Here is a 115,343-nt window from a genome sequence, read left to right on the forward strand (position 1 = left end):
TTAAGCGAGAGCCTTCACCACCAGCAAGAATCATTCCCAATACACCAGCCATTTTATTCTCCATATATCTATAGCTTGTCGATGTCAGTACTCGTAGAGGTGTCTTCCTCTGGGGGATGAGCACTAACACTTATTTCGGTACTTAACGAATATTCATTCACATACAGTGACAATATCCTAAGCCAAACGTTGTTATGCGTGCACTATTCTTTGCACTTGGTTTTATATACGTTATCGACTTTTCGGTCGATTTCAATTTTTAATACGCCATTCTGTGCTATGTAAGCTGATTGCTTTCCTAAGACTTAAAGCAGCTCACACTACACCGTGCGGGCGAAACATTACATTAACACCCGTCACACATCAGGTATACAACTAAACACTGATCTTTGAGTTACAATATTTGAATTAAGTTACATTCTCGTTAAAGTTGCATAAGAAGATATAATTTATCACCTCCATTTATTTCGCCCTGTGAATTTAATAAATTCTCGCAATCGACACACCAAATCAACCAGTTGCATAATTAGTCGTATTTTGGTCAAAAAAAAACAGCCTAATGGCTGTTTTTTCTTCAAATAACGTTCAGTTACTTCTCTTTAGGCTTTTTACGTTTATCCGTAACTTCCCACTTACCATCGATGTACAAAGCAGTCCAACCAGATGGTTTACCATCCGCTTCAGTACGAACGTAGTTCTCTTTTGTCTTACGACTAAAACGAACGACTGTCGGCTTGCCATCAGGATCAGCAACTGGTGCTGATGTCAGATATTGGAATTTAGGTGAAATACGGTCTTTAAAACGCACCAGCTCTTCCACTAATGGCGCACGTGTTTCACGTGATTTAGGAAAGTTGCTCGCTGCCATAAATAGACCAGAAGCACCGTCACGAAGTACGAAGTACGCATCTGAGTTTTCACATGGAAGTTCAGGAAAATGCACTGGGTCTTCTTTAGGTGGCGCTACTTCGCCATTTCTCAGAATCTTACGAGTGTTCTTGCAATCTTCACTCGTACAGTCCATGTATTTACCGAAACGACCATTCTTCAGAACCATGTCAGAACCACATTTGTCACACTCAACAAGTGGACCATCGTAGCCTTTGACTTTGAATTCACCGTGTTCAACCACATAACCTTCACAGTTAGGGTTGTTACCACACACGTGCATCTTACGCTTATCATCAATCAGATAAGCATCCATTGCCGTTTCACAAATAGGACAACGCTTTTTCGCTCGAAGTGCTGCTGTTTCAACGTCTTCTTCAAGAACGTTGATAATACCTTCTTCATCACCAAGGTTGATTGTTGTCTTACAACGCTCTTTTGGTGGAAGTGCATAACCAGAACAACCTAGGAATACGCCTGTCGAAGCTGTACGAATACCCATTTTACGGCTACAAGTTGGACACTCAATATCGGTTTCTACGATATGATTTGGCTTCATGCCACCAGCGTCTTCGTCTAGATCCGCTTTTTCCAAATCGCCAGTAAAGTCTTCGAAGAAGTTATCTAGCACGCCTTTCCAGCTTGCTTCGCCTTCTGCAATTTGGTCTAACTTCTGCTCCATACGGGCAGTAAAGTCATAGTTCATTAGATCATTGAAACTGCCATCTAGACGGTCAGTAACAATTTCACCCATCTTCTCAGCATAGAAACGGCGCTGTTCAACTTTTACATAACCGCGATCTTGAATCGTCGAGATGATTGATGCGTAAGTTGAAGGACGACCAATACCGCGCTTCTCAAGCTCTTTAACCAGCGCAGCTTCAGTGAAACGTGCTGGTGGCTTAGTGAAGTGCTGTTTAGGGTCGAGTGCGATTAAGTCTAGCTTTTCACCAACCTGTACAGCAGGAAGAATAGTATCTTCATTTTTGCCCATTGGACGTTGAACGCGAGTCCAACCGTCAAACTTAAGAATACGGCCTTTCGCTTTTAGTGTGTACTCATCCGCTTTAACGCTTACTGTCGTTGAATCGTATTGCGCAGGTGTCATTTGACAAGCAACGAATTGATTCCAAATCAGTGAATATAGCTTGTGTGCGTCTGCGTCTACGCCGTTTAAGTCTTCCGACTTAACATCTACACTTGAAGGACGAATCGCTTCGTGGGCCTCTTGAGCGCCCTCCTTGCTGCCGTATACAAGTGCTTTAGGTGGAAGATATTGCTCGCCGTACTCAGAACCAATGTATTCACGAGCGGCTTCAACAGCTTCTGAACTCAAGTTGGTTGAGTCAGTACGCATATAAGTGATGTAACCCGCTTCATACAAACGTTGAGCCAACATCATGGTTTTCTTCACGCCGTAACCAAGACGCGTACTCGCCGCTTGTTGCAGCGTAGACGTGATGTAAGGTGCAGACGGCTTACTCTTAGTTGGGCGGTCTTCACGTTTACATACTTCGTATTGAGCTTTTTCTAAAACGCTAACTGCAGCTTGTGTTTGCGCTTCATTATCAGGTTTAAACGCAACGCCGTCTTTCTGAGCGACTTGCAGTCTGAAATCTGTTTTCTCTGCTGTTTTGGTATCAGCATGCACATCCCAGAACTCTTCGGGGATAAAAGCGTTGATCTCGCGCTCACGCTCAACCAGTAGTTTTACAGCGACTGATTGAACACGGCCAGCGGACAGGCCTCGTGCTACTTTCTTCCAAAGCAGTGGTGACACCATAAAGCCAACAACACGGTCCATAAAACGTCGTGCTTGTTGTGCGTTTACGCCATCAATGTTTAGCTCTCCTGGAGTTTCAAAAGCTTGTTGAATAGCATTTTTAGTGATTTCGTTAAAAACCACTCGTTTGTATCGCGTTTCATCGCCACCGATGATCTCACGAAGGTGCCATGCGATAGCTTCTCCTTCGCGGTCCAAATCGGTTGCGAGATAAACATGGTCTGCGTTCTCAGCCAGTTTTTGCAATTCAGCAACGACTTTTTCTTTACCAGGTAAAATTTGGTAGTTCGCTTCCCACTCTTGATATGGGTTGATACCCATCTTTTTAATGAGAGCTTTGCGATCTTTTTCTTTCTTGATACGAGCTTTATCTTCTGGGCTCATACCCTTGGTTGAAACTGCAGCAGCCTTTTGACCAGTACTTTGACCCGCCGTTGGTAAATCACGTACGTGACCTACACTCGACTTAACGACAAAGTCTTTGCCAAGATATTTATTGATAGTTTTAGCCTTGGCTGGCGACTCCACTATAACGAGCGATTTACCCATATTGACTCTAACGTCCTTAATCACGATGCTTCAGCACCAACAATTTAGCTTGTGGGCTTTTACGCATGATATTCTAAATTCATTGCTTCTTTTTTTACTATTGTGCGAGATTACTAGAAGATCAACCGCTTTTTTCAAAATTGGATCTGATCGCTCGACAATTCGACGACTCATAGAGAAAAGGGGCACAATATAAAGAAGCTATAAAGTACTCACTAAGAATACTTGCAAGAGCCTATTCATCAGGCATTACGTCTAAACGGGCTCATACTAAGCTTGTCCGCGAATCTAACGCGAGCCCCATTCAATTATTTTTGCCGTAAATCACAAAATAAATTGTGGATGTTTAAAAAGACTCTCTTAATCGGTTGTGAAATCATTGAATTTCTAGTTCGACACCATAAACTCAACGTTATATTCAGTTATCAGAGATAAACTCATGACAAAGAAAGTAATAGCAGAATTTGATTTACTGCTTATCGCAAACCAAATTATCCAATCACATGATGACTACATTGAAGGCATGCGCGCAAACAGCGTAGTAGAAAAAGACGATGTCCTCATCTTCAAAGGTGAATACTTCTTAGACAGCAATGGAATGCCGACAGAGAATACAACCGCAGTATTTAACATGTTTAAATACTTAGCGCACCATCTTTCAAAAGAATTTACGCTTCAGCAATAACGAAAAAGCTTGCCATTTAGGCAAGCTTTTTTACTTCCTGGACCGTTATATGCTTAGCATTTTTATTGACTCAGCATTTTCAGCTTGTCGAAGTAGTCAGGGAAAGTCTTTGAAGTACAACCTGGATCATTAATTGTCACAGGTGTATCACTCAACGCCACCAGCGAGAAACACATCGCCATACGGTGATCATCATAGGTATCGATCGCCGCATGTGTCAGTTGAGCAACAGGGTTAACGATGATGTAATCTTCACCCTCTTCGACCTCTGCGCCAACTTTACGAAGCTCTGTCGCCATCGCTGCTAAGCGGTCGGTCTCTTTCACACGCCAGTTGTAAACATTACGGATTGCCGTTGTACCTTTAGCAAACAAAGCTGTCGTTGCGATGGTCATGGCTGCATCTGGGATATGGTTATAGTCCATATCAATGCCTTTCAGCTCACCACAACGAGAGATAACGTAGTCGTCACCCCATTCAATTTCAGCACCCATTTTTTCAAGCGCATCAGCGAATTGGATATCACCTTGGATGCTGTTTTTACCAATACCCGTTACTTTAATCTCACCGCCTTTAATCGCTGCGGCAGCAAGGAAGTATGACGCAGATGATGCATCACCCTCAACCAAGAAATCACCCGGAGCTGAGTAAGATTGCCCAGTCGGAATTACGAACTCTTGGTAATCGTTGTTGATCACATCCACACCAAATTGTTTCATAATGTGTAGCGTGATATCGATGTAAGGTTTAGAAACCAATTCACCCTCAATTTTGATTGTTACCTCACCTTCAGCTAAAGGCGCAGCCATCAAAAATGCCGTCAAAAATTGGCTAGAGATAGAACCATCGATTGAAACCGTACCGCTTTTAAGGCCAGTACCCGTGATCTTCAATGGTGGGTAATTTTCGTTTTCTAGGTATTCAACGTCGGCGCCGGCTTCTTGCAGTGCAGTCACTAAGTGACCGATTGGTCGCTCTTTCATGCGAGGCTCGCCAGTCAGAACATATTCACCACGACCCAAACAAAGTGCAGCAGCCAGCGGGCGCATCGCCGTACCCGCATTGCCTAAGAAAAGCTCTAGGGCTTTGTCACTTGAGAATGCACCACCCACACCCGTCACTTCACAGACGGTTTTATCTGCAGACAGCTGATAATCAACACCTAATTGCGTCAAAGCATTCAGCATATGGCGAATATCATCACTGTCTAGTAAGTTTGTTAGGCGCGTGGTTCCCGTTGAAAGTGCTGCCAAAAGAAGCGCACGGTTGGAAACACTTTTTGAGCCAGGTAAGTTAACTTCCCCGCTCACTTTTTGAATTGGTTGTAACGTAAGGCTTTCCATTAAATCTTATAGTCCTTGTACCACCCGAAGTCACTGGCGCGTATTTATTTTCGGGTGATGAATAATTCTTCGTACTTGCAGACTAACGAACTTTTCCAATGAACTCCAGAGCTAATCCCCTCGATAAAGGCGATTAATTAGCCAACTAAACACATTTACATACTAGTACACGAGATCAACTCGAACGCCATCTGAAAAATAAAGAATTCGCACATCATCACCTCGGTTAAACAACATCGAGTTATCGACGTCTTGAATGATGTTAACCAACTTGTCATCTTTAGTTTTGACCAATAACTCGACGAGCTTATATTCCACTTTGTATTGTGTGTTACCTCGATTGCGAGCAATCCCGGCGCCCGCCACAGCACCGACGGCCGTTGCGACTTCTTTGCCGGTACCGCCACCAAATTGATTACCTATCAAGCCACCAATAGCCGCACCTAACAAGGTTTCCCAACCATTCGCTTTCGACTCTACGATCTCTTGTTGGGTAATGTATCTGACTGTGTCAATCTCACCATAAACGACCTCATTGACTGGTCGAGCTTGGTTTCTGTTGTAAGCTGCATTTGCCAACATGGGCAAAACAAGTAAAATCCAAAGCAACTTTTTCATGGTAAAACTCCTAAAGACCTCTTGGTCAGTGATTAATCTGTAACGCGGTACTTATGACTATATACCTAACCGAACTTGATACTACTAGTATAGAGTTTCCTTCGCCTTTCGACGCGCTTGATGAACCTAACGGTCTGCTCGCCTTCGGTGGTGATTTGTCACCCATGCGAATTTTAAACGCTTATAGCCAAGGTATATTTCCATGGTACGGTCCAGGGGAGCCTATACTTTGGTGGAGCCCTGCACCACGAGCGGTATTTAATCCTAAGACATTCGAACCGTCAAAAAGTCTTAAAAAGTTTCAAAGAAAGCATAATTACCGTGTCAGCATCAACCAAGCGACAGACAAAGTGATTGGCTACTGCTCCTCGCTAAGACCCGAAGAAGAAACTTGGCTAAACGGTGACATGCAGTCAGCGTACCGCGAACTTTCTTCATTAGGCTTCTGCCACTCCGTTGAGGTTTGGCAAGGCGACGAGCTTATCGGCGGACTATACGGCTTACAAAGAGGCCAAGTCTTTTGTGGTGAATCGATGTTTAGTCTGAAGACCAATGCCTCTAAAATTGCACTGTGGTACTTTTGTGAACACTTTACACGATTCGGAGGTAAGCTCATCGATTGCCAAGTCATGAACCCTCATTTGGAATCCTTGGGCGCTATCGAAGTAGAAAGAGATGAGTTCCTTAGTGCTTTGAAAATACTTAAAGAAAATCAACTTAGCGATGGATGTTTTAAATCACAATGGCTAGAGGGAACGCCTTCATGAATTCAGATTTACAACAAATCAGAATTGGATTGACCGATAACCATGCTTGCAGCTACCTGCCACATCTTCAAGAAAGAGTAGCGGTCACGCTTGATGAGCACATGCATACTTCAGATAATTATGAAGTCCTGCTCGCCAACGGATTTCGCCGCAGTGGAGCGACCATTTATAAGCCACATTGCGATAATTGCTCTGCGTGCCAAGCTATTCGCCTCTCGATTCCCGAAGTCAAGTTTTCCAAAAGCCAACGACGAATCCTCAACAAAGCCAAATCACTACGTTGGGAATTGAAAGACGAGATGGATGACAACTGGTTTGACTTATATAGTCGCTATATAACCGCTCGTCACCGTTCCGGAACCATGTATCCCCCCAAAAAAGAAGAGTTTCTACAATTCTCTAAAAATGAATGGCTTGCCACAAAGTTCATGCACATCTATGATGATAGCCAGTTAGTCGGCATCGCCGTCACTGATGTGATGTCTCACTGCACAAGCGCATTTTATACCTTCTTCGATCCTGATATCGACATCTCTATGGGAACATTAGGTGTTCTGTTTCAAATCCAGCACGCCCAGAAAGAACAGAAACAGTGGTTATATTTGGGTTATCAAATCGATGAATGTCCTGCGATGAACTATAAAGTACGATTTCAACGTCATCAAAGGCTAGTAAATCAGCGGTGGCAAGGGTAGAATACGCGACAACTTTACATATTTTGATTTTAACGGCACAATCAAGCCGTTGAAAACCGCCAAATTTCGAAAGAGGATTAGATGGCTAAAGAAGACGTAATCGAGATGCAAGGCACGGTCCTTGATACTCTACCAAACACGATGTTCCGTGTTGAGCTTGAAAACGGTCACGTAGTGACAGCACACATCTCTGGTAAAATGCGTAAAAACTACATCCGTATTCTTACTGGTGATAAAGTAACTGTTGAGATGACTCCATACGACCTTTCTAAAGGCCGCATCGTCTTCCGTGCTCGTTAATTTTTAATTACCGAATACGATAAGAAGCGGAGCTTTATGCTCCGTTTTTTATCGCCTGAACTTTTTACCACTCCAACAACACCAATCTCACATCTCACATCTCACATCTCACATCTCACATCTCACATCTCACATCTCACAAGCATAAAAAACGCACAACCGAAGTCATGCGTTTATTATCGTGATTAGCTGTACCGCGCTCTCAATAAGCAGTCAGCAACAGCTTAAACTATTAAGAAATAGGCTTAATGCATAACCTCTTCTTTAGCACCAACATAGATGAAATCTAGATCGTCTTTAATCAGAGATACTTTAACCGTACCGCCGTCAACCAAACTACCAAACAGTAATTCATTAGCAAGAGGCTTTTTAAGCTTCTCTTGAATCACTCGTCCCATAGGACGCGCACCCATAGTCTTGTCATAACCTCTTTCAGCTAACCAATGACGAGCATCCTCAGAAACTTCTAAAGACACGCCTCGAGCGTCCAGTTGAACCTGAAGCTCAACAATGAACTTGTCGACAACTTGGTTAATCACACTTGGATCAAGGCTGTTGAACCAAATAACATTATCAAGACGGTTACGGAACTCAGGTGTAAATACCTTTTTGATCTCACCCATCGCGTCTGGCGCATGATCCTGTTGGATCAAACCGATCGATTTCTTCTCAGTTTCAGCGACACCAGCATTGGTCGTCATCACTAGGATCACGTTACGGAAATCCGCTTTACGACCATTGTTGTCAGTTAGCGTACCGTTGTCCATCACCTGTAGTAACAAGTTAAAGATATCTGGGTGAGCCTTCTCTATCTCATCAAGTAACACAACAGAGTGTGGATTCTTGATTACAGCATCAGTGAGCAGACCACCTTGGTCATAACCAACATAACCAGGAGGAGCACCGATCAAACGGCTCACAGAGTGACGCTCACCGTACTCAGACATGTCAAAGCGCAACAGTTCAATACCCATCAACTTAGACAGCTGTACAGTCACCTCTGTTTTACCTACACCAGTAGGACCAGCGAATAGGAATGAACCAACAGGTTTATTGTCTGCACCCAATCCTGCACGAGTCAGCTTAATCGCTTCGCTCAATACATCGATCGCTGGGTCTTGTCCGAATACCAACATTTTCATGCGGTCATCCAGTTTCTGTAACGTATCTTTGTCTGAAGATGATACTGACTTCTCAGGAATACGAGCCATTTTCGCGACCATTGACTCAATATCAGCCACGCTTACCGTTTTCTTACGACGGCTTGCTGGTGCCAAACGACTACGAGCGCCGGCTTCATCAATCACGTCAATTGCCTTATCAGGAAGGTGACGTTCATTAATGTATTTAGCTGACAACTCCACAGCGGCACGCAACGCTTTGTTGGTGTAACGCACTTCGTGGTGAGCTTCGTATTTTGGCTTCAAACCGATCAGAATCTTGGTTGTGTCATCTAACGATGGTTCAATAATATCAATTTTCTGGAAGCGACGAGCTAGAGCACGCTCCTTCTCAAAAATGCTGCTGTACTCTTGGTATGTCGTTGAGCCGATGCAACGTAATTTACCGCTGCTTAGTAGTGGCTTAATTAAGTTTGCCGCATCAACCTGACCACCCGATGCTGCACCTGCACCAATAATGGTGTGGATCTCATCAATGAATAGGATTGCGTCTTCTTCTTTCTCTAGTTGCTTAAGAATCGCTTTAAAACGTTTCTCAAAGTCACCACGGTATTTGGTCCCAGCTAGAAGTGAACCAATATCTAAAGAATAAATCACACTACTCTGAATAATTTCAGGTACTTGACCTTCAACAATACGCCATGCAAGACCTTCAGCGATTGCGGTCTTACCCACACCCGCTTCACCCACTAACAAAGGGTTGTTTTTACGACGACGACATAGAACTTGAACCGTACGCTCAAGCTCTTTATCACGCCCGATAAGCGGGTCGATATTACCTTGTTTCGCCACTTCGTTAAGGTTAGTTGCAAAATTTTCTAGACGATCTTCAGAGTTAGCTTCTTCTGCATTCTCTGCGCCACCAAATGAGTCAGACGGTGATGAACTATCACCTTCGTTACTGGCTTTGGTAATGCCATGAGAAATAAAGTTAACAATATCTAAGCGACTAATGTCGTTTTTCTTGAGTAAATATGCCGCGTGAGATTCTTGCTCACTGAAAATAGCCACAAGTACATTTGCACCTGTAACTTCGCTACGGCCTGAAGACTGAACATGAAAAACAGCGCGTTGAAGTACTCGTTGGAAGCTCAACGTAGGCTGAGTCTCACGAGTCTCGTCACTTTCTGGGATAAGTGGGGTTGTTTGATCGATAAAAATATCGAGCTCATTGCGAAGAGCATCGAGATCAGCCTGACAAGCTTGGAGCGCTTCCTTGGCCGCATCATTTTCTAATAATGCTAGTAGGAGGTGTTCGACAGTCATGAATTCATGTCGCTTGTCTCGCGCACGAGCAAATGCACCATTTAAACTCGTCTCTAATTCTTTATTTAGCATAAGTACCTCCTAAGGGAACAACAGTGTTGTTCGAGCAATTTATACTTGCTCCATTGTACATAGTAGCGGATGCTCATTTTCCTTTGAGTACATCTTTACTTGCGCTACCTTTGTTTCCGCTATTTCAGCACTGTATGTGCCGCATATAGCTTTACCTTCATAATGAACCTTGAGCATCACTTCCGTTGCCTGTTCGATATCTAGTGAGAAGAATCGCTCTAGGATCTCGATTACAAAGTCCATAGGCGTGTAGTCATCGTTATTCAATACAACGTTATACATCGCCGGTGGCTTTACTTTTGTATCTTCTTTCTCCAGTAAATCTGAGCCTGGAGATGCCCATTCAAAGTTTCTGCTCATATCGCTTTGCTAAGAGTTATTTTTCGGAAGTCGTGAGTTTTACGTCATTCAAATTTACCACATTCACGCATTACGGTGTACTAAGAAACTGCACCGAGAAACAGTACCAAAAAATATTCCTCTATACTGAGCCTAATCCACCATTTCCATCGCTGCAAATAAAAGATCTCTATTAACAGGATTAACATATGTGATTGATTAAAAAGACACCACAACTATTGATGCTAACGATAAGATTACCGATAAGTTACTATTTAGTTAATAGCTTGCAGTAAATCTCGAATGTGATTTGTTATTAAAATTGATCACTTTTATACCAATTTACTATTGACTGCGCTCAATCATTAGCTACATTGGAGCTAAAAGGTTTTTCTGATACAACTTTATAACAAGATTCAAAATCGAGTAATACGCGTTAAGAATGAACAATAAGGAATAATTACGCAGGGTAGCGTTAATTTCCGTAAGCAATGTATGAGATTCAAGCTATCAGCTGAAATTATTTAGTTGGTAGGAATGATATCAATCGCACTTACAACAATTGATATAACAACGTTAGTAACAAAATGCATGAGGGATGTATAGCATGGCTACAGGTACAGTAAAATGGTTTAACAATGCCAAAGGGTTTGGCTTTATTTGTCCAGAAGGTGAAGACGGCGATATTTTCGCGCACTACTCCACAATACAGATGGAAGGTTATCGAACCTTAAAGGCAGGTCAGCAGGTCGACTATGAAGTAGAAAGTGGACCTAAAGGCTCGCACGCTAGCTCTGTTGTTCCTGTAGAAGGCAGCGCCGCTAAATAGGCGATGGCCAAATCATGTTGACCTCCATCAGTCCTAATTAACGGCTGACAGGTAAACAGAATATTGAAACCGCTCATTTGATACCCCTAATACAGGATTAAATGAGCGGTTTTTCGATCTAGAAGCTTTAACGTTGCTCACAGTACAATTCGCTCGAGGATGTTTGCCCCCAAGGTCTAGGTCTAGGTCTAGCAAAACATTATGAATAAAAAAGACGCTTTAACGTTATCGTTAAAGCGTCTTTCGTTTTGTATTGATCTATGACTTAACTGTCAGACCAAGCAACTCGTTAGTAAATCATGATCATAATTTGCTAACGATGAGTCTAATCACTATGCGTCAATGAATGCGTTCAGTGTTGAGCTTGGACGCATTAGTGATGAAACCAGTGTATCATCAAGTAGGTAATAACCACCTAAATCACCGGCTTGACCTTGAGCGTTGTTTAGCTCAGCAACGATAGCTTCTTCACTTTCAGCCAATTGACTTGCCACACCTGCAAACTCAGCAGCAAGGTCAGCGTCAACCGTTTGCTCAGCAAGCGCTTTAGCCCAGTATGCTGCTAGGTAGTAATGGCTACCACGGTTATCAAGCTCACCTACTCGACGTGAAGGAGATTTGTTTTTATCTAGGAACTCGCCCGTCGCTTTATCAAGCGCGTCAGCTAGAACTTGTGCCTTAGCATTGCCAGTGACTACGCTTAGGTGCTCTAGAGATGCCGCTAATGCCAAGAATTCACCTAAAGAATCCCAACGCAGGTGGTTTTCTTTCTCTACTTGTTGCACGTGCTTAGGAGCAGAACCGCCAGCACCTGTTTCAAACAGACCGCCACCGTTCATTAGTGGAACAATCGATAGCATTTTAGCTGACGTACCAAGCTCTAGAATTGGGAATAAATCCGTTAGGTAGTCACGTAATACGTTACCTGTAACAGAAATAGTATCTAGACCTTCTTTGATACGAACCAATGAATATTGAGTTGCTTCAAGTGGAGCAAGGATCTTAATTTCAAGACCATCAGTATCGTATTCAGGAAGGTACGCTTCTACTTTCTCAATAAGCTGCGCGTCATGTGCGCGAGACGCGTCTAGCCAAAATACCGCTGGAACACCCGATGCACGAGCACGAGTAACCGCTAGCTTAACCCAATCTTGAATTGGTGCATCTTTAACCTGACACATACGGAAGATATCACCTTCCTCTACGTCTTGCTCAAGAAGCACTGAACCTGAAGCGTCTACAACTTGAACCTGACCAGCAGCTTCAAGGATGAAAGTCTTATCATGAGAACCGTACTCTTCCGCTTTTTGAGCCATTAGACCAACGTTTGGTACACTGCCCATTGTTGTAGGGTCGAAAGCACCGTTCTCTTTACAGAAATCAATAACCGCTTGGTAGATGCTCGCGTAGCTACGATCTGGAATCATTGCTTTCGTGTCTTTTTGCTTACCTTCTGGATCCCACATTTGACCTGAAGAACGTAACATTGCAGGCATCGATGCATCAACAATGATGTCACTTGGAACGTGTAGGTTAGTAATGCCACGGTCTGAGTCAACCATCGCTAGTGGAGGCTGAGTTTCGTATACTGCTTGTAGGTCAGCTTCGATTGCCTGTTTCTGATCTTGAGGAAGTGCAGCGATTTTTGCGTATACATCGCCGATGCCGTTATTTACATCAACACCTAACTCGTTGAACAGTTGACCGTGCTTAGCGAATACATCTTTGTAGTAAACCTTAACCGCATGACCAAAAATCACTGGGTCAGACACTTTCATCATCGTCGCTTTCATGTGAAGAGAAAGCAGTACGCCTTGCTCTTTAGCCGATGCGATTTCTTTCTCAAAGAACGCAACCAAAGCAGCTTTGTTCATCACTGACGCATCAATGATCTCTTTATCTTGTAGTGCAAAAGCTGGCTTCAGTGTTTTCTTCGCGCCATCTTTGCCAACAAATTCGATGCTCACTTCTGTAGCACCTTCAATCGTTACTGACTTTTCACTACCGAAGAAGTCTTTGTCGTCCATACTTGAAACGTGCGACTTAGAATCTGCAGACCATGCACCCATTGAGTGTGGGTTCTTCTTCGCATAGTTCTTAACAGAAAGTGGAGCACGGCGATCCGAGTTACCTTCACGTAGTACAGGGTTTACTGCACTACCTTTGATTTTATCGTAAGTTGCTTTAACGGCTTTCTCTTCGTCAGTGTTTGCTTCTTCTGGGTAATTAGGAAGTGCGTAACCTTTTGACTGTAGCTCTTTGATCGTTACTTGAAGTTGAGGTACAGATGCAGAGATGTTTGGAAGCTTGATAATGTTCGCTTCTGGTGTCTTAGCCAATTCACCTAGTTCTGCTAATGCATCACCAATACGTTGCTCTTCGTTCAAATAGTCAGGGAAGTTGGCAATAATGCGCCCTGCAAGTGAAATGTCGCGAGTATCAACGTTAATACCAGAAGAAGCTGTAAAAGATTGAATGATTGGCAGTAGAGAATAAGTTGCTAGCGCCGGAGCTTCATCTGTAATGGTATAGATGATCGTTGGTTTTTCAGTAGGCATGAAATTTCCCTATAGTTCTTACAAGCTCATTTAAAATAGTGAGCATGTTATAAATTGACCAGTAAGCCACTCAAAGAGTGAAAACTGCTTACTCGATAGTCGTACTCTATCTTATTTTTCATGCAATCTTGATGACAGCATGAACCAAATCCGTGAGTGCATTGTTTTAATAAAAGAGCCAGTTATAATAAAACACGAAGGTATAATTAAACAAATCAGGCTTAAGAGTCCATCAACTTGTTCTATTTTGTGTCTTTTAGGCGCGCAAATGATAGCTCAATTCCGTTTCAGTGAAAACTTTTCAGCACACTTCGTTTACATTTTTGCAAGGTAGTTAACATGTCTACTCGCTCACACAGCGTATCTCGTTCAGACAAACCAGCTCGTGCTGGTGCAACATTAAAACAAAGCGGTAATAGACAAAACCGAAGCAGTGATAAAAATAACACGGGTAGTTCGCATAAAAAATCGCACTCGAGTAAGCATCGATATAAAAGCAAACCTACCAACGTGAAACCTAAGGTGGCAATCGAAGATCGCAAAGTCATTTTGTTCAACAAGCCTTTCGATACTCTCAGCCAGTTCACTGATGGCGAAGGGAGAAAAACACTCGCCGACTTTATTCCTGTTAAAGATGTTTACGCGGCGGGTCGACTAGATCGCGACAGCGAAGGGTTAATGGTCTTGACCAACGATGGCATCTTCCAAGCTAAGTTAACTCAACCAAACTCAAAATCACCAAAGACTTACTGGGTGCAGGTTGAAGGCGCACCTTCTGAGGAAGATTTAGATAAATTGAGAAAAGGCGTGGAGCTAAAAGACGGAATGACACTGCCTGCTCAGGTTGAGGTGATGTCTGAACCTGTTGTGTGGGAAAGAACCCCTCCAGTGCGTTTCAGAGCCGCAATACCGACAACATGGTTAGCGATTACTATCATTGAAGGGCGCAACCGTCAGGTAAGACGAATGACAGCAAATATCGGCTTCCCTACCCTGCGTCTTATCCGCTATTCGATGGGCAATATGAACGTGGGGCAGCTTCAGCCTGGTGAGTGGAAAGAGATTTAACTCATAGCAATTTAACAAAGCGAGACAGTTATTTAGTCTCGCTTTTTTGTACCTGAAGGATGATTACTCTTGGTCAATCATCCATTTACGGAATTCTTTGCGCTCTTTTTTAGAAGATTTTAGATACCAAGCTTTCAATTGCTCGACACTTTGAGCTTCTGTTGACGCAGTTTTCGTTTGAGCTTTAGCTTCATTTTCTACAACCATTCCTGTTGCCACAGGAACTAAAACCACGGCGTCGGCCGGTTTATCAAGCAACACACCATCCTTGAAGTAGATCGCATTACTTTCATTATACTCAACCAACCGGGAGTCTAGCCCGCCAAAAGGTACAAAACCAGGTTTACGCTCAATGATATCCTGTTGATATTTGATTGCCACTTCATCTTGCATAACATTCCATGAAGGATTTCCGCTTTCGAAGACCTTCTCTGCTTCAATATAACTACGTGCTTTTGGGGACTTAATTTTCACTTCATCACCGGTAACATTAAAGCTCAATATATAAGGCGCTGAAGAGTATACTCCACTATTACCAAATTTTTTATCAAAGCGAACTAGAACTTGGTTAAAGCCTTCATTGATGTGATTCTCACTAATTTTGTTTTCAGCTTGTTGTCCATTAATGAACAAAATTGATACGCCTTTCTGAGGCGTTAGGGTTGCCGCACTTACACTGCCAATAACGCTTGTAAGCAAGCCCAAAGCTAACCATACTTTCTTCATCATATCTCTCTTTCAAATCGAATAAACTACTCTTTATCCTAACAAAAAAGCCACCCTAAGGTGGCTTTTTTTAAGACTCAATTAAGAAGTCAATTAGAATGATGCTTCAACACCAATAGCTAGACCAGTATCTGTTTTGTAGTACTTCTCACCTTTGTCGTTGAGACGCGCTGAATCGTAATCGATGCCACCCACTTCCGCGTACATTTTCGTGTTTGGTGCGATTGCGTAAGTTGAGTTTACAAACCAACGATCTTCGTCTCTAACATCTAGGTCGTGGTCACCGATTGAGTAACCAGCGTTAAAGCCCCAAAGACCCACAGTGTAACCAGCAGCAAATGCAATCACAGAATTGTCATCGTTGTCAGCGTCAGAAGCTACACCGTAATATGCTGTAGATAGGTATACGTTTTCAATACCAGAGTATACTAGCTCAGCACCGTAACCTTGGTGATCAGCGTCTGCGCCCTCAGCGTTAAGGTTAGCCACAAATGCTGAGATATCGAAATCAGTCAAACGGTAGCCGATACGAGCATCAATATATTCTACGTTAGAACCTTCAGCTTCTTCGTTATTAGAACCGTCAACTTTATCTTGAACGTAACCTAACGTAGCGTAAAGATCACCATTATCGAAATCGTAACGAACAGCTTCGTCAGCACATTCTTTAGTTTCGTTGTCTAGAAGCGTAGAAATACCAAATGCTTCATCGCTACCGATACCTAGATCATCAACAGCAGTACATAGGCGACCAAACTTGATTGAACCAAAAGTATTGTGGTATGCCGCTACGTATGTATCGCCGTTTTTAGTGTTTTCAGCGTTTGCGTTAGTAGAACCGTTAAATTCCCAGTAAGCGCCAACTTTCCACTCATCGTTCACCATATATTTTACATCGAAGCCGAAGTCCGCATCTTCGATTTTTTGTTCCATCGAAGAACCTTTTTCGAATTCGTTGCTGTAAACAACTTCAATGTCGCCTTTAAGATCAACAGATACGCCATCTTGGTTGTAAATTTCGATAGCTGCGTTTGCTGAACCTGCTGCAGTCATTACTGCTAGCGCTAATAGAGTCTTTTTCATAATAAATCCACTGCCTTTTCTAAGAATGGGAGATCCTTGCCCGGTTCCCTTTTATTTTTATGACTGGTCATTACCACTCTTTGTTAGTTAATCACCGTCACTAAATTTCGAGGTCTAGATTGCAAAAGATTATCCTGCGTGTCAAATAAACTAAAAGCACATCTAAAAAAAACACAAACCAATAATAATCAAAGACTTACATTTTTTTTCATTGTTTTACGAGTAACTTATCCTTAGTTTTACCAGGAAATATAATAATATAAAAAAAGAACATAACAGAATTTAAAGCTAGATAACCCAATAAAAAAGTAACAAATTAGAATTTAACACCTACAAGCCAGTCTTTTTTAAAATTTATATTTCACAACATAAATAAAATCGTTAAGTTCCTGATGGTTCAGTTTTTTTTTGTGAACAAGATCTACCTTTGATTCAAAAGCAAGCTATTTCGCCGCAAATGTACCGACTAGTGATATGTGCTACTATCCTCGCTCCGTTATGTAGGTCACAGTATGCTAACTACTAAAATTCAAAAATCCATTCGCACCAGTTATCAAAACCTCCAAGATCAGTTGGACAACTTTGTACCTCGACGTGCTCAAAATTACCTAGTTGCAGAAATAGCTAAGACACTTTGTGGTCAATACCACAAAAGTAATCGCATGATTGTTGCTGAGGCGGGAACAGGAATCGGGAAATCACTCGCCTATCTCATGGCAACGATTCCTGTCGCTGTGCTAAACAATCGAAAAATCGTCATTTCAACAGCGACGGTTGCGCTTCAAGAACAGCTCGTAAATAAAGATCTCCCTCTATATAGAAGACTTACTGATAGAGAGTTCTCTTTTATACTCGCCAAAGGTAGACAGCGTTATTGTTGTACCGAGAAGTTAGCCGCCGCTTGTGGGGTTGATGGTGGACAAATGGCCATGTTCGAGTCCAAACCAAAAAAGAAAGACATCGAACAACTCCAAACCATGTACCGCAGCCTAACCCAAGGTAAATGGGATGGCGACCGTGATTCGTGGCCAAAACCTATCGACAACATGATTTGGCAGATGATCGTCAGTGATAAGCACAGCTGTAACAACAGTATGCCTACGCACAGAGACTGCCCTTTCCAAAAAGCGCGCTCAGAGCTAGATAAAGCAGACGTGATTATCGCCAATCACAGTTTAGTGATGGCTGATGCTGACCTTGGTGGCGGCGTGATACTGCCCGAGCCAGAAAATAGCATCTATATATTCGATGAAGCTCACCATTTACCGCATGTAGCCAGAGATCACTCCTCTGCAGCTGCGAGCTTAAAAGGCGCGGCATCGTGGTTAGAACGTTTGAATCAATCCATCACTAAGCTTTCTGGCCTCGCCGACGAGAAACGTGTACATCGATTTAGAAATGAACTGCAAAACTCAGTGCAACAGCTAATCCCTACCCTGACTCAAATGAGCAAACAGTTTGATGCAAGCCACTTTGAAGACGGCTTGTATCGCTTCGAGCATGGCGACTTACCTGATTGGCTAGAGAATGAATCTAAAGATCTCAAGCAACTCACACAAAAGGCGAGCCAAGCCGTTGCGAAGATTGCAGACCTGATTGCAGAACGAGTTAAAGACGGAGAACTTTCAACAAAACTGGCAGAGCCTGCGCTTGCAGAAATTGGCTTCTATATTCAAAGGACAGAAAACCTTGCTCAGGTTTGGCGCTTAATGGCTGAACCTAAGAGAGAGAAGGGAGCGCCTTTAGCGCGTTGGCTTGAACTAAATAAAGAGAGTGAAGGCGATTTCGTTGTGAATGTTTCGCCACTAGAGGTGGGTTGGCAACTGGACCAACAGATCTGGAGTCGTTGTGTTGGTGCAGTACTCGTCTCTGCGACAATGAGAGCACTCAACTCCTTCAACTTTTTCTGTCATCAAGCTGGTATCAGTCAAAAAGCCGAAGACGGTGTACAATTTCTTGCTTTGGCATCGCCGTTTGATTATCAGAACCAAGCTGAGCTGGTTGTTCCTGCAATGAAGTACGAACCGCAAGCACCTCAGTTTACTGAATATCTTATTGAAATATTGCCTAAGGTAATAGAAGACAACAAAGCCAATCTCGTTTTATTCTCTTCTTATTGGCAAATGAATAAAGTTGCAGAAGCTTTGGCAACAGATTTCGTTAAAAAGTCGTGGGCATTGCAGGTTCAAGGTGATACTTCACGAACCGAAATCCTAAAAAAACATAAAAAGCTGATAGATCAAGGTAAGACCAGCGTCCTTTTTGGAACGGGTAGCTTTTCTGAAGGTCTTGATCTACCTGGTGAGCTACTTGAAAACCTCGTTATTACCAAGATTCCTTTTGGTGTTCCTACCTCTCCTGTAGAGCGAGCACATTCAGAATATATTGAATCACGCGGCGGTAATCCTTTTATGCAGATTACTGTTCCAGAAGCGAGTAAAAAGCTTATTCAATCTGTGGGTAGATTGCTGCGTAAAGAACGAGATTCTGGTAGAGTCACGATCCTTGATAGACGCATAGTCACGAAGCGATACGGGAAATCCCTACTCGATTCGCTACCGCCTTTTAAAAGAACAATAAAATACTAATTTTACTGCCCTCAAGGTAGTTATGGGCCTGTCATCGCTAGGCCCTCGCATTCACAACCCAACATGACTAATCCATTGATTATTCATGTAGTTGCCCTAACAGCCGATAACGAGAACACTAGCTATTTATGGAAATGATTGAGCCAACCATGTTGGTCATACTTGCCTTGGTTGCATTTGCAGCAGGCTTTATCGATGCTGTCGCCGGTGGCGGAGGGATGTTAACCGTCCCAGCTTTGCTATCGCTTGGTTTACCGCCACATATTGCACTCGGAACTAATAAGCTGGCCGCAACGTTTGCCTCATCAACTGCAGCTTTTACTTACTATCGTAAGAAACTGTTCAAACCTGAATGTTGGACCAATGCATTCATATCGACATTAATAGGTGCAACAATCGGCACCCTGACTGTTGATGCCATTAGTACAGAGTGGTTAGAGAAGGTATTGCCATTAGTTATTCTTGCCGCTGCTGTCTATACCATTTTTCATAAAACTCCGGATGTGAGCCATAATGTGTCTCCTAAACCGTGTCCGGTACTTAAAAGAAAACAAAAGTACCAAGGATTCATTCTTGGCTTTTATGATGGTGTTGCAGGCCCAGGTACTGGCGCGTTTTGGACGGTGAGTTCTATGGCACTTTATCGCTTAAATATCTTACTGGCTTCTGGTTTGTCTAAAGCGATGAACTTCACTAGCAACTTCACCTCTTTGGTGACCTTTGCGATTCTCGGTCATATTGATTGGGTTCTAGGTTTAACCATGGGGCTTTGTTTGATGGCTGGTGCATTTGTTGGAGCACATTCTGCTATTCGCTTTGGTGCTACATTTATACGACCTGTCTTTGTGACTGTTGTGAGTGTCCTTGCGATTAAACTAGCTTACGAAGCGTGGTTTGTAAACTTATAGCCACCAGCCAATGGGAAGCGAAATGAACCATTTTTCAAATCTTAAAAGTGTACTGGATACCTTAATTGGGCACAGTTCTCAGGTCGACAAAGCCCGTGGTGCTTATCATCAAGCCTTGTTTGACCGAACCTTATTTAAGTGCAGCTCTTCTATTTTACTGCCCTACGCACTTGAAACTCAAACAACGTACAACACCATTATTCGTGAACAAGCGACAAATCAACTGACCGCATCGCGGGCCAACTACCTGACGGAAAAGCTGACTAACCAGATAGCTGCAATCCAAAGGGAGCTCGCTAACCATGATTTACGCTTAGACCGAAAAAGTAAGTCAGGCAAAAATCTCAACGACCTATACAACGAACTCGCTCAGCACCAAGATTGGCAAAAGCGACTGGTCGATTTAGTACGAGTACGAAAGTTAGCGTTTGATTCTGCGCCTCGCCACAGTAAGAAAAAAGCGGACGAGGCTTGGCAATTAGCAAAAGAACGATTAGAACGCTGTGAAGACTCAATGAAAAATATTGAGAGACTGATTAACTTAGAGAACCCTAAGCGAAATGAACACTGAAAACACATCATCACCACTGGATAATGCGCCAGAAGAAGTCAAGTTAGCTGTCGACCTGATCTATCTGCTCGAAAGCAACGAAATCGACCCAAAAGTGGCGTTAGAAGCAATTAAGATTGTCCAACAAGATTTACAAGCCAAACTAGCATCTAGCATCTAGCATCTAGCATCTAGCATCTAGCATCTAGCATCTAGCATAAAAACATACAGGATTCACATGTACCAACTTAGCTTTTCTATGCCCGAATTTCTTGAAAACTACTGGCATAAAAAACCAACCATCTTAAAAGGTGGCTTCCAAGACTTCGTCGACCCAATTTCGCCGGAAGAACTTGCTGGTTTATCGATGGAAGAAGAAGTGGATTCTCGCTTTGTCTCTAACCTCGACAACCAATGGACTGCAGAACATGGTCCATTCTCCGAAGAGAAATTTGGCGAGCTAACTGAAACACATTGGCAATTGATCGTTCAAGCAGCGAACCACTGGCACCAAGGTGCAAATCAGCTGACTGAAGCGTTCCAAGCCTTACCAAACTGGTTATTCGACGATCTAATGATCTGCTACTCAGCACCAGAAGGTGGCGTTGGCCCCCATATTGATCAATACGATGTATTCATCATTCAAGGTCAAGGTAAACGCCAGTGGAAAGTCGGCGCAAAAGATGTGGGCCAATACAAAGAGACCGTTCAAGCTTCTGCACTTCGTCAAATCGAAGGTTTTGAACCGATCATTGATGAAACTTTAGAGCCAGGCGATATCCTCTATATCCCACCGGGTTTCCCGCATGAAGGGAACACGTTAGAGCCGTCAATGAGCTACTCTATTGGCTATCGCTCCCCTAAAGAACAAGAGCTAATCAGCAACTTCGCCGATTTTGTACTTGCTCATGATATGGGTGACGTTCATCTTCACGATCCAGAATTCAAAACGCAAGATGGTTACGGCAAGATTCGTTCATCGGATTTAAGCAATCTAACTGACATGTTGAAATCTGCACTAGAGCAACCTGAAACCATCAGCGAATTCATGGGATGTTTGCTAAGCCAATCACGCCACCAGCTTGATATCGTCGCTCCTGAGCCATTATGGACAGAAGAAGAGATCGCTCAGCACTTAGAGTCAGAAGGCGAGATCTGTCGAGTATCGGGCTTAAAAGCGCTCTACCATGAGAATGAAAGCAACACGGCTTACATCAATGGTGAAGTGGTCAAGGTTGAAGAAGCGGATTCATCGCTACTAAACGTACTGTGTGATGACTCGGTGATTAACTCAGCAACCACTTTGACTCCTTCAGGTGTAACTGCCGTGACTGAATTGGTAAACAAAGGTTACTGGTTTATCGAAGACTAACTTGGTTAATTGGTTTCGATGAATATCACCGAGCCCTAGAACCTAATAGCCTAATAGCCTTAGAACAACAGAAAGGGACAAATGAAATCTTCATTTGTCCCTTTTTCGATTCAACCGTTAGCTAAACTTAAATAGCCAAACCGTGAACTACTAGACCTTCAACTACTAGACCTTGAATTGATTCACCAATTTCTGTTGCTGTTGAGATAGTTGCTCGATTTCGCTGCCCACTTGCTCAGAAGCTGCAGCTTGTTCCAAAATTTTCGCACTTAAGTCGCGAATGTTAACCACACTTTGATTCACTTCGCCGGAAACCGATTGCTGCTCTTCTGCTGCTCTGACGATCTGGCTATTCATATCGCTGATCTCTTCAATTGAAGTGAAAATCGAACCAAGATCTTCAACTGCATTTTGAACATGTAACGCAGTATCGTTGGCTAAGATATTACCTTCTTGTATCGCTTCGACAACATCTTGAGTTCCAGCATGAACCTTGTCGATCACCGCTCTGATTTCACCAACCGATGATTGTGTACGACTTGCTAAGTTTCTTACCTCATCAGCTACAACAGCAAAACCTCGTCCTTGCTCACCCGCCCTCGCCGCTTCAATCGCCGCATTCAATGCTAGTAAGTTGGTTTGCTCAGAGATCCCTTCAATAACACTTAAGATTTCGGTGATGTTACCGTTATTTTTAGCTAACTCTTCAACAATAGGAACAGCGCTCGACATACGCTCCACCAGCTTTCTCATTTCTCCAGCTGAGAGTTCGATGACTTGTTGCCCTTGTCGAGCAGAACGGTTCGCTTCACAAGCAGCATCAACTGCAACTTCTGCATTTTGTACCACTAAGCCAGCAGTCTGAGTCATCTCTTCAGCGGCTGTTGCCACTAGATCGACTTCTTTAAATTGAGATTCACTGCTTTCACGTGTACTCGATGCTGATGCCTTAGCTTGACTTGTCGTACTCGCTACTTGCTCAGTGGTTTGAATCACTTCTTTAATCGTGTGCTGAAGCTTGTCTAAGAACAGGTTAAACCCTTGCGATAACTGACCAATTTCGTCTTGAGATTTTACCTCCAAACGCTGAGTCAAATCACCTTCACCAGAAGCGATATCATTGAGCCTTTCGACTACCTGTCGGATAGGCTTAACGATAGATAATGAAGAAAACGCGATAATAGCTAAACCAAAAAGAATAAAGATGACGCCTACGATCACTTCCGTTTGGATACCTTCGCTTACTTTAGTACTAATGATTGAATCCAATCGGTTAGCATCGGCAACTACGCTCTCACGCGGGATCTCAAACAACACGCCCCAAGTTTGGTTCGCCGCGGTAACAGGAGCAAATGCGAGTAACCACTCACCATTATCACTCCATTGAGTCGTCACTTCGCCACCGAAGATAAAGTCGGTCATTAAATCACTGTTGGTATTGTCACTTTGAAAGACCGAGCCGACTGCAATACTTGAGTCATCTGAAGCAATAACCGAACCGTCTAGGCTGACAACATAAACGGCACCAGCGCCATCAAATAAGCTTTGATCTGATTGCGTGACCACACTGGTCAAGCCATCTAGCCTTAGGTCAATACCCAAGAAGCCAATAGCAACATCATCAACTAAGATAGGTACTGAAATTGAAGAGGTAAGTAATGCAGTACCACCGCTATTCACGACTCGTGGAGTACTGATACACGTTTGCCCTGAAGACAAAGGACAATAAAAGCGTTCGCTATTGCTATCATCGCTCAAGATAGGTTCTGACAGAACGTTCGCTAGAACATTTTCGCCGTTATCCGCCACCTTCCAATAAGGAGCAAAACGACCTTTTTCATTAGATCCAACATAGTCCGCATCGACATAATTCGCATCTTCACCATCAAGTAAATCAGGTTGGAAAACTAAATATGCACCTTGAATAGAATCAAAGTTCAAAACTGAGCGACGAACCATTTCATCTAACGCAGTACGAAGCTCTTCACTTGGGGTAAAGTTTTCATCCGCATTGTTCTTTAGAAACTGAGCACTGGCTGCTAACATTTCTGCGCGGTAAACCGCTTCGTCTACATAGCGTTGGGTTTCTTGAGCATTAAGCTGAGAAACAGACGCCAGCAACTGCTGAGTTTTATTGATAACTGATTCTGAGCTTTGAGATTTGATGACTTGTTGGTTACTGGTCGCGTTATAGATTGAAAAACCAATAAGAGACAGTGAAGTAATGATTAGACAGCAGCCTGCAAGCAGGGTGATTTTCCACTGTACCGATAGTGAGCGCATTTAATATCCTTATTTAAGCCAAAAGACTTCCATAACCGTAACTACCACATTGAGATGAATTGAAGAGCACAATGTAAATAAGTTTGACGAATAGCTTAGCGGATAATTACAGCACAAATTGCTTACATATAAAACGAAAGTTTACACAAATGTTAATAGGCCGTGTCTTTTGCCTTTTTTCTGTGATTTCAACTAAATGTATTCACGCCATCATGGGCCATGTAACTATTGAACTAACACTTTAAGCATAACCATAGCATCGAAATTTCCAGGAAAAACATTCCCCCTTTTGATCTTTGAGAACACAGTAACTTCGGATTAGTTTTAATAATCCAAACTATAGATTTTTATCTTGATCAACTTCACACTTTTTGATTGCTAACTCGGCATTCAAGATCTAATATCTCGCGCCTAGATTCCCTGAACACTTTATTCATTTGGCTCTCCTCAAAGGAGCGCTAAGGCTTTTTACGTCTTTATTTTTTGGAGAGATACGCAAATGTCCGCCTCGTTTCCATTAGCGAAACTTACCTTTTTAATCGCTATTCTGACTGCCGTAGGTCAAATGACTCAAACGATGTACGTGCCTTCTATCGGTCATATGTCAGGTGAGTTCTTGGTTTCGGCGTCTTCACTCCAAGCAGTGATGGCGTGTTACTTGATCCCTTATGGTCTGTCGCAATTTGTCTACGGTCCACTTTCTGATCGCCTAGGTCGTAAACCGATCATCGTGATTGGTTTGATCATCTACATCATCGGCACTCTGGTGGCATTGTTCGCTCACGAGTATGAATGGTTCTTAGCGGGTAGCTTTATCCAAGGTTTGGGTATCGGTTGTGGCGGTGCGATGTCTCGTACATTGACTCGCGACTGCTTTGAAGGCGCAGAGCTGCACCGTGCAAACAGCTTGATTAGCATGTGTGTGATTTTCTCACCATTGATGGCTCCTGTATTGGGCGGTTACCTAACAGAAGCTTTCGGCTGGCGTTCTAGCTACTTGTTCCTTGCGCTGTTTGGTATCGCTGTTGTGATTACCATGATGACGAGCATGATGGAGACACTGCCGAAAGAACGACGCAAACATGAATCGGTTGCCAACAGCTACAAATTCGTTCTGTCTGACAAACGTTTCCAAGGTTTCTTATTGGTATTAGTCGCAACCTTTGCTGGTGTAGCCGTATTTGAAGCAGCGGCAGGTGTGTTGCTTGGCGGCGTACTTGGCTTACCAGCAACCACAGTAAGCTTGTTGTTTGTCTTACCCATTCCAGGTTACTTAGTCGGTGCAGGCCTATCTAGTTACATCGCACAACGTCGCAGTGAGCGCCGCGTACTGAATGTTGGTCTGGTTGCTATCTTGGTAGGCTCAACAGTGGTATTGATACCGGGTCTATTCGGTCAAACAACAGCATTAACTTTGATTGGCGGTGCAACGATTTACTTCTTAGGCGCTGGTATCTTATTTCCAGCAGCAACAACGGGAGCGCTTTCGCCATTCCCATTCCACGCAGGTACAGGGGGCGCGATCCTCGGTGGTATGCAAAATCTAGGTGCTGGCATCGCAACACTATTGGCATCGTTCTTCCCTGCTCAAGACCAACTGCCACTCGGTTGCTTGATGATTGCAATGTCATTCATCGCCATGCTTGGTTTACGTTGGGTTAATCGTAAACCTGACCATTCAAATGAAATGCCATTGGCTATCTAAAGTAAAACTCGAACCCTGCCCAAACAACGAAGAGGGACATACTGAAAAGTGTGTCCCCTTTTTGTTTCGCATTTATTCCTTCCACTCTCACTTATCAGCAATTTCATTTAACATTACTTTGATTTTTTGAAAACAATAACAGACACTTACGCTGAAAGTGCCTATCCAGAATCCAATTATAAATAACATCACTGGAAGAACCCAAGTTCAGATTACAAAGGATGCTGGCATTAAAACGAGTAAGGTGCACACTAAAGATATACAGATGCGTTTCGCTTTAACCACATTAGCCGTATCGGTCGCGCTTGTCGCCGGATGCAGCAATCAAGGAATAACAACCATGGACCACAACTCTCCATCGCAACTCATCGCACATCAAACCCAAGCCCCCGTAGCTAAGAAAGTCCCTCATGCAATGACGATTCATAGTGATACCCGAATCGATGATTATTACTGGATGCGTGATGATGAACGCCAAGACCCAGAGATCTTGCAGCATCTTGAGCAAGAGAACCAGTACGCAGAGGCCGTGCTGAAACACACTGAAGCATCACAAGAACAGTTATTTGAAGAGATCAAAGGGCGAATCGCAAAAGACGACAATTCAGTACCGGTTCGCAAAGGCAGCTACTTCTATTCGAATGAAGTCACAGGTGACAACGAATACCCCGTTCACTTACGTGCAAAAGACTTTGCAGGCGCAGACAAGCAAATCATTTTAGACGTTAACGCACTGGCAAAAGAACATGAATTCTTCAGTGTTGGTGGCTTGACGATCAGTCCAAACGAAAACTTGTTGGCCTATGGCGAAGATACGCTTAGCCGCCGAATCTACACCATCAAGATTAAAGACCTCACGACAGGTGAATATCTGAAAGATGAAATTGAAGATGCCTCGAGTGCAATTGCATGGCAAAACGACAACCAAGCCTTCTACTACATCAAGAAAGATCCACAAACATTGCTGGGTTACCAAGTTTTACGACATGTATTGGGCACATCTCAGACAAGCGATGAGCTAATCTACGAAGAAACCGACAGCGCTTACTACACCTCTTTGAGTAAAAGCAAAGACGGTGAACAGGTCTACATTTGGCACTCGAGCACTGAAACCAGTGGTGTTTCGATCATTGATGCCAACAACCCAAACGCGAAAGCAGAACCTTTCTACCCACGAGAGGCTGGCATCGAGTACAGCATCGCTAAGCTAGATGATTGGTATTACATCGACACCAACTACCAAGCCGTCAACTTCCGTTTAATGAAAGTAAACACGGCTGACATGCATGACCGTTCAAAATGGGTCGACGTCATCCCAGCAGACGACGGCACTCAACTTGTCGATTTCGAACTGTTTGATGACCATCTTGTTTACGAACAACGTGCGAATGGCTTGTCTACCGTGAAAGTTCGCCAACTATCAACAGGTAACGAGTTCCCACTTGAATTTAACGACACCGCATTTGCCGCTTACCTAACGAGTAACTATGAATTAGATAACTCAAAAGTTCGTGTCTATTACAGCAGCTTAACCACGCCAGGTACTTACTATGATTTCGATCTAAGTACAGGTGAACCTGAGCTAATGAAGCAGACACCCGTATTAGGTGATTTCGAAGCGGATAACTACCAATCAGAGCGAATCATGGTAACGGCTCGCGATGGTAAGCAAGTTCCTGTCTCTTTGGTTTATCGTAAAGATTTATTCAAGAAAGACGGCACTAACCCTATCTACCAATATGGCTATGGCTCTTACGGCCACACAATCGAACCAACCTTTGGATCGGCTCGCCTCAGCTTACTTGATCGCGGATTCGTTTATGCTATCGCACATATTCGAGGTTCAGAAATGCTTGGTCGCCCTTGGTATGAAGATGGCAAGAAACTGACCAAACAAAACACGTTCAACGACTTTATTGATGTCACTAAAGGGCTTGTTGAAGAAGGTTATGGCGCAAAAGATAAAGTATTTGCGGTAGGCGGCTCAGCGGGCGGTCTATTGATGGGCGCAATCATCAACCAAGCACCAGAACTGTACCGTGGTATTGGTGCACATGTTCCGTTTGTAGACGTGGTGACGACTATGCTTGATGAATCGATTCCTCTCACCACCAACGAGTATGACGAATGGGGCAACCCCAACGATAAAACCTACTACGATTACATGCTAGGTTACTCGCCATATGACAATGTGAAAGTTCAAAGCTACCCGAACATGTTAGTAACAACAGGCCTTCATGACTCACAAGTACAGTACTTTGAACCAATGAAGTGGGTGGCGAAACTGCGTGAAATGAAAACAGACAATAATGTGTTGTTGTTCAAAACCGATATGGAAGCTGGTCACGGCGGGGCTTCTGGTCGCTTCAAAAGATTGAAAGAAGACGCACTTGAATACGCGTTCTTTTTAGACTTACTAAAAACTCAGTAGACTCAGCGTAACTGTAGGTATTCACACAATTTAACGTCGCCATTTAGTCTTTATAAAGTGGCGACAGAAATTATTAAGCATGGTTAAATACGATTAACCATGAAATCCACCAAATCAACAAACCCTTGATAAACAAGCAAGCACAAGGGTTTACGAGAGGTATAAAAACAAATGAAAGTCATTAGCTTCAACATAAATGGCCTTAGAGCCCGTCTTCACCAACTGCAAGCTATTATCGATAAGCACCAACCCGACGTGATTGGTCTGCAAGAGATAAAAGTGCATGATGAAGCCTTCCCATTAGCCGATGTTGAAGCAATGGGTTACAAGGTTTACTTCCACGGCCAAAAAGCGCACTACGGTGTAGCAATGCTGTGTAAGCAAGAACCTATCTCTGTGCAGAAGGGGTTTCCTACTGACAATGAAGACCATCAAAAACGCATGATCATGGCGACATTTGAAGATGAAAATGGTGAAAAGGTTACCGTACTAAATGGTTACTTCCCTCAAGGGGATAACATTAAGCATGAAACCAAATACCCGTATAAGCGTGAGTTCTACAAAGACTTAATGACGTACCTGAACGATTACCACAACAAAGATGAACAAGTGATCGTAATGGGCGACATTAATATCAGCCCTACCAATATTGATATCGGTATTGGTGAACCTAATGCGAAACGTTGGTTGAAAACAGGTAAGTGTTCTTTCCAACCAGAAGAGCGCGAATGGTTGAAAACACTGATGGATTGGGGTTTTGTAGACAGCTTCCGTTTACTACACCCTGAAGTGAACGATCAATACTCGTGGTTTGATTACCGCTCAAAAGGCTTCGTGGATAACCGCGGCCTACGCATTGATGTGGTACTTGTGACTCAGAAGCTTGCTGATAAGTGTACTGAAGCGGGCATCGACTACGAGCTACGCGGCATTGAAAAACCATCAGACCACGCTCCGATTTGGTCGACGTTTAAATAGTCATTTTTAGGTAGCAAAACTTAGCCAGATCAAGTAGCAAGCAAATAGTACTCACAACGCTGATCAGAAGCTAATAACGAAAGAGAGGAGATAATATCTCCTCTCTTTTTTATATCACTTTTATATATCGTATGGTCTAGTTAAGCGGCCAAATGGTCGTGCCGTCAACGTCTAACGGCGTCTTAGCAAACTCATCTAAACAATATCCTTGATTAGACGATGCAAAATATGTCAAAGGCATGTTACTTAGACTAAGAGCTGTGACTTGTTGCTTCGCTTTGTCACTGAAACTGAATCCCCACATATCTAAGTATTGCGTCATATTCCGTTCTGCAACGTAACTCAATGCGATAAGCAACCAATCATTGTTTGTAATATCTACCGCTTCTTGTCTCGTATAATCTGAAAAACCAATCGAGCCTTTTCGATCGTTCCAAAGTTCATCACCGCCTTTCAAGCGATTAAACTCTCTCTCAATCAAGTGCAAGCGCCCTAATAAATGCCACCCCGAATTCAATACACCCTGCTGCTCTGCAAGCATCATCATTTGAATGTAGATACGAGCTCCCCAACTCCAACCAGTTTGATTTTGAGCCGCCATAAAAGCATTGGGATCAGGTTGAGTCCGGCTCTGCTGTAAAAGCTGATACTGCCCTTTAAAATCTAAGCCTTGGCAAGAAGATACCTTTCCTGTGTCTTTGTAGTATTTTGATTTACTAAAATACGAATAGTAGTTGGTTGTTGAATGACCATCCCATCCAGAAAATCTGAAACGACCTCTCTCTAAGCCATGCCCTAACTCATGAAGATCACCATGCCCTAACGGGTGAAAAGACCAGTAAGCATCGTAAGGGTTTCCTGAACAGCCGTAACCACAGTTCGCTTGATCGGCATTCATGTGCTTCACGATATCAATATTCGCAATTTCCCAGCCCTTTGCCTCACCGTATTGATGAACTTCAGTAATTTCATCAATCCCAGGACCTCTAAAACCTGCAAGCGCATGAGGAAAGTTATGTACATAACGCTCAGTGGCGAGTGCCATATCATGCGGCTGCGCCCAATCTGAGGCACCGATAGACTCTTTCATCTTGTCTAGTTTAGAATGGACTTCGAACCCAGGTGTGACCAACTCGGCCCAATCAAACTTTCCTTCTTCCAGCTGCGCGACAAAACTGTCGTTGTCGGCTTCACTTCGCCAAACAGGGTGTTGAGCAACATTTTCAAAACGTAGCTCAACATTAATATCATTGGTATCAAAATGAACCTGTAATGTTCCGCCATAGGCAGAAGTCAGAGAAATCGTCTCTCCTGTTTTCACTGGATAGGTTACTGACGTCAAAAACTTCGGCCTAGCATAGCCGTCATCGCCCGAAAATTCGTGAGTCGCGCCACTACGTAGGGTATTAAATGCTATCGATGTCGCTACCTCATTGTTGTCCAAACGAGTCACTTTGATTGTCTTACCCGGCAAAGCATAGACACCAGCCGCACGAAAGTTTCTCTTAGACTCTAAGGAAATAAGCTTGGTGACCAACGGTACATTATCAAAACTCTTAGAACTGAAATTACCTAAGCTTGGTTGCGCTGCATTATACAAACGGCTGTTGTATGTGGCGTAATCACTATAGTAAGAACGAAGAAACTCGATTCTCTCAGTTACGCCTTTACCCATCGGGTATTGAACATCTTGGCGATAACGATCAGCGAGTAACAGCAACAACTTTTCATATTCGTAATCATCGGTTGCAAACAGATCAATTTTTTTACTATCAAGAGTCGTTAGGTGTGAACGAATACTGTTCGCAGCGACATAGAACTCTTCATTCATGTTGGAATCGTCAGGACAAGATTTGTCATCACACGAATTCAGATCGACGGTGAAACTGTTGTCTTTCAATCGCTGTAAAAGCGCTTGTTGTTGAACAATATTATCCGGAATCTGATTAATAAGCTGTGTAGAGTCCCAATTGGTCAGGCCAAGCTTGCGCCAGTAGTTGTCGCCAACGTAGGTCATGTGCATTTCGGTAAACAATGCCTTACCTAAGTCCGTCATACCGCCATCAAGATGGAGGTACAACACGGGGATATTCTTACTGAACGCTAAACGTAAGCCTGTAATCACATCGTCAATGTCATCGCCATCATTTAACTTTTGAGACAAAATCAACAAATCAGGGTTATTGCTTTCAAGGCACTGGCTTAACTTACTACCATCACAAGCATTGTCGGCATTAATAACCATTGAAGGATTGATATTACTAGTCAACCAATCTCGTGTTGCTTGGTCGTCAGGAAAATAATGAGATTGATCGAGCTGAGCTAATACGACATTTTGTGGCGAATCATTATCAGAAGCCCACTTAACCAAGTTTTCTAGCCAAATATCCATCTCTTCGTTAACAGAATCTGGAAAGCGCTGCTTAGTTCGAAACGGGTTACTTGCCAATGCTGCATAGCGACTGTTATCTGACGTATAACCCGCAATACCAATGACAAGCTCTTGGTCGGAATACCCATCTTGCATCGCTTTATTGGTTTGTAAGATGACATCGTTAAAACCATAAGTTGGTAAGATAATTGCCGTATCGTGTGTTGGATCCCAATGAAGATTGCGTAAAGGCTCTCCTTCAGAATTTTGGGATAATGCTTGCTTAATATGATTGAAGTTCGAGTTGTATTGAGCAACTAATGCTCGGCTGGCATCAATGAACTCTTTGGAATCCTTAACATAAGAAGCGTCACCTGTGGACAACGCCTTTTGAACAGCAGTTTGTGGAGCCGGAGTGATACCAGGATCCCCACTTCCACCGTCACTACCACCTCCGCATCCTAAAAGTGATAACGCAATAACACAAAGAGCCAAATTGGATAGTAAGTTACTATTTTTCATCATCATTCCATACAACAAAAAAATTTTTCTGAGTTTATCTATCGCCAAACCTAAAGCAATCAATCTCATGAATACGTTAGTTTAATTTGAAGCAAGGTAACTATTTCGTTGGGACGTAACTTCTCGAAAGCTCGTAGAATTCAAAAGCACCCTACTTGTTTAATGCTATAAAAAACGGCGCTATAGAAGCGCCGTTTTTCTAACTATGATTTGTAAAGTGTAATTAGCTAAGTGGTCTTAAGTAAGCTAGGAAACGTTTCTCTGCGAATTTGAAAATCGCAATAATGATAAACGTTAACCCCATGTAGAACAGGCCTGCCGTTAGAAACGATTCAAATGGTGCGTAGTAACGTGAGTTAACCAAACGTGCTGCGCCAGTTAGATCCATAATGGTTACGATACCTGCTACCGCCGAACCATGAAGCATAAAGATAACTTCATTACTGTAAGCCGGTAATGCTCGACGTAAAGCGCTTGGCAGAATGATGCGGCGGTATGTCTTGGGTGTGCTCATACCATAAGCTTTTGCTGCTTCAACCTCACCTTTAGGCAAGCCGTTGATAGCGCCACGAATGATTTCTGCTGTGTATGCCGATGTATTAAGAATGAATGCCACCAAAGCACAAAACCATGCATTTTCCCATAGTGTATCTTTTACTGGGAAGAACTGATCCATTCCGTAGTAAATCAGGTACAACTGCACCAATAATGGCGTACCACGGAAGAAATAGATGAACGACCAAGCTGGAGCGTTAATCAGCATATTTGGGCTGTTACGAGCAATAGCTAGTGGTATTGCTACACATAAGCCAATGATCAAAGCGACGCAAACCATCCAAGCCGTTGTCCATAAACCACTAAGGTAAATCGGCAGGCTTTCAATTATCAATGAAAAGTCCATAACTACCTCGCGTGGATACTGAATTTACGTTCAACCAACTTAAGCAAGCCCGTCGAAACACTGGTGAAGAATAGGAAAATAAGAGCCACTGTCATATAAAAGGTAAATGGCATTTTGGTTGAACCAGCAGCCAATGCACTAACACGTACCATGTCCTCTAGGCCGATAATCGAAACCAACGCGGTGGTCTTAAGTAGAACCAACCAGTTGTTACCAAAACCCGGCAGTGCGTGACGAATCATTTGAGGTAACAGAATACGGCGGAACGCTAAAACGGGTCCCATGCCGTAGGCCTTTGCCGCTTCCATCTCACCGCTGTCGACAGCCATGATTGCACCACGGAAAGTTTCAGCCATGTAAGCACCAAAGATAAAGCCAATGGTTAAGACACCAGCAATGAATGGGCTGACATCGATATAATCAGGTAAGTAAGCGGTCCATTCATGGTTAGGATCACTTGATGTGAACCACTCATTGAGCCACTCATTGATGGAATACAAACTGTTGTTTAAAAGGATTTGTCCACCAAAGAAAATCAGCATCATCAAGACGAGATCGGGGATGCCTCGAATGACGGTTGTGTAGAGGGTTGCAATTGCACGAGCCCAGCGATAAGGCGCAAGTTTTGCTAAGGCACCTAGCATACCAAGAACCATAGCTAAAATTAGCGACAGCAAGGCAACTTCGATTGTAAGCACCGCCCCTTTCAGGATCGAAGCTTCATATCCTTGTAAATCAAACATAATGAATTCCAACAGAACTGCGAAAAAGTTGGTAAGACAGGGAGAGGAGAACCTCTCCCTTAAGAATTGACGCTAGATATTACTGACCGTATACGTCGTAGTTGAAGTATTTAGCCGCGATATCTTGGTAGATGCCTTTTTCACGTAGTGAAAGGATTGCCGCATCTAATTGCTTAGTCAGATCTTTGTCTTGCTTACGTAGAGCAATACCAAAACCATCGCCGAACCATTTAGGATCTGTTAATGATGGACCAACAAATTCGTAGTCTTCACCACCCGCTTTGTTTAGTACGCCTTCTTCTAGAGCCGATGCATCACCAAGTACAGCAGCAACACGACCGTTAGCTAGATCAAGGTAAGCTTCATCGAATGAACCGTAACGAACGATTTCTACTGTGTCGCCATAGTTGTCTGTTAGGTACTTATCGTGAGTTGTTGCACGTTGAACGGCAATTTTTTGACCACTTAGATCATCAAAGTTAAGGCCTGCACCTTTTTTAGCGATGAACTTATTTGGGATAAGGGCGTATTTACCAGTGAAATCGATCTTTTTCTTACGCTCTTCCGTGATAGACATTGCCGCGATGATCGCATCATATTTACGAGCAAGTAGAGAAGGAATAATGCCATCCCAATCTTGTGCAACGATCTTACACTGCACCTGCATTTCGGTACAAAGCGCGTTAGCCATGTCAACATCGAAGCCTTTTAGTGAACCATCAGCTTCCGTCCAGCTAAATGGAGGGTAAGCACCTTCAATACCGAAACGTACTGTTTTCCATTCTTTTGCTTGAGCTACGCCCGTTGCAGCAGTTGCAGCAAGTGCCGCGACTAATAACCACTTTTTCATATCCCTACTCCTGTGATTTAGGTTTTTATGTTTTGCTAATTTTAATATTGTGTTTGTTGTTACTTATTAACTTACTTGTTGTGTTTTATTGTTCATACCGTCGCCATTTTCCTTAGCGGCGGTATTTCAATTCTGATTCGCGCTAACGATTTATCTCTAAGTAAACCGATTAATAAATCGAAGAGATAAACTGTTTCAATCGCTCAGATTCAGGTTCCGTAAACAGTTTAGCTGGATCACCCTGCTCTTCCACTAGACCTTGATGCAAGAACATCACGTGGTTTGATACGTCACGAGCAAAAGCCATCTCATGTGTTACCACAAGCATGGTTCTTCCTTCTTCTGCTAGATCACGCATTACACCAAGAACTTCACCGACTAACTCTGGGTCAAGCGCCGATGTTGGCTCATCAAATAACATAACTTCCGGATCGACCGCTAACGCTCTTGCTATAGCTGCACGTTGTTGTTGTCCACCAGATAAGTGTCCTGGGTAGTAATCTTTGCGCTCGTACAGGCCTACTTTCTTCAGCAGTAACTCTGCATTTTCAATCGCTTGTGCTTTGGGCACACCTAATACGTGAACTGGTGCTTCGATAACATTTTCGAGAACGGTCAGATGAGACCATAAATTGAATCCCTGAAAAACCATTGCCAGACGAGAACGGATTCGCTGTACTTGTTTTTCATTGGTAGGAACAGAAACACCTTGGCGGTTGTTTTTCATTTGAATTAATTCACCATTAACCCAAATCTCGCCAGCAGTTGGTGTTTCTAAAAGGTTGATACATCTAAGGAAAGTACTTTTACCTGACCCTGAAGACCCGATAATCGATACTACATCGCCTTTGTGCGCAGAAAGTGAAATTCCCTTTAAAACTTCATTTTGACCAAACGTTTTGTGTAGATCCTTTATGTCCAGCGCTGGTACATCTTTCATGCGCTTTCTCTCCCAAGTTTGTGAAAATGCAAGGTACTCCGACCTTTTCATGCGATACAAACTAGCACCACACGAAATAACATGCAACAAATTATTAACCTAATAGTTTAGAATAAATAGCGATTCACTCTGACTTATTATGCAAAAGGTAGCGTTTTCCTCTCAATTACATGAATAGCAGTTATAAACAAGCCCCGATTAACGGGGCTTGTTTGTTTTATTTTTGTTAAGTAGGCGCTATTTTGTAAGCATCAAATAGCCTTGGTTCTGAACCTTTACACCCGTTTTGTTTAGTGTAACTTCATTAACAACAAGCCCATCTAAATCTTCATCTAAGTCCGTTACATTACCGTGCGCAAACGCAGTCATGAAATCATAACCTGTAATCTCCGACTCTGCTGTCTCAACAAGAACAGTCTGATGAATGGGATCTGAGGTAGGATCTAACTTCAATTCAGCCTTAACAGTATCTGAGTAGTCGTAGTAGTGAAGCTCTGGTAAAACAATTGTATCTTCCAAATGAGTAAATACTTTATGTGTCAATTTATGAAGGCCGCCACTTAGGCTTTCTGTTGTATAGGCAACTCTCATTTTTCCGACTTCATCTGTAAAACTAAAATCAAGGTCTAGGTTATTACCAGAAAGGTTTGGTGAGTCAGTCGGCAACGAACTTAAGTCATAAAATGAGTCTGGAGCGATATCTACGTCCCAAGAACCTTCAACATATAACTTCTTGTTGAGATCAATATTCCAGCCATTAAGCGGAGTGTCTGATTCAACATTTAAGCTCCAGTGTTCAGTATTTGGCTCATCCGGACTTGTAAAGTCACCTTGCGTGCTTGGAATTGTTGCTATGCCATAACTAAAATCACCCTGACTAACCTTAATCTCAACATTCGAGTAATCAAAGTCATTTGTGTGCGTCAATTGAGCTTTGTTTCCTGCCATATCAACCAGTAACAATTGATCGGCGTTACTCCAAGCTCTTACACCATATTGATGCAAATACCCATCTTTAAATTGCGTAACAATGGTTGATTCAGGTGTCCCATTAGGCAGAGCCCGTACATCTAACTTATCAATCGAATACGTCGGCACAGACTCTTCTTTTAGCTGGGATTGAAAGTTATAATCTCCACCACCAGAAGCTACGGCAAGGTAAGACAAGTCATTTCGTGTTGTCTTACCAAAGTTATCACCTTTATCGCAACTACTAACAGCTTCACGATTCATACCAAACGTAGTTGTTCTCAGAGTAAGATCTTCCAAATATTCTTTAGAAAATGTATTAGCTGTGAAGTGTGTGTTGTTCGCTTCGCGAATTTGGAACGTAACAAAGCCACCATCAGGTATACCTTCCAAGGTAAACGAGAGCTTCAAATTGCTTGGGACAATTAAATCACCAACCATTGAACCAGCCGCATCCGAATAGTATGCAACCACATTTTCATTGTTGAGCTGTGACTCAATTGCTGGTTGGTAAGTCAACACCGTCGCTTGCTGACTACTATTCTCTCTTCGCTCGTATACGGTACAGTTCGAAGTGTTGCTACTTTCAAGGATTGTATTCGGGGTAGAGAACGAAAATTCAAACTTTGTTGATGGTGTACCGCCACCGCCGCCACCGCCGCTTCCGCCGCCACAACCAACAAGTAGTCCTGAAATCATTGCCGCTAGTGGCAACATTAGTGTCTTTTTCATCTGTTATCGTCCTGTTTGTGGCAACAGCTCGCCAAAATTAAATATCTGACAACAATAAAGCAAAAAGTAAGCCAATCATTCAGCTCATAATTTATAAAGGATGAAAAATGTGACAAGACGATGAAAACGTCAATTTGTGAAAACAAATTACACCTTTTATCAACGGTACGTTAATGAATCGCTGCGTTTTGTAGCTTTCTTTCACATACACTCATAAAGTGATCAAGATCAATCACCCTAAAGGGTAAGCTTGTTAGACTCCTCAATACAAAATAAGGCATTAAAAATGCCAAACATTTCTTTTAACTTAGCTACATAAAGCACATCAAAACCGTGCAACATAATGTTAATAAGTTATAACTAAGAAATAACGCAATTACGCGAACTTATTTAATTCAATTTTAGAATTACTAACATAAAAATATGAGGAATCTATGTCAGACGTTGTGAATAATGCGAACTCTGAAGTAGAAGAGAAAAGCTATAAAGAGCTACACCGCCCTTCTTCGGAATTTGAGAGCCGCTCAGATTATCTAGATCACGAACTTCAAATCATGAAGCCTCGCCGCTTCGGTTTAAACCTTCCAGGCCGTGATTTCCGTTTTGAACTTGAAGATCTTGTTCCTGCACTTGCTGGTACCATCGGTATCATCGCGATGTACTCAGCAGTAATGATGTCTTGGGCTGATGGCCTAACTCAAGCTTGGGATCACGTAAACCTAGGTAAAGACTTCGCAATTGAAGTTGCTCGTGTAGAAATGCTTATTCCTGCACTGCTGTTCTGTATTCTTGCTTCTGGTTTCTTCAACCCTAAAGCAAACCTTGCCGGTAACCACGGCCCAATGATCCCTCTTATTGGTACCATCGCTCTCGCTGGTGCTCACCCTCTTGCATTGGCAATCCTTATCGGTGTCTTCGGTCTAATCCTAAGTTTCCTAAAAGGCGGCTCCAAGCTGGTTAACCTGACTTCGGAAGGTACCGCTGGCGGCTTACTCATTTTCTTAGGCCTAACAGGCACCATGAGCCAAATTAACTCGATTCAAGCATGGGCGGTTGGTCTTCAATCTTCTACTGTTGAAGCGGGCAGCATGGGCTACGTTGGTTTAATCGTTCTTGCTATTACGATTGCTATCTACGCTTTCTTAGCAAAAGTGAACAAGCGTTGGTTGGCTATCCCAGTTTGTGCATTCACAGGCCTTGCTATTGCATTAGCACTAGGTGCTGGTTTCGATATCGTATTCGAAACTGAAATGGGCATTCCAAACCTAAACCCAGTTTACTGGTGGGGTTCTACTTCTGAAGGTTGGATGCTTGGCTTGCCAAACGTTGAACACTTCATTGCTTCTTTACCATTCGCAATTCTTGCCGTAGCAATGTGGTCGCCAGATTTCCTAGGTCACCGTATCTTCCAAGAACTGAACTACCCTAAACGTTCTGAAAAAGTACTTATGGATGTTGATGACACAATGACTATGTGTTCAGTTCGCCAAATGGTAGGTACTGCAGTTGGTGGTGGTAACATCACATCTTCTTGGGGTACTTACATGATCCCAGCAGCAATCGCGAAACGTCCGATTCCTGGCGGCGCAATATTGCTTGGTTCTCTATGTATTATTGTTGCGATTCTTGGTTTCCCAATGGACGTAGCTGTATGGCCACCAGTGATGCGTGTTGCACTGCTTGTAGGTGTATCTCTGCCTCTACTTGAAGCGGGTATGCAAATGGTTAAGGATTCAAAAGATTCTCAAGCAGCTGGTATCTGTATCTTCGGTTCTGCGGTTGTTAACCCAGTATTAGCATGGGCGCTGACCATGCTTCTAGATAATAACGGTCTAATTGGTGATAAAGAGCGTGCGAAGCGTCTATCATTTGTAGACAAGATTGTTATCCCAGTTGGCGTTTTAGTTATCTGTTTAGTCGCAATGCTTGCAGTTGGTATGCTAGAAAGTCAATATGGCCTAAAAGCTTGGCTATAATGGTTCTAACTACACAAAAGTAGTATTGGGATTAAAAAAAAGTTTGGGTGGCAACCCCTGCCACCCATTTTTTTTCAACTTTTTTTGGCATTTATTGATTTAGTTTAAGGTTTACAGAAATTTTTTAGCGTAGTCTTGAATACATAGAGTAAAGACAACATATAAAAGGTAGTGACAATATATATAACCATATGATGCGAATATGCTCATATATATTGTTATTAATAAGAGTGTACTACCCTTACGAGGGGCGCTGGCTCAACAGTGTTAATGTACGTATTTTTTCTACTAAAAAGGTAGGTATGTCATGGCAGAGCAATTTGCTAAAGCTTGGGAAGATTTTGCTGCAGGTGAGTGGCAAAGCGAAGTAAACGTTCGTGATTTCATTCAAAAGAACTACACGCCGTATGAAGGCGACGAGTCTTTCCTAGTTTCTGAGGGTACTGAAGCAACTAACAAGCTTTGGTCTTCGGTAATGGAAGGTATCAAACAGGAAAACGCAACTAAAGCACCTGTAGATTTCGATACTTCTGTTATCTCTACCATTACTGCTCACGATGCAGGTTACATTGAGAAAGATCTTGAGACTATCGTTGGTCTACAAACTGAGAAGCCACTAAAACGTGCAATCATCCCTAACGGTGGTGTACGTATGGTTGAAGGTTCTTGTAAAGCATACGGTGAAACTCTTGACCCAATGGTTTCAAAAATCTACTCAGAATACCGCAAAACACACAATGCTGGCGTTTTCGATATCTACACTCCTGATATCCTAAAATGTCGTAAGTCTGGTGTTCTGACTGGTCTTCCTGATGCTTACGGCCGTGGTCGTATCATTGGTGACTACCGTCGTGTTGCACTATACGGTATCAACTTCCTAATGAAAGACAAAGCGGCTCAATTCGCATCTCTACAAGAGCGTTTCGAGAACGGCGAAGATCTTTCTGCAACAATGCAATTGCGTGAAGAGATCTCTGAGCAACATCGTGCTCTAGGTCAAATCAAGCAAATGGCTGAGAAATACGGTTTCGATATCTCTGAGCCAGCTCAAACTGCTCAAGAAGCTATCCAGTGGACTTACTTCGGCTACCTAGCTGCTGTTAAGTCTCAAAACGGTGCTGCAATGTCTCTAGGTCGTACTTCGACTTTCCTAGACATCTACATCGAGCGTGATATCGCTGCTGGCAAAATCACAGAAGACCAAGCACAAGAGATGATCGACCACTTCGTAATGAAGCTGCGTATGGTTCGTTTCCTACGTACTCCTGAGTACGATGAGCTATTCTCTGGCGACCCAATCTGGGCTACAGAGTCTATGGGTGGTATGGGTGTTGATGGTCGTACGCTAGTAACGCGTTCGAACTTCCGTTTCCTTAACTCTCTATACACTATGGGTCCTTCTCCAGAGCCAAACATCACGGTTCTTTGGTCAGAGCAACTGCCTGACGGCTTCAAGCGTTTCTGTGCGAAGGTATCTATCGATACTTCTTCTATCCAGTACGAAAATGATGACCTAATGCGTCCTGATCTTGGTTCTGATGATTACGCAATCGCTTGTTGTGTATCACCAATGATCGTTGGTAAGCAAATGCAGTTCTTCGGCGCTCGTGCTAACCTTGCAAAAACTATGCTTTACGCAATCAACGGCGGCGTTGATGAGAAGCTTAAAATGCAAGTTGGCCCAGTTGGCGACAAGATCACTGACGAAGTACTTAACTACGATGACGTAATGGGTCGCCTAGACACATTCATGGATTGGTTAGCTAAGCAATACGTGACAGCTCTAAACAGCATTCACTTCATGCACGACAAGTACAGCTACGAAGCGTCTCTAATGGCTCTTCATGACCGTGACGTTCGTCGTACTATGGCTTGTGGTATCGCTGGTCTGTCTGTTGCTGCTGACTCACTGTCTGCAATCAAATTCGCGACTGTTAAACCAATCCGCGACGAAGATGGCATTGCAACTGACTTCGAAATCGAAGGCGATTACCCTAAATACGGTAACAACGACTCTCGTGTAGATGACATTGCTTGTGAACTAGTTTCTACGTTCATGAACAAGATCCGTAAGCTTAAGACTTACCGTGATTCAATCCCTACACAGTCAGTTCTTACTATCACGTCTAACGTGGTATACGGTAAGAAGACAGGTAACACTCCAGACGGTCGTCGTGCTGGCGCTCCTTTCGCTCCTGGTGCTAACCCAATGCACGGTCGTGATGAGAAAGGTGCTGTAGCTTCACTAACGTCTGTAGGTAAACTACCGTTTGCTGACGCACAAGATGGTATCTCTTACACGTTCTCTATCGTGCCAAACGCACTAGGTAAAGAACAAGACAGCCAACGTGCTAACCTTGCAGGCCTAATGGATGGTTACTTCCACCACGAAGCTGGCATTGAAGGTGGTCAACACCTTAACGTTAACGTTCTTAACCGCGAAACTCTTGAAGACGCAGTTAAGCACCCAGAGAAATACCCTCAGCTAACAATCCGTGTTTCTGGTTACGCTGTACGCTTCAACTCTCTGACTACAGAGCAGCAAGCTGACGTAATCGCACGTACATTTACTGAGTCTCTATAAGCTCACGCTAAATAGATAAGTAAAATGATATTAGCCCCGCCAATGTGCGGGGCTTTTTTATATCATTCAGAAATTTATTATTTCGTCTTCACTATACGAAACGTCAGATTGAGCAAAAAACCCGTCATCTATTCACTTTTTTTTCACACCTAAACTCTAATTACGGTACTATCTTGGTTCATAATTTAAGAGTAACTGCTCCATGAAATACCTGCGTTGTTTACCCCTGCTCCTTCTCTCTTTTTCATCTTTAGCATCTGAGCGTTCTACGCTAACTTTCGCTTTAGATAATGATGGTATTTTTGGTGTCGACCAAGACTATACCAACGGCTTATTTCTGGGTTACACATCGTCAAGTATTACGCCATACAATTGGGTGAAACCATTGAGTCTCTCTTACTGGGGCGCAAGCTCTCTAGATAAATGGGAAATCACCATTGGCCACAAGATGTATACGCCTTCTGATATTGAGTTAGAAACGCCATCGGCTAATGACCGCCCATACGCAGGTTACCTACATACAGAATTCAACTACATCAGTTTGAACCCACAACAAGCCCAACGTTTTAACATTACCTTCGGTACAACAGGCGAACGTGCACTGTCTGAAGATGCTCAAAAGTTGGTTCACTCGATCACAAAATCAGATGAGCCTATGGGTTGGGAATATCAGGTTGACGATGAGTGGGCGGGGAGCGTTGGTTACTTAAGCCATTTCAACCTAATGCGTAATCAAGCACTAGCAAATACAGACTTCGAGATCTCTAACATTTCAGAAATTAATGTGGGCAACTTTAGAAGTGATATCCAAACGGGCTTCATGTTCCGTTGGGGTACCGACTTGGGCGGCAACTTTGGCGCGGCTAACATCACCACGGAAAACCCTTTCAAACCGGGCATGATCGGCGCATCAAACAGCGGTTGGTTTACCTATGCAGGCCTTGAAGGTCGTTACCGATTCAACGACCTGACTATCGAAGGCGATCGTTCTGAAATCGAAGATAATTGGCCGAATCCAGAACAATACGATGTCACTTTAGAAAACATTCAAGCTACTGCTGTGCTTGGTGTGGCATGGTATAACCAATACGTTGGTGCATCTTTCGCGCTAACTGCAAAAACCCCTGATTACGAAGAAGCAAAAGAGTCGGTTTATACCACTGGTGGTATCACCATGTTTGCTTTCTTCTAGCCATTAGTAAAAGCTTTCGTCCTTTACTTTTCAAGTTTAATACAGGCAATCATCTTCACCGGTGATTGCCTTTATTTTTAAAGACCTCGTTACCATTTGACCCTATTTTATGTACCGTTTTTGTAATAAAATACACGGTATAAATTCCTCTACGAGAATAGCTCATGTCTACAACTGGTCGCATTCACTCATTCGAATCTTGTGGTACTGTCGATGGCCCTGGTATCCGCTTCATTGTGTTCCTTCAAGGCTGCTTAATGCGTTGTATGTACTGCCATAACCGCGATACATGGGATCTTCATGACGGAAAGGAAGTAACGGTCGAAGAGATCATCAATGAAGCAAAATCATACCGTCATTTCATGAAAGCCTCTGGTGGTGGTATCACCTGCTCTGGTGGCGAAGCGATGCTACAACCTGAGTTTGTTCGTGACTTTTTCCAAGCGGCGCAAGCTGAAGGCATTCACACTTGCCTTGATACTAATGGCTACATTCGTAAGCACACTGAAGTGGTCGATGAAGTACTAGAGGCCTCTGATCTAGTGATGCTGGATCTTAAACATATGCGAGATGAGATACACCACGATTTCATTGGAGTATCAAACAGACGTACTCTGGATTTTGCACGCTACTTGCACAAAATCGGTAAGACGACGTGGATTCGTTACGTGATTGTTCCAGGCTACACGGATACGCCTGAGGATGCTCATCTTCTTGGTGAATTCATCAAAGACATGGATAACATCGAGAAAGTAGAACTGCTCCCATACCACAAGCTTGGTGCTCATAAGTGGGAAGCGCTTGGCTATGACTACCCTCTTGAAGGTACAAATCCGCCAAGCAAAGAGAAAATGGACGAGATTGTTGCTGTTCTAAGCCAGTACCATTCAAACGTAAAATACTAATCTAGACTTTTACGTTCATAGTGTTTTTAAACGCCTCAATTTCGATTGGGGCGTTTTCTTTTGTGGCTCAAACTATCCTTTCACTTTTCTTTACAACTTTTGTTTATCAATTCAAAAAATCATATTAAATCCGTGTTGAGATCATGTTTCCACGCGTAGGAATGCTGTTACTCTTACTGCAACAAAAGAATATAACATTTAGTTTTTTAGTGAGGCTCCTCCCATGGAAATGACCAATGCTCAGCGTCTAATTCTATCAAATCAATACTACCTAATGTCTCAAATGGATCCTGAGAACTCCGCTAAATACCAACGTCTACAAACGGTTGTAGAGCGCGGTTACGAACTTCAAATGCGTGAACTTAATAAAGAATTTGGCTGTTTGACTGAAGCCGAATGTCGCGAAGTTATCGACATCATGGAGATGTACCATGCCATGCAAGAGTCGAACAAAATGCTTGCAGAACAAGAACGTGCTGAAGTAGACCAACGTCGCCTACAGTTCCTAGGCTTTGATATCGCTTCTGAAGCTCAGAGCGTACATTACGTGCGTTTCCTTGTTGATTCTGAAGGTCTTTACCCTCAATTCGACAAAGCAGATCACCACTTCAATAGCCAAATGCCAATGCTAGAGAAGTACCGTCGCATGCTAACAACATGGCGTAATTGCCCTCGTCAGTACCACCTATGTGCGACAGAGCTATCTCAAATCTTTAGTGCTTAATACATTGATTGATCAGCTCTAACTTCTAAAAAGTTTCAAAAAAGGGTTACTCATCGTGAGTAACCCTTTTTTAATTTTCGTATATAAACAGACAGACCAAAATAACTAGAAGACGTAAGCAACACCGACGTTTTCGGCCATGTTAATGCCACTTTCAAGTATTGGGCTGTTCTCAATATCACCGTCAAGGTTGGTATATCGAACACCATCGGTTCCTCGAACATTTGGTGTCACATGCAGATAGTCCACTTTCAGGAGTGGGCTTTTTTGTGCCCAAAAGGAAATCATGAGGTTGTGTAAGTGTGGAGCTAGTGAATGCTCACAAACAAAAAGAACGCGATTTATGAAGCTACATGGATATAAAGCATGCTTTAAATACAGGAAATGTAAGTAAAATCATAAAGATAAGCTAGCGAACAACGAACGCTTGCTGGTTAATTACACTTATCTAGACAATCATCCTTCGAATATAAAACTAAATATCTCTAAAAAGCAGACGCTCTCTCTTTATTTATTACATTCTGAAACATTAATACAAATTAAATACCACTTTCGCCTTTCGAACAGTGTTTTTTATTTTGGAGAAATCGTTAGAATGCCCCCGAAATTTATTAATCAGAGCGATAAAAAAAAATGAGAAAGTTCATCCTTGCATCACTAGCTATCATGTCTACTTCAGCTTTCGCAGCTAACGAAATGTACGTACTTGGTGGCGTTGGCATTAACGAAGATGACACAGGCGCACAATTCACTGTTGGTTCACAAGTTCTTGATACAAAATTTTATCTAGAATCAACCATGAATTACATCGACTCAGACAACAGCGATGTTACTTCAGACGTAAACGGCGACCTGACTAAGTACAAAGGCAATTTGAAACATTTCAAAATGTCTTTAGCTCCAATGTATAAATATAGTTTCGATGAGTCTTTTGCTATCTACGGAAAAGTTGGTCTTGCTTACTCAAACGTAAATGTTAGATCAACAATTACTAACAAAGATTGGTCCGTGAATAATAAACATTCAAATAGCGAATGGGGCGCAACTTACGGCATCGGTGCTGAATTTAAGTCAACGCAACCAATGTTTGGTAACTCGAAGTTTATGGCGCGTGTTGGTTTCGATTGGTACGACTTCAGCTCAGGCGGTCTAAACCTAGGCAGCGACGGCACTCTAGGCCTACAAGCCGGTTTCACGTTTTAAGGTGTGAAGCACGCCCATCAAGCTCAGTGAGCGTTGACGGTTTGCATGGTATCGATGTTGATTATGGCAATATCATTATGCAAAAAGACAACCTGAAGAAAGTAGTTGAAACCGACTTACTTATTGAAAATCTAACGATTAACGGTAACTAATCCAACAGGTGAAGAGTTTGGTTGTGAATTGATTTATAGGAAAATCATTGATGGGAGCTAAATCTAGCCATGTCATGTCTTTCCTTGATTTGATTACTGTAATAATCGGTCGGTACTTCGCATAAATAAAAAGGGTTACTCATCTTGAGTAACCCTTTTTTAATGTCCGCATTTAGAGAGAAAAACCAAAACAACTAGAAGACGTAAGCAACACCGACGTTTGCGGCCATGTTAATGCCACTTTCAAGTATTGGGCTGTTCTCAATATCACCTTCAAGGTTGGTATAACGAACGCCACCAGTGACCCGGATATTTGGCGTCACATGCAAGTAACCGCCTAAACCAATAAAGTACTGACCGTCCCAGTCTGCATCGAATTCATTTAAATTGGTTCTCGCCGCTTCTGCTGAGCTCACCCCATACAGGTGATTATTCAAACGTTCACTGTTATAGGCATAACCAATAGAGGGTGTAATCGCCCAACCATTGCGACGAATCGGCAAACGCCAAGCTGCTTCCGCATAAATACCATTGTGTCTAAAGCCTAAGTCCGAACCAGCTGTCGCTTCAAACATCCCCACCAAGGTGATCACTTGGTAGCTAATACCACCTAATACTGATGCTTTACGCTCATCTAACTTTTGAATATCAACGTTATCAGAATCACCCGGCTTTAATGTTCTAGAATCATAAACCGCTCGAAACACAATATTCTGTGGTGAGCCAGCAGGAAGTAAGCGATAACCTGCACTGAATCCACGCATGAAAAAGTGCTCACCTTCATAACCAATCATAGGGATCACAGCACGGTTTGACGGTGTATCTTTATAGACTGCCGGAGAATAAGAAGCGGCGACGCCCAGTGACCACTGTGAGATTTTTGCATGTGTTGCTGTCGAAGCCAGTAACGCAGCACTGATAGCCACTATCTTAAACCCATTATTCTTCACTACATCTACCTATTTATTGAGCAATTTTTGATAACGACGCGCATTATATGGTACTTCATTCCAGTAAATCAATAGAGCTCAGTTATACATCTAATACACATAAATATAGTGTGAGTATTATTAAGCGACCTAAAATCACAAAACAAACGGCTAGATCCTCTCGAATGTAAAATAATTGGATTCTACACGCCTCAAGTTGCCTATTGCGCTCGCTACGTTTTTCACACGCAAAATTGTAAATAAATACATAATTGTTAAGCAAAATTGTGGAAGCGGGTCTAATCTTAAAATGTAGGGAGAGCCTATTTTTCAATCGCTCATCAGTTTTGACTGGTTAACAAGGGGAATGTGACTATGAGTATTTTTGACCACTATCAATCACGTTATGAAGCAGCCAAGGAAGAAGAGCTCACATTGCAAGAGTTCTTAGGGCTGTGTAAAGACGATAAAAGTGCTTACGCTAACGCTGCTGAGCGCTTACTACTGGCCATCGGCGAACCGGAGGTTATAGACACCGCTCAAGACCCCCATCTAAGTCGTATTTTCTCGAACCGTGTCATATCGCGCTATAGCGAATTTAAAGATTTCTATGGCATGGAAGATGCGATTGAACAGATTGTTTCTTACCTAAAACACGCAGCACAAGGCTTAGAAGAACGTAAACAGATCCTTTACCTACTTGGCCCTGTGGGTGGTGGTAAATCATCCCTTGCTGAAAAGCTAAAAGCACTGATGCAAAAACTGCCAATCTATGTGCTGTCTGCTGACGGTGAGCGAAGCCCTGTAAATGATCACCCCTTCTGTCTATTCGACGTAAACGAAGATGGCGATCTTTTGAAACAAGAGTACGGAATAGAGAAGCGCTACATACGCTCTATCATGTCACCTTGGGCGGCAAAACGCCTCCATGATTTCGGTGGTGATATATCTAGATTCAAAGTCATCAAACTACGCCCTTCGATTCTCGACCAAGTTGCGATCGCGAAGACAGAGCCTGGTGATGAAAACAACCAAGATATTTCGTCTCTGGTTGGTAAAGTCGATATTCGTAAACTTGAGCACTTCTCTCAAGATGATCCCGATGCCTACAGCTACTCTGGTGCGCTGTGTAAAGCCAACCAGGGTGTGATGGAATTCGTAGAGATGTTCAAGGCGCCAATCAAAGTCTTACACCCACTCTTAACGGCAACGCAAGAAGGTAACTTCAACGGTACCGAAGGGCTTTCTGCACTGCCATTTGACGGTATGATTCTGGCTCACTCAAATGAATCTGAGTGGCAGACCTTCCGTAACAACAAAAACAACGAAGCCTTCCTCGACCGTGTGTACATTGTAAAAGTTCCTTACTGTCTACGCGTCTCTGAAGAAGTTAAGATCTACCAAAAACTGCTTGAGCACAGTGAGCTATCCAAAGCCCCTTGTTCGCCAAGCACACTCGATCTGCTATCGCAATTCAGTATCTTATCTAGACTGAAAGAGCCCGAAAACTCTTCTCTGTTCTCAAAAATGCGGGTTTACGATGGTGAGACTCTAAAAGACACCGATCCAAAAGCGAAGAGCTACCAAGAGTACCGAGATTATGCTGGCGTTGACGAAGGAATGTCTGGGCTATCAACGCGTTTCGCCTTTAAGATTCTGTCTCGAGTGTTCAACTTCGACCAAGCCGAAGTGGCGGCAAACCCGGTTCACTTGTTCTACGTGATTGAACAACAAATCGAACGTGAACAGTTCCCTCAAGAAACCGCTGAGAAGTACCTTGAGTTCTTGAAAGGATACTTAGTACCACGTTACGTAGAGTTCATTGGTAAAGAAATTCAGACCGCTTACCTAGAGTCTTACTCTGAGTACGGTCAGAATATCTTCGACCGCTATGTCACCTACGCAGACTTCTGGATTCAAGACCAAGAGTACCGCGATCCAGAAACAGGCCAGCTATTTGACCGTGCTTCTCTGAATGGTGAACTAGAGAAAATCGAGAAAACAGCCGGTATCAGTAATCCTAAAGACTTCCGAAATGAGATTGTGAACTTTGTGCTTCGTGCCAAAGCCAACAATAACGGTCAAAACCCAGTTTGGACAAGCTACGAGAAACTGCGCACTGTGATTGAGAAGAAAATGTTCTCCAACACAGAAGAGCTACTTCCTGTTATTTCGTTCAATGCTAAGACCTCAACGGATGATCAGAAAAAACACGACGACTTCGTTGCTCGTATGATGGAAAAAGGCTATACCGAGAAACAAGTTAGACTGCTATCCGAGTGGTACCTAAGAGTTCGTAAATCCTCATAACCAAACTGTACTGAGCTGCTCAAGTGAGCAGCTCGTACATAATAAAAAGTAGGATCGCGACATCAGCTGAGAGGGAGTTCTTATGGCACAATTTATCGATCGGAGGCTCAATGGCAAGAATAAGAGTGCTGTGAATAGACAGCGTTTCTTACGACGTCATAAAGAGCAAATCAAAGAATCTGTGGCCGATGCAGTCAACCGACGCTCAATCACCAATACTGAAACCGGTGAAGACGTCACTATTCCCCATAAAGACATCAAAGAGCCAAGCTTTCACCAAGGTCAAGGCGGCGTAAGAGAACGCGTTCACCCAGGTAATGACCAGTTCATCACGGGCGATAAAATTGAACGTCCTAAAGGTGGCGGTCAAGGTGGCGGCGCAGGCCAGGGTGACGCAAGCCCTGATGGCGAAGGCCAAGATGAATTTACATTCCAAATTTCAAAAGATGAATATCTTGATATTCTCTTTGAAGATTTAGCTCTTCCTAATCTAGAGAAGAATCAGGTCAACAAAATCACCGAATGGAAGACACATCGCTCTGGTTATCAAAGCGCGGGGATTCCTTCCAACATTGCTATCGTTCGTTCACTGCAGCAATCTCTGGCTCGTAGAACCGCAATGACAGCAGGTAAAAAGCGCGAGCTTAACCTACTGATGGAGCAACTTGACCAAGTTAAAATGACAGAACCGGCACAACCCTTTGAAGAAAGTCGTTTAAAAGAAGAGATTGCCGAGTTACGTAAAAAAATTGAAAGCGTGCCATTTATTGACACCTTCGACCTGCGTTTTAAAAACTACGAGAAGCGCCCTATTCCATCTAGCCAAGCCGTTATGTTCTGCCTAATGGATGTATCTGGTTCAATGGACCAAGCCACGAAAGACATCGCTAAGCGCTTTTATGTGTTGCTCTACCTGTTCTTGAATCGCACTTATGAAAACGTCGATGTGGTGTTTATTCGTCACCATACTCAGGCTAAAGAAGTCGATGAACATGAGTTTTTCTACTCACAAGAAACTGGTGGCACCATCGTTTCCAGTGCACTGAAGTTAATGAAAGAGATTGTCGCAGACCGTTATCCTGCGAACGAATGGAATATCTACGCTGCACAAGCTTCTGATGGAGATAATTGGGCTGATGACTCCCCTCGCTGTAAAGAGCTGCTAGTCAATACGCTATTACCGACTTGCCAATATTACTCTTACATCGAGATTACGCGCCGTTCACACCAAACACTTTGGCATGAGTACGAGAAGCTAGAAGCGAGCTTCGATAACTTCGCCATGAAGAACATTAAAACGGTGGATGATATTTTTCCTGTGTTTAGAGAACTGTTCCAGAAAGAGACAGCGTAAGGGGGCTTGCCATGACAGCGAAATCAAACGTTGCAGAAAAAGACAAAGCGACACAGAAGAGAAACGACAAGATGCTGCCTGATGGTCCAGATTGGACATTCAACCTATTGGAACAATATCACGTAGAAATTAAGCGTGTGGCCCAGCATTACCGTTTAGATACTTACCAGAACCAAATTGAAGTGATTACTTCTGAGCAGATGATGGATGCATACTCGAGCATCGGTATGCCGATCAATTACAATCACTGGTCATTTGGCAAAAAATTCATTCAAACCGAGCAAAACTACAAGCATGGCCAGATGGGGTTAGCGTACGAAATCGTGATCAATTCAGATCCTTGTATCGCATATCTGATGGAAGAGAACACGGTCACGATGCAGGCGCTCGTAATGGCTCATGCTTGTTACGGCCATAACTCTTTCTTTAAGGGCAACTACCTATTCCAAACCTGGACCGATGCCAGTTCCATCATCGACTACCTACTATTCGCTAAAAAATACATTACCGATTGTGAAGAAAAATACGGTGTTGCCGAAGTCGAGCAGCTTCTCGACTCTTGTCATGCCCTCATGAATTACGGCGTAGACAGATACAAACGCCCTGAGAAGATTTCCATAGCTGAAGAGACAGCAAGGCAAGAAGAACGTGAAGCGTATCTGCAATCTCAAGTCAATGAGCTGTGGAGAACTGTGCCTAAAAATCAAGACAAGGAAAAAGAGACCAAAATCCGCTTTCCTAGCGAACCTCAAGAAAACATTCTCTACTTTATCGAGAAGAACGCACCACTACTTGAACCTTGGCAGCGTGAGTGTGTTCGCATTGTTCGCAAGGTGAGCCAATACTTCTACCCTCAAAAGCAAACTCAAGTAATGAATGAAGGCTGGGCAACCTTTTGGCACTACACCATTCTTAACCACCTTTACGACGAAGGTTTGGTGAGTGACAAATTCATCTTAGAGTTCCTACACAGCCACACCAGCGTGGTCGCACAACCCGCCTACAACAGCCCTTATTTCAGCGGGATAAACCCTTATGCGCTTGGCTTTGCGATGTTTAGAGACATCCGACGTATCTGTGAAGAACCAACCGATGAAGACAAAGAGTGGTTCCCTGAGTTAGCCGGAAGTGATTGGCTAGAAGCGGTGCACTTTGCCATGCACAATTTCAAAGATGAAAGCTTTATCAGCCAATATCTTTCACCAAAGATCATTCGAGACTTTAAACTGTTCTCTGTGCTCGACGACGACCGCAAAAACACCATTGAGATAAGTGCTATTCACGATGACCCAGGCTATCGCTTGATTCGTGAAAAGCTTGCGGCTCAATACAATCTAAGTAACCTTGAACCGAATATTCAGGTGTTTAACGTCGATGTTCGTGGTGATCGCTCGATGACACTGCAGTATGTGCCTCACGGCCGTATCCCGCTTGATAAAGGCTACGACGAAGTGATGAAACATCTCTATCGTTTATGGGGCTTTGATGTAATTTTGGAGGAGGTCAAAGATACTGGTCATAGAGAAATTCTGACCACTTGTCCAAAGCGCAATGATTATGGAGCAAAGATTTAATACCAGCCACAGGAAGTAAGTGGTTGGTATAAGACTCCGCTCCCCCTACAACATAGTGGTTAAACCCGCTCGGAAGTGGAGCAATAAAAAAGCGCATAAGTCTGATGACTTATGCGCTTTCTTTTTAAGGCTTAAACGTCTTCAATAGACGCAAGGCACTAAACCTAGATACTAGAGCTAAAGCTAAAGCTAAAGCTAAATAAGCTTAAACAATCGGCTTTTGGCCGCGTTCAATCAGCTTCATCAGCACGCTGTCTGCAGATTTACCTGCCACGCCCGCTAGTTTGTCTGACAGCTTTTTCTTCTGTACGTAGTGAATCGCTAGAACCGTTTTGTCCTTACATGCCGCTACGACTAAATCATCAGAAGTGCTGATCTCATCCACCAGCCCAAGCTCATGTGCTTGTGTACCAAACCAGTGTTCACCGGTTGCTACTTTTTCAAGATCTAACGCCGGGCGGTGGTCGCGGATGAAGTCTTTGAATAGACCATGTGTCTCTTCGAGCTCTTCTTTAAACTTCTCGCGTGCTTTATCGCTGTTCTCACCAAACATAGTAAGCGTGCGTTTGTACTCACCCGCCGTTAGCTGTTCGAACTCAATGTCATGCTTTTTAAGCAATTTATTGAAGTTTGGCAGTTGAGCAATAACACCAATAGAGCCAACAATAGCAAAAGGTGCAGATACAATTTTGTCCGCGATACATGCCATCATGTAACCACCACTCGCGGCTACTTTGTCTACCGAGATAGTCAGAGGCAGGCCTGCTGCTTTGATACGATCAAGTTGAGAAGATGCCAAACCATAGCCGTGAACCATGCCACCGCCAGACTCAAGTTTAAGCAATACTTCATCGCCTTCACGAGCCACAGACAGAACCGCCGTTACCTCTTCACGTAATGAAGCCACTTCTTTCGCATCAATGCTGCCGTTAAAATCAAGAACGAATAGATGTGGTTCACGCTTGCTATCAAGCTCACCCTCTTTCGCTGCTTTTTTCACTTCTTTGCCACGTGATTTTACTTTTTCTTTTTCCGCTTTCTTTTCTGCTTTATCACGGGCTTTGATGAAAGCATCATCATGCAAATGGTGCTCTAGTTGTTCAATCGTTTGTTTGTGGTGTTCAGATAGGTTCGTGATTTCCAGCTCACCTTTAATCGCGCTTGATTTTCCACCCACCGATTTAGCAATCACTAAAATTGCAATGATGGCGATTACAACGGTCGCAATCTTGGCTAAAAACAAGCCGTAGTCCAACAAAAATTCCAATGTCATATCCCCTATTGTATGAATTAGTGTATTGTAACCATCTTGTCACGATTACCAAGAATTTCTCATCATTCCTGCGTTTATCTGTGTGATTAAACACCAATGGAATGACGAACATAATAAAAGAAAGAAGGATAAGCACAGTGGATTACCCAATCTCTACAGATGCCCTCAAAGATAAAGTAATTTTGGTTACAGGTGCCGGTGCTGGCATTGGTCGCCAAGCCGCACTAAGCTTCGCTCAACATGGTGCAACTGTCATTCTGTTAGGCCGCAATGTTAAAAACCTTGAATTCATTTACGATGAAATCGAAAGTGCTGGTTACCCTCAGGCTGCGATCATTCCGCTAGACCTCAAAGGAGCAACAAAGCAGAACTACATTGATATGGCTGAAACCATTGAATCACAGTTCGGTCGTTTAGACGGCCTACTGCATAACGCAGGTGTGCTTGGCACGTTAAGTCCATTTGATCAAATCGATGAAGAAACGTTTGATGGCGTTATGCAAATCAACGTTAAAGCTGAATTTCTAATGACTCAAGCATTACTGCCTGTCATTAAGAAAGCGGAAGCGGGTCGTATTGTCTTTACTTCTTCAACGGTTGGTCACTCTGGCCGTGCGTTCTGGGGCACTTACGCGATTTCTAAGTTTGCTACCGAAGGCATGATGCAAATCCTAGCGGACGAACTTGAAGACACCAACATCCGTGTAAACGCGATCAATCCTGGCGGCACTCAAACACGCATGCGTGCAAAAGCGTACCCAGGTGAAGATGCGAACAAGCTGAAAACGCCACTCGACATCATCCCGCTGTACCTACACTTAATGAACCCAAGTGTGAAAGACATTAATGGCCAGTGCATCGATGCTCAACCTAAGTAACTGATATCATTAGCCAACAGTAAGAAGCCGCTTCCATAGCGGCTTTTTTTGTATCTAAATCAACCATCTAATATTTAGTTCATCTGATTTTCGTCATTTTTCTTTGCATCTTTTCCATTGTTAAATATACTGTGTAAATATACAGGTATTTAATTATGCATGAACTAATAAAAAACTTACAAGACCGCCAGCTAATCTGGACAGGGTTACAATCAACAACGCAAGGAAGTACTACTTCAACAGGCTATTCTCAATTGGATAAACAGCTTGATGGTGGCTTTCCGACGCATGGTGTTATTGAGGTTGAATCGCAACAAGGGATCGGTGAACTTCGCCTGCTTACACCCTATTTAGCTCAACAAAACTCACAACAATTGGCCATCTTCATTAACCCACCGGGGAAGATCTGTGCTGAGTTTTTTAGCAGCCAAGGTATTGAACTAGAGAACATCCTCGTTATCCAACCTCAGCGCGATCTCGATGCATTGTGGGCAGCTGAGCAATGCCTTAAAAGCGGCGCCTGTCACTCGGTATTGCTATGGGGAGCCGATCTAGAGATACACCAAACCAAGCGCCTGCAAGCAGCAAGCGAAACCGGTAAGTGTCTGCAATTTCACTTTAAGGCCACCAGCCATAATCAGTTATCCCTACCCGTTTCTCTAAGCATGAAGCTATCTTCTCACGCCCAAGGGTTAAAGGTTGAGGTCACAAAAAGAAAAGGCAGTTGGTCGTATGGCTGCTTTATTCTAGACATGAGCCAAAATTGGCCGTTACTCACTGAAAAAATCACCCTTCAAGACAGTTCACATAGTGCTTTATCAAATAACACCGTGCTGGCTTTTCCTATTGCGAAACAAGGCTAGCGTATGTTGTGGCTTTATCTGCACTTTCCATCTCTGCAGTTGGATACCTTGTTTAATTCTGAGCTATCTAACTCCGAGAAAGTTCACTCTAATGAAGAGTCACACGAACAACCTATTATCATCGTGGATGAAAAAGATCACCGTGTGCTGCAAGCTAACCAAGCTGCGCTGCAATCGGGAATTTCACTTGGTATGGGGCTAGGGTCTGCGGCGGCGCTTTGCCATAACTTACACGTCCACCCTTACAGTATTGAGCTAGAAAAAAGTAAGCTCAAAGAGATCGCTCAATGGGCGTATTTGGTCACTTCTGACATGGCTTTACTACCACCGAATAGTTTGTTGATTAAAGCTTCTAATATGCTGTCACTTTACGATGGGTTAGATAACTACTGGCATGAGCTCAAAAGCCACTTAGAAACGCTCAATATCCAGTTCAGCTTCGCGACGGGTTACTCACCACTTTCTGCGATCCTTTTGGGCAAGCAATCCATCAACCAAGTCACTAATAATGTTGAGCAAATGAAAGCATGGGTCAATCAACAAGCATTGAGTTCTAGTGAGTTGCCAACTAAGCAAGTGGAGCGTCTGAACCGCGTCGGCATTAACTTAGTGGATGACCTATTGAAACTGCCTTTGCAAGAGGTCGCACGTCGCTTTGATATCGATTTGGTGAATTATGTTGGCCGCCTTAACGGACAGTTCAAGCACCCGATTGATTTCTACCATCCACCGGAGAATTTTCAGCAATATCTCGAGCTATTGTTTGATATTGAAAACATCCTGTTTATCGAAAAACCGTTACTGAAATTATTAAATCAACTCGAGTGTTTTTTGAAGCTACGCGACCGAGTTGCTTTCGAGTTAACGCTGACTTTGCACCTAAGGGATAAAGACGACCACCCTGTCTCTTTTTATTCGGCACAAGGCGATTACCTTGCTGAAAAGTGGGCGAATCTGACTCATCTAACCTTAGAATCGCTGAAGATCACGGCACCGGTTCAGGGGCTGACTCTATCCTTGATTCGTCATGGCGAACCGCAAGTCGCCTACCATGATCTTTTTGATGGCAATACAGGAACACTTGCCGCGTTAGATTTGATCTCATTACTGCAAGCTAAATTAGGGCAAGCCTGCATTCAAACACCGAAAATACTGCACGATCCTAGGCCAGAAAAAGCCAACCAATATTCACTACCAACACTGGGGAATACGGAAAAAAAGAAACAAGTTTCCCAAGATATCGCGCAACAAACTATGACAGCTTCCAACGTCAGCCAACAGCGATTGAGACCGAGTATTCTACTGCCTGAGCCCGAAGTCTTAACCGAGAGTGTCACCTTATCTCAAGGCCCTGAGCGCATTGTTTCTGGATGGTGGGACGGAGAAAAAATCATTCGTGACTACTTTATTGCTCATAGTGAAAACGGCCGATGGCTATGGATCTTTAGAACGCCAGATAAGCAGTGGTTTTTGCACGGCTTATTTAGCTAGCTTGTAGGAAAGTAAGTCAGTAAGAAAGCTAGTCTGTAAGAAAGTAAGAAACTTCGTTAGCTCGTCCGTTCTACTTATTGAATTTCAACATCCTTTTTCAATCATATTCACTCGCAGTGGTTAAGTGAGATTACATTATGTCTCAGCAATACTCAGAGCTATTTTGCCAAAGTAATTACTCCTTCCTTGAAGGAGCTTCACACGGAGAGGAGCTTGTTTTACAGGCCGACTTCTTACGTTACAAAGCGCTCGCGGTTACTGATGAGTGCTCGGTGGCGGGCATCGTTAAGGTTCACTCAGCAATCAAGCAACATAAACTGTCGCTCAAACAAATTGTCGGGAGCATGTTTTGGTTAAATGAAGAGTGCCAAGTGGTATTGTTATGTCCAAACAGACAAGCCTATGCGGAGCTGTGCCGTATCATTACCAATGCGAGACGTCGTAGCAGTAAAGGACATTATCAACTCTCTGAGTGGGATATCATGTCGGCTAAGCACTGCTTCATTGTTTGGCTCCCTCAACAGAAAAATGAAGACGCGTACTGGGGGCAATGGCTATCCCAGCACCATTCAGGTCGGCTTTGGATCGGCTTACAACGACACCTAAAGCAAACCGACCAGCAGTACACAGATTACTGCGTTGAGCTGTCACAACATCATCACCTTCCTATTACTGCCTGTGGTGGCGTGCTGATGCACAACGCTAATCGCTTACCCTTGCAGCATTCACTCACTGCGATCAAGTATCAACGTCCCATTACTGAAGTGGGCAGTCACTTACTGGCAAATGCCGAGCGCTGTTTACGAAGCATCAATAAGCTCTCACGTATTTTCAAAGCAGAGTGGCTAGAAGAGAGCAACCGAATCTCTGAGCTGTGCGAATTTGATTTAGACAGCTTGCGCTACGAATATCCTAGTGAACTGATTCCTCAAGGTGAGACGCCCATGAGTTATCTGCGCATGTTGGTCGAGAGAGGGAAACAAGATCGCTTCCCACAAGGTGTGCCTAGCAACATTCAACAAATCATAGATAAAGAACTCGGATTGATTGATGATCTCGACTACCCTTTCTTCTTTCTCACCATTCATGACATCGTGATGTTTGCCAAAAGCCAAGGAATTCTTTACCAAGGTCGAGGTTCTGCGGCTAATTCCGTGGTCTGTTACTGCCTAGAAATCACCTCTGTCGATCCAAGACAGATCTCAGTGCTATTTGAACGCTTCATCAGTAAAGAGCGCGATGAGCCGCCCGATATTGATGTCGACTTTGAACATGAACGCCGTGAAGAAGTCATCCAATACATCTATCAAAAATACGGTAGAGAACGGGCTGCACTTGCTGCAACGGTCATCTCTTATCGCTTTAAAAGTGCGGTTAGAGATGTCGGTAAAGCATTGGGACTACAAGAAACTCAACTTGATTACTTAATTAAAAACACCAATCGCAGGGACAAAAGCCTAGGCTGGCAGGCTCAGCTCACTCAATTGGGGCTACAACCTGATTCGTTGAAGGGGCAACAGTTTATCCACTTGGTGAATGAGATCATCGGCTTTCCACGCCATTTATCTCAGCACGTCGGTGGCTTTGTGATCTCTTCTGGGCCTTTGTATGAACTGGTTCCTGTCGAGAATGCCGCGATGCACGAACGAACCATAATTCAATGGGATAAGGATGATCTAGAAACCTTGGGACTGCTTAAAGTCGATGTGCTTGCACTGGGTATGCTCTCTGCGATTCGTAAATGTTTTGACCTAATCAAACGCATTCATGGTCGCTCGCTAACGATCGCAGAGATCACACGCCTCAAAGACGATCCTCAGGTTTACGGCGTGATTCAACGGGCAGACACGGTCGGGATATTCCAAATTGAGTCACGAGCGCAAATGAGCATGCTACCAAGGCTTAAACCGAGGACTTATTACGACTTGGTGATTCAAATCGCTATCGTACGTCCAGGGCCTATTCAAGGCGATATGGTGCATCCGTTTCTAAAACGTCGAGATGGCATTGAGCCAATCAGTTATCCATCTAAAGATGTGGAGTCGGTACTGTCGCGCACCTTAGGTGTACCTATCTTCCAAGAGCAAGTGATTAAACTCGCTATGGTGGCTGCAGGGTTCACAGGCGGAGAAGCGGATCAACTCAGACGCGCAATGGCCGCTTGGAAGAAAAATGGCAACGTCTTTAAGTTTAAAAACAAACTTATCGAGGGAATGCAAAAACGCGGCTATGAGACAGAGTTTGCTGAGCAGATCTTTAAACAGATATGCGGCTTTGGCGAGTACGGTTTTCCTGAAAGCCACTCCGCTTCGTTTGCAGTATTAGCGTATTGCTCCGCTTGGTTAAAATGCTATTACCCAGAATGTTTCTACGCTTCTTTGCTCAATAGCCAACCCATGGGTTTCTATAGCCCATCGCAGTTGGTACAGGACGCACAACGACACAATGTGGCGATTCTTCCAGTATGTGTGAATGCCTCACAAGACAACCACATAGTCGTTGAACATCAGAATGGTTTAGCGATTCGCTTAGGGCTACGACAAATCAAAGGATTCAGCGAGCATGGAATTCAAAGTGTGCTCGCCAATCGCCCACAATCCGGTTATCGCCACCCTAGCCAGGTGAAACAGTTATCGATGAATAAAAAAGATATCGAACTACTGGCCTCCGCAAATGCGCTGAATAATGTCTCCGGAGATCGTTTTCAGACGCGTTGGGCAATGATGGACTCAGCCTCTGATCTACCTTTGTTTAACCAAGTCGATGACTATGCAGAAGATGATAATGGCGAGCTCTCATTGCATCAACCCAGTGAGATGCAAGATCTACTCGAAGATTTCACCAGTGTCGGGATTTCATTAAACAAACACCCAATCACTTTGCTCGAAGAAGCCAATCGATTAGGTCGATTCACACACATGAAGGACTTAATACAACAAAGACACAAATCCATGGTCACCGTTGTTGGATTAGTCACGGGTAAACAGTCACCCGGCACCGCAGCTGGTGTCACCTTTGTCACATTGGAAGATGACACAGGTAATATTAATGTTGTGGTCTGGGGAGCCACCGCCCGCGCGCAACAGCAAGCTTACCTCACAGCTAAGGCTTTAAAGGTACAAGGAGTCTTAGAGAAGGAAGGCGAAGTCGTGCATGTGATTGCGGGGAAACTTATCGATATAACTGATGAAATTGTTGGCTTGAACACCAAATCTCGAGATTTTCATTAGCGATGTATCAACTGTTTTTCTATCGTCCATTGACTAAAGAAACGAGAGACAGAGAAACGAAAAAGGGAAGCATCAGCTTCCCTTCAATTCAATTTGTTGAGTTATGACTCAACTTCAGCTTCCGTACGTCTTTTCTTAAATTCCCTATACAGTAATAAGCTCAAAGTCATTACGACTTTAGAAGTCAACCATATCATTAAGAGGAACTACCTTAGATTGTGTGTGAAAAGTTACGCTAGTAGTTGAGCATATTTCGTTAAGAAAAATATGCCACGTGAATATTAGCAAACGTTTTCCATAAGGTCACTCAAAATAACCGTACAGCAGTCTTAATTATAAAATCTGACGCATTCGCTCTTGAGTCACTTCAACCAGAAGGTCCGGTTGGAACTTAGAAATAAAGCGATTACACCCTACTTTCTCAACCATAGCTTCATTAAAACTTCCACTTAATGAAGTATTTAGCGTGATGAACAGGTCATGCATTCTTGGATCCGTACGCACTTCATGCGTCAGTTTATAGCCGTCCATTTCAGGCATTTCAGCATCGGTGATCATCAACAATATTTCTTGATTGATGTCTTTACCTTCATCACACCAGCCCTTAAGTAAGGTCAGTGCTTCTAAACCATCACAACATTCAATAATGTTCAAACCCAGTTGCGATAAGGTACCTTTAATCTGGTTACGCGCGGTTGAAGAGTCATCAACGATAAGTACATTACGTCCAACCATTTCATTGGCAAGTTGCTCATCTAAAACACCGTCAGAAATCGAAACATCATAATCAATGATTTCAGCGAGTACCTTTTCAACATCAATAATCTCAATGATTTTGTGCTGCTCTTCTTCTTGAATATGCGTGATAGCCGTCAGGTAATTGGCACGACCCGTTGTCTTTGGAGGCGGCTGAATTTCAGTCCACGTCGTATTCACGATATTACGCACTTGTCCAACCAAGAAACCTTGTACAGTTCGGTTGTATTCCGTGATGATCAAGTTATTTTCTTGAGTCTCATCTCGTGACGGTGGGAAGCCAATAGCGCTGCGCAAATCGATAACAGGCACCGATTCACCACGTAGAGACGCAACACCTGTAATATGATGGTGAGAGCCCGGCAAGCGAGTGAGTACTGGCACCTTTAGGACTTCTTTCACTTTAAATACGTTAATCGCAAATAGTTGACGACTGTTTAAGCTGAATAACAAGAGCTCCAGACGGTTTTCACCGACCAGTTTGGTTCTCTGATCAACCGAATTTAAAACGCCAGACATACAACACCTTAGTGACAAATAATAACTGTGGCTACAATAGCCTACTTCAATAGGTTAAAGCAAAGCGCCAATGCACAGAATGCTTAAACTAAGTACAACAAATGATGTTATACAAAGCTTAAGTACATGGAAAGGTTTCGAGTGAAGCTAAAAGACGAGTATAAGGAGTTAACCTTCAACAACTTTCATTAACAGTTGGCCATCATATAAGGCTTGTTTAACAAGCGCAGCACCAGGCATGGTTGCTTGTTTATAGAAACGAGATTCCACCAGCTCTAAATCTTGATGGTAAACCGATAAACTCTGCTCTTCGATACACTTTTGAATCGCAGGGTACAACACGCTTTTAGCCTGATTGATAACACCACCCACCAAGATTTTCTCAGGGTTGAAAAGGTTAATCACAATCGCTATCGCGGCACCTAAGTAACGACCTAACTGTTCAATAACTTCAACAGCCAATGGATCGCCATCAGCAGCGGCAGCACAGATCTGTTCGATAGTGACGTCTTCAAACACAGTTAATGATGATGCTTCACCATTAGCCAGTCGCTCTTTCACTTGATCACGGATCGCCTGAGAACTCGCGACTGTTTCTAAGCAGCCTCGGTTGCCACAATGACAAAGTTTGCCCTGCTTATCGATCTGGATATGCCCAAGTTCACCGATATTACCGTGGCGACCTTGCAGCACTCGGCCGTCGAGAATGATCCCAGCACCTACACCATGGTGAATAGAGATAAGAACAGAATTATCGTTGTCTTGTGAGTGACCAAACAGCTTCTCTGCTAATGCCCAAGCTCGGGTATCATTGGCAATAAAGACAGGCAGACCTGTTTCTTTGTAAATCTCAGGACCCAACGCTAAATTTTTAACGTTGTAGTGCGGCATCTGCAACACAATACCTTGCTCAGAATTCACAAGGCCCGGTAGCGTAACCGCAATGCTTGTTACCCTATCGAGTTGCTCAGCATAGGTTTGGAAAAATTCATCAATTTCATGTAGAAGACGCGCAAGCACATCATCTTGGTCACGTTCATGAATATCAATCTTGGTATCGATAAGCACGTCGCCGCCCAATTCATGGAGCGCGATCGTCAAGTATCCGCGACCAAGACGCATCGACAGAAACTGCCAACCTTCGTTATTGGTTTGCAGACCGACAGCAGGACGCCCACGAGTCGTGGCTTCTTGAACCGTCGTTTCGTGAATAAGGTGAGCTTCAATGAGTTCACGGGTAATTTTAGTAATACTCGCCGGAGCCAACTCACTTTGCTTGGACAGATCGATACGAGAAATAGGACCTTTAAGGTCAATTAGTTTATATACACGACCAGCATTGACCTGTTTGATATGATCAATATGGCCCGGTTGAGCCATGTACATTTTACGCTCCAGAAATCATCAACGAGTTAATTTTTTTACTTTGCGAAGTAATTGTGAAGTCACTTGGTATATCGCCGTGACCAGTATCACGTATATACATGAATCTTTGTGTATCGAGTCAAATAGTTCGAGGAAAATTAACACCAAAATCGATAAATTGAGACTTAATTTTCAGAATAAAACATCGTTATTGAGCCCTGAATTCAATAATTAGAGACAAATAATGAAATATCTCCCTAGCTCCCAATAAATAATCAATTAATGCATATACTTAATTCAGTCTTTTAAAAGATTACTTGGCCTCACTCTAGGAGTATTCATGACAGCCGAATTAAGAAAAACGAAAATCGTCACAACGCTAGGCCCTTCTACTGATAAAGGTAACGTGCTTGAAGAGATCATCAAAGCCGGTGCCAATGTCGTCCGTATGAACTTCTCTCACGGTACCAGCGACGACCATATACAACGCGCAGAAAACGTCAGAGCAATTGCAAAAAGACTTGGCACTCAAATCGCTATTCTCGGTGACTTACAAGGCCCCAAGATTCGAGTATCGACATTCAAAGATGGCAAAATCCAACTTGCTGTGGGTGACAAATTCACTCTCGACAGTAGCCTAGGTTTAGGTGTAGGCAACCAACAAGCAGTCGGTCTTGATTATAAAGAATTACCTAACGACGTTTCAGCTAACGACATCCTGTTACTCGACGATGGTCGTGTTCAGCTGAAAGTGACCGAAGTGGAAGGCTGTCGCGTTCATACAGAAGTCATCATTGGCGGCCCACTGTCAAATAACAAAGGCATCAATAAAAAAGGCGGTGGTCTTTCCGCAGAAGCGCTGACAGAAAAAGATAAGCGCGACATCGTCACCGCAGCCCAAATCAAAGTGGATTACCTCGCAGTGTCTTTCCCACGCAACGGCGCAGACATGCACTACGCTCGTCAGCTTGCACGAGAAGCGGGATTAGAAGCTCACCTTGTAGCAAAAGTAGAGCGAGCAGAGACGGTAGCCACTGTTGAGAACATGGATGACATCATAATGGCCTCAGATGTGGTCATGGTAGCTCGTGGTGACCTCGGAGTAGAGATTGGCGACCCTGAGTTGGTCGGAGTACAAAAACAGCTTATACGCCGTGCTAGAGCGCTTAACAGAACCGTAATCACCGCAACTCAGATGATGGAATCAATGATCTCAGCACCAATGCCAACCCGTGCCGAAGTGATGGACGTTGCCAACGCCGTACTGGACGGCACCGATGCAGTGATGCTTTCAGGTGAAACCGCCGCCGGTGATTACCCGGTTGAAACAGTCAAATCAATGGCCGAAGTCTGTATTGGCGCAGAGAAAATGGCAGGAATTAATAACCAATCTAATTACCGTATTGACCGTACTTTTGTTACCGCCGAAGAAACTGTCTCAATGGCAACCATCTACTCTGCAAACCATATGGAAGGCATTAAGGGCGTAGTCACTCTCACCGAGTCAGGCCGTACTGCATTGATGATGTCTCGTCTAAGTGCTGATATGCCTATCTATGCGCTGTCTCGTAACGAAGGAACGCTTAATCGCTGTACCTTGTACCGCGGTGTAACGCCTATCTACTTCGAGACTGAAGCCGAAGATAGCTTTGACATTGCCCTATCTACGCTCACTTGCCTAAAAGAGAAAGAGCATCTTAAGTTTGGCGATCTCGTGATCGTCACTCAAGGCGACATTATGGATGTGGCAGGATCAACCAACTGTATGAGAATCTTGCCTGTCACTTAATGTTTGAACGTAAAGCGAAACGATTAGCATAATTTCAAAGACAAAAAAGGGTTATCGAACCAAGTTCAATAACCCTTTTTTATTCCAGAATATTCTTTACTAATAACATGAACAATTAACGTCGTGACTAATCAACCTCAAGCATTACTTATCAGCAGCAATGGTTGCCAACTGTGGCATGTATGAACTGCGGGCATTTTCCGTAGAGGTATAAGTCTCTACAAATCGGTAACCCGCTTCTAAACCCATGTCGTAATCGTGCAGTAAATCGTCTTTATTACTCATTAATGAACTTGATTTCAGCGGCTTACTTGGGGCAATTTGCACGACAAACGCATCGTCTGGTGGGGAATTCAAAAAATCCTGAGTCAATGAGTAAGTTTGATAATGTACCATTAGCATATCAGCCAAACCGGAATCAAACTTATCACCAATTAAATGACTTAATCTATAGATGTCATCCGCCCCAAATAGCCATCGACCACCATTAAGTAAATCCAAATGTGATCTGTCGCGCTTCTGTTCTTTTGAACTGAGGATTTGTTGTTGAAAGAACGAGCTCCAATCGGTTTTCCACTGTTCCACTTTTTGCTGCCAATGACCTTGAACACTGTCAAAAGATTCCCGGAACCATTCCAGCTCTTCAGCTGATATTGGTTTGGGTGTTTTTAATCCCGTACTGTTAACTTGAACTCGAACCTCTTCCTCTAAAGGTGGCTCAGTTCTGATCACTACAATGGAACGGGCTTGTCTACGCCACGCTTCTTGAACCGGGATACAAGCGGATACACCACCATCAACATAAGCGTTATCGCCAATGAATATTTCATCGCTATACAAACGTGGAATGGCGCAAGTGGCAATCATCACCTTGTACCAGTCTTCACCAAGCAAAGGGAAATAATGATCTCGAAGATCTTTCGAAGCGGTGACCGCTGCAAAAAAATGTCTATCACCCAGCGTTTGCCTACCGAGGTCAAGATCAAGCTTATATGGGTACGCCATGATTTGTTCTAACGCCCATTCTAATCCTAGGTTCTTTCTGTGTCGTATATAAGAAAAGAGATTAAAGAACTCTGGTGAAGTCGTGAGGTCGAGAACGAAAGAGCGGCCAAGGCCTTTATCGCGGCACAGATAAGCGCATAAGTTGAGAGCGCCCGCTGAGGTGCCAAAAAATTCATCGAAGGGGTCAAAATTAGAAAGAAGAAAGGCATCCAGCACTCCAGAAGTAAAAATACTTCTCTGTCCGCCACCTTGAGCGACCAGTGCTGTTTTCCCAGCAATAAACTTAGCGTAGTAATCCAAGTCTATTGCTGCATCAATATTGGTTATAATCCCACTATTCATGATTCCCTGAGTATAAAAACTCAGCCTCGCAATAGATGGTATTAGCTACCAATCGCAATAAAACCAAATGAAAGAATGATGGTATAGATGATCACTGTTATTTGTAGAGCATTTTTCAGATTATGGTCCATAGACACCTCTGGCTTATTATTAATTTGTCGAGTCTCTATATAAGTTCTATCAGGTGTGTGAAGTATCTTCAAGAATCGTCGAAATTAGTCGCACAATATTGATGTAACCATCACAATTAGTAAGTGTATGGATAAGGATATACTCATGAATAACAAAGCAAATATGATGGCACTGATTGCACTTTTCTCCGTTTCGAGCGTGTATGCTTCGCCGGAGATCATCATTACCCCGATGGTGGGTTATACCGGAGGCGGTAGTGTCGAAGACCAGGATGGTAAAACGTATGATATGAAAGGTTCGGAAAACTATACCTTTGCGATTGAAACGCCACTTGAAAAAGGACGCATCGGATTTTTCTATTCTAATCAAAGCTCTGAATTAGAAACGCTCAACCTAAGCTCTTCCATCCAATACCTTCACTTTCAAAGCAGCATCTACTACCCTGCTTCCTCTGTGTTGTCTGGCTATCTAGGGCTCGGTCTTGGGGCTTCTTACGTTGATGTAGACTGGGCAAAGGATAAATATGGATTCTCAACTTCTATCTTTGGTGGTTTAGAGTACAAACTTAGTGACCGCTTAGCGTTAAATACACAAGTACGTTGGCTAGGTACTGTGGTCGACAACGACACCTCCGGTGTTTGTAACGTACCGAGCAATGGCCAAGACTGCATCATCCGCTTTGATACTGACTGGATGAACCAATTCCAAGCCAATGTTGGATTGAGTTTTACCTTCTAGGTTGAGTCCCCATATTGGATCAATAAATCTTTAGATTAGAAGTATTCTAACGAAATGAAAAAACCAGCTTGATGCTGGCTTTTTCATTATAAAAACGGTTTTCAGTTCAACTTAGAACTTGTAGGTCACACCTAGTGCGCCGCCTACTTGTAACTCTACACCTTTGTACATGTCGAGCTCAGGGTGAACTTGTGCGTAAGCATTCCAACCTTCGTAGAAATTCACTTTCACGCCTAGCGGCACACGCAAACCAAAGTCGTCATTCCATTCAGCCCAAGCACCAGCACCTACATACCAGCTCAACGGAGCTTCAGTTTCAAACTGACCACGCTTAAAAATATAATCAAATGCAGCGCCATCATTGCCAATAGTTGCGCGATACTTCTGATCAAACTCCACAACGACACTTAGGTCTTGGTCGATGGCGAGTCCAACTTCCAAAGCTGGGGCTTCAGAAGCGTGAGCAAACGAGGCTCCGCTGCAGCACATAAGGCCGATCAAGTAACGATGTTTCATAATATTCTCAGACTGTGTTTAAAAAAGGGAGTTTACTAGAATCTCAGCGAAAGGTGTCATCGCTAGGTAAAAGATAAAAGACACGAAAAATTTGGGAACGACCATCAATTGATCGAGTTGAGCGGTAACTCTCTGAGTTGATGGGGATTAAACGCAGCAAGGTCTTTCATAGAGCAGAAAACAAAAAAGGAGGCCTCTCGGCCTCCTTTCAATTTATTGAATCAGTGAATTAACCGTTGTTACGGATCCACTCATCCATGTCTGTCTTAAGGTTGTCAGACTTAGTACCGAAGATAGCTTGTACGCCACCAGCAACTACAACTACACCTGCAGCACCTAGTTTCTTCAGTTTGTCTTGGTCAACAAGAGCTGTATCAGCTACTGCTACACGTAGACGAGTAATACAAGCGTCAAGACCAGTGATGTTCGCTTTGCCACCGAATGCAGCAACTAACTCACCAGCAAGCTCAGTACCAGTTGCAACGATGTCGTCTTCTGACTCGTCTTCGCGACCTGGAGTTTTAAGGTCAAGTGCTTTAATCACAGTGCGGAATACAATGTAGTAAATTGCAGCGTAACCAATACCACATACAACCATTAGGCCCATCTTAGACGCGTTGCCAGATAGAACTAGGAAGTCGATTAGACCGTGTGAGAAAGATGTACCGTGTACAAAACCTAGAGTGTTCGCAAGAACGTATGCAGAACCAGCTAGTAGAGCGTGGATTGCGTACAGTACTGGAGCAACGAATAGGAATGAGAATTCGATTGGTTCAGTGATACCCGTTAGGAATGAAGTCAACGCAGCAGAAGCCATGATGCCCATTACTTTAGCGCGGTTTTCAGGCTTAGCTGAGTGTGCAATTGCGATTGCAGCAGCAGGTAGACCGAACATCTTGAACATGTAACCACCAGCTAGCTGACCGAAGCCATTGCCCGCTGCACGAGATGCGTCATCAGCAACTAGGTAACAAGTAAGAACACCGTTTTGAGTTTCGCCAGCAGCGTTTACACAAGTACCAGCTTCAAAGAAGAAAGGTACGTTCCAAACGTGATGAAGACCAAATGGAATTAGAGAACGCTCAACGATACCGTAGATACCAAACGCCACTTGTGGGTTTTGGTGAGCAGCCCAATCAGAGAACGCAGAGATAGCGCCGCCAACTGGTGGCCATACTACAGATAGTAGGATTGCTAGACCAATCGCAGAGAAACCTGTGATGATTGGCACGGCACGCTTACCAGCGAAGAAGCCTAGGTACTCTGGTAGTTGAATACGGAAGAAACGGTTGAATGCCCAAGCAGCAACACCACCGACTAGGATACCACCTAGTACACCAGTATCGATTTTATCAACGCCCATTACACCAGCCATTACGCCAAGTGTAGCAGTCATGATGCCGTAACCAACGATAGCAGCTAGACCAGCTACACCGTCGTTATTAGTAAAGCCAAGTGCTACACCTACTGCGAACAGTAGTGCCATTTGACCGAATACTGAACCACCCGCTTGTTCCATTAAGTTTGAAACAATTTCTGGAATGAAAGGAAGGTCTGCTGCACCGACACCTAGCAAAATACCCGCAACTGGTAAAACTGATACTGGTAGCATCAGAGACTTACCAACTTTCTGCAGGTTAGCAAAAAGGTTCTTAAACATGTTTATGCTCCTGATAAAGATAAAATAATTATATGGGTTCTAACGGCACACCCCCGTAGCCTATATGTTAGCACCCAGTGAAAATGTAACCATGTATTGCATTATATTTTCTGCCGCTAAATATATATTGATGCGGAACTAACTTTCTAGTCACTTACGAAATTTAGTTTCAAAACACGTCTTGGATCACATGTCAAATCTAGAAATGCAATGCTTTACAAGCAATTAAAGTATTGAAATATATGTGTATTTTTTGATGAGTGTATTATTTTACTGGGTAAATAAAATAGGAGCTAATGTTATTTTTAGTAACAAAATTACAAATGATGTAAATAGTGCTCTCAAGTTCAACATAATTAGTAAACATTAAAAAAAAACGTACTTTTGGTGATCAAAAACACAAAAAGGGAGCTTTCGCTCCCTTTTATTTGTTTAGTTAGTTTTTTATCGCAAAAAAAGTTTTCGGTAATTTTTGGTTGTTTGTTCAGCAACCTCTTTCATTGACAGCCCTTTCAACTGCGCGATATAAGCCGCCACTTCGACCACATATGCAGGCTGATTCTGTTTACCTCGATATGGAATCGGAGCCAAGTATGGCGAATCCGTCTCGATCAGCAACCTATCTAGCGGTAAGTTTTTCACAACGTCTTTAAGTTCTGTGGCTTGTTTAAAGGTCACAATACCTGAGATCGAGATATAAAAACCTAATTCCATTGCCGCTTCAGCGAATGCTTGATCTTCAGTAAAGCAATGAATCACACCACCGCACTTCTCTGCTCCACCATCGCGTAAAATAGCTAACGTATCTTCACGCGCGTTACGCGTGTGGATGATCAAAGGTTTATTAAGCTCAACAGCCAACTCAACGTGCTGCTTGAACCTAAGCTGTTGCAGTTCTGCCGTCTCTGGCTGGTAGTGATAATCTAAGCCTGTCTCACCTATCGCCACAACCTTTGGATTGCTCGCAAACTCACGCATTCTTTCCAGACAGAAATCGCTCTCTACATCGAGAGGGTGAACGCCACAAGAAGCTTTAACATTATCAAACGGCGAGATCATCTCAAGCATGTTTTCAAACGAGTCTAATGTCACACCGACAGAAAGCAGTTGGTCTACGTTTGCTGCCTTCGCCTTATTAACCACGTCTTCTACACTGGTGTGTAAATCTTGGTAATCCAGTTTGTCTAAATGACAGTGGGAATCTACGAACATGTTTCCTCGCAAGTGGCAATCAGCCAGTTCATTATGAGTAGCTCCGTATTGAGCCCGGGGTGTTGCTTTAACTGCTCAATCAATATCAACAGTTTATTCGATGCTGCGTAAGCACTTTGATAAGACATCACCTCAACCAAAGCTTTCGCACTCGGAGTCATCGCCTGGTTCGCCAAACCAAAATGCAGCTTTTGCACGTCAGACAGTAAGTGCCATAGCCAGCCTAGTTGAACCAAAGGGTCTTTACTAAGCTCTGTGGAAAACTTCAGCATGTCAGGTTGAGTGCCTTTGATAACATTGACAAAACCATCGAGCACTTTTGTTGAGGCTTCAACACCGCCTTGCTCAAACATGGCTTTCGCTTTCAAAGGCGCGTTGTCATTGAGCGCTAGAATATACTGCGGAACCGCTTTACCTACTTCCCCATCTAGCCAAGTCGATCCAGTATCCAACTGTGGGCTAACCACATTGAATTGCTGACAGCGGCTAATAATAGTCGGCATTAAGCGATTACTGTTACGAGTAGAAAGAATGAAGATGCACTTACTTGATGGCTCTTCTAGAGTTTTCAGCAATGCATTGGAAGCCGATTCGTTCATCGCCTCTGCAGGGTTAAGCAAGATAACGCGCAAACCACCTAACTGGGACGATTGTTGAGCCCAGCGGTTACTCGCACGTACTTGGTCAACGGTAATCGATTTACCTTCTTTCTCAGGTTCAATCACATGGAAATCCGGATGACTCCCCGACTTCATCAATTCACAACTGTGGCAAAATCCACACGACTCGCTTTCGTAATTAGTACACATCAATGCATCGGTAAGTTGGCTAATCAGCGCATCAACGCCAAGCCCTTCCGGCGCATTAACAATCACAGAGTTAGGAAAACGCCCTGCATCGAGACTTTTTTTCCACTCACTCCATACCGGTGTGAGCCAAGAATACACTTCAGCCATGACTACCTACTGTTTATTGAGCCAAGCACTGAGCGCGACTTTAATATCAGCGGCTACTTGCTCAATTTCTTGCTGCGCATTAATCACGAGTACAGAATCGTCTTGCCCTGCGATTTCTAGATAGCGATCACGCGTTCGGTCAAAAAATGAGATATCCATCTTTTCAATTCTATCAAGCTCACCACGGCCTCTGGCACGCTCTAACCCTACTCTAGGGTCTAGGTCCAAATATAGCGTTAGATCGGGCTTAAAGCCGCCTAGCGTGGTTGATTTCAGTGATTCCATAGTCGTGCGTGCGATCTGGCGGCCACCACCTTGGTATGCCTGTGAAGACATATCATGACGATCACCCAATACCCATTGACCACTGTCGAGTGCAGGCTTGATGACATTCTCAACTAATTGAACACGCGCCGCGTACATCAGCAGCAATTCCGTCATGTCTTGAAGTTTCTCACCTTCGTGCTCTTCTTTAACCAATGAGCGCATCTTTTCAGCTAAGACAGTGCCACCCGGCTCACGAGTATTGACGATATCTTCAACACCCGATGCTTTTAATGTCTCAACGATGGCATTGATTGCTGTACTTTTGCCAGCACCTTCAAGGCCTTCAACTACGATAAATTTCGACTGATTCATAATTATTTCTTTATTTGTTTTTTCTTAATTGCTTTAAGTAAGCTCGTACTGCACGGTTATGCTCAGTCAAACTCTTTGAAAATACGTGACCGCCTGTTCCACTCGCAACAAAATACAGGTAGTTGCTCTTCTCTGGATTCAGCGCAGCATTGATAGACGCTTTGCCCGCCATTGCAATAGGCGTCGGTGGTAAACCACTCATTGTATAAGTGTTGTATGGCGTTGGAGTACGTAAGTCTTTCTTACGTATATTGCCTTTGTAACTGTCGCCCATGCCGTAGATAACCGTTGGGTCAGTTTGCAGACGCATACGCTTGTTCAAGCGATTAACGAACACAGAAGACACACGTTCACGCTCTGACGCTACTGCAGTCTCTTTCTCAATGATAGACGCAAGAATTAGCGCTTCATATGGCGATTTAAGAGGCAGTTTATCGGCTCTATTTTCCCACTCATCATTGACCACGTTCATTAGATCTCGGTGGGCGCGTTTCAACAAATCTAAATCCGTTGTGCCATAGGTGTAGTGGTATGTTTCCGCTAAGAAAAGGCCTTCTAGCTTTTCATTTTCGATACCAAGCTTTTGTGCGATCTCTTTTTCAGAGACATCATTCAACGTCTGCTGAATGAATTCGTTGTCTTTTAGCTGAACAAGCCACTCGTCAAAACGACTGCCTTCTACGAAGGTAATGGTAAATTGGTGCTCCTTCCCTTCTACAAGCACTTGTAGCGCCTGCTCTAGGGTTAAACCGGGTTCAAGCAGGAATGTACCCGCTTTTACGTCTACAAGCTCAGGATGTAACTTACGGATTAATTTCTCGTAAGGAGAAGCCTCAAAAAGCCCCTCGTTAATCAACTGTGCTAGAACACGGTTAAAGCTGCTACCTGAAGCAACGGTAACCACCTGCGGTTTTTCTAATTGAATAACTTGTTTCAGGTTATCTTGCGCTTGGTTGTAAACATAAAAACCAGCAGCAGCGGCTGCGATTAAGCACAAGATAATAAAAATAAATAACTTTTTGATCACGAGTTTAGTTGTCCTTGAAGGCTACGAGTAACGGTTCCAATGTTGAATTGGGTATCACTAATACGGGTAACTGGGGCAACCCCTAAGATGGAGTTGGTCATGAAAATCTCATCAGCTTGCATGAGTTGAGATAAGCAGTAGTCACTAATTGTAACGGAAAGTTCAGCTTGATTCAGCGCGGTTAACACTTGCTTACGCATAACCCCCGCTACACCACTTTGCGTGAGTTGAGGTGTATATATCATCTGACCTTTTCGCCAAAATAGATTGGCCATGGTGGTTTCAATCACATTGCCCGAGATATCAAGAACTACACCATCAGCTTCATCGGCCTGATCCATTTCATCTTTCATCAAGATCTGCTCAAGACGATTATTGTGCTTATGGCCTGCGAGCAGTGGGCTCAAACCTAGTGCTTGTTGGCAGATACCGAGTTCTACACCAGAATCTTGCCACGCTGAATAATGACTAGGGAAATCAAATGTACTGATGGTTATCGTTGGCTTGGCGATATTCTTGGTACTGTAGCCACGACCGCCGGCTCCACGGCTAACGTGTAGCTTTATCCCAGCTTTTTGATTATGAGGCTTGTTTGTATCATGGAGGATCTTTGAACCATAAAGGCTCTTTGGACCATGAAGATCGTTATCTTGGATATGTTGAAGTGCATTATCGATCCAAAGGCGAACAACATCCCAATCAAGTGTTGGAATACGTAACGCTTTAAGGCATTCATCGACACGACATTGATGATCATAAAAATGCTGAACCTGACCCTCTTGGACAAGCATGGTGGTAAAACAACCATCCCCGTACTGAAACGAACGATCCAAGATATCGACAGTTTGCTGGCTTTCTCCATCAACCCAAAACATGTTTTTCCCCATAAAAAGAAACGGCTCAATGCTAAAGCATCAAGCCGTTTAAAAACAAGTCTAATTATGACTATCTACGAATGTTTACATCTTTAATAAGATGATTAAATCTTTTTGAAGATCAAACAGCCGTTTGTACCACCGAAACCGAATGAGTTACATGCAGCATATTCCATACCGCTAACTTTACGCGCAGTGTGGGGTACTAAGTCAATATCTAAGCCTTCTTCAGGATCATCCAAATTGATTGTTGGTGGAACAATTTGATCAATTAGAGACATCGCTGTGATGATCGCTTCAGCAGAACCTGCAGCACCTAGAAGGTGGCCTGTCATTGATTTCGTAGAAGAAACCAAGACTTGCTTGCTGCCTGCTTCGCCAAGAGCACGCTTGATGCCCTTAACTTCCGCTACGTCACCTGCAGGAGTCGAAGTACCGTGTGCATTAACATAACCGATTTGTTCACCAGTAATGCCAGCATCACGCATAGCCGCTTCCATTGCTAGTGCACCACCAGAGCCATCTTCACTTGGAGACGTCATGTGGTAAGCGTCACCCGACATACCGAAGCCAACTAGCTCACAGTAAATCTTAGCGCCACGAGCTTTAGCATGTTCATACTCTTCAAGAACCATCATGCCTGCACCGTCACCAAGAACGAAGCCGTCACGGCCTTTGTCCCATGGACGAGAAGCTTTTTGAGGCTCATCGTTACGAGTAGACAGTGCTTTAGCCGCACCAAAACCGCCCATACCTAGTGGTGTAGATGCTTTTTCAGCACCACCCGCTAGCATTGCGTCAGCATCGCCGTATGCAATCATACGAGCCGCGTGGCCAATGTTATGTAGGCCAGTCGTACATGCTGTAGAGATCGCGATGTTTGGACCGCGTAGGCCACGCATGATAGACATGTGACCCGCAATCATATTCACGATCGTCGACGGTACGAAGAACGGGCTGATTTTACGAGGGCCTTTTTCAGTTAGAGCCTTGTGACCGGCTTCGATCAAACCAAGACCACCAATACCAGAACCGATAGCAACGCCTACACGAGGAGCGTTTTCTTCAGTAATAGTTAGGGCTGAATCATCTAAAGCTTGAATACCTGCTGCGACGCCGTACTGGATGAACAAGTCCATCTTACGAGCATCTTTTTTAGTCATATACTCTTCGCAGTTAAAGTCTTTAACTAGACCTGCAAAACGAGTTGAGAAATTGGTTGCATCAAAATGATCGATATTAACGATACCACTTTGACCAGCTAGCAGGGCTTTCCAAGAAGATTCTACAGTGTTGCCTACCGGCGACAACATACCCATGCCAGTGACAACTACACGACGCTTGGACACGATATTACACTCCGGGGATTGAGGTGATTTAAGATGAGGATAGATGAGTTAGATAAAACACAGGCGGTCAAGGTGACCGCCTGGGAGAGATTATTACTGAGCGCTAGTTACGTAATCGATAGCAGCTTGAACAGTAGTAATTTTCTCAGCTTCGTCATCTGGGATTTCAGTGTCGAATTCTTCTTCTAGAGCCATTACTAGCTCAACTGTGTCTAGAGAATCTGCACCTAGGTCATCAACGAAAGAAGCTTCGTTTTTAACTTCAGCTTCGTCTACACCTAGCTGTTCAACAATGATTTTCTTTACGCGTTCTTCGAGGTTGCTCATTTTTTCTTTTCCTTTACAGAGTTCGCTTTATGCGATGTTTTCCGTAGTTTATTCAATCTATTGAAAGTTGCAAGGTCAACTTTTCTGGTCAAACCACAATTTTCACGATTTTAACCGAAATTACGTATGATCTTGACTTAAATCATGCACAAATGTTGCACATAATTTACACCATGTACATACCGCCATTGACGTGAAGTGTTTCACCTGTGATATAAGCTGCCGCAGGTGACGCCAAAAATACCACAGCTTCAGCGATTTCGCGAGGGTCACCTAGTCGACCTGCTGGTACATTCGCCAAAGTTGCTGCACGTTGGTCATCATTTAGCGCTTTAGTCATGTCTGTTTCGATGAAACCTGGCGCTACAGTGTTCACTGTAATACCACGAGACGCAACTTCACGAGCCATTGATTTAGTGAAACCAATCACACCAGCTTTTGCTGCTGCGTAGTTAGCTTGACCAGCGTTACCCATAGTACCTACTACAGAACCAACGTTTACGATACGGCCTTGACGCTTCTTCATCATGCCACGCAATACAGCTTTAGACATGCGGAAGATAGGCGTTAGGTTAGTATCAATGATGTCATTCCATTCATCGTCTTTCATACGCATGAGAAGGTTATCACGAGTGATACCTGCGTTGTTAACCAGAATGTCAATCGCACCGAATTCATCGTTGATGGTTTTCAGTGTAGCAGCAATTGAGTCAACATCAGTGACATTAAGAGCAAGACCTTTACCGTTCTCACCAAGGTACTCGCTGATTGCAGCAGCGCCGCCTTCAGACGTAGCAGTACCGATAACTTTAGCACCACGCTCAACTAAAAGCTCAGCGATTGCACGACCGATGCCACGGCTTGCGCCTGTAACTAGTGCAACTTTGCCTTCTAAATTCATCATAACTTCTCTATTAATTGGTTATTTACTTAGCAGCGTCTAGTGATGCAGTGTCATTAACTGCAGCAGCTGTCATAGTTTTAACAATACGTTTTGTTAGACCAGTAAGAACCTTGCCTGGGCCTAATTCTAGTAGCTTTTCAACGCCTTGCCCATTCATCGCTTGTACACCTTCAGTCCAACGAACTGGGCTGTATAGCTGACGAACAAGTGCGCTTTTGATTTTTGCAGGGTCTGTTTCAGCAATAACATCGACGTTATTGATAACAGGCAGTGCCGGTATGTTGAACTCTAGAGCTTCTAGAGCAACCGCTAGCTTATCTGCTGCAGGCTTCATAAGTGCACAGTGAGACGGCACAGATACAGGTAAAGGAAGAGCACGTTTAGCGCCTGCTTCTTTACATAGTGCACCAGCACGCTCTACTGCCGCTTTGTTACCCGCGATAACAACTTGGCCAGGTGAATTGAAGTTAACTGGAGACACAACTTCGTCTTGCGCCGCTTCTTCACACGCTTTAGCAATCGCTTCATCATCTAGACCGATGATTGCGTACATTGCACCAACGCCCGCAGGAACCGCTTCTTGCATCAGTTGACCACGTAGCTCAACCAGCTTGATCGCTTCCTTAAAGTCGATAACACCCGCACACACTAGTGCAGAGTATTCACCTAGGCTGTGGCCTGCTAGGTTTGCAGGTTGCTCTAGACCAAGCTCTTGCCATACACGCCAGATTGCAACAGACGCTGTTAGTAGAGCTGGTTGAGTACGGAAAGTTTCATTTAGATTTTCTACTGGACCATCTTGAACCAATGCCCATAGATCGTAACCAAGAGCTTCTGAAGCTTCAGCAAATGTCTTTTTAACAACATCATACTGTTCGCCTAGGTCAGCAAGCATACCGATAGCTTGAGAGCCTTGGCCTGGGAATACGATAGCAAATTTGCTCATTGTAATTTTCCTTTAAGCAAAGCAAAAAATTGAATAAGGCACATAAGTTATGTGCCTTGTTTGTTGATTATCGCTTGGGGTTAGAATTTAACTAACGCAGAACCCCAAGTGAAGCCGCCGCCAAATGCTTCAAGTAGAAGCGTTTGACCACGTTTAATTCGCCCGTCGCGAACAGCCTCATCAAGGGCCGTTGGTACGGTAGCTGCCGACGTATTGCCGTGCTTATCAAGAGTAATCACAACTTGATCAAGCGACATCGTCAGCTTCTTAGCGGTTGCCGAGATAATACGGTAATTCGCTTGGTGTGGAACTAACCAATCAAGCTCTGACTTATCCATATTGTTCGCCGCTAATGTGTCTTTAACTAGCTTAGAAAGCTGAGTTACCGCCACTTTAAATACTTCGTTGCCCGCCATGTGCAGCCATTTGTCCGCATCACCGCCACGCTCTGGAACTTCTAGGCTTAGAAGCTCACCATATTTACCATCAGAGTAAATGTGAGTAGACAAAATACCTGGCTCTTCGCTTGCGCCTACAACCACCGCGCCTGCAGCATCACCAAATAAGATGATAGTAGAGCGGTCAGTCGGATCACAGGTTTTTGACAGTGCATCCGCACCGATTACCAAAACGTTTTTACACATACCAGTCTTGATATGTTGATCAGCAACAGACAGTGCATAGACAAAGCCAGAACACGCCGCAGCTAAATCAAACGCAGGGCAGCCTTTGATACCAAGCTTACCTTGTACCTGACATGCCGAAGACGGGAATGTATGGCTACTGCTGGTTGTCGCAACGATGATTAAATCAATATCTTCTTTGTCGATACCTGCCATCTCAATGGCATTCTCAGCAGCGTAAAACGCCATATCCGCAACGGTTTCGTTTTCCGCTGAAATACGACGCTCTTTAATACCTGTTCTAGCAACGATCCACTCATCGCTAGTCTCTACCATTTTCTCTAAGTCTGCGTTAGTACGCACCTGAGATGGCAAGTAGCTGCCAGTACCTAAAATTTTGCTATACATGAAGACTAATAATGCCTCTCGAGTAAAACCGCTTCCAAACGATCGCTAATGCGGCTGGGGACTTGTCGTTTGACCTCGTGTACTGCTTCACCAATCGCGTTGACGACTGCAGACACATCAGCACTTCCATGACTTTTAATGACAATGCCGCGCAATCCTAACAAACTTGCGCCGTTATACTGGTCGGGGTTCAAGGTTTTTAATTCAGTAAATAGCTCAGAAAACAACATTCTGGCGATCCAACCCTTTATTGTTGAAGCCATCATGCGCGTTTTTAGCTTATCAATAAAGAGCTGAGCCGTACCTTCGCACGTTTTTAAGCAGACATTGCCCACAAAACCATCACATACGACGACATCAGCAGCATCTTGAAGTAATTGATTACCTTCAATATAGCCTATGAAGTTCACAGACTGAGTATTAGACAACATTTCCGCGCATCGTTTCACAAGGTCATTGCCTTTGATTTCTTCGGCACCGATATTCAAGATAGCGACACGTGGAGCGCGACCTAAATGTTGTTCCGCTAATGCACTGCCCATTACAGCAAACTGAAACAGTGAATCTGCGTCACTAGAAACGTTCGCTCCTAAATCAAGCATCCATGTACGGTTGCCAGAAGCAGTAGGCAAAGCGGAAACCAATGCAGGCCTATCAATACCGGGAAGGAGTTTGAGTCTGAAACGAGATAACGCCATCAGTGCACCAGTGTTACCACCACTCACACAAGCATCAACCTGTGATTCGGCAACCAAATCGATAGCAGCACGCATAGAACTACCCTGACTATTACGTAAGGCTAGGGAAGGTTTTTCAGAATTGGAAATGACTCGATCACAATGCTGGATACTCAAACGAGAATCAGACATTCGACCTAATGAAGATAATTGAGATGTGATCGCATTTCGATCACCTATGAGAATGACTTTTAGCTCTGGGAAATACGACAGTGCCTGCACGGCGGCAGGCACTGTTACACGAGGACCGAAGTCCCCGCCCATTGCATCAAGCGCAACGGTTAGATTTTGCAAAGGTCAACCTTACTTGTTGATAACCTTTTTGCCGCGGTAGAAACCTTCGGCAGTCACGTTGTGACGTAGGTGAGTTTCACCTGAAGTTGCGTCTACAGAAAGTGCAGCTGTAGTTAGCGCGTCGTGTGAACGACGCATGCCACGCATTGAACGTGATTTCTTGCTCTTTTGTACGGCCATTGACCCTACTCCTATGTAAATTCTTAAAGATACTTATTAATAAGTTACTTCTTTAAGTTTTTTAAAACATCAAATGGATTCGGCTTTTTATCTTCCTCAATTTCTTCAGGAAGTTCACCAAACACCAAGTTATTTGAGTTAACGCTACATTTCGCATCGTCGTGCATTGCTATTTGTGGCAATCCAAGGATGAACTCGTCTTCAACTAATTGAATCAGGTCTAACTCACCGTACTCGTTCAGATCTACCAAATCGTACTCTTCCGGTGCTTCCTCTTCACTTTTCTCGCTGTAAACAGGAGTATAAGTAAATTGGACATCGCACTCATGTGCGAAAACCTCATTACAACGTTGACACTCTAAATCGACTTCGACGTTAGCTTTACCAGAGATAACGACTAATCGTTGTTCATCAAGCCCAAATGACATTGAGACTTGCGCGTCACGTTTTACGCCTTCAGTTGTTTCGGTTAAACGCTTTAAAAGACTGACTTGAATGATACCATCCATATCGAGTCGTTTTTGAGCCGTTCTTGCCGGATCAACTGTACGCGGTATTTTTTCCTTTTGCATAGGGCGCGAATCTTATCTTCCAAATCGTGTTTAGTCAAAGGAAATGGCAAAAAAAATGTACTTTCCTACCTTTCCTGTTCAGAGCATTATGAATAGCAGGATAAGTTACGTTATCCTGAACTAAATGCTTACACGAATTGTAAATTAAAATGAGAAATTACCAACTAGTTTTAGCTTCTACATCTCCATTTAGGCAAGAGATCCTCAAAAAACTACAGTTAGACTTTGTCACAGCGAAGCCTGACTGCAATGAAACACCACTTCAAGAAGAGACACCTCAACAGTTAGTGATGCGTCTTGCCGAGACAAAAGCCAAGTCTTGTACTGTCGAACAACCAAGCCTAGTGATTGGTTCCGATCAAGTGTGTGTGATTGATGGAGAAATCATTGGTAAACCACACACTCGTGAAAAAGCGATTGAGCAGCTATCTCGCCAAAGCGGTAAAAGCATCACTTTTTATACTGGGATAACCGTATGGAACAGTGAAACCAATAAAGCCGACACTCGCTTAGATACCTTCATCGTGCATTTCCGTGATTTAACACAACAGCAGATCATTTCTTATGTTGAGAAAGAACAGCCTTATTACTGCGCGGGCAGCTTTATGTGTGAAGGGTTAGGTATCGCGCTATTTAAACAGATGGAAGGTAAAGACCCGAATACCTTGATCGGTTTACCTCTGATCGATCTGGTTGATATGTTAGAAGCGCAAGGAATGAGCGTACTATAACGGAGACTCTCTCTTTGTTAGAGATTCCTTACTCCTTCCTTTGTCAGTCTAGGGAATGACGAAGATAGCTACATCATCCATCAGCTCATGATGTAGAACCTGTCTTTAAAAAGTCGTCATCCTCATGAGCGAGGAGCGAGGAACGAGCGAGTTGGGGATTTTCTACAACAGATGAAAACAAAAAAGGTTGACGGATTTCGTCAACCTTTTTTGTTAGTAGATAGGTAAGGCTAGAAACAGCTAACCCTTTCGTATCTTCTTAAAGCTTACGTAGACCAGTGAGTGCTCTCTCTAGCCTTTTTTCCATTGGAGCCGAGATATCCATCTTCTCTTCGCTACCTGGATGGGTAAACTTAATGTTGGCGGCATGTAAGAACAAACGATTCAATCCTACTTTACCCGTGTAAGCATCAAAACGACGATCACCGTAACGGTCATCCCAAGCAATTGGGTGGCCAGTATACTGAGCGTGTACTCGAATTTGGTGCGTACGGCCGGTAATTGGGCTTGCCTGAACTAACGTCGCATCTTGGAATTTTTCCAAAACCTTAAAACGAGTTTCAGAAGCCTTACCATTCGGGTTAACGCGAACAATGCTGTTTACTTCATTTTTCAATAAAGGAGCATTAACCACTTTACAGCTGTTCTTCCATTCGCCCATCACTAAAGCGAAGTAGTATTTTTGAACCGTTTTTTCACGGAACTGTGCTTGAAGGTGTCTTAGCGCAGAGCGCTTCTTAGCAACAAGCAAAATGCCAGACGTATCTCTATCAATACGGTGCACTAATTCAAGAAAACGAGCATCAGGGCGAAGTGCACGCAATGCTTCAATCGCGCCAAACTTTAGCCCGCTACCACCATGAACCGCAGTTCCTGATGGTTTATTCAGAATCAGCATATGATCATCTTCATAAATGATGCACTGTTCTAATTCAGAAACCTTATTGAGTTTCGTGCTTGGCACGTTCTCTTCTGTTTTCTCTTCAATAGTGACTGGCGGGATACGAACTAAATCACCTGCTTTTAGTTTGTATTCAGCCTTGATGCGTTTTTTGTTTACGCGGACTTCGCCTTTACGCACGATTCGGTAAATCATGCTTTTCGGGATGTTTTTTAATTGGTTGCGTAAGAAGTTATCAATACGCTGACCAGCCATATCTTCGTCAATGTCGACAAATTGGACTTGGGTTCTAATTTCGCTCATTGGGCCATTGTATCACTGTCACTTTTGATAATTGAGATTTTCTTAACCCTATTCTGAACTTATTTATCTATAATCCCTGCCGATCTATCCCTAAAAGGTGATTGAAGTTCTATATTTCTTTGATTCTTCGAACAAAAAAGCACCAAGCTTCCTGCAAATTAAAATATCAATTGATAAATTATTTATAGACAGTGAGTTAGAGCTATCAAAACCCAAACAAAAACTGTTTTTTTTACCGCATTACGACAAAGCAGATTGCTGTGTTTACCGACCGCTGCTATAGTTCAGAGCTGCTATTAGTGGTTTGACTATTATTTATACAGCCAACCATTCATAAGCAAGTAAATGAGTAGATAACTCAGATTAGACAGTGCTGCAATCGGCGTAAGACACGGTCAACTGAGTTCCTTATCGCTCTACTCACGTACCTCATGTTGAGTATTCACCGCCACATCGCGGATCATAGGCCAACTCCCTATGATGACTGACGTGCCCCAGAGCATCCCTCTCCAGCCGGGAGGCTGCACCGATAAAGCCATGGGATCTGGCACCATGAGAAACGAAATAAAGCGATAAGAACAATGATGAAAATAAGAAAAGACAATGAGAATTTCTAAATGAAAAGAATGTTAATTAACGCAACTCAAAAAGAAGAGTTGCGTGTCGCTTTGGTTGATGGCCAGCGACTGTTCGATCTTGATATCGAAAGTCCAGGTCACGAATCAAAGAAAGCGAATATCTACAAAGGACGTATTACACGTATTGAACCAAGCCTAGAAGCGGCATTTGTTGATTACGGTGCAGAACGTCACGGTTTCCTCCCTCTTAAAGAAATTGCCCGCGAATACTTCCCTGAAGGTTATACATACCAAGGCCGTCCTAGCATTAAAGAAGTGCTAAGAGAAGGACAAGAAGTAATCGTACAAGTAGAGAAAGAAGAACGTGGTAGCAAAGGTGCTGCACTGACAACTTTCATCTCCTTGGCTGGTAGTTACTTAGTTCTTATGCCTAATAACCCTCGAGCTGGCGGTATTTCTCGTCGAATCGAAGGTGATGAACGCACTCAACTGAAAGCAGCATTAAGCACTCTTGAGCTTCCTCAAGGTATGGGCTTAATCGTGCGTACAGCGGGTGTTGGCAAAAGTGCAGAAGAGCTAGAGTGGGACTTGAATGTTCTATTGAATCACTGGGGCGCTATCAAGCAAGCTTCTGATTCAAATGCAGCACCTTTCCTCATTCACCAAGAAAGTAACGTTATCGTTCGTGCGATTCGTGACTATCTACGTCGTGATATTGGCGAGATTCTAATCGACAGCAACACTATTTTTGAACGTGCACAAGCGCACATTCAATTAATACGCCCAGATTTCATGAATCGCGTTAAGAAATACGATGGTGAAGTGCCACTATTCAGCCATTACCAGATTGAAAGCCAGATCGAATCAGCTTTCCAACGTGAAGTTCGTCTTCCGTCTGGTGGCTCTATCGTGATCGACCCAACAGAAGCTCTAACTTCTATCGATATCAACTCTGCTCGTGCAACAAAAGGCAGCGATATTGAAGAAACAGCGCTAAACACTAACCTAGAAGCAGCCGATGAAATTGCACGTCAATTACGTCTACGTGACCTAGGTGGTCTTGTTGTTATCGACTTTATCGATATGACGCCGGTTCGCCACCAACGTGAAGTAGAAAGCCGTCTACGTGATGCCGTTCGTTTAGATCGCGCACGTGTTCAGATTGGTCGCATTTCTCGCTTTGGTCTTCTAGAGATGTCTCGTCAACGTTTGAGCCCATCACTAGCAGAAGCAAGCCACCACATTTGCCCTCGTTGTACAGGTACTGGTGTTGTTCGTGATAACGAATCTCTAGCACTTTCTGTTCTACGTTTGATTGAAGAAGAAGCTCTAAAAGACAACACAGCACAAGTACTTGCTGTTGTGCCTGTTCCAATCGCCTCTTACCTTCTGAACGAAAAACGTCGCTCAGTAAACCACATCGAGAAGAACCAAGAAGTTAAGATCACTGTTGTTCCTAACTCTGACATGGAAACGCCACACTTTGAGGTTATCCGTGTTCGTGAAGGTGAAGAGTTCGATCTACTCTCTTACTTGCTGCCTACCAAGCTAGAAGCTTTAAAAGAAGCAGAAAGCAAAGAACCAGCAGAACAGACTATTCGTCCTAAGAAGATCGAAGAGCCTGCTCTGAAAGGTTTCGCGGCTCCAGCTCAATCAGCACCTACTCCTGCTCCAGCTCCTAAAGCTGTTGAAGAGAAGAAAGTTGAACCAGCTGCAACGCAAGAACCTAGCCTAATTGGTCGTTTCTTCAAAGCTATCGGTAGCTTCCTATTTGGCTCTTCGACTCAAGAAGAGAAACAAGAAGAGAAGCAAGAAGAAGAGAAACCTAAGAACAACCGCAACAACGGTAACCGTCAACGCCGTGACCGTAACGATAATCGCCGTCGTAACCAACGTGGTGAACGTGGCGGTGAACGTGGCGAACAGCGTAATGAACAACGTGGTGAGCGTAGCGACAATCGTAACGAAACCCGTGACAACAAACGCCGTCGTAAACCTGTACGTGATGAGAAACCTGAAGAGCAAAAAGAAACAGCTCCACAGCAAACTCGTCAGCCTCGTAAGCCTAAGCAAGATCGTCGCAATAAGCCACGTGATGAGCAGAAGCAACAGGATGAGCAAGTAGTACCATCGAAATTAGCAGAAGAAGGCCTACAGTTAGCTGCAGAAGCGCAAGCTGATAAGCCAGAAGCGCCGAAGGCTAAGCCTGAAGCTAAAGCTGTTAAGATCAAAGAGCGTCGTCAACGTCGTAAGCTGAACAAACTAGTTCGAGTTAAAGACCAGCAAGCTCAAGCAGAAACAGATACCAACGCAGACAGTTCTTTAAATGAACAGAAAGCACCATCTGCGACTCAAGAACAAGCAGTAGCTAAAGATCAGTCAGTAGCACAAGAGCAGAAAGTTGCAGAACAAGTAGAAGCAACTCAAGCAAGCTCTGAGCAAACTGAACAGGAAGAGCCGAAACAACGTCGTAACCGTCGTTCTCCACGTCATCTACGTGCAAGTGGTCAACGTCGTCGTCGCGGTCGCGATCGTCGCCCTAACCCATTCCGCCTACGTAAAGGTGGTGTAGCTTCTCCTGAGATGGCTATGGGTAAAGTGATGCCTCGCTTCATTCCAAAACCTCACCACAATCAGACAAAACCTGAAGTGGCGGAAATGGACGTTGCTGTTCAAGCTCAAGAGCAAAATACAGCTCAAGAGAATGCACCTCAAAGCAACGTAGTGATGGCTGGCGGTTTTGCTTGTCCTGAATTAGCTATGGGTAAAGTGATCATCTCTCGTGAAGACGCAGTTGTTGCTGAAGAAACTCGCTCTGAAGCTCAGGTAACTGAAGCTCCTGTAGTCGTTGAAGAAGCACCAGTGGTCGTTGAAACTGAGAAAGTTGAAGCTCCAGTGATTGTAGAAGCGACGAAAGTCGAAGCGGCTGTTGCAGTAGAAGAGACAACACCAGTTGTTGAAGCTGAAGCACCTAAAGCTGAAAGTGCAAAAGTTGAAGAAGCGCCTGTTGTAAAAGCAGAAGCTCCTCAAGCTGCACCAAAAGCAACTGTTGCTAAGAAGCAAGCAGGCTCACCAATGACTAAAGCTCCTGGTCCACAAGAGATCAAAGAGATTGAAGTTGTTGCAGCTCCGTTCCGCACTGAGCGTTTTGTACCGAAAGGTGCAGGTAGTCAGGCAGCGTCGAACCAAGCTGGCGCAGGTATGACTAAGCCAAACTACTAGCGATTACTGATAGATAATCACCAGTAAATAGAATCAAAGGCTGCTTATTAAAGCAGCCTTTTTCATATCTACTAATCGAATAAAAATTAACAGATATATTACTCAAAGTTAGGTTCAACCTTGAACTTAGTCACATTTTTGGGTAGCATTCGCGCACTTATCTTTTCGACACTTCGCTATTGCCGCTCTTTTCCATCACTGTTTGGCTACGCAATACACTCGTGTCGGTAAATCCATTTTTAGCATAGCTGAGCAAACATGTTCGAATTCCCACAATTTTCAAAGCACTCTGTAAAGAATGACGTGCTTTCAGGTCTTACAGTAGCCCTAGCTCTGGTACCTGAAGCCGTAGCATTCGCCTTTGTTGCTGGCGTTGACCCAATGGTTGGTCTTTACGCAGCATTCATCGTAGGTTTAATCACTTCCGTCTTCGGTGGTCGTCCAGGTATGATTTCTGGTGCAACTGGCGCAATGGCCGTTGTAATGGTGAGCCTAGTGGCAACCCATGGCGTTCAATACCTATTCGCAGCCGTTATGCTGGCTGGCCTTCTGCAAATTGCAGCGGGTGTATTCAAGTTAGGTAAATTTATCCGTATCGTTCCACACCCAGTAATGATTGGTTTCGTGAACGGTTTGGCAATTGTGATCTTCCTAGCTCAGCTTGGTCAATTTAAAGCGCCAGACGTAACGGGTGCATTAACTTGGTTACCAAGCGGTCAAATGACACTGATGTTAGGCCTAGTCGCACTCACTATGGGTATCATCCACTTCCTACCTAAACTCACTACAGCAGTACCTTCTTCATTGGTAGCTATTGTAACGGTAACGGCTTTGGTTGTAGGCCTTGATCTTGAAACTCGTACTGTTGTTGACTTCCTACGTACTATGTCTGGCGACGAAGCCGCTACGCTAGCGGGCTCTCTACCAACGTTCTCTATTCCCGCAGTTCCGTTTTCTTTCGAGACACTTCAGATCATCCTGCCATACGCAATTATCCTTGCAGCTATCGGCCTGATCGAGTCTCTACTGACACTAACGGTACTAGACGAGATGACAAACACTCGTGGCCAATCTAACCGTGAATGTGTTGGTCAAGGTATGGCTAACGTAACGTGTTCTGTATTCGGTGCGATGGGTGGTTGTGCGATGATCGGTCAATCGATGATCAACGTAAACTCAGGCGGTCGTGGTCGTCTTTCAGGTATCGTAGCGGCAGTTGCACTACTGATGTTCATCCTGTTTGGTTCTGCACTGATTGAAATGATTCCTCTAGCAGCACTTGTGGGCGTAATGTTCATGGTTGTTATCGGTACGTTTGAATGGGCAACCTTCAAGCTTGCGCGTCGCGTTCCTAAGCAAGATTTCTTCGTTATCGTTCTGGTTACCGTGGTAACAGTACTAACGGACCTTGCGGTCGCTGTTGGTGTGGGTGTTGTTGCTTCGGCACTAATGTTCGCATGGCAACATGCTAAACACATCTACGCAGACAAATCAGTTAACGCTGAAGGCTCTAAAGAGTACAAAGTTAACGGCCCAATCTTCTTTGGTTCAACCGCTAACTTCCTTGAGTTGTTTGACGCATACAACGATCCACAAGATGTTATCGTTGATTTCGCCAACTCACGCGTAACAGACCACTCTGCAATTGAAGCGATCGACACGATTGCTGACCGTTACGCTGCACTAGGTAAAACACTTCACCTTCGCCACCTAAGCCAAGACTGTGTTGCTATGCTGCACAAAGCCGGTAGCTTAGTTGAAGCGAACGTTGCAGAAGACCCAATCTACAAAGTAATGTCTAAGTAAGCTTAGTCATGGCTTAAAGCTAGATTTAGAAAGGCCGACATTCGATGTCGGCCTTTTTTATACCTACCGGTCAGCCCTTAGACTTATCACCCAACGACGAACATTGTTCCCACACTACATTGAACGCAGTATCGCTTCGCTAGACTCTTCGATTAAATCCAACACCAACTCAAAGCCATTTCCCTCACCATAATAAGGATCTGGTATCTCTTGATATTGTGACTCTCCAAAGCTCAAGAATAGCGCAAGTTTGTATTGAAGGTGGGCTGGGCACTGGCTCATTAAATCATCTAAATTCGCCTGATCTGCGGCTAGTATTAAATCAAACTCATCAAAATCATTCATCACTACCTTGCGAGACGTAATACCTTTAAAGCTGTAGCCACGCTTTTCACCGGCTGACTTAGAACGTGAATCTGGTGGATTACCTTGATGAAAGCCAATCGTCCCCGCAGAGTCGACCGTTACGTCAATATCCATCTGTTGGGCTTTCTTTCTAAGTACCGCTTCACCTGTTGGCGAGCGACAAATATTCCCCATGCAAACAACGAGTATCTTTTTCATCCGTAATCACCTGTTCTTCCGATGGTTTTTGCTATCGTTAAGTTAAGCTATGATAGGCGCAATCACAACTTAAAAGGATTTGTTATGTCGACCGAAGACAACAAAGAACAACGCCATAAAGCAAGACAACAGAAAGTAAAAGAACAAGTTGATGCACGAGTGGCTGCAGCACAAGAAGTGAAAGGCTTATTGCTGGTTATTACTGGTAACGGTAAAGGAAAATCAACATCCGGTTTTGGTACCATTACACGTGCAGTTGGTCATGGTAAGAAATGTGCCGTTGCACAATTTGTCAAAGGGACTTGGGATAACGGCGAAAAGAACGTTCTTCAAAAACTGGATGTGGAATTCCAAGTTATGGGAACCGGCTTCACTTGGGAAACCCAAAACAAGGCTCAAGATATCGAAGCCGCGCAGCGCGTGTGGAAAGAGTGTCAGCGCATGCTAGCCGATGAGTCGATTGATGTGATTCTGTTTGATGAGCTGACTTACATGGTGAGCTATGGCTATATCGAACTGGATGAAGTGGTGGAAGCTCTGAATAACCGTCCTAAAATGCAGTCAGTGATCATTACTGGCCGTGGCGCGCACCGCACTTTAACGGACATGGCCGATACTGTTTCAGAAGTACGTAACGTAAAACACGCTTTTGAATCTGGTGTGAAAGCGCTTCAAGGCGTTGACTGGTAATCGCATTCAACTAGAGATCCCCGACTCGGTCATTCTTCCCTCTCGAGGATGACGACTCTTCAGTGTTACTCCCCTAAATAAAGGACGAGCACCGATCGTCATTCTCTAGAACGAGGAACGCCCCTAGAACGAAGAACGAGTTTCATAGGGAATCTCTTTGTTTACTAAGCCCGGATAATAATCAGCATCCAAAAAACAGCGCCACTCCTGCAACAGGAGTGGCGCTTCTTTATATGCGAGTTAGAAAGGTTTAGTTAAAGAAACCTTTCAACAAACCGTCAACCGCTTCTTTGGTCTTCTCGTCTTTGATCTTATCCGTTAGCTTATTCACACCACGGTCGATCTCTTTCTGTGCTTTTTGTTTCAACACATCATCAAAAACAAGCGCAAATTTCGGGTCAGCCCATTGGCCTGTCACCTTAATTGGGATGGTCACATCTTTCAGGTCATCAATGTTCTTGCCGCCCTGACCTTCAAGCGAACCAACAATCGATGTACGAACAAGGAAGTCGACCGTTTCATTAATGAAGTTTGCTTTACCTTGACCTGTCACGCGTAGCAGTGGTGACTGTGCCGATAAGTCGTTCGTTGAAACCCAACCCTTATCAACTTTCAGTGTCGCTTTCATTGCGCTGAAGTCCGTCTTTTGAGCCTCATCTTTGCTTTCGACTTTTTCGCCTTTGATCTTAGCGTAATTTTCTCGAATCAATTGAGCAACGTTGATGCCATTCACCGCACCATCTTCAAAGTTAATCACGATCGTGCCGACTAGGTTCTTCTTGATTCCTGTTGGCGTAAGGCTCTTACCTTTAACGTTAACATCGATATTACCCGTCCCTTCCAGCATGTCGTTGTTCGCTACATCAACCAGTAACGGTTGAACCTTCACACCTCTAATTTTCTTATTAGCAGTGTAAGTCGCTGGTGTTTTACGAGCGTCTAGCTTAGCGGTCGCAGAAATAGAACCTTGGTAAAGATTCGATGTGAATGAGGTTAGCTCTGCGATACCACGGTTAACCGAAAATGCCGTTTTAACATTCTGCATCTTCGCATTGCTCGCCTTGAACTTATCAATCGTGATGTCACCTTTCACGTCGAGCGTTTTCAATGCAGAAAGATCAGGTTCGACTTCTTTAGCAGGAGCTGAACTACCAGAGTTTGACGTTGAGCCACCAGCAGAACCAGAAGGAGCTGTGCTCGCTGTTTCTGTTGTATTGCCTAAGCCTAAGAACTCATCTAAATCAATATTCGGGCTATGAAGAGAGAAACGAACTTTTGGTATTTCAGATAGGGTTACGTCTGCTTTACCGTCTAAAGCAATAGCGTTAGCTTGTAGCTTCTCTAACACAAAGCTCAGGTGGCTCTTATTAAGATCGAAGCTTAAATCAGACAGCATGTCGACTTTCATTGGAGACTGAGGAAGCGTGTCGCCTTTGAATGTTGAGTCTAACGTTAATTTGTTCAGCGTTACTTTTGAAATCGCGCTATCGACGGTAAGTTCACCGCCACCTTTAAGATCAAGGTCAAGGCCAGCCGCATTACCGATTACAGCGTAAGTCAGTTGGTTTACCTTATCGAACTCAAACGTATCCAAGCCAATTTTTGCTGACTCAATCGACGTTGCTGGATCATTGAACTTAGCGTTTAGGTCAATATTACGCAGTGCGTAACTTGCGAAGCCTTCCGCTAATTTGAATTCAGCACTGCCGTTTGCAGAGAATTTCTGTTGATTGTTTTCACCAGAAGCCGCAAACGTCGCGGTTGTCCATGTATCAACGGCAAACTCAGAAAGGTTCAAAGACACATCGTATAACTTAGTAAATGAACCAGCTTGCTTGTCGTCCATCTCAAACAACGCATTTGAAACAGTGACGCCGGCAAGGTTGATCATCCAACCAGATGCGTCTGTAGCACTTTGCTCTTGGGGCGCAGGTGTTGATTCAGAACTTGCGTCAGCTGCAGGCTCAGACTCTTGAGGAGCTGATGCTTGAGTTAGCGCGTCGATATTCTTACGACCATCTTTAAGCGTTTCTAAATAGAATTCTGCACCATCTAGAGTAATGTTGCCGATCTCTAGTTGGTTGCTAAATAGCGGGGTAACCGAAACATCAACGCCAACGGTATCAACCTTAAACAGGTTTGGTTGGGTGAATCCTTCAGGGTTACGTAATTCAGTTTGACCAAGTTCGAAGCCAATAGATGGGAAGAATTGCCAGCTGATATCGCCCTCGATCACGAGCTCTAGGCCTGTGTGTTTTTGGGCTTGTTCGACAATTAATGGCTTAAATTGGTTAGGGTTCACTAACAGCACTAGTGCCAGAATTGCTGCAACGACAACAAACACTGGTACAGCTATGAAAATGAGTAGTTTCTTCATCCGCATATTCCTTGCTTAGATTCCAAAAGAAAGTGGCACTATAAAAGTGCCACTGATTCGGTAAAAAATAAAGCTAAGTGAGTCACTTAGGCAAATTTTTATTCGATTAAGACTTCAACAACTTCGCAATGTGCGCTTTTAGCACGTCAATCGCAATGCGGTTTTTACCACCACGAGGAACGATGATGTCTGCATGTTGTTTTGAAGGCTCGATAAACTGCATGAACATTGGACGTACTGTTTCTTGATATTGCTTAAGTACCGTGTCCATTGTACGACCACGTTCTTCTACATCACGCTTAACACGGCGTAGTAGACAGATGTCTAACGGTGTATCCATAAACACGCTTGCGTGCATTAGTTTACGAAGACGCGGGTCTGTTAGAAGCAGAATACCTTCTAAAATGATCACTTTCTTAGGTGTAAGTGTAGTCGTTTCAGAGGTACGTGTGTGTTCTGTGTAGCTGTATTCAGGAACTTCTACCGCATTGCCACTCATTAGCTGCTGTAGGTGTTCACATAATAGATCATGATCCAGTGCATTTGGGTGATCGTAGTTAGTTTTAACACGCTCTTCCATACTCAAGTGGCTTTGGTCGCTGTAGTAGCAATCTTCCGTGATAACACCAATTTGATGGTCGCCTACTTTCTCGCGCAACTCATTATAAATTGTACTAGCAATCAGACTTTTTCCTGATGCTGAAGCGCCAGCGATACCTACGATGACACATTGATTATTATCAGACATTAATTTTGCACCCGATATGGTTTGGTGGTGGGAAGAGATAAACCGCCTGATTATAGGGGCTAAACAACATAGATTCTAGTCGCCATTCTAGCTAATTGCAGTCAAATTGATGTTATCTATACATTAAATGAATACAATCGTTTGCTTTCGAATAACTGGCGTACAACTATTTGCACAAACCCAACGGCTCTTTAGCCAAATACAAAAGCTATTTATCTCACCCAAACATTATTTATATGGCCTTAAAACTTATCTACTCTAATCAACCATAGAAAAGTTGATCGCTTCCGGTCTCGCTTTTCCCGTCCAGAACATTTTCGCAGCCACATTTTCAGCCAATTCTAAGTAATGACGAGTGTGTTCGCTGTCCGGGCGACGTATAACCGTAGGGCAACCCGCGTCAATGTCTTCTCGTACATCAATATGCAGTGGAATTTGCGCCAAAATATCAAGAAAGAACTCTTCAGACATGGCTTCTGCACCACCAGCACCGAAGATATGCTCTTTTTCGCCACAGTGACTACAAATATGGTAGCTCATGTTTTCCACTAGGCCTGCAACTGGCACGCTCACTTTATCGAACATCGCCACACCTTTACGTGCATCGGCTAAAGCCAAGTCTTGAGGTGTCGTCACGACTACCGCGCCCGTTACTGGGATTTGCTGTGAAAGTGTGAGCTGAATATCACCTGTGCCCGGTGGCATGTCGATAACAAGGTAATCTAAATCAGGCCATACGGTTTCGTTAACAAGCTGACCTAAAGCCTTCGCTGCCATTGGGCCACGCCAGATTGCAGCATCATCTTTCGACACAAGATAGCCAATAGAATGAGTGAAAATGCCATGCGCCTCGATTGGCATCATCCATTTGTTGTTCTGTACTTCTGGCTTTGCATCCAGTTGACCGAGCATCATAGGCACAGATGGACCATAGATATCCGCATCCAACAAGCCCACTTTTGAACCTGACTTAGATAACGCAAGCGCAAGGTTTACCGAAGTTGTCGATTTACCCACCCCACCCTTTGCCGACGTCACGGCGATAATGTTCTTAACGCCTTTCAATGGTGTTGCGACTGTAGTTTCCAGCGCAGACGGCTTCACTTTCACTTCAAACTGAAAAGTGCTGACAAGCTGTTGTTCAATCTGGGAGTGGATCCAATGTTCCAGTTCAACCGCGAGCTGATTAGCTGCAAAAGGCAAGGTAATGACAAACGACCCACGAGGATCAACCGATACAATATTTTGGTGTAGCGCCCACTCTGGGATGAGGATTGGTGACTCGAACTCATTCAACCATGAACAGAAATCTTGCTTAGAAGTAAAGTTACGCATTGGGGCTCCTTTTTTTATTTATGCTATCACCCACGAGATGAAGACTGAACCCCTAAAAAACTAGGGGAATCCTTTGTCTGATACCTTGGCGTATCACACGTTATAAAGTAGTATTACCTCTCAAAATTTATACCTATCAAAAAAGCGAATTATTAAGTATGGCAACTGATCCAAGACAACTTTTGGTAACTTGTGCGCTTCCGTACGCTAACGGCTCTATTCACCTTGGCCATATGCTTGAGCATATCCAAGCTGATATCTGGGTTCGATACCAGCGTCTACGTGGCAACACTGTAAACTTCATCTGTGCTGACGATGCTCACGGCACGCCAATTATGCTTAAAGCTCAACAGATGGGTATCACGCCAGAAGAGATGATCGCTGCTGTTAGTGAAGAGCACCAAAAAGACTTCGCTGGCTTTGATATCAGTTTTGATAACTACCACAGCACACATAGCGAAGAGAACCGTGAACTGGCTTCTCACATCTATCTAGAACTTAAAAAGAACGGCTTCATTTCTAGCCGTACTATTTCTCAGCTTTTCGATCCTGAGAAAGAGATGTTCTTACCAGACCGCTTCGTAAAAGGTACTTGCCCTAAGTGTAAGTCAGAAGACCAGTATGGTGATAACTGTGATAACTGTGGTGAGACATACAGCCCAACTGAGCTAATTAACCCTAAATCAGCGGTTTCTGGCGCAACTCCAGTAATGAAAGATTCTGAGCACTTCTTCTTCGACCTACCTCAGTTCGAAAGCATGCTTAAAGAGTGGACTCGTTCTGGCTCTCTACAGAATGAAACTGCAAACAAAATGCAGGAATGGTTCGAGTCTGGTCTGCAACAGTGGGATATCTCACGTGATGCACCTTACTTCGGCTTCGAAATCCCAGGCGAGAAAAACAAATTCTTCTACGTATGGCTAGACGCTCCTGTTGGCTACATGGCTTCTTTCAAGAACCTATGTGACAAGCGTGACGATCTAAACTTTGACGAATACTGGAAGAAAGACAGCACAACTGAGCTTTACCACTTCATCGGTAAAGACATCGTTTACTTCCACAGCCTATTCTGGCCTGCAATGCTAGAAGGCGCTGGTTTCCGTAAGCCAAACAACGTATTCGTACACGGCTACGTAACGGTGAACGGTGCGAAGATGTCTAAGTCGAAAGGCACATTCATCAAAGCAAGCACGTACTTAAATCACCTAGACCCTGAGTGTCTACGCTACTACTACGCTGCGAAACTAAACAGCCGTATCGATGACCTTGACCTTAACCTTGAAGACTTCACTCAACGTGTAAACGCTGACGTCGTAAACAAGATTGTTAACCTAGCGTCTCGTAACGCTGGCTTCATCACGAAACGTTTTGAAGGAAAACTTGCTGCTGAATTTGCAGAACCTGAGCTATACAACGAATTCGTTGCTGCTGCTGAGCGTATCGGTCAGCTATACGAAACTCGTGAGTTCAGCCGCGCTATCCGTGAAATTACTGCACTAGCAGATAAAGCTAACCAGTACATTGACGAAAAAGCACCTTGGGTTCTTGCGAAAGAAGAAGGTAAAGAGAAAGAGCTTCAAGAAGTTTCTTCTGTCGGTATTAACCTATTCCGCGTGCTAATGGCTTACCTGAAACCAGTTATGCCAGAGCTTGCGGCTCGCACTGAGGCTTTCCTAAACGAAGAACTAACGTGGGAAGCTATTGCTACACCGCTAACTGATCACGAAATCACTAAGTTCAAAGCGCTGTTTAGCCGTATTGATCCGAAGAAAGTGGAAGCAATGATCGAGTCTTCTAAAGAAGATGCAGCCGCAGAAGCAGCTGCGAAAGAAAAAGCAGAAGCTGAAAAAGAGCAAGCAAGCCAAACTGAGCTAGACAAAGAGCCAATCGCAGACGAGATTGAGTTCGATGCCTTTGCAGCAGTCGATATGCGTATTGCTCGTATTATCTCATGTGAAGAAGTACCAAAAGCGAACAAACTACTGAAGTTCCAACTGGACATCGGTGGTGAAACTCGCCAAGTATTCTCTGGCATCAAGTCAGCATACAAACCTGAAGAGCTAGAAGGCAAGCTAACCGTAATGGTTGCAAACCTAAAACCTCGTAAGATGAAGTTTGGTATGTCTGAAGGCATGATCCTAGCCGCGGGCCCTGGTGGCAGCGACCTGTGGATCCTTGAGCCACACGAAGGTGCTCAACCTGGTATGCGTGTAATGTAATTCTGGCTTCAGTCAGATAACAAGTACTCATAACGAAATCCCTAATGCACTTTTAACTTGAATGAGTTAATAAGCATTGGGGATTTTTTATATCTACCGAAAATAAGCGTTCTCTGTTAGAGTCGCCGTCAACTATGCTATGTAGAGTAGAAATTGGTTTGTCGACGATAACGGGCTAACCAACACCTCTTTATTCTCCAAACCCTTTTTAGGAATTCCCAGTGACTAACAACGAAATCTTGCGTCGTATTCAACACGCGCTAAACCTTAAAAATGCACAGATCATTAAAGCTATCGAGCAAGCTGATGTGACCGTTGCTCATGACCAAGTGATCAACTGGCTAAAAGAAGACAACGACAAGTCATGCTCTACGATGAAAGATAAAGAGTTAGCGGTATTTCTAAATGGTTTTATCAACCTTAAGCGTGGCAAAAAAGAGGGTGTTCAGCCTAAACCTGAAGTTGCTCTGACTAACAACATGATTTTCATGAAGCTGCGTATTGCGTTGAACATGAAAGCAGAAGATGTATTAGATATATTAGAAGTGGTAGGCATCAGCCTAAGTAAGTACGAGATTGGTGCTTACTTCCGTAAGCCAGAGAACAAGAACTACAAAGTATGTGAAGACCAACTACTTTGCGATTTTCTAAATGGCGTGCAATTTACTAACCGTCCAGACTCAGAAGAGTTTGCAGGGTAAGTTACTCATCATAGATAGATAAATGACTACTTATAGATAGTTGCTGGCCACTGGTAAGTTACTGCCTATTAATAAGTTTTCACCAACTATCGATAAATAAAAAGCGGCGAGATAATTTGATTATCTCGCCGCTTTTTCGTTTTCTTTACGTCGTTTACTTAATAAGTAAACCAACCTAACAGGACTTTAATGAAAAGACTTAGCTGTCGTCTTCAGTAAAGTTTGTTGGTAACGTTGTTTTCATCTCGTTCCAAATCTGTGCGCTTGCGATACCGTAGTTACGAATCACAAGTGGCAAGTTTTCACGCTCACCACTTTCACAAATAACAAACAAGTCTTTGTAGAACTCCATGGCTAAGCGACGAGCTTCTGGGTTAGAGAAGTAGTAGCTGCCAACACGGTCGTACAATTTACGAACACCGTTGAAGATCAGACCATAAATTTGGTTACCTGAATGGAATGCTAAACGTTGGAAAAGCATGTAATCGTAGAAGTTAAAAGTTTTAGCAACTAAGATCGTTTGACGCTTCGTTTCATCTTTTTCTGCGTCTTCTTTCACTGATTGTTTGATCTTATCAGCGTACGGGGAAGACTCTAGGAATTCATCCCATGTCGGTGCCGCAAGTAGCGCTTCACAAGATTCAATTACGTTACTAATAGTACGCTCTGAAGCTTCTTTGTTTGCTTTGAATGCATAACGCATAAAGATCGGGCTGATATTAGTACGAGCAGCAAGTAAGTCTTCTACCATTTTGCTTGCGTTATCAACATCCAACGTCATTAATGTATCAAGAATATGAAGACCTGACGTTTCCATAAACTGGTTAACTTTAGTTGGCTTACCGTGTTGGATTGTCAACCAACCATCACGAGCAAGACGCTGAAGTACTTCACGAAGCGTAGTACGTGTAACACCAATCAGCTCAGAAAGCTCACGCTCTGCGGGCAAGATAGAACCTGGAGCGAAACGGCCATTCCAAATACTTTCAATGATATACTTTTCTGCAAATCCTGCCGGGCTTTTAGCCTTAATGACCATCTACACTTCAATCCAATTTAATTATTCTGTTCTAATTTACTCATCATACCACTAGTTCACACCCAGCGGAAACACCCTCAAAAATTTTACTCCCCCAAAACACCAGTAGAGTTAAAACTCTAAAGTTCAGCACACGTTTGCACCCTAGGTTTGAAAAGCAAGCAACGATAAATCACCATTTCAACAAATCATTAACACAACAAATTTTCTTTAAAATCAATGAGATTGGTCATAATTTCAAAGTTATTAATTTGCAATATTAAGTTGTAATAATCATATATAAACCGTCGTTATTCTGTTAATTTCAATCATTTCGCTGAAATATTGATTCTAGTCGGTTTTTATCACATTTTAAGTGGTATGCTTGCGCTACTTTGATCGCGTTTCTCAACAAAAAAGAGGTATTTTTAGGGCTACAGGGGTTTTCCTGTTGACTAAATGTTATCTAAGAGTAGAGTTGCGCTCAAAAATTAGCAGTGCTTGAGTTTCTAAGGGAGTGACTTGGCAAGACCACAGAACATTACATGGAATGTAGTTTTTCTAAGTCACTGTTAGTTATAGTTTTTAACAACCTCTATAGCTCGATTCTCAAATGTTGTATTGCTTATCTATTCATAATCAACATAAAAGAGTATTAACATGCCGATGTCTCTCGGAAACGCTTTTATCAAGAACTTCCTTGGTAAGGCTCCTGATTGGTATAAACTTGCCATCATTTCCTTTTTAATCATCAACCCGTTTGTTTTCTTCCTAGTTGACCCATTTGTTGCGGGCTGGCTATTAGTGGTTGAGTTTATTTTCACTCTAGCTATGGCTCTAAAATGCTACCCTCTTCAACCGGGTGGTTTATTGGCAATTCAAGCGGTCGCCATTGGCATGACCAAACCCGAAATGGTTTATCATGAGCTACAAGCAAACCTTCCAGTTTTACTCTTATTAGTATTCATGGTTGCTGGCATCTATTTCATGAAAGAACTTCTTTTGTTCATTTTCACGAAGATCCTGCTTGGCATTCAATCCAAAATCCTACTCTCTGTCGCTTTCTGTATCGCAGCTGCTTTCTTGTCAGCATTCTTAGATGCTCTAACAGTAATCGCCGTTGTTATTAGCGTTGCGGTTGGCTTCTACTCTATCTATCACAAAGTTGCATCAGGTAAGGGCACAACGTCAGCGCACGATCATACACATGATGAAGAGATCTCTGAGCTTACACGTGATGATTTAGAAAACTACCGTGCTTTCCTACGTTCACTACTTATGCACGCTGGTGTGGGTACTGCACTCGGCGGTGTAATGACCATGGTAGGCGAGCCACAAAACTTAGTGATTGCTAAACAAGCAGGCTGGGAATTCGGGGAATTTATCATCCGTATGCTACCTGTAACACTGCCTGTTTTCTTCTGCGGTATTCTAACTTGTGCACTTGTAGAGAAATTCAAAGTGTTTGGCTACGGTGCGGAGTTACCAAATAATGTTCGCCAAATCTTAGTTGAATTTGACAACAAAGAACGCGCAAACCGTACAAAACAAGACGTAGCAAAACTATGGGTTCAAAGTGCAATCGCAGTTTGGCTTATTGTCGGCCTTGCACTTCACGTCGCTGAAGTTGGTTTGATTGGTCTTTCAGTTATCATCCTAGCAACGGCGTTTACTGGCGTTATCGAAGAACACTCAATGGGTAAAGCCTTTGAAGAAGCACTGCCATTTACTGCACTTCTTGCCGTCTTTTTCGCTGTTGTTGCTGTAATCATCGACCAATCACTATTTAAACCAGTGATCGATGCAGTACTTCACGTTGAAGATAAAGGCGCACAGCTTGCACTATTCTATGTGGCCAACGGTATTTTATCGATGGTGTCAGATAACGTGTTCGTAGGTACGGTATACATCAACGAAGTGAAAACAGCACTGGTTGAAGGCATCATTACTCGTGATCAGTTCGACCTACTTGCTGTTGCTATCAACACAGGTACGAACCTACCTTCAGTTGCTACGCCAAACGGCCAAGCTGCATTCCTATTCCTATTAACATCAGCACTTGCTCCGCTAATTCGACTATCTTATGGCCGCATGGTTATCATGGCCCTGCCATACACCATCGTATTAGCGCTTGTTGGTCTTGCAGGTATCATGTTCCTCGTCGAGCCGATGACAGCATGGTTCTATGATGCAGGTTGGATCATTCAGCGCACTGGTGAAGCTGTTGCTCCAGTTATCTCTGGCGGTCATTAAGCTAAACACTGTGTCGCAAACCATAAAATGTGTAACTCACTAATCAAAAATATTAGTTGATTAGGAAACTTATCCAAGATAAAAAGCTCTGAGTATTCAGAGCTTTTTTATTTTATAGACGGGATTAAATTCGTGAACTTTTTTGCAATGCTCAAAGACTTCTCTAAGGGACGTTTATCTTGGCTTTTACTGCTGGCTTTTATTGTCTTTTTTGAGGCATGCGCTCTCTTCTTTCAACACGTGATGATGCTTGGCCCTTGTGTGATGTGCATCTATGAGCGCGTTGCTATGCTTGCTATCGGTATCGCTGCAATGATTGGTGCTATTGCTCCGAATAACCCGATATCACGTTGGTTAGGCCTTGCTGGTTGGGGATTTGGCGCCTACAAAGGTTTGACGTTGGCTTTAGAGCACGTCGATTACCAGTTTAATCCGTCTCCTTTCGCAACCTGTGATTTATTCGTTACTTTCCCTAGCTGGGCACCTTTAAACCAATGGGCTCCGTGGATGTTTGAAGCTTACGGTGACTGTAGCAAGGTGGTATGGCAGTTCTTAGAGCTTTCAATGCCTCAATGGCTAGTGATTATCTTTGCGGGCAACTTGGTTGCTTTCGGTTTTGTGGTTATATCTCAATTTGTAAAATCGAAAAACGATTAACACTAGATCATTTAAAATAGAACAACAAAAAAGTCGACCACAAGGTCGACTTTTTTATCGCTTAAGCTTTTTATCACTTAAAGAATGTCTGTCACTCAGCTGAGTTACTCAACAAGCCGTGATTAGCTGTTTTTGCCACAGCATTGTTTAAACTTTTTGCCGCTTTCACATGGGCAAGGGTCGTTTCGACCGATATCTTTAAATGGGTTCACACTCTGTGACTTATTACCCAGCATCGCCTCATCAGCCGCCATTGCAACCTCTGAAATCATCAGATCTATCTGATCGATTAAATCGGCAAGCGCAGGTGGATTCTCGAGCCCGGCCGCGACCATTTGTTGCTGAGTTTGCTCTTCATCAATCCCAAGCATCAAGGTTGTTAGGAGTGCTTGCAGCATACGCAGAGTACCATCCGCGACAGTCACACTTTGCCACTGCTCTTCCACTGTTGGCCAAACCATCATAAAGCCTTCAGCGAAATCCGCGAATTGCTCGTTAAAGTCACCATCAACAAGTACGTCTGTCAGTAAGTATTCACTACGCTGAATCAGGTTGTGCTGGCGATTAATCTGTTCCGTCACGATTGTTACAAGCTCTTTACCTGTTTCAGGTGCAACGATAGCTAACCATTCTTCTGGATCGAGTGGTTTGGTCGCTAAGTTGGAAGCAAGGATTGAACCTTCAATGAACTGTGGAGTAATGTCAGTGATTGATTCCGGTAGGCTTAATAATTGATATGTCATGAAAGCTCTGAATATTGGGGCATTTTCGATATTATAACGCCATACTCCCCAAGATGTCGCTATTAAGCGATAAACCATCATCAAGACAGGTAAACCATACTCATAGTGACAATCCTGTAAGCAAACCGTACAATCACGCCTCGAATTTTTCGGTCCACTCAGTTTCGGTAAAACAGCATGCGAGTAATACTTGGCCCTATGGAGGGCGTACTAGATCACCTAATGCGTGAGATTCTTACAGAGATCAATGATTACGATCTCTGTGTGACAGAGTTTGTGCGCGTCGTTGATCAACTTCTTCCTCCGCATGTGTTCCACCGTATTTGCCCAGAGCTGCATCAAGGCTCTCAAACTATGGCAGGTGTACCAATCCATCTGCAACTTCTAGGGCAACACCCGAATTGGATGGCCGAAAATGCTTTTCAAGCGGCAAACTTAGGCGCTAAAGGCATTGATCTTAATTTTGGGTGCCCAGCAAAAGCGGTAAACAAAAGTAATGGTGGGGCTTCACTGCTAAAAGAGCCAGAGCTCATCTATCAAGTAGTGAACGCCTGTCGAGAAGCAGTCCCTGCGCATATTCCCGTGTCCGCAAAAATCCGATTGGGTTGGGAGCACCCGGAAGAGTGCTTTGAAATTGTCGACGCTATCGAGCAAGCAAAAGCTGACGAACTCACTGTGCATGCAAGAACCAAAGTTGGCGGCTATAAAGCCAGTGAAATCAAATGGGATTACATCAATCAAATAAGAGAGAAAACCTCTCTGCCGTTGATTGCTAATGGGGAAATCTGGAACTACCAAGATGGTCAAGATTGCATAGAAGCTACAGGCGTCGACTCATTAATGGTCTGCCGCGGCGCTTTTAACATTCCCAATCTTGGCAACGTTGTTAAGCACAACCACCAGAAAATGCCATGGGATAAAGTAATCGCACTTTTACTGCGCTATTCTGAGTTTCAAATTAAAGGGGATAAAGGCATGTACTACCCCAATAGAGTGAAACAATGGTTTGTCTATTTAAGTAAAGGCTACCCTGAAGCGAACGAACTATTTAAAGAAATTCGTACTTTCAAAAAAGCGCAACCCATTGTAGAGCGCCTTCAACGTTACCAAGAAGAATACCACCAACCTGTTTGAGTTAGTTCCCCCCTATCGCGATATTGAACCTCATAGCGTGGCTAAAATACGATCCGGTCTTTACCCGTAGTCTTAGCCGCGTACAACTTTTCATCGGCGTACTTAAATATCTCTTCAAAGTTAAGCTGGCTTTGCTTTGTTTCAACAATACACACACCGCCAGACACCGTAAATCCATTCGGGACAATGTCGGCCGAGTTAGCGCAGACCGCATTTTTTACACGTTCTAATGTCCTTATCAGCGTCTCACGATCATCGCCTTTCATATAAACGACAAACTCTTCTCCGCCAAACCGTGCTGCCACATCGCTACTTCGAACACTGTTACTAATTTGACGTGACATATAACAAATCACATCATCACCTTTATCGTGGCCATGAGTATCATTAATTGACTTAAAATCGTCGATATCAAATACCGTTAAGGCAAACAGTTGATCGTGCTCTATGCTGCGCCAAAACGCTTCTAAGCCTCGTCGATTCAATAACCCTGTCATTGGGTCTTTAGCTGCTAGTTCTTTGAAGTAACCACGTTCAATATTGGAGTTAACATAAAAGAAAATCGTAACCGAGAACAGGTACACGATAATAGCGACGATTAGGCTGTCTTTTTCATAAACGAAAAAGTGCTCCACTTCGCTAGCAAGATCCAACTCGTAGTACATCGCATGATGAGACGCGACCCCTCCTAGCTTAATCTCGTGATAGAACGTGGCCGTATCAATCGGGTTAGCTAAAGTCTTATCAATAATATCGATCCGACCCGCTAGATGCTCATTAGAGCTCGCGAGTAACCTGTCAGCATCAATATCAACTGAGAGCATCCCTTGGTGCACTCCTTGATGGAACACAGGAATCGTCATACTAATAATTCGATCAAGGGAATCAAACCGATATGCAGGGCCAGATAAAGTCAGTAGATCTGGGTTGTTGGCGGTTCTTTGCCAATATGGACGGCTTTTGATGGTCGAAAGTAATTCCTTTCCTAACCCTTTAGCAAAATCTTCCGGTGACGAAATAACGTATCCGCGTTTATCAATAAAATGCACACCATTGTGGAATTCATCAAGTTGAGAGAGAAATGAAAGAATAGGTGCTAGAGCTATTTTCTCGGAAGCACTTTTATAGGTACCGCTGGTTTCTGTACACAAAGATTCTTCACCGACCAGCATATAATCAATATCAACAGAAGGAATGTCGGTAGTTTTGCCATCGGCAAGAAGCAGGCTATCGATAGGCCAAATACGGCAAAGACCATTGACCACCTGCTTATTATGGTCAAGAAAAAGTGGATTTCCGGATTTATAATAATTCGAGAAGCTGTAATCTAAAGCAGTGACAACCTTAGTGGTTCCAGCGAAAACCTCTTCGATACGATGAAACTCACTGTTGATGTCTTTTTTTACCGCATCAAAATGGTTCTTACCAATTAGGCCAAGCAGCATTAAAGCGATCACCGCAGGGAATCCGAAGATAAAACTAAGGCTAAAGTGCTTGTTTACTTTCATATAATGTGCTCTTAGCGCTCAACTATTTTCATTTATACCATTAATATTATGACATTAATCAACAGTCCTCTCGATATAAAACAATGTAAATTGATATTAACGGTATGAGTAATGGTTAGATAACTGCTTAAAAATGAATAAAGTAGAGAGAAAATAGCATTTAGAGTAAATTTTTTTGTTCATTAAATTGTATTAAAGCACTGTTAACAAAGTAACTTATAGATAGTCCGTCAATTGAAACCTAATGTTGTTCAACGACTGACTATTGCACGATCAATTACGGACTTTGGCAATGTCACTCCTAGCTCACGAGCCGCCTCAAGATTCACGACCAGCTGAGAGCTCTGTGCGGTTTTGACACTCAGTTTCCCCGGTTTTTGCCCATTCAGAATTGCAGCGACATAATCTGCGGTTTGAATACCTACGTCATAATAGTCTAACCCTAGGCCCGCTATAGCGCCTTTTCCTACATAAGACGTCGCTCCGGCAACCACTGGCGTTCCAGCCCGGTTAGCAGCTTCTATAAGCCCTTCGATACCACTTGCAACAGTGTTATCTGTCAATGCATAAATAACATCAGACTTCTTAGCAATGGATTCGGTTTTTGATTCTAAATCATCGATGGTTAGCACTTTTTCAGTGTACAGAGTAAAACCAAAGTCTCGTGCAGACTTCTTTAAAAGCCCAACTAACGCGACGGCATTTGCTTCAGCCGGATTATAAACAACCCCAATCGAGCTTGCCTGAGGAAGGAGCTCTTTAATAAGAGATACATGTTGAGAAATCGGAGACAAATCAGAAAGGCCGGTAACGTTTCGTCCCGGTTTATCCAAGTGTTTGACCAGTCTTGCACCAATTGGATCAGTAACCGCGGTAAACACAATAGGAATAGATCGCGTTGCAGAAACCAAAGCTTGCGAAGTAGGTGTCGCGATACCCACTAATACGTGGGGGTTTTCGCTGACTAACTCTCTGGCAATTTTTGCGGCTTGCGCCGGACTGCCATTAGCCATTTCATAAGAGAACTCTAAATTTTTACCCGCTTCATAGCCTTTAACTCTTAACCCTTCGATGAGTCCTAAGCGTGTTGCATTCAGATCTGGATGGTTAACAACTTGTGAAACCGACACTTTAGCGACGTTCGCCATTACATTGCCAGTCCATAGCAATAGCAGACAGCTTAAAACCGCTGCCAATACCTTTCTTACAGAACTCATTATCGCTCCCTAAATCAAGCTCTACTCGTTATTACTCGATCGAAGAGAACAACATCAAAAATCACTATTGACATTATTACCAGTAACTATTGATAACTTGAAGTGATATTTAACAAAAATACAACAAGGTTCGAATTATGTGGGGATAAGCGGGTTTGTTTGATTTAAAAGGTAAAAAACTCAATGAATACAAGATAAGCACGGCAAATAAAGGCAAAGCTAAATGAATAAAGACTAAGTGAATAAAGGGCAAGTGAAGCGATTAGAAGAGAGGATCAAATCTGAGAACGAGCTATCGATGATGTATGACTGTTCTCAGACTAGAGGGAGATATAGGACGACCTTTTAGAACCAACGTTCCATTGAAGATTTGTCTAGCTGACGAAATGCGCGATTTAAAATGATCGCCAACTCTTTGTAACGAGGGCGTGGCTTCATTGGTTCTAATGCAAAACCCGTTTCGGTGATCTTTTCATGCAATTCACGGTACCAAGATACTAAGGCCGGCGGAAGCTGAGTTTTTGAACGATTACCTAACCACCACATACCTTGAAGCGGCAAGCTGATCGCAAACAATGCCATAACCACAGCCTGTGGCATCGCTTGGTAATTGTTAAAGACCATTTGCGTAAGGACGCTTATTGCAGCTATTGCGGGCATCACCTTAACACCAAAACGCGTCGCTTTGATGATGCGTTGCTCAGGGAAAATAGCGTTTAACTCTTTTCGAACAGGCCAGAGATCCATGTACTTTTGGCCATCTTTTAAACTGCTCGCTAAACCAACTCTATTACTCATATGAGTCTCCCATTAAAAAAAAGTTGAAATCATCAACTAAATACACAAAAATTTGACGAAAAATAATATTCTTTCAATTTTTTTTGTTATATTTGCACAATATCGCTATTATTTGCAGACCTCAATCTCATTGTTGCCCTTATTTACAATTTAAGCAACTTTGGGACGACTTCTGCAAGGAATGCAAAAGCCTCTTTTCTTAAAAGTGCGCTTTCACTTTAATACGGAAATTAACGTTTTTTTGACCAAGGTTAGTACGCAAGCAATGGTGCTTCGTCTATTCTTGAGATTAATTTTCATCCTTAACTGATTTCGATCAGAAAAATAAACAGGTAGTCATTAATGTCTAAGCTAGTTTTAGTTTTAAACTGTGGTAGTTCTTCTCTTAAATTTGCTGTTGTTGATGCAGAAACAGGTGCTGAGCACCTAACTGGTCTTGCTGAATGTCTTGGTCTTCCAGAAGCTCGTATGAAATGGAAACTTGACGGCAAGCACGAAGCACAACTAGGTGCGGGCGCAGCTCACGTAGAAGCACTATCTTTCATGGTAGAAACTATTCTTGCTTCTAAGCCTGAGCTTAAAGCTAACCTTGGCGCTATCGGTCACCGTATCGTTCACGGTGGCGAGCAGTTCACTTCTTCTGCACTTATCACTGATGAAGTTCTTAAGGGTATTCAAGACGCTGCAACTTTTGCACCTCTTCACAACCCAGCTCACCTTATCGGTATCGAAGCGGCTCAACAGAACTTCCCTGGTCTACAAAACGTTGCTGTTTTTGACACTGCATTCCACCAAACAATGCCTTCTGAGTCTTACCTATACGCTCTACCGTACAACCTGTACAAAGAGCACGGCATCCGTCGTTACGGCATGCACGGTACTTCTCACCTATTCATCACACGTGAAGTTGCAGGCCTACTAAACAAGCCAGTTGAAGAAGTTAACATCATCAACTGTCACCTAGGTAACGGCGCTTCTGTATGTGCTATCAAGAACGGTCAATCTGTAGATACTTCTATGGGTCTTACTCCTCTTGAAGGTCTTGTAATGGGTACTCGTTGTGGTGACCTTGATCCTGCGATCATCTTCCACCTGCACGACGCTCTTGGTTACTCTGTTGAAGAAATCAACAACATGCTAACTAAAGAGTCTGGCCTAGCAGGTCTAACTGAAGTGACTTCTGACTGTCGTTTCGTTGAAGACAACTACGGTGAGAAAGAAGAAGCAACTCGTGCGATGGACGTGTTCTGTCACCGTCTAGCTAAGTACGTTGCTGGCTACACTGCAACTCTAGAAGGTCGACTAGACGCAATCACTTTCACTGGCGGCATCGGCGAGAACTCTGGCCCAATCCGTGAAATGGTTCTTAACCGTCTAGGCATCTTCGGCATCGAAGTTGACAGCGAAGCTAACCTTAAAGCACGTTTCGGCGGCGAAGGTACTATCACTACAGCTAACAGCCGTATCCCTGCAATGGTTATCTCTACTAATGAAGAGCTAGTAATTGCTGAAGACACTGCGAAACTAGCAGGTCTTTAATTGATTTTCCTGACTAGCTTCACTCGAAGCTAGTCAGTTTTTCATATCAAGAAAATGGGGCTCAACTTCTATTCCTACCCCAATTTAAATATCGGTGGGAATAGCAGTTGAGCTTTTTTTATTTCCAATAGTTAAAGGTGTCCGTCAATGTCCCGTACTATTATGCTTATCCCTACAAGCGCTGGTGTTGGTCTTACTAGTGTTAGCATGGGTGTTCTTCGCGCTATGGAGCGTAAGGGCGTAAGTGTTTCTTTCTACAAGCCAATCGCTCAACCTCGTAGCGGTGGTAACCAACCAGATTTAACGTCTACTATCATTAGCACAAACAGCGACATTAAGATTGGTGAGCCAATCGCAATGACTAAAGCTGAAGCTTTGATCGGTAGCGAAAAAATGGACGAACTTCTTGAGTCAGTTGTTGAGCAATACAACAAAATCAATAAAGACGCAGAAGTAACGCTTATCGAAGGCTTAGTTCCTACTCGTAAGCACCCATTTGCAAACCAAGTAAACGCGGAAATCGCGAAAACACTTGGTGCGGAGATCGTATTCGTTGCGACCCCTGGTACATACAACCCTATTCAGCTTAAAGAGCACATCGAAGTAGCATGTTCTAACTTCGGCGGCACTAAGAACAAGAACATCAAAGGCGTGATCATTAACAAGCTTAATGCTCCTGTTGATGAAGCTGGCCGTACTCGTCCTGATCTATCTGAAATCTTTGACGATGCAGATAGCGCTCAGCAAGCGAACGTTGAAGTAATGCAGATCTTCAACTCTAGCCCTATCCGTGTTCTTGGCTGTGTGCCATGGAGCATCGACTTAATCGCAACTCGTGCGGTTGATATGGCTAAACACCTTAACGCTGAAATCGTTAATGAAGGTGAAATCTCAACTCGTCGTATTAAGAGCATCACTTTCTGTGCACGCTCTCTACCTCACATGATTGAGCACTTCAAACCTGGTTCACTACTGGTTACTTCAGCAGACCGTCCTGACGTTATCGTTGCTGCAGCTCTTGCTGCGAAAAATGGTGTTGAGATTGGTGCAATCCTACTGACTGGCGGTTACGACATTCCAGAAAGCATTGCTAACCTTTGTGCTCCAGCATTCGCTTCAGGTCTACCGATCTTCAAGGCTCAAGGTAACACTTGGCAGACGTCTCTTAACCTACAGAGCTTCAACCTAGAAGTACCTGCAGATGATAAAGAGCGTATCGAGTTCGTTAACGATCACGTTGCTAGCCACATCGATGGCCCTTGGATTGATTCTCTATCTGAAGGTACTCAAGGTATTCGTCGTCTAAGCCCACCAGCATTCCGTTACCAGTTAACTGAATTTGCTCGTAAAGCGGCTAAGCGTATCGTTCTTCCTGAAGGTGATGAGCCACGTACTGTTAAAGCAGCTTCTATCTGTGCGGAACGCGGTATCGCAACGTGTGTGCTTCTTGGTAACCCAGACGAAATTCGTCGCGTTGCTGCACAACAAGGTGTTGAGCTAGGCGCTGGCGTTGAGATCATCGATTCTGCATCAGTTCGCGAAAACTACGTAGCTCGTCTAGTAGAACTTCGTGGCGCTAAAGGTATGACTGAAGTTGTCGCTCGTGAGAAGCTAGACGATTCAGTATTCCTAGGTACTATGATGCTTGAAGCGGGTGAAGTTGACGGCCTAGTTTCTGGTGCTGTTCACACAACGGCGAACACAATCGTTCCTCCGTTCCAGATCATCAAGACGGCTCCTGATGCTTCTATCGTATCTTCAATCTTCTTCATGCTTCTGCCTGATCAAGTGCTTGTATACGGTGACTGTGCGATCAACCCAGATCCAACAGCTGAACAGCTTGCTGAAATCGCTATCCAATCTGCAGATTCTGCTGCGGCATTCGGTATCGACCCACGCGTTGCTATGATCTCTTACTCTACTGGTGAATCTGGTAAAGGTGCAGACGTAGATAAAGTACGTGAAGCAACCAAACTTGCTCAAGCGAAACGTCCTGATCTAGTGATCGACGGTCCTCTTCAGTACGACGCAGCAATCATGGAAAACGTAGCCGCTTCTAAAGCGCCTAACTCTCCAGTTGCAGGTAAAGCGACAGTATTCGTATTCCCAGACCTAAACACGGGTAACACGACTTACAAAGCTGTACAGCGTTCAGCAGACCTAGTGTCTATCGGTCCAATGCTTCAAGGTATGCGCAAGCCAGTAAATGACTTGTCTCGTGGCGCTCTAGTAGACGATATCGTTTACACAGTAGCTCTAACGGCTATCCAAGCAGACCAAGCAGCTCAAGCTGAAGAAAAAGTAATTAACTAATTTTTCTTTTGTAGAAAGCAAAAACCCTAGATTCTTATCTAGGGTTTTTTTATGTCTAGTGCTTAAGGTTATTTGATGATCTTAAGATTAATCTAACCTCGCCCGTGGGCTGATTCTAAATCTAGCATTGGTCCTTTTGGCACAACTTGAGTTGGGTTGATACTTGTGTGGCTGTAATAGTAGTGACGCTTGATGTGATAAAAGTCGGTCGTCTCTTTGATGCCTTCGATCTGGTAGAGCTCTTTTAAGTAGCCCTGAATGTGGACGTAGTCTGAAATTCGCTGCTTGTTACACTTAAAGTGACCCACATACACTGCATCGAATCGAACCAGAGTGGTAAACAACCTCCAATCTGCTTCTGTGATGTCATTACCCGCTAGATAACGATGTTCACTAAGATGTGCATCTACTTTGTCTAACGCCTCAAATAACGCGTCATACGCTTCTTCATAAGCTTCTTGAGTGGTTGCAAAGCCAGTACGATAAACACCGTTATTGATGCTTGGATAGATATAATCGTTCCACTCATCAACCTTCTTAGCCAATTCCCACGGATAGTAATCATCCGTGTTGCCTGTTAACTCATTAAATTCTGAGTTGAACATGCGGATAATTTCAGAGGACTCGTTACTCACGATGGTGTTGGTTTTCTTATCCCAAAGCACTGGAACTGTTACTCGGCCTGAGTAGTCAGGTTTGGCTTGAGTATAGATTTGGTGCATACGAGTATGACCAAACAGAGGTTCAGGTAAACCCATTTGCCAACCTTCGCTCATCATATCGGGGCAAACCACTGTCACGTCAATATGATCGGTTAGATCTTTAAGTTCACGGAAGATTAAAGTTCGGTGCGCCCAGGGGCAAGCCAATGATACGTATAAGTGATAACGACCACTTTCTGGTTCAAACTGCGCGCCGGCTTTGTTTTCGATCCAACTACGAAAGCCCGCATCTTCACGAACGAACTTACCACCGCTTTCTTTGGTGTCGTACCACACATCGTGCCAAACACCTTCAACTAACTTACCCATATCCAAACCTCTGTCATCCAAACTTTTCTCTAGTATAAAAAAAGCCAACTTTTTCAAAACTAGAAGAAGTTGGCTTAGTTGTTCAAATAATTTGATGAAGTGAAGATCCTCGAATACGTAAGCATAAAAAAAGCGCAACCTATAAAAAGTTGCGCTTAAGCCTGTCACAGGCTGAACCGTATCAAACGGGTTCTAGACTTGTACGTGCAAGCAAGATACTGCGTGTACGTCATCGCCTTGAATGGTTGGCTTGGTTTGCGCACAGGCCTCAGTTGCTTCAGGGCAACGAGTTCGGAACACACAACCCGATGGTGGATTAATTGGTGATGGGAGATCACCCTCCAGCATCTGAATCGTTTTGCTGCGCTCTAAGCGTGGGTCAGGAATCGGAACTGCAGACATCAATGCTTTGGTGTATGGGTGTTTAGGATCTGAGAACAAGGCATCTGATTCACCTAGCTCAACAGCATTACCTAAGTACATCACCAATACACGGTCAGAAATGTGTTTCACAACCGACAAATCGTGCGCGATGAATACCAAAGACAAACCTAACTCTTTCTGTAGTTCCATAAGAAGGTTTACTACTTGAGCTTGGATAGAGACATCCAGAGCAGAAACCGGCTCATCACAGATGATCATCTTAGGTTTCAAGATAAGTGCACGTGCGATACCGATACGTTGACACTGACCACCAGAAAATTCATGTGGGTAACGGTTGATTACGTTGGGTAGTAGACCAACCTTTGCCATCATCTCTTTAACTCTGTCCTTCACTTCCTGTTTAGAAAGCTCTGGATAGAAAGTTTGTAGAGGCTCAGCAATGATGTCTCCAACTGACATACGCGGGTTAAGCGATGCTAGCGGGTCTTGGAAGATCATCTGAATCTCTTTACGAGTCTCACGACGCTTCACTTCCTGCATCTTAGTCAGGTCTTGACCTAACCACATAACCTCGCCTTCAGTTGCCTCAACTAAACCAATAATTGCGCGCGCAAATGTTGATTTACCACAGCCAGACTCACCTACTACACCCAGAGTCTCACCTTCATAAAGGTGAACATCCACACCATCAACCGCTTTAAGATTTGATGGTTTCGCCCAAGGCCAAGCAGACTTAGCTGCAATGCTAAAGTGAACCTTAAGGTTTTTAATATCTAATAGTAATTCTTTACTCATTTTGTCCAAGTCTCCCAATCAGAAAAACAAGCACGCTGACGATCTTTTGCAAATGGCTGCAAAATCGGTGCTTCTTGCTTACAACGGTCCATTACACGGTGACAACGGTCTTGATAAGGACAACCGGTTGGTAGGCGAAGTAAGTTAGGTGGGTTACCTGGAATCGTCGGTAGAATTTCACCTTCGGTATCCAAACGAGGAATTGCTTTAAGCAGGCCTTCCGCATAAGGGTGGCTAGGCTCATAGAAGATTTCGTCTACTGTGCCGTATTCCATGGTACGGCCAGCGTACATCACTAGAACTTTGTCACAAGAACCGGCAACTACACCCAAATCATGGGTGATCATGATGATTGCTGTATTGAACTCATCTTTAAGCTCGTTCAGCAATTCCATGATTTGCGCTTGAATGGTTACATCCAACGCCGTTGTTGGTTCATCAGCAATCAGTAGCTTTGGACGACATAACAGAGCCATTGCGATCATCACACGTTGACGCATACCGCCAGAAAATTCGTGTGGATACATGGTAATACGTTTACGTGCCTCAGGGATTTTAACCGCTTCCAGCATGCGTACTGATTCTTCGAACGCTTCCGATTTTCCCATGCCTTTATGCAGCATAAGCACTTCCATCAGCTGATCACATACTTTCATGTAAGGATTCAGTGACGTCATTGGATCTTGGAAGATCATCGCGATCTGTTCAGCGCGAACTTTGTTCAGTGCTTTCTCAGGTAGATTGAGAATCTCATTACCTTCAAACTTTGCACTGCCTGAGATGATGCCGTTCTTAGCCAGCAGTCCCATCAGTGCAAATACCGTTTGAGATTTACCCGAACCCGACTCACCAACAATACCCAGCGTTTCGCCTTGATTGAGTGAGAAGTTCAGGTCGTTTACTGCGGTTACGATACCATCTTGCGTGGTAAATTCGACGCGCAGATCTTTGACATCTAATAAGCTCATTATTGCTTCCTTAATCTTTTATAGCTTTTAATTGCTATTTCTTTATCTGTCTTTTGGATCAAGCGCGTCGCGCAGACCATCACCTACGTAGTTAAAGCAGAACAGCGTAACTACCATGAATGCCGCTGGGAATGCCAGTTGCCAAATAGCAACTTCCATTGTTTGCGAGCCTTCTTGTAACAGCGCGCCCCAACTTGTCATAGGCTCTTGAACACCAAGACCAAGGAAAGATAAGAATGATTCTGTAAGGATCATGCTCGGGATAAGCAGCGTTGAGTAAACCGCAACAATACCCAATACGTTCGGTACGATGTGACGTGTAATGATTTTCCATTTGCTAACACCACATACGTGCGCAGCCTCAATGAATTCTTTACTACGTAAACTCAACGTTTGGCCACGTACGATTCGCGCCATATCGAGCCAAGCAATCGCGCCGATAGCAACAAAAATAAGTACGATATTACGACCAAAGAACGTCACCAGTACGATAACTAGGAACATGAATGGCACGGCGTATAGAATCTCCAGGATACGCATCATCACTCGGTCAGTACGACCGCCAATGAAACCTGAAGCCGCACCGTAAAGCGTACCTATCAGTACCGCTACGAATGCACCCATCACACCAACCATAAGAGAGATACGGCCACCGATCATCGTACGAACATATAGGTCACGGCCTAAACTGTCAGTACCAAACCAGTGGTCAGCATTTGGGCCAACGTGCATTGCGTACCAGTCAGTATCATCGTAAGCATGCTGCGCCAACATAGGTAAGAAGATTACCGATAGCACCATGATAATTAGAATGAACAGACTAATCATTGCCGCTTTGTTACGCATAAAACGAATACGCGCATCCTGCCACAAACTACGACCTTCAATTTCCAAACTCTCAGAGAATTTTTCGATCGCTTCTAAGTTTTCTTTTTTCTTCAACATAACCATGCGTCCCTGCTAGTAGCGAATTTTCGGGTCAATAAGCGCTAGTAAAATATCAACGATTGCGTTGAACAAGATGAATAGGAAACCAATCAAAATGGTTACACCCATTACTAACGAATAATCACGGTTAAACGCAGCGTTAACAAACAGCTTACCGATACCCGGTAGGCCGAAGATGGTTTCAACAACAACTGAACCTGTGATGATACCTACGAACGCAGGCCCCATATATGAAACAACAGGTAGCATTGCTGGCTTAAGCGCATGTTTAAGAACGATATAACGGTAACTTAGACCTTTAGCACGAGCGGTACGGATAAAGTTACTGTTTAGGGTTTCAATCATGCTACCGCGAGTGATACGAGCAAAGGTTGCTACGTATAAAAGAGACATCGCGATAACGGGTAGGACGATGTACATGTACGTACCACCGTGCCAACCACCTGCTGGAAATATATGCCAGTGTAGAGAGAATAGGTAAATAAGCGCTGGTGCCAACACGAAGGATGGCATCACCACCCCGAGCATGGCGGTCGACATTATGGTGTAGTCGATCCAGGTGTTGTGCTTCAAGGCGGCAATGGTTCCGACCGTTACCCCCATCAACAATGTGAAGATAAAGGCAACAAAACCTACCTTCGCAGATACTGGAAGTGCAACGGCGATCAGCTCATTTACGGTGTAATCTTGGTATTTAAAAGATGGACCAAAATCACCCTGAAGGATGTTGGTCAAGTACGTGGTGTACTGTTCAAATACAGGTTTATCTAAGCCGTATTTAGCTTCGATGTTAGCCATAACTTCTGGCGGTAATGGACGCTCGCTTGAAAACGGGTTACCCGGAGCGAAACGCATGAGAAAGAAAGATATAGTGATCAACACCAACATGGTTGGAATCGCTTCGAATATCCTTTTCATAATGAATTTAAGCATAAACTCACTCTTTTCAGTCTGTGACAATTAAAATTAGAAAGACGCTACATGCGCGCCCTGCGCATGTAGTGTCTGTATAGTTATAGTTATATTAACTTTTTAGAATCTAAGCTCTTATTATTGAGCTTTGATGTATAAGTCTTTCGAGAAGATCTTATCTTCTGCGTTGTTAGTAGGGAAGCCACCAACGTGCGGATTTAGTAGACGTGATTTCACGTATTGGTAGATAGGTGCGATAGGCATGTCTTTAGCCATTAACGCCTCAGCTTCTAGGTAAAGTGCTTCACGCTCTTCTGCTGATGTAGAGTTAAGTGCTTTATCAATGATTTGGTCGTACTCAGCACTATCGTAGTGAACACCACCGGTAGTGTTGTTACTCTTCATTAGCGTTAGGAATGACGACGCTTCGTTGTAGTCACCACACCAACCAGCACGTGCTACTTCGAAGTCACCAGAATCTTTAGAAGATAGGTAAGTTTTCCACTCTTGGTTTTCAAGCGTTACTTTAAGACCTAGAGTTTTCTTCCACATAGAACCCAGCGCTACAGCAATCTTCTTATGGTTTTCAGAAGTGTTGTAAAGTAGGTTGAAGTTAAGTGGATTGTCTTTACCGTAACCCGCTTCTTCAAGAAGACGAGCAGCTTCTTCATTACGTTCTTTTTGAGACATCTTGCCGTAAGCAGGAAGTTCAGGGTTAAAGCCAGCTGTGATTTCAGGCGTTAGGAAGTAAGCTGGTTTTTGACCTTGTGCTAGGATTGCGTCACTTACGATATTACGGTCGATTGCGTAAGAGATAGCCTTACGTACACGAACATCATCAAATGGTG

The 115,343-nt window shown here is 43.6% G+C and carries 93 protein-coding genes and 1 pseudogene (2 of these 94 only partly in view); 40 read left to right on the plus strand and 54 right to left on the minus strand.

What is annotated here, in order from left to right:
• Both glgC and topA read right to left on the minus strand, forming a co-directional pair.
• Positions 1-64 carry the beginning of a glucose-1-phosphate adenylyltransferase gene (gene glgC / locus L3V33_RS08705; RefSeq protein ID WP_076648142.1) on the minus strand. It extends 1,166 nt beyond the left edge of the window, so only the first 64 of its 1,230 coding nucleotides appear in the window; the start codon lies at positions 62-64; its stop codon lies beyond the left edge, outside the window.
• Between the two features lie 525 nt (positions 65-589).
• Positions 590-3,220 (minus strand): type I DNA topoisomerase, encoded by a 2,631-nt coding sequence (gene topA, locus L3V33_RS08710; protein WP_004736442.1) that lies wholly within the window; start codon positions 3,218-3,220, stop codon positions 590-592.
• Between the two features lie 439 nt (positions 3,221-3,659).
• Between topA and L3V33_RS08715 the strand changes: the two genes are divergently transcribed.
• Positions 3,660-3,905 carry a YciN family protein gene (locus L3V33_RS08715; RefSeq protein ID WP_004736440.1) on the plus strand — a complete coding sequence of 82 codons (246 nt, stop codon included), beginning with the start codon at positions 3,660-3,662 and terminating at the stop codon, positions 3,903-3,905.
• Positions 3,906-3,967: 62 nt separating this feature from the next.
• On the opposite strand, the gene aroA is transcribed toward L3V33_RS08715, so the two are convergent.
• The gene (gene aroA / locus L3V33_RS08720) at positions 3,968-5,248 is read right to left on the minus strand and encodes a 3-phosphoshikimate 1-carboxyvinyltransferase (RefSeq protein WP_017078162.1); all 1,281 of its coding nucleotides are present in this window, start codon (positions 5,246-5,248) and stop codon (positions 3,968-3,970) included.
• 162 nt (positions 5,249-5,410) lie between these two features.
• Positions 5,411-5,866 carry a glycine zipper 2TM domain-containing protein gene (locus L3V33_RS08725; protein ID WP_004736438.1) on the minus strand — a complete coding sequence of 152 codons (456 nt, stop codon included), beginning with the start codon at positions 5,864-5,866 and terminating at the stop codon, positions 5,411-5,413.
• Between the two features lie 53 nt (positions 5,867-5,919).
• Here L3V33_RS08725 and aat point away from each other — a divergent pair, with 53 nt between their 5' ends.
• From aat to infA, 3 genes are all read left to right on the plus strand, one after another.
• On the plus strand, positions 5,920-6,633 hold the full coding sequence (aat, locus tag L3V33_RS08730) for a leucyl/phenylalanyl-tRNA--protein transferase (protein ID WP_017078161.1): 714 nt from the start codon (positions 5,920-5,922) through the stop codon (positions 6,631-6,633).
• The gene (locus L3V33_RS08735) at positions 6,630-7,328 is read left to right on the plus strand and encodes an arginyltransferase (protein WP_237290254.1); all 699 of its coding nucleotides are present in this window, start codon (positions 6,630-6,632) and stop codon (positions 7,326-7,328) included. Before aat ends, L3V33_RS08735 begins: the two co-directional genes overlap by 4 nt.
• An 81-nt stretch (positions 7,329-7,409) precedes the next feature.
• Positions 7,410-7,628, plus strand: a complete 219-nt coding sequence (gene infA / locus L3V33_RS08740) for a translation initiation factor IF-1 (protein ID WP_001040192.1) — start codon at positions 7,410-7,412, stop codon at positions 7,626-7,628.
• Positions 7,629-7,873: 245 nt separating this feature from the next.
• Here infA and clpA read toward each other — a convergent pair whose 3' ends face one another.
• Both clpA and clpS read right to left on the minus strand, forming a co-directional pair.
• Complete coding sequence (gene clpA, locus L3V33_RS08745) at positions 7,874-10,147, minus strand: ATP-dependent Clp protease ATP-binding subunit ClpA (protein ID WP_004736550.1); 2,274 nt, start codon at positions 10,145-10,147, stop codon at positions 7,874-7,876.
• Between the two features lie 39 nt (positions 10,148-10,186).
• The gene (gene clpS, locus L3V33_RS08750; RefSeq protein ID WP_237290255.1) at positions 10,187-10,507 is read right to left on the minus strand and encodes an ATP-dependent Clp protease adapter ClpS; all 321 of its coding nucleotides are present in this window, start codon (positions 10,505-10,507) and stop codon (positions 10,187-10,189) included.
• A gap of 586 nt (positions 10,508-11,093) precedes the next feature.
• Between clpS and cspD the strand changes: the two genes are divergently transcribed.
• Positions 11,094-11,315: a cold shock domain-containing protein CspD gene (gene cspD, locus L3V33_RS08755; protein ID WP_004736548.1), complete on the plus strand. Its 222-nt coding sequence runs from the start codon at positions 11,094-11,096 to the stop codon at positions 11,313-11,315.
• A gap of 332 nt (positions 11,316-11,647) precedes the next feature.
• Here cspD and L3V33_RS08760 read toward each other — a convergent pair whose 3' ends face one another.
• Positions 11,648-13,873, minus strand: a complete 2,226-nt coding sequence (locus L3V33_RS08760) for an NADP-dependent isocitrate dehydrogenase (protein ID WP_237290256.1) — start codon at positions 13,871-13,873, stop codon at positions 11,648-11,650.
• 339 nt (positions 13,874-14,212) lie between these two features.
• On the opposite strand from L3V33_RS08760, the gene L3V33_RS08765 reads away from it, so the two are divergent.
• Positions 14,213-14,941, plus strand: a complete 729-nt coding sequence (locus L3V33_RS08765; protein ID WP_016768423.1) for a pseudouridine synthase — start codon at positions 14,213-14,215, stop codon at positions 14,939-14,941.
• A gap of 63 nt (positions 14,942-15,004) precedes the next feature.
• On the opposite strand, the gene L3V33_RS08770 is transcribed toward L3V33_RS08765, so the two are convergent.
• Entirely contained in the window at positions 15,005-15,670 is a 666-nt protein-coding gene (locus L3V33_RS08770) for a DUF2057 domain-containing protein (protein ID WP_237290257.1), read from the minus strand.
• A gap of 90 nt (positions 15,671-15,760) precedes the next feature.
• Positions 15,761-16,750: a porin gene (locus tag L3V33_RS08775; RefSeq protein ID WP_237290258.1), complete on the minus strand. Its 990-nt coding sequence runs from the start codon at positions 16,748-16,750 to the stop codon at positions 15,761-15,763.
• A 512-nt stretch (positions 16,751-17,262) separates the two neighbouring features.
• Between L3V33_RS08775 and dinG the strand changes: the two genes are divergently transcribed.
• The 5 genes from dinG (at position 17,263) to L3V33_RS08800 (ending at position 22,168) form a co-directional block, all read left to right on the plus strand.
• A complete protein-coding gene (gene dinG / locus L3V33_RS08780) occupies positions 17,263-19,338 on the plus strand; it encodes an ATP-dependent DNA helicase DinG (RefSeq protein ID WP_171327800.1) in 2,076 nt (691 codons plus the stop codon).
• Positions 19,339-19,466: 128 nt separating this feature from the next.
• Positions 19,467-20,246, plus strand: coding sequence for a TSUP family transporter (locus L3V33_RS08785; protein WP_004736543.1), 780 nt, complete (start codon positions 19,467-19,469; stop codon positions 20,244-20,246).
• 22 nt (positions 20,247-20,268) lie between these two features.
• Positions 20,269-20,817 carry a primosomal replication protein gene (locus L3V33_RS08790; RefSeq protein ID WP_029405213.1) on the plus strand — a complete coding sequence of 183 codons (549 nt, stop codon included), beginning with the start codon at positions 20,269-20,271 and terminating at the stop codon, positions 20,815-20,817.
• Positions 20,807-20,977, plus strand: a complete 171-nt coding sequence (rsmS, locus tag L3V33_RS08795; protein WP_171314139.1) for a pleiotropic regulatory protein RsmS — start codon at positions 20,807-20,809, stop codon at positions 20,975-20,977. The genes L3V33_RS08790 and rsmS overlap by 11 nt, the downstream gene beginning before the upstream one ends.
• 57 nt (positions 20,978-21,034) lie before the next feature.
• Complete coding sequence (locus L3V33_RS08800; RefSeq protein WP_237290259.1) at positions 21,035-22,168, plus strand: cupin domain-containing protein; 1,134 nt, start codon at positions 21,035-21,037, stop codon at positions 22,166-22,168.
• Positions 22,169-22,333: 165 nt separating this feature from the next.
• On the opposite strand, the gene L3V33_RS08805 is transcribed toward L3V33_RS08800, so the two are convergent.
• Complete coding sequence (locus L3V33_RS08805; protein WP_237290260.1) at positions 22,334-24,451, minus strand: methyl-accepting chemotaxis protein; 2,118 nt, start codon at positions 24,449-24,451, stop codon at positions 22,334-22,336.
• Positions 24,452-24,950: 499 nt separating this feature from the next.
• Here L3V33_RS08805 and emrD point away from each other — a divergent pair, with 499 nt between their 5' ends.
• The 3 genes from emrD to xthA all read left to right on the plus strand — a co-directional run bounded on the left by emrD (position 24,951) and on the right by xthA (position 29,565).
• Positions 24,951-26,156, plus strand: coding sequence for a multidrug efflux MFS transporter EmrD (gene emrD, locus L3V33_RS08810; protein ID WP_029405212.1), 1,206 nt, complete (start codon positions 24,951-24,953; stop codon positions 26,154-26,156).
• A gap of 340 nt (positions 26,157-26,496) precedes the next feature.
• Positions 26,497-28,587, plus strand: a complete 2,091-nt coding sequence (locus L3V33_RS08815; protein WP_237290395.1) for a S9 family peptidase — start codon at positions 26,497-26,499, stop codon at positions 28,585-28,587.
• Between the two features lie 171 nt (positions 28,588-28,758).
• On the plus strand, positions 28,759-29,565 hold the full coding sequence (gene xthA / locus L3V33_RS08820) for an exodeoxyribonuclease III (RefSeq protein WP_237290261.1): 807 nt from the start codon (positions 28,759-28,761) through the stop codon (positions 29,563-29,565).
• A gap of 136 nt (positions 29,566-29,701) precedes the next feature.
• On the opposite strand, the gene L3V33_RS08825 is transcribed toward xthA, so the two are convergent.
• From L3V33_RS08825 to L3V33_RS08850, 6 genes are all read right to left on the minus strand, one after another.
• Complete coding sequence (locus tag L3V33_RS08825) at positions 29,702-32,458, minus strand: ImpA family metalloprotease (protein ID WP_237290262.1); 2,757 nt, start codon at positions 32,456-32,458, stop codon at positions 29,702-29,704.
• A 223-nt stretch (positions 32,459-32,681) separates the two neighbouring features.
• Complete coding sequence (locus tag L3V33_RS08830; RefSeq protein WP_004736535.1) at positions 32,682-33,359, minus strand: ABC transporter permease; 678 nt, start codon at positions 33,357-33,359, stop codon at positions 32,682-32,684.
• 2 nt (positions 33,360-33,361) lie between these two features.
• Positions 33,362-34,102: an ABC transporter permease gene (locus L3V33_RS08835; protein WP_004736534.1), complete on the minus strand. Its 741-nt coding sequence runs from the start codon at positions 34,100-34,102 to the stop codon at positions 33,362-33,364.
• 79 nt (positions 34,103-34,181) lie between these two features.
• Positions 34,182-34,952 (minus strand): ABC transporter substrate-binding protein, encoded by a 771-nt coding sequence (locus tag L3V33_RS08840; RefSeq protein WP_017078148.1) that lies wholly within the window; start codon positions 34,950-34,952, stop codon positions 34,182-34,184.
• Between the two features lie 169 nt (positions 34,953-35,121).
• The gene (locus tag L3V33_RS08845; protein ID WP_017076713.1) at positions 35,122-35,892 is read right to left on the minus strand and encodes an ABC transporter ATP-binding protein; all 771 of its coding nucleotides are present in this window, start codon (positions 35,890-35,892) and stop codon (positions 35,122-35,124) included.
• A 237-nt stretch (positions 35,893-36,129) separates the two neighbouring features.
• Positions 36,130-37,593: a hypothetical protein gene (locus tag L3V33_RS08850; protein WP_237290263.1), complete on the minus strand. Its 1,464-nt coding sequence runs from the start codon at positions 37,591-37,593 to the stop codon at positions 36,130-36,132.
• 434 nt (positions 37,594-38,027) lie between these two features.
• Between L3V33_RS08850 and L3V33_RS08855 the strand changes: the two genes are divergently transcribed.
• The 5 genes from L3V33_RS08855 to L3V33_RS08875 all read left to right on the plus strand — a co-directional run bounded on the left by L3V33_RS08855 (position 38,028) and on the right by L3V33_RS08875 (position 44,974).
• A complete protein-coding gene (locus L3V33_RS08855) occupies positions 38,028-39,569 on the plus strand; it encodes a DUF3360 family protein (RefSeq protein ID WP_017083998.1) in 1,542 nt (513 codons plus the stop codon).
• 307 nt (positions 39,570-39,876) lie between these two features.
• Positions 39,877-42,153: a formate C-acetyltransferase gene (pflB, locus tag L3V33_RS08860; protein WP_004736530.1), complete on the plus strand. Its 2,277-nt coding sequence runs from the start codon at positions 39,877-39,879 to the stop codon at positions 42,151-42,153.
• A gap of 202 nt (positions 42,154-42,355) precedes the next feature.
• Positions 42,356-43,345 (plus strand): lipid A deacylase LpxR family protein, encoded by a 990-nt coding sequence (locus L3V33_RS08865; protein ID WP_171327810.1) that lies wholly within the window; start codon positions 42,356-42,358, stop codon positions 43,343-43,345.
• A gap of 164 nt (positions 43,346-43,509) precedes the next feature.
• Entirely contained in the window at positions 43,510-44,250 is a 741-nt protein-coding gene (gene pflA, locus L3V33_RS08870; RefSeq protein WP_171327812.1) for a pyruvate formate lyase 1-activating protein, read from the plus strand.
• 223 nt (positions 44,251-44,473) lie between these two features.
• On the plus strand, positions 44,474-44,974 hold the full coding sequence (locus L3V33_RS08875) for a YfbU family protein (RefSeq protein WP_004736527.1): 501 nt from the start codon (positions 44,474-44,476) through the stop codon (positions 44,972-44,974).
• 105 nt (positions 44,975-45,079) lie between these two features.
• Here the strand turns inward: L3V33_RS08875 and L3V33_RS08880 are convergent.
• Positions 45,080-45,217: pseudogene (locus tag L3V33_RS08880) on the minus strand (MipA/OmpV family protein); the annotation flags it as partial.
• A 390-nt stretch (positions 45,218-45,607) separates the two neighbouring features.
• Here L3V33_RS08880 and L3V33_RS08885 point away from each other — a divergent pair.
• On the plus strand, positions 45,608-46,177 hold the full coding sequence (locus L3V33_RS08885) for an outer membrane beta-barrel protein (RefSeq protein WP_237290264.1): 570 nt from the start codon (positions 45,608-45,610) through the stop codon (positions 46,175-46,177).
• A gap of 346 nt (positions 46,178-46,523) precedes the next feature.
• On the opposite strand, the gene L3V33_RS08890 is transcribed toward L3V33_RS08885, so the two are convergent.
• Complete coding sequence (locus tag L3V33_RS08890) at positions 46,524-47,279, minus strand: MipA/OmpV family protein (RefSeq protein ID WP_017111073.1); 756 nt, start codon at positions 47,277-47,279, stop codon at positions 46,524-46,526.
• A 354-nt stretch (positions 47,280-47,633) separates the two neighbouring features.
• On the opposite strand from L3V33_RS08890, the gene L3V33_RS08895 reads away from it, so the two are divergent.
• The 3 genes from L3V33_RS08895 (at position 47,634) to L3V33_RS08905 (ending at position 52,496) form a co-directional block, all read left to right on the plus strand.
• On the plus strand, positions 47,634-49,568 hold the full coding sequence (locus L3V33_RS08895; protein WP_004736581.1) for a PrkA family serine protein kinase: 1,935 nt from the start codon (positions 47,634-47,636) through the stop codon (positions 49,566-49,568).
• Positions 49,569-49,650: 82 nt separating this feature from the next.
• Positions 49,651-50,922, plus strand: a complete 1,272-nt coding sequence (locus tag L3V33_RS08900; protein WP_102512516.1) for a YeaH/YhbH family protein — start codon at positions 49,651-49,653, stop codon at positions 50,920-50,922.
• An 11-nt stretch (positions 50,923-50,933) separates the two neighbouring features.
• Positions 50,934-52,496 (plus strand): SpoVR family protein, encoded by a 1,563-nt coding sequence (locus L3V33_RS08905; protein WP_146455931.1) that lies wholly within the window; start codon positions 50,934-50,936, stop codon positions 52,494-52,496.
• Positions 52,497-52,701: 205 nt separating this feature from the next.
• Here L3V33_RS08905 and sohB read toward each other — a convergent pair whose 3' ends face one another.
• Positions 52,702-53,769: a protease SohB gene (gene sohB, locus L3V33_RS08910; protein ID WP_171327816.1), complete on the minus strand. Its 1,068-nt coding sequence runs from the start codon at positions 53,767-53,769 to the stop codon at positions 52,702-52,704.
• Positions 53,770-53,906: 137 nt separating this feature from the next.
• Between sohB and L3V33_RS08915 the strand changes: the two genes are divergently transcribed.
• From L3V33_RS08915 to L3V33_RS08930, 4 genes are all read left to right on the plus strand, one after another.
• Positions 53,907-54,647: a YciK family oxidoreductase gene (locus tag L3V33_RS08915; protein ID WP_146455933.1), complete on the plus strand. Its 741-nt coding sequence runs from the start codon at positions 53,907-53,909 to the stop codon at positions 54,645-54,647.
• 155 nt (positions 54,648-54,802) lie between these two features.
• Entirely contained in the window at positions 54,803-55,510 is a 708-nt protein-coding gene (imuA, locus tag L3V33_RS08920; RefSeq protein ID WP_237290265.1) for a translesion DNA synthesis-associated protein ImuA, read from the plus strand.
• 3 nt (positions 55,511-55,513) lie between these two features.
• The gene (locus tag L3V33_RS08925) at positions 55,514-57,001 is read left to right on the plus strand and encodes a DNA polymerase Y family protein (RefSeq protein WP_237290266.1); all 1,488 of its coding nucleotides are present in this window, start codon (positions 55,514-55,516) and stop codon (positions 56,999-57,001) included.
• Positions 57,002-57,138: 137 nt separating this feature from the next.
• Complete coding sequence (locus L3V33_RS08930; protein ID WP_237290267.1) at positions 57,139-60,231, plus strand: error-prone DNA polymerase; 3,093 nt, start codon at positions 57,139-57,141, stop codon at positions 60,229-60,231.
• Between the two features lie 333 nt (positions 60,232-60,564).
• Here the strand turns inward: L3V33_RS08930 and L3V33_RS08935 are convergent, their stop codons facing one another.
• Together L3V33_RS08935 and L3V33_RS08940 are read right to left on the minus strand one after the other, a co-directional pair.
• Positions 60,565-61,506, minus strand: a complete 942-nt coding sequence (locus tag L3V33_RS08935; RefSeq protein WP_237290268.1) for a chemotaxis protein CheV — start codon at positions 61,504-61,506, stop codon at positions 60,565-60,567.
• Positions 61,507-61,674: 168 nt separating this feature from the next.
• A complete protein-coding gene (locus tag L3V33_RS08940) occupies positions 61,675-62,892 on the minus strand; it encodes an ROK family protein (protein WP_017084008.1) in 1,218 nt (405 codons plus the stop codon).
• Between the two features lie 319 nt (positions 62,893-63,211).
• On the opposite strand from L3V33_RS08940, the gene pyk reads away from it, so the two are divergent.
• Entirely contained in the window at positions 63,212-64,660 is a 1,449-nt protein-coding gene (pyk, locus tag L3V33_RS08945; protein ID WP_017085832.1) for a pyruvate kinase, read from the plus strand.
• Positions 64,661-64,804: 144 nt separating this feature from the next.
• Here the strand turns inward: pyk and L3V33_RS08950 are convergent, their stop codons facing one another.
• Both L3V33_RS08950 and L3V33_RS08955 read right to left on the minus strand, forming a co-directional pair.
• On the minus strand, positions 64,805-66,007 hold the full coding sequence (locus L3V33_RS08950) for a DUF6363 domain-containing protein (RefSeq protein WP_054547261.1): 1,203 nt from the start codon (positions 66,005-66,007) through the stop codon (positions 64,805-64,807).
• Between the two features lie 41 nt (positions 66,008-66,048).
• On the minus strand, positions 66,049-66,138 hold the full coding sequence (locus L3V33_RS08955; RefSeq protein ID WP_102466665.1) for a YnhF family membrane protein: 90 nt from the start codon (positions 66,136-66,138) through the stop codon (positions 66,049-66,051).
• A 145-nt stretch (positions 66,139-66,283) separates the two neighbouring features.
• On the opposite strand from L3V33_RS08955, the gene L3V33_RS08960 reads away from it, so the two are divergent.
• Entirely contained in the window at positions 66,284-66,877 is a 594-nt protein-coding gene (locus L3V33_RS08960; protein WP_237290269.1) for a porin family protein, read from the plus strand.
• A 111-nt stretch (positions 66,878-66,988) separates the two neighbouring features.
• Here L3V33_RS08960 and L3V33_RS08965 read toward each other — a convergent pair whose 3' ends face one another.
• From L3V33_RS08965 to yceD, 15 genes are all read right to left on the minus strand, one after another.
• Positions 66,989-67,393, minus strand: a complete 405-nt coding sequence (locus L3V33_RS08965; protein ID WP_065204928.1) for a hypothetical protein — start codon at positions 67,391-67,393, stop codon at positions 66,989-66,991.
• Positions 67,394-67,622: 229 nt separating this feature from the next.
• Entirely contained in the window at positions 67,623-69,053 is a 1,431-nt protein-coding gene (ptsG, locus tag L3V33_RS08970) for a PTS glucose transporter subunit IIBC (protein ID WP_017091544.1), read from the minus strand.
• A 444-nt stretch (positions 69,054-69,497) separates the two neighbouring features.
• Positions 69,498-70,265, minus strand: a complete 768-nt coding sequence (locus tag L3V33_RS08975; protein WP_171310777.1) for a YchF/TatD family DNA exonuclease — start codon at positions 70,263-70,265, stop codon at positions 69,498-69,500.
• Positions 70,256-71,221 (minus strand): DNA polymerase III subunit delta', encoded by a 966-nt coding sequence (locus tag L3V33_RS08980; protein ID WP_171327828.1) that lies wholly within the window; start codon positions 71,219-71,221, stop codon positions 70,256-70,258. Before L3V33_RS08980 ends, L3V33_RS08975 begins: the two co-directional genes overlap by 10 nt.
• Before the next feature lie 6 nt (positions 71,222-71,227).
• Positions 71,228-71,860, minus strand: coding sequence for a dTMP kinase (gene tmk, locus L3V33_RS08985; RefSeq protein ID WP_237290270.1), 633 nt, complete (start codon positions 71,858-71,860; stop codon positions 71,228-71,230).
• A 10-nt stretch (positions 71,861-71,870) separates the two neighbouring features.
• Positions 71,871-72,887, minus strand: coding sequence for an endolytic transglycosylase MltG (mltG, locus tag L3V33_RS08990; RefSeq protein ID WP_012603571.1), 1,017 nt, complete (start codon positions 72,885-72,887; stop codon positions 71,871-71,873).
• On the minus strand, positions 72,884-73,762 hold the full coding sequence (gene pabC, locus L3V33_RS08995) for an aminodeoxychorismate lyase (RefSeq protein ID WP_065205159.1): 879 nt from the start codon (positions 73,760-73,762) through the stop codon (positions 72,884-72,886). The genes mltG and pabC overlap by 4 nt, the downstream gene beginning before the upstream one ends.
• Positions 73,763-73,866: 104 nt before the next feature.
• Positions 73,867-75,111, minus strand: coding sequence for a beta-ketoacyl-ACP synthase II (gene fabF, locus L3V33_RS09000; protein WP_004736554.1), 1,245 nt, complete (start codon positions 75,109-75,111; stop codon positions 73,867-73,869).
• Positions 75,112-75,204: 93 nt separating this feature from the next.
• The gene (acpP, locus tag L3V33_RS09005; RefSeq protein ID WP_012603569.1) at positions 75,205-75,438 is read right to left on the minus strand and encodes an acyl carrier protein; all 234 of its coding nucleotides are present in this window, start codon (positions 75,436-75,438) and stop codon (positions 75,205-75,207) included.
• Between the two features lie 166 nt (positions 75,439-75,604).
• Positions 75,605-76,339 carry a 3-oxoacyl-ACP reductase FabG gene (fabG, locus tag L3V33_RS09010; protein ID WP_010437280.1) on the minus strand — a complete coding sequence of 245 codons (735 nt, stop codon included), beginning with the start codon at positions 76,337-76,339 and terminating at the stop codon, positions 75,605-75,607.
• Positions 76,340-76,364: 25 nt separating this feature from the next.
• Positions 76,365-77,288, minus strand: coding sequence for an ACP S-malonyltransferase (gene fabD / locus L3V33_RS09015; RefSeq protein WP_237290271.1), 924 nt, complete (start codon positions 77,286-77,288; stop codon positions 76,365-76,367).
• An 80-nt stretch (positions 77,289-77,368) separates the two neighbouring features.
• Positions 77,369-78,319, minus strand: coding sequence for a beta-ketoacyl-ACP synthase III (locus tag L3V33_RS09020; RefSeq protein WP_010437276.1), 951 nt, complete (start codon positions 78,317-78,319; stop codon positions 77,369-77,371).
• 5 nt (positions 78,320-78,324) lie between these two features.
• The gene (gene plsX / locus L3V33_RS09025; protein ID WP_237290272.1) at positions 78,325-79,350 is read right to left on the minus strand and encodes a phosphate acyltransferase PlsX; all 1,026 of its coding nucleotides are present in this window, start codon (positions 79,348-79,350) and stop codon (positions 78,325-78,327) included.
• 9 nt (positions 79,351-79,359) lie between these two features.
• A complete protein-coding gene (rpmF, locus tag L3V33_RS09030; protein WP_004737376.1) occupies positions 79,360-79,530 on the minus strand; it encodes a 50S ribosomal protein L32 in 171 nt (56 codons plus the stop codon).
• A 44-nt stretch (positions 79,531-79,574) separates the two neighbouring features.
• Positions 79,575-80,102 carry a 23S rRNA accumulation protein YceD gene (yceD, locus tag L3V33_RS09035; protein WP_004733994.1) on the minus strand — a complete coding sequence of 176 codons (528 nt, stop codon included), beginning with the start codon at positions 80,100-80,102 and terminating at the stop codon, positions 79,575-79,577.
• Between the two features lie 149 nt (positions 80,103-80,251).
• On the opposite strand from yceD, the gene L3V33_RS09040 reads away from it, so the two are divergent.
• On the plus strand, positions 80,252-80,833 hold the full coding sequence (locus L3V33_RS09040) for a nucleoside triphosphate pyrophosphatase (protein ID WP_237290273.1): 582 nt from the start codon (positions 80,252-80,254) through the stop codon (positions 80,831-80,833).
• 259 nt (positions 80,834-81,092) lie between these two features.
• On the opposite strand, the gene rluC is transcribed toward L3V33_RS09040, so the two are convergent.
• Positions 81,093-82,037 carry a 23S rRNA pseudouridine(955/2504/2580) synthase RluC gene (gene rluC, locus L3V33_RS09045; protein ID WP_017078123.1) on the minus strand — a complete coding sequence of 315 codons (945 nt, stop codon included), beginning with the start codon at positions 82,035-82,037 and terminating at the stop codon, positions 81,093-81,095.
• 617 nt (positions 82,038-82,654) lie between these two features.
• On the opposite strand from rluC, the gene rne reads away from it, so the two are divergent.
• Positions 82,655-85,837, plus strand: a complete 3,183-nt coding sequence (rne, locus tag L3V33_RS09050) for a ribonuclease E (protein WP_237290274.1) — start codon at positions 82,655-82,657, stop codon at positions 85,835-85,837.
• 258 nt (positions 85,838-86,095) lie between these two features.
• Positions 86,096-87,643 carry a SulP family inorganic anion transporter gene (locus L3V33_RS09055; protein WP_004733998.1) on the plus strand — a complete coding sequence of 516 codons (1,548 nt, stop codon included), beginning with the start codon at positions 86,096-86,098 and terminating at the stop codon, positions 87,641-87,643.
• A 114-nt stretch (positions 87,644-87,757) separates the two neighbouring features.
• Here the strand turns inward: L3V33_RS09055 and L3V33_RS09060 are convergent, their stop codons facing one another.
• A complete protein-coding gene (locus L3V33_RS09060) occupies positions 87,758-88,207 on the minus strand; it encodes a low molecular weight protein-tyrosine-phosphatase (RefSeq protein ID WP_237290275.1) in 450 nt (149 codons plus the stop codon).
• A gap of 84 nt (positions 88,208-88,291) precedes the next feature.
• On the opposite strand from L3V33_RS09060, the gene cobO reads away from it, so the two are divergent.
• Complete coding sequence (gene cobO / locus L3V33_RS09065) at positions 88,292-88,897, plus strand: cob(I)yrinic acid a,c-diamide adenosyltransferase (protein ID WP_048610567.1); 606 nt, start codon at positions 88,292-88,294, stop codon at positions 88,895-88,897.
• A 250-nt stretch (positions 88,898-89,147) separates the two neighbouring features.
• Here cobO and L3V33_RS09070 read toward each other — a convergent pair whose 3' ends face one another.
• From L3V33_RS09070 to apbC, 3 genes are all read right to left on the minus strand, one after another.
• Complete coding sequence (locus tag L3V33_RS09070) at positions 89,148-91,274, minus strand: AsmA family protein (protein WP_237290276.1); 2,127 nt, start codon at positions 91,272-91,274, stop codon at positions 89,148-89,150.
• A gap of 106 nt (positions 91,275-91,380) precedes the next feature.
• Entirely contained in the window at positions 91,381-92,022 is a 642-nt protein-coding gene (udk, locus tag L3V33_RS09075; RefSeq protein WP_004734002.1) for a uridine kinase, read from the minus strand.
• Between the two features lie 258 nt (positions 92,023-92,280).
• The gene (gene apbC / locus L3V33_RS09080) at positions 92,281-93,357 is read right to left on the minus strand and encodes an iron-sulfur cluster carrier protein ApbC (RefSeq protein WP_237290277.1); all 1,077 of its coding nucleotides are present in this window, start codon (positions 93,355-93,357) and stop codon (positions 92,281-92,283) included.
• A 158-nt stretch (positions 93,358-93,515) separates the two neighbouring features.
• On the opposite strand from apbC, the gene metG reads away from it, so the two are divergent.
• Positions 93,516-95,576: a methionine--tRNA ligase gene (metG, locus tag L3V33_RS09085; protein ID WP_017084023.1), complete on the plus strand. Its 2,061-nt coding sequence runs from the start codon at positions 93,516-93,518 to the stop codon at positions 95,574-95,576.
• A 221-nt stretch (positions 95,577-95,797) separates the two neighbouring features.
• Complete coding sequence (locus L3V33_RS09090) at positions 95,798-96,277, plus strand: DUF1456 family protein (protein ID WP_017084024.1); 480 nt, start codon at positions 95,798-95,800, stop codon at positions 96,275-96,277.
• Positions 96,278-96,476: 199 nt separating this feature from the next.
• On the opposite strand, the gene fadR is transcribed toward L3V33_RS09090, so the two are convergent.
• Positions 96,477-97,316: a fatty acid metabolism transcriptional regulator FadR gene (gene fadR, locus L3V33_RS09095; RefSeq protein WP_171310768.1), complete on the minus strand. Its 840-nt coding sequence runs from the start codon at positions 97,314-97,316 to the stop codon at positions 96,477-96,479.
• A 639-nt stretch (positions 97,317-97,955) separates the two neighbouring features.
• Here fadR and nhaB point away from each other — a divergent pair.
• Both nhaB and dsbB read left to right on the plus strand, forming a co-directional pair.
• Positions 97,956-99,548 carry a Na(+)/H(+) antiporter NhaB gene (gene nhaB, locus L3V33_RS09100; protein ID WP_054547248.1) on the plus strand — a complete coding sequence of 531 codons (1,593 nt, stop codon included), beginning with the start codon at positions 97,956-97,958 and terminating at the stop codon, positions 99,546-99,548.
• 132 nt (positions 99,549-99,680) lie between these two features.
• Positions 99,681-100,205: a disulfide bond formation protein DsbB gene (gene dsbB / locus L3V33_RS09105; protein WP_235451169.1), complete on the plus strand. Its 525-nt coding sequence runs from the start codon at positions 99,681-99,683 to the stop codon at positions 100,203-100,205.
• 122 nt (positions 100,206-100,327) lie between these two features.
• Here dsbB and L3V33_RS09110 read toward each other — a convergent pair whose 3' ends face one another.
• The gene (locus tag L3V33_RS09110) at positions 100,328-100,948 is read right to left on the minus strand and encodes a YecA family protein (protein ID WP_017091557.1); all 621 of its coding nucleotides are present in this window, start codon (positions 100,946-100,948) and stop codon (positions 100,328-100,330) included.
• 177 nt (positions 100,949-101,125) lie between these two features.
• Here L3V33_RS09110 and dusC point away from each other — a divergent pair, with 177 nt between their 5' ends.
• Positions 101,126-102,082 carry a tRNA dihydrouridine(16) synthase DusC gene (gene dusC, locus L3V33_RS09115; RefSeq protein ID WP_171310767.1) on the plus strand — a complete coding sequence of 319 codons (957 nt, stop codon included), beginning with the start codon at positions 101,126-101,128 and terminating at the stop codon, positions 102,080-102,082.
• Positions 102,083-102,123: 41 nt separating this feature from the next.
• Here the strand turns inward: dusC and L3V33_RS09120 are convergent, their stop codons facing one another.
• The 3 genes from L3V33_RS09120 to yfbV form a co-directional block, all read right to left on the minus strand.
• On the minus strand, positions 102,124-103,590 hold the full coding sequence (locus L3V33_RS09120) for a GGDEF domain-containing protein (protein ID WP_171310766.1): 1,467 nt from the start codon (positions 103,588-103,590) through the stop codon (positions 102,124-102,126).
• A 251-nt stretch (positions 103,591-103,841) separates the two neighbouring features.
• Positions 103,842-104,807, minus strand: coding sequence for an ABC transporter substrate-binding protein (locus tag L3V33_RS09125; RefSeq protein ID WP_171310765.1), 966 nt, complete (start codon positions 104,805-104,807; stop codon positions 103,842-103,844).
• 345 nt (positions 104,808-105,152) lie between these two features.
• Positions 105,153-105,605, minus strand: coding sequence for a terminus macrodomain insulation protein YfbV (gene yfbV, locus L3V33_RS09130; protein ID WP_017076664.1), 453 nt, complete (start codon positions 105,603-105,605; stop codon positions 105,153-105,155).
• 342 nt (positions 105,606-105,947) lie between these two features.
• Here yfbV and L3V33_RS09135 point away from each other — a divergent pair, with 342 nt between their 5' ends.
• Together L3V33_RS09135 and pta are read left to right on the plus strand one after the other, a co-directional pair.
• On the plus strand, positions 105,948-107,144 hold the full coding sequence (locus tag L3V33_RS09135; RefSeq protein WP_004734016.1) for an acetate kinase: 1,197 nt from the start codon (positions 105,948-105,950) through the stop codon (positions 107,142-107,144).
• Between the two features lie 147 nt (positions 107,145-107,291).
• Entirely contained in the window at positions 107,292-109,457 is a 2,166-nt protein-coding gene (pta, locus tag L3V33_RS09140; RefSeq protein ID WP_065204941.1) for a phosphate acetyltransferase, read from the plus strand.
• A gap of 92 nt (positions 109,458-109,549) precedes the next feature.
• Here pta and L3V33_RS09145 read toward each other — a convergent pair whose 3' ends face one another.
• From L3V33_RS09145 to L3V33_RS09170, 6 genes are all read right to left on the minus strand, one after another.
• Positions 109,550-110,488, minus strand: coding sequence for a glutathione S-transferase family protein (locus L3V33_RS09145; protein ID WP_171310764.1), 939 nt, complete (start codon positions 110,486-110,488; stop codon positions 109,550-109,552).
• A gap of 192 nt (positions 110,489-110,680) precedes the next feature.
• Positions 110,681-111,667: a murein tripeptide/oligopeptide ABC transporter ATP binding protein OppF gene (oppF, locus tag L3V33_RS09150; protein ID WP_004734019.1), complete on the minus strand. Its 987-nt coding sequence runs from the start codon at positions 111,665-111,667 to the stop codon at positions 110,681-110,683.
• Positions 111,664-112,635 (minus strand): ABC transporter ATP-binding protein, encoded by a 972-nt coding sequence (locus L3V33_RS09155; protein WP_065681297.1) that lies wholly within the window; start codon positions 112,633-112,635, stop codon positions 111,664-111,666. Before L3V33_RS09155 ends, oppF begins: the two co-directional genes overlap by 4 nt.
• Before the next feature lie 42 nt (positions 112,636-112,677).
• Positions 112,678-113,580 carry an oligopeptide ABC transporter permease OppC gene (oppC, locus tag L3V33_RS09160; protein WP_065111287.1) on the minus strand — a complete coding sequence of 301 codons (903 nt, stop codon included), beginning with the start codon at positions 113,578-113,580 and terminating at the stop codon, positions 112,678-112,680.
• A 15-nt stretch (positions 113,581-113,595) separates the two neighbouring features.
• Entirely contained in the window at positions 113,596-114,516 is a 921-nt protein-coding gene (gene oppB, locus L3V33_RS09165; RefSeq protein WP_004734022.1) for an oligopeptide ABC transporter permease OppB, read from the minus strand.
• 117 nt (positions 114,517-114,633) lie between these two features.
• A protein-coding gene (locus tag L3V33_RS09170; protein WP_017093479.1) for an ABC transporter substrate-binding protein crosses the window boundary here: on the minus strand, positions 114,634-115,343 show its final stretch. Its footprint extends 922 nt past the window's final position; only the last 710 of its 1,632 coding nucleotides appear in the window; its start codon lies off the right edge, out of view — the gene reads right to left on this strand; the stop codon is at positions 114,634-114,636.

This window comes from Vibrio sp. A2-1 (assembly GCF_021728355.1).
Taxonomy (GTDB): domain Bacteria; phylum Pseudomonadota; class Gammaproteobacteria; order Enterobacterales; family Vibrionaceae; genus Vibrio; species Vibrio splendidus_K.

Excerpts from the sequence above, each read along its gene's own strand:
- nhaB (WP_054547248.1), top strand. The coding sequence starts at position 97,956 with ATGCCGATGTCTCTCGGAAACGCTTTTATCAAGAACTTCCTTGGTAAG.
- yceD (WP_004733994.1), bottom strand. The coding sequence starts at position 80,102 with ATGCAAAAGGAAAAAATACCGCGTACAGTTGATCCGGCAAGAACGGCT.
- clpS (WP_237290255.1), bottom strand. The coding sequence starts at position 10,507 with ATGAGCAGAAACTTTGAATGGGCATCTCCAGGCTCAGATTTACTGGAG.
- rne (WP_237290274.1), top strand. The coding sequence starts at position 82,655 with ATGAAAAGAATGTTAATTAACGCAACTCAAAAAGAAGAGTTGCGTGTC.
- oppF (WP_004734019.1), bottom strand. The coding sequence starts at position 111,667 with ATGAGTAAAGAATTACTATTAGATATTAAAAACCTTAAGGTTCACTTT.
- L3V33_RS08800 (WP_237290259.1), top strand. The coding sequence starts at position 21,035 with ATGTACCAACTTAGCTTTTCTATGCCCGAATTTCTTGAAAACTACTGG.
- L3V33_RS09020 (WP_010437276.1), bottom strand. The coding sequence starts at position 78,319 with ATGTATAGCAAAATTTTAGGTACTGGCAGCTACTTGCCATCTCAGGTG.
- tmk (WP_237290270.1), bottom strand. The coding sequence starts at position 71,860 with ATGAATCAGTCGAAATTTATCGTAGTTGAAGGCCTTGAAGGTGCTGGC.
- L3V33_RS08830 (WP_004736535.1), bottom strand. The coding sequence starts at position 33,359 with ATGGACTTTTCATTGATAATTGAAAGCCTGCCGATTTACCTTAGTGGT.
- aat (WP_017078161.1), top strand. The coding sequence starts at position 5,920 with ATGACTATATACCTAACCGAACTTGATACTACTAGTATAGAGTTTCCT.
- L3V33_RS08815 (WP_237290395.1), top strand. The coding sequence starts at position 26,497 with ATGGACCACAACTCTCCATCGCAACTCATCGCACATCAAACCCAAGCC.
- aroA (WP_017078162.1), bottom strand. The coding sequence starts at position 5,248 with ATGGAAAGCCTTACGTTACAACCAATTCAAAAAGTGAGCGGGGAAGTT.
- fabD (WP_237290271.1), bottom strand. The coding sequence starts at position 77,288 with ATGAGCAAATTTGCTATCGTATTCCCAGGCCAAGGCTCTCAAGCTATC.
- L3V33_RS08785 (WP_004736543.1), top strand. The coding sequence starts at position 19,467 with ATGGAAATGATTGAGCCAACCATGTTGGTCATACTTGCCTTGGTTGCA.
- L3V33_RS08765 (WP_016768423.1), top strand. The coding sequence starts at position 14,213 with ATGTCTACTCGCTCACACAGCGTATCTCGTTCAGACAAACCAGCTCGT.
- oppC (WP_065111287.1), bottom strand. The coding sequence starts at position 113,580 with ATGTTGAAGAAAAAAGAAAACTTAGAAGCGATCGAAAAATTCTCTGAG.
- L3V33_RS09040 (WP_237290273.1), top strand. The coding sequence starts at position 80,252 with ATGAGAAATTACCAACTAGTTTTAGCTTCTACATCTCCATTTAGGCAA.
- L3V33_RS08790 (WP_029405213.1), top strand. The coding sequence starts at position 20,269 with ATGAACCATTTTTCAAATCTTAAAAGTGTACTGGATACCTTAATTGGG.
- pabC (WP_065205159.1), bottom strand. The coding sequence starts at position 73,762 with ATGTTTTGGGTTGATGGAGAAAGCCAGCAAACTGTCGATATCTTGGAT.
- sohB (WP_171327816.1), bottom strand. The coding sequence starts at position 53,769 with ATGACATTGGAATTTTTGTTGGACTACGGCTTGTTTTTAGCCAAGATT.
- L3V33_RS08865 (WP_171327810.1), top strand. The coding sequence starts at position 42,356 with ATGAAATACCTGCGTTGTTTACCCCTGCTCCTTCTCTCTTTTTCATCT.
- yfbV (WP_017076664.1), bottom strand. The coding sequence starts at position 105,605 with ATGAGTAATAGAGTTGGTTTAGCGAGCAGTTTAAAAGATGGCCAAAAG.
- ptsG (WP_017091544.1), bottom strand. The coding sequence starts at position 69,053 with ATGTTTAAGAACCTTTTTGCTAACCTGCAGAAAGTTGGTAAGTCTCTG.
- rpmF (WP_004737376.1), bottom strand. The coding sequence starts at position 79,530 with ATGGCCGTACAAAAGAGCAAGAAATCACGTTCAATGCGTGGCATGCGT.
- cspD (WP_004736548.1), top strand. The coding sequence starts at position 11,094 with ATGGCTACAGGTACAGTAAAATGGTTTAACAATGCCAAAGGGTTTGGC.
- L3V33_RS08965 (WP_065204928.1), bottom strand. The coding sequence starts at position 67,393 with ATGAAACATCGTTACTTGATCGGCCTTATGTGCTGCAGCGGAGCCTCG.
- L3V33_RS08905 (WP_146455931.1), top strand. The coding sequence starts at position 50,934 with ATGACAGCGAAATCAAACGTTGCAGAAAAAGACAAAGCGACACAGAAG.
- rluC (WP_017078123.1), bottom strand. The coding sequence starts at position 82,037 with ATGAGCGAAATTAGAACCCAAGTCCAATTTGTCGACATTGACGAAGAT.
- L3V33_RS08935 (WP_237290268.1), bottom strand. The coding sequence starts at position 61,506 with ATGTCTGGCGTTTTAAATTCGGTTGATCAGAGAACCAAACTGGTCGGT.
- oppB (WP_004734022.1), bottom strand. The coding sequence starts at position 114,516 with ATGCTTAAATTCATTATGAAAAGGATATTCGAAGCGATTCCAACCATG.
- metG (WP_017084023.1), top strand. The coding sequence starts at position 93,516 with ATGGCAACTGATCCAAGACAACTTTTGGTAACTTGTGCGCTTCCGTAC.
- L3V33_RS09070 (WP_237290276.1), bottom strand. The coding sequence starts at position 91,274 with ATGAAGAAACTACTCATTTTCATAGCTGTACCAGTGTTTGTTGTCGTT.
- dusC (WP_171310767.1), top strand. The coding sequence starts at position 101,126 with ATGCGAGTAATACTTGGCCCTATGGAGGGCGTACTAGATCACCTAATG.
- L3V33_RS08725 (WP_004736438.1), bottom strand. The coding sequence starts at position 5,866 with ATGAAAAAGTTGCTTTGGATTTTACTTGTTTTGCCCATGTTGGCAAAT.
- acpP (WP_012603569.1), bottom strand. The coding sequence starts at position 75,438 with ATGAGCAACCTCGAAGAACGCGTAAAGAAAATCATTGTTGAACAGCTA.
- L3V33_RS08895 (WP_004736581.1), top strand. The coding sequence starts at position 47,634 with ATGAGTATTTTTGACCACTATCAATCACGTTATGAAGCAGCCAAGGAA.
- L3V33_RS09120 (WP_171310766.1), bottom strand. The coding sequence starts at position 103,590 with ATGAAAGTAAACAAGCACTTTAGCCTTAGTTTTATCTTCGGATTCCCT.
- L3V33_RS08835 (WP_004736534.1), bottom strand. The coding sequence starts at position 34,102 with ATGTTTGATTTACAAGGATATGAAGCTTCGATCCTGAAAGGGGCGGTG.
- L3V33_RS08885 (WP_237290264.1), top strand. The coding sequence starts at position 45,608 with ATGAGAAAGTTCATCCTTGCATCACTAGCTATCATGTCTACTTCAGCT.
- pflA (WP_171327812.1), top strand. The coding sequence starts at position 43,510 with ATGTCTACAACTGGTCGCATTCACTCATTCGAATCTTGTGGTACTGTC.
- xthA (WP_237290261.1), top strand. The coding sequence starts at position 28,759 with ATGAAAGTCATTAGCTTCAACATAAATGGCCTTAGAGCCCGTCTTCAC.
- rsmS (WP_171314139.1), top strand. The coding sequence starts at position 20,807 with ATGAACACTGAAAACACATCATCACCACTGGATAATGCGCCAGAAGAA.
- topA (WP_004736442.1), bottom strand. The coding sequence starts at position 3,220 with ATGGGTAAATCGCTCGTTATAGTGGAGTCGCCAGCCAAGGCTAAAACT.
- L3V33_RS08930 (WP_237290267.1), top strand. The coding sequence starts at position 57,139 with ATGTCTCAGCAATACTCAGAGCTATTTTGCCAAAGTAATTACTCCTTC.
- L3V33_RS08805 (WP_237290260.1), bottom strand. The coding sequence starts at position 24,451 with ATGCGCTCACTATCGGTACAGTGGAAAATCACCCTGCTTGCAGGCTGC.
- L3V33_RS08960 (WP_237290269.1), top strand. The coding sequence starts at position 66,284 with ATGAATAACAAAGCAAATATGATGGCACTGATTGCACTTTTCTCCGTT.
- emrD (WP_029405212.1), top strand. The coding sequence starts at position 24,951 with ATGTCCGCCTCGTTTCCATTAGCGAAACTTACCTTTTTAATCGCTATT.
- L3V33_RS08980 (WP_171327828.1), bottom strand. The coding sequence starts at position 71,221 with ATGGCTGAAGTGTATTCTTGGCTCACACCGGTATGGAGTGAGTGGAAA.
- fabG (WP_010437280.1), bottom strand. The coding sequence starts at position 76,339 with ATGAATTTAGAAGGCAAAGTTGCACTAGTTACAGGCGCAAGCCGTGGC.
- infA (WP_001040192.1), top strand. The coding sequence starts at position 7,410 with ATGGCTAAAGAAGACGTAATCGAGATGCAAGGCACGGTCCTTGATACT.
- L3V33_RS08925 (WP_237290266.1), top strand. The coding sequence starts at position 55,514 with ATGTTGTGGCTTTATCTGCACTTTCCATCTCTGCAGTTGGATACCTTG.
- L3V33_RS08940 (WP_017084008.1), bottom strand. The coding sequence starts at position 62,892 with ATGTACATGGCTCAACCGGGCCATATTGATCATATCAAACAGGTCAAT.
- pflB (WP_004736530.1), top strand. The coding sequence starts at position 39,877 with ATGGCAGAGCAATTTGCTAAAGCTTGGGAAGATTTTGCTGCAGGTGAG.
- L3V33_RS08775 (WP_237290258.1), bottom strand. The coding sequence starts at position 16,750 with ATGAAAAAGACTCTATTAGCGCTAGCAGTAATGACTGCAGCAGGTTCA.
- L3V33_RS08975 (WP_171310777.1), bottom strand. The coding sequence starts at position 70,265 with ATGTTCGTAGATTCCCACTGTCATTTAGACAAACTGGATTACCAAGAT.
- L3V33_RS08855 (WP_017083998.1), top strand. The coding sequence starts at position 38,028 with ATGTCAGACGTTGTGAATAATGCGAACTCTGAAGTAGAAGAGAAAAGC.
- L3V33_RS09155 (WP_065681297.1), bottom strand. The coding sequence starts at position 112,635 with ATGAGCTTATTAGATGTCAAAGATCTGCGCGTCGAATTTACCACGCAA.
- L3V33_RS08770 (WP_237290257.1), bottom strand. The coding sequence starts at position 15,670 with ATGATGAAGAAAGTATGGTTAGCTTTGGGCTTGCTTACAAGCGTTATT.
- cobO (WP_048610567.1), top strand. The coding sequence starts at position 88,292 with ATGTCGACCGAAGACAACAAAGAACAACGCCATAAAGCAAGACAACAG.
- L3V33_RS08875 (WP_004736527.1), top strand. The coding sequence starts at position 44,474 with ATGGAAATGACCAATGCTCAGCGTCTAATTCTATCAAATCAATACTAC.
- dinG (WP_171327800.1), top strand. The coding sequence starts at position 17,263 with ATGCTAACTACTAAAATTCAAAAATCCATTCGCACCAGTTATCAAAAC.
- L3V33_RS09125 (WP_171310765.1), bottom strand. The coding sequence starts at position 104,807 with ATGAGTTCTGTAAGAAAGGTATTGGCAGCGGTTTTAAGCTGTCTGCTA.
- L3V33_RS09060 (WP_237290275.1), bottom strand. The coding sequence starts at position 88,207 with ATGAAAAAGATACTCGTTGTTTGCATGGGGAATATTTGTCGCTCGCCA.
- pta (WP_065204941.1), top strand. The coding sequence starts at position 107,292 with ATGTCCCGTACTATTATGCTTATCCCTACAAGCGCTGGTGTTGGTCTT.
- apbC (WP_237290277.1), bottom strand. The coding sequence starts at position 93,357 with ATGCGTAACTTTACTTCTAAGCAAGATTTCTGTTCATGGTTGAATGAG.
- L3V33_RS08950 (WP_054547261.1), bottom strand. The coding sequence starts at position 66,007 with ATGAATAGTGGGATTATAACCAATATTGATGCAGCAATAGACTTGGAT.
- L3V33_RS08955 (WP_102466665.1), bottom strand. The coding sequence starts at position 66,138 with ATGGACCATAATCTGAAAAATGCTCTACAAATAACAGTGATCATCTAT.
- L3V33_RS08735 (WP_237290254.1), top strand. The coding sequence starts at position 6,630 with ATGAATTCAGATTTACAACAAATCAGAATTGGATTGACCGATAACCAT.
- L3V33_RS08850 (WP_237290263.1), bottom strand. The coding sequence starts at position 37,593 with ATGAAAAAGACACTAATGTTGCCACTAGCGGCAATGATTTCAGGACTA.
- L3V33_RS09055 (WP_004733998.1), top strand. The coding sequence starts at position 86,096 with ATGTTCGAATTCCCACAATTTTCAAAGCACTCTGTAAAGAATGACGTG.
- L3V33_RS09110 (WP_017091557.1), bottom strand. The coding sequence starts at position 100,948 with ATGACATATCAATTATTAAGCCTACCGGAATCAATCACTGACATTACT.
- L3V33_RS08900 (WP_102512516.1), top strand. The coding sequence starts at position 49,651 with ATGGCACAATTTATCGATCGGAGGCTCAATGGCAAGAATAAGAGTGCT.
- L3V33_RS08760 (WP_237290256.1), bottom strand. The coding sequence starts at position 13,873 with ATGCCTACTGAAAAACCAACGATCATCTATACCATTACAGATGAAGCT.
- pyk (WP_017085832.1), top strand. The coding sequence starts at position 63,212 with ATGACAGCCGAATTAAGAAAAACGAAAATCGTCACAACGCTAGGCCCT.
- L3V33_RS08715 (WP_004736440.1), top strand. The coding sequence starts at position 3,660 with ATGACAAAGAAAGTAATAGCAGAATTTGATTTACTGCTTATCGCAAAC.
- imuA (WP_237290265.1), top strand. The coding sequence starts at position 54,803 with ATGCATGAACTAATAAAAAACTTACAAGACCGCCAGCTAATCTGGACA.
- fadR (WP_171310768.1), bottom strand. The coding sequence starts at position 97,316 with ATGGTCATTAAGGCTAAAAGCCCGGCAGGATTTGCAGAAAAGTATATC.
- L3V33_RS08825 (WP_237290262.1), bottom strand. The coding sequence starts at position 32,458 with ATGAAAAATAGTAACTTACTATCCAATTTGGCTCTTTGTGTTATTGCG.
- L3V33_RS09135 (WP_004734016.1), top strand. The coding sequence starts at position 105,948 with ATGTCTAAGCTAGTTTTAGTTTTAAACTGTGGTAGTTCTTCTCTTAAA.
- udk (WP_004734002.1), bottom strand. The coding sequence starts at position 92,022 with ATGTCTGATAATAATCAATGTGTCATCGTAGGTATCGCTGGCGCTTCA.
- clpA (WP_004736550.1), bottom strand. The coding sequence starts at position 10,147 with ATGCTAAATAAAGAATTAGAGACGAGTTTAAATGGTGCATTTGCTCGT.
- L3V33_RS09145 (WP_171310764.1), bottom strand. The coding sequence starts at position 110,488 with ATGGGTAAGTTAGTTGAAGGTGTTTGGCACGATGTGTGGTACGACACC.
- L3V33_RS08845 (WP_017076713.1), bottom strand. The coding sequence starts at position 35,892 with ATGAAAGATGTACCAGCGCTGGACATAAAGGATCTACACAAAACGTTT.
- L3V33_RS08840 (WP_017078148.1), bottom strand. The coding sequence starts at position 34,952 with ATGAAAAAGTGGTTATTAGTCGCGGCACTTGCTGCAACTGCTGCAACG.